Raw genomic sequence first — 106,296 nt, forward strand, 5'->3', positions numbered from 1 at the left:
AAAATGAGGGATAAACCCTCGTTTAACACTAATATTTTCGATGAAAAACTAAAAACAACGACGAAAAATCGAAGAGAAAATCAAAAAAAATGAAAAACAAATAATGTCTCACTTTTGCAACGGTCTTAATTTAGCGCATCACCTAAAATCATGCGTAACAAGTTTCTTAGCTCTCTCCTTTTAAAGAAGTCAAGTTTTCAAAACTTGACTTCTTTTGAAAAAAACCTGACAACAACATTCAAGAAGCTAAACAATTTGTTTAGCCCACAATTTGGCGCGTAGCCTACAATCAAACATAGCAGAGGTTTTTAGCTCTTCGCTATTAAAGAAGTCAAGTTTTTAAAACTTGACTTCTTTTGGAAAAAACCTGACAACAACATTCAAGAAGCTCAACAATTTGTTTAGCGCACAATTTAGCGCGTAGCCTAAAATCAAACATAGCAGAGGTTTTTAGCTCTTCGCTATTAAAGAAGTCAAGTTTTAAAAACTTGACTTCTTTTTAAAAAACCCGACAACAACATTCAAGAAGCTAAACAATTTGTTTAGCCCACAATTTAGCCCGTAGCCTAAACTTATACATAGCAGAGTTTTTTAGCTCTTCGCTATTAAAGAAGTCAAGTTTTTAAAACTTGACTTCTTTTGGAAAAAAGGAAGCGTCATTTTCCCTTTACAAAAACATTGCTCAACAAAAAAAGGCTCTCGAATACAAGTCCGAGAGCCCTTTCTATTCATATATCTTAATCAATTAATCCTTATTCTTAGCTTCTTGAACCTCTAAACGGATTGCCTGAGCAAGGTTTTTTAAATCTTGCATTCCTTTACGCACGCGGGTACCTGCTGCATTGTTACCGCCGTTGTAAAATTTACCAGCGTCAGCTTCTAAACCTTCTAATAGTGCTTTTACTTCTTCGAATTTTTTCATATTATATTAATTAATTTACTGCGCTAATTTATAACCTTTAATCATGTTAAAAAGATTACTTCACATAAAAGTTAAATTTTTGGAAAATTTTCTTTCGACATTTGTTAAGGGATTACGGAAAACAAATTGCTAATCACAAAGCAAAAAATCCTCTAATTTGCGTTAAATGATTTTGAATTGATTATGCTATTTCGAACTTATTTTCTTTGTAATAACCAGATTCCAATTTTTTAGCAACTTCGCTAAAAGCATCTAATGTACGCTGTACATCATCAAGCGTATGTACTGCTGTTGGTATTAACCTTAATTCGATTAATCCCTTAGGAATTACTGGATACATCACAATCGAACAGAATATACCGTAGTGTGCCCTTAAATCGTAAGTAATTGCGGTGGCATCAGATAAATCTCCTTTTAAGAAAACTGGTGTAACAACACTATTTGTAATGCCTAAATCGAAACCACGTTCCCGTAATCCTTTTTGCAACGCCATTGCAATTTCCCAAAGCTTATCTTTTAGCTCAGGTTGACTTTTCAACAATTCCAAGCGTTTTAATAAACCAATTACCATTGGCATTGGCAATGATTTGGCAAATGTTTGAGAACGCATATTGTATCTAAAGAAATTGGTAATTTCTACAGTAGAAGCTACAAAAGCACCAATACCTGCCATTGATTTTGCGAATGTTCCAAAATAAACGTCAATACCATCAATACAATCTTGCTCCTCGTGCGTACCAGCACCCGTTTTACCCATTGTACCAAAACCATGCGCATCATCAACTAAAATACGAAAGTTAAAATCCTTTTTAAGATCTACAATTTCTTTAAGTTTACCCTGAGCGCCACTCATACCAAAAACGCCTTCAGTAATTAGAAGTATTCCACCGCCAGATTCGTTGGTTAATTTAGTAGCACGTTCTAATTGTTTTCTTGCACCTGCAATATCATTGTGTTGATAAACAAAACGTTTGCCCATGTGCAAGCGCAGGCCATCAATAATACAAGCATGAGATTCGCCATCATAAACAATTACATCATTTCTATCTACCAAAGCATCAATAATCGAAACCATTCCTTGATAACCGTAATTTAGCAAAAAGGCATCTTCTTTGCCTACAAAAGCGGCCAACTCTTGCTCCAACTGCTCATGATATTTTGTGTTTCCACTCATCATGCGGGCACCCATCGGGTAAGCCATACCAAACTCAGCAGCACCTTGTTCATCTGCCTTTCTAACTTCTGGGTGATTTGCCAAGCCTAAATAATTATTTAAGCTCCAAACCAAATGTTCTTTTCCTTTAAACTGCATGTGTGGGGCAATCTCTCCTTCCAATTTAGGAAAAGAAAAATAACCGTGAGACCATTTGTGGTGTTGGCCAAGTGGCCCCATGTGCTTTGCTATCTTATCAAATATATCCAATGTATTCGTGTTTTATTTCTTTTAAATTATTGCAAATTTACTTTTTATTCCGTTTAAAATCAACAGGGTTATGCGTTAAAGATTGTCAAATTTTTACATCATTAGTTTGCACCTTGCGTTACCACAAAACAGCCCAAATGTAAATAAAAAAAGCCTCAACATTTAAGTTAAGGCTTTCCAATTTTATATGATTTCTAATTAATCTACATTATCGTGTAAAAACGAATTATTTGGTCTAATTTCTGTTCCGCCATCCTGATCGTTACTTAACGTAAACCGACTTACCTGCGATTCTGAAGAGTGCTGCACTTGTTGCAAATTTAATTGCTTCCGCTTATAGGCAGGTTCATTTTCCAATTCTTGCAAACCATTTGTAGTTCGCAATTTCATGCTCAAATCTTTTAAACGCAAAATACGTTCTTTAGATTTCCTCAATTGCTCTTCCATTGATTCATCGCTCTTATCGTCGTCCAAACCAACAATAGGCTCTTCTATTTCTGGTTCAGGTTCTGGAATGAAGGTGGCGGCAGGAGTTTGAAAAACAAATTCCGTTTCTGCTACTTTCACCTCAAAATCAAATGGCGTATCTAATTTCTCTTCAACTTTAGGCTCTTCTTCTACAAGTGTATGGCGTACAACGCTATCGGTTTCTTTCGCAACAGGTACTTGTTTACTAAATAAACCACCAAACAAATCAGATTGTGCAACCTCTTCTTTCGCTTTCAAAACTGGCTCGTAAGTCGATTCAGTTTTTGGAACGATAAATGAATTTACAGGCTCCAAAGGTTTTACCATCGGTGCTTCATCTGGAGTTAAAAGAGAAATTTTCTTCTTATTTTTTTCTTCGTTTACACGTTGTTCGCTCGTTTGGAAACCTGTAGCAATTATCGTTACCGAAAGTCGGTCTTCCAAAGTAGCATCCGTACAGTTACCCCATATTAAATCGGCAGATAAACCCGCTTTTTCTTGAATAAAATCAGTTATAATGGATACTTCATCCATCGTTACTTCGCGCAAACCAGAACTAATGTTTAAAAGGATATAACGTGCCCCCTCAATTTCATTATCTTTTAATAAAGGAGAAGCCAGTGCACCTTCTACAGCTTCTAAAGCTCGATTTTCACCTTCAGCAGAGAAGCTACCCATAATGGCTACGCCACTATCCTTCATTACAGTACTTACATCTTTAAAATCAACGTTTATGTAACCAGGAAGCGTAATAATCTCTGCTATACCTTTTGCTGCAGTTGTTAAAATATCGTCGGCCTGACCAAATGCCGAACCTAAAGTCAAATTCCCAAAAATTTCCCTTAGTCTATCATTTGATATTACTAAGTAAGAATCGACATATTTTTTAAGTTCTTCCATCCCTTCATCGGCTTGCGACCTACGGCGTTTACCCTCGAAGGAAAAAGGCGTAGTAATGATCGCTACGGTTAAGATGCCTAATTCTTTTGCTGCTTTTGCAATAATAGGACTAGCACCTGTACCCGTACCACCACCCATGCCGGCAGTTATAAAAAGCATTTTGGTTGTACTGCCCAACATGGCTTTAATATCGTCGATATTTTCTATCGCCGAATTTTTACCAACTTCGGGTTGTGCGCCCGCACCCATACCTTCAGTTAAACTTGCGCCTAACTGTACTTTGTTTGGGATGGGACTAAATTCCAACGCTTGGGCATCGGTATTACAGATAATAAAATCAACACCTGTAATTCCTTGACGGTACATGTGGTTTACTGCGTTGCCGCCACCGCCACCAACACCAATTACCTTGATGATTGACGACTTATCTTTTAACATTTCGAACTGCATAATATTATGAATCAGTTATTTAAAAATTTAACGTTCCTGTTCATTACTCAATGTAATATTAACACTTTTTCCACACACGTTTTCCACAAGTGTTAAAATGTGGAAAAGTCTTTAATTGTTGAAAAATAATTAGCTTTTTAAATAATCTTCGTCGCTCACATTCATATCATCTTGCATAAATGTGGTTGCTTTCTTTAAAAGCTTATCAAATAATCCTGAACCTGTTTTTGTTGGCGTTTTAATTACTTTTCCTTTATCAACTATGGTAGAGCCAGTTTTTATTTCTTCCATTAACTCTTCCGCTTTTTGGATTCCCTTAATCAATAAACCGACACTCGTAGCATACATTGGGCTTTTCAAATCATCGTAAATCGCCTTTGGCATATCTTCATACTTTGATAAATGTTCGTTTGGATAACCAATACGACAATCTAACCCAGTTACGTACTCAACCGCCTGACTTAAATGCTTTAGTAAAGCGCCACCACCAGTTATAACAATGCCGCCAATCAATTTTTTCTCATATCCAGAGGCTTTAATCTCGTAATAAACATGCTCGATAATTTCTTCCATACGTGCTTGGATTACGTACGCAAGGTTTTTAACCGATATTTCTTTAGGCTCTCTACCACGTAAGCCTGGCACACAAATAATTTCATTTTCTTTATTCTCTTCGGCCAGGGCAGAACCGAAACGAGTTTTTAACAATTCGGCTTGATTGCGCATTACCGAGCATCCTTCTCTAATATCTTCTGTTACGCTATTTCCACCAAAAGGGATTACTGCTGTATGGCGAATAATACCTTCGTGAAAAATGGCAATATCTGTAGTACCACCACCAATATCAACCAAAGCAATACCCGCTTCTTTTTCTTCTATACTCAACACAGATTCTGAAGAAGCCAAAGGCTCAAGGATTAAGTCTTGCGTTTGTAAGCCTGCATTATTAATACATTTCATAATGTTTTTAACAGCAGTTACCTGACCAGAGATAATGTGGAAGTTTGCCTCCAAACGTACGCCAGCCATCCCGATAGGATCTTTTATACCTGGTTCATTATCAATGGTAAATTCTTGTGGCAAAACATGGATAATTTCCTCACCGGGAGGCATAACCAGTTTAAACATATCGTCTATCAATTTATCGATATCTTTTTTACCAATCTCGTTATTTAATTCTCGGCGCGTTAAAATACCACGGTGTTGCAGGCTCTTAATATGTTGCCCAGCAATGCCCACGTTTACCACTTGTATTTCTACGTTGGATTGGCCACTAGCTATTTCTACAGCCTGAGCAATGCCTTGAACAGTTTTTTGGATATTGGTAACTACACCACGGGTTACACCAGCAGATTCGGCCTTGCCAATACCTAAAACTTCTATTTTGCCGTGCTGCGTTCTACGACCAACGATTACGCAGATTTTGGTGGTACCGATATCTAGACCGACTACAATTTGAGATTGACTGGTAGATTTTGCCTTGTCCATAATTGTTAATTTTGTTGAGTTATATTTTTATTTCCCGAAGGATATTTTTTAATTATTTATTTTTCTCGGTAACCGGCTTTTTCTGAATCACTTCAGTTTTAGGTTTAGTTACCTTTGGTTTTTCTTTAACCACGACTGCTTTCGGCTGCGCATCTTTATTTTTTTCGGCAGAAATGGCTTTACCAATTACGTCTTTAACTAAAGAATCGGCAACTTTTGTATGCACAGCCAAACTATCTGCAGCGGTTAAAATTTTCACTTTTTTCTTCACCGTAACAGAATCCACCTTATTTCTTTCGCAAACAATTTGGTTTACATATTTAATGTTAATGGTTTTATATGTTTTGGCGATTACTTGAGGCATTACTTTTTTATAAAAAACTCGAAGATTTCTCATTTTTACATCCAAAGAATCTACAGTGCCCAATAAAATCTTTTCGTCACCAACTCTAGGAATCAGCTCCATTTCGTTTTTGTTATCTACTGCAATCTGCACAATTTGGTTATCCCATAATGTATCTCTCGAAATGTATTGGGCAGTTTTGTATAAATCTTTAGCCATTTGCGTATGCAAGGTATCTATTACCTTACCAAACACTTCGGTAATATTACCCGTTGCAACCAATACATTTGCCGTAAAGTTTGGCGAAATCGGCATTTTCAAACCATCACTATCAATATAAAAATCCTGACCAGATGAATTAATAATTCTCAAAATTGGTTGTCGCTGTTTAATTTCGATTTTCATCACGCCATCCATATCCACGTAAACTTTTGCAAAACCGATATATGGGTTTGATTGTAGCTTTTTTTCAATTTGATGGATATTAATTTTCTCCAAGTTTCGGCCAATTAAAACGCCTTGATCCTGCTTCAAAATCGCATCAACCTCTTCACGCTCAATAAAATTATTTGCCCCCGGAATTATAATTTTCACGTTGGTACATTTAACCGTTTGCTTTTTAACGTTGATGAAACTTAAAAGCACAACCACGCCTGCAAGACTAGTTAGCCAAGCAAAACTCGTAAAAATTGCGCCCCAGTTTATTCGTTTAAGCATTTGTTAATGTATTTTTTATAGGTTCGATTAATGTATCTATATCGCCAGCACCAACCGTTAAAATAAGTTCGGGTTTGTTGCTTTTAATGTGTTCAATTACTTGGTGCTTTGTATAAACATTTTTATTTATTGATGTCATTTTACTTAACAAGTAAGGCGAATCTATACCTTCAATTGGTAACTCTCTCGCCGGGTAAATATCCAACAACATCAAGTCATCAACCGTTGATAATACTTTCGCAAATTCAGTTGCAAAATCTCTTGTTCTTGTAAATAAATGAGGTTGAAATACAACTGTTAATTTTTTAGTTGGATACAGTTGCTTTACCGCATCAAAACATGCACGTAATTCTTCAGGATGATGTGCATAATCATCTATATAAATTTGCTTATCGTTATTAACGATGTACTCAAATCTCCGTTTTACGCCCTTAAAATTTGCAACTGCTTGCTTCACTTTTTCTGCATCAATACCTAATTGCAAGGCGATGGCAATGGCAACTGTGGTATTCTCAACATTATGCTTACCGGGCAACATCAAGCTGATATTCTTAATATTAGAGGTTGCATCCTTATAATCAAATACAAACTTCGAACCTTCTACTCTTATATTCTCTGCTTTTGCATCGGCCGTAGTGCTTGCAGCATAGGTGGTTCCTTTTATTGGTAAACCTTCGTGATTATAAATTTTGCCTCCGCTTTTTAACTGACTGGCGAAGAGATGAAAAGAATCTTCTAAGTGGCTTTTATCTCCGTAAATATCCAAATGATCTGCATCCATAGATGTAATCACAGCAATATCTGGGTGGAGCGTTAAGAAAGAACGATCGTATTCATCGGCCTCCACTACAACCACGTTATTGTTACCGAAAAGAACATTACTGTTGTAGTTTGTGGTAATTCCACCTAAAAAAGCAGTGCAATCATAACCTGTATCTTTTAAAATATGTGCAACAATTGATGAAGTGGTAGTTTTGCCATGTGTACCCGCAACAGCGATACAGAACATACCTTTACTGATAATACCTAAAACTTCAGACCGCTTTTTAAGACTAAAACCATTATCAATAAAGTAATTTAAAATAACCGAACTTTTAGGAATTGCGGGTGTATAAACAACCAACGCATCGTCACTTTTGGTAGCAAATTTTGTTGGCAAGGTTTCCAAATCATCTGTATAAGAAATTGATATTCCTTCCCTTTCGAGGTTCTCTGTAAGCTTGGTTTTAGTTTTATCGTAACCAGAAACCGCACATCCCCTTTTAGCAAAATAACGAGCAAGCGCACTCATCCCGATACCACCGATACCCACGAAATACACATTGTTAATTTTACTTAGTTCCATTTTTTTAGGTTTGAGATGTGAGATGTGAGATGTTAGGCAAACTGCCCCAAACTCAAATCTCATATCTAGTTTCTCACATCTTATTTAATCAATTTTAACACTTCCTTAGCAATAATTTCATCGGCATTTGGCAAAGCCATTTCACCAATGTTTGCAGCTAATTTATCTATTGCATTCTTATCCTTTAAAAGCTTTAACGCTTCCGCAACCAATGTATCTTCGGCAGCGCGATCATTTATTAAAATAGCCGCATTGTTTTTTACCAAAGCCATTGCATTTTTTGTTTGATGATCTTCGGCAACGTTGGGCGAAGGAACCAAAATAACTGGTTTTTTAATTAAGCAAAGTTCGGCTATTGTACCTGCTCCCGCCCTACTTATAATTACATCGGCAGCAGCATAGGCCAACTCCATTTTATTTAAAAACTCTAAAATCCTAACATTCGGATGGTAGTTAACACCCAACCGTTCTATAATTCCGTTATAATAAAACTTGCCTGTTTGCCAAATCAATTGTACATCTTCGGCAATTATTTCTGACAAATGCTTTTCTATACTTTTATTTAAGGTTCCGGCACCCAAACTTCCTCCAGTTACTAAAATTGTTTTCTTTTGAGGATCTAACTTTAAAAGTTCAGCTCCAAAAAAATTCTTCCCTTTAACATCAACAACATCTTTTCTAACGGGATTACCAGTTTTCAAAATTTTATCAGCAGGAAAAAATTGATCCATATCATCAAAAGCAACACATATTTTCGATGCTTTTTTGCCTAACCATTTGTTCGTTATGCCTGCGTAGGAGTTTTGCTCCTGTATTAAATAAGGAATTCCTTTTAGCGATGCTGCGTACAAAAGTGGTCCTGATGCATAACCACCAACACCAACAACAGCATCTGGCTTAAAATCTTTTATAATCTGCATTGCTTTACGCACACTGCCAATTAACTTAAATGGCAAAGTCAGGTTTTTTAAAATTGACCCTCGTTGTATGCCGCTTATATTTAAACCAACAATTTTATAACCCGCTGCTGGCACCTTTTCCATTTCCATGCGACCAATAGCCCCAACAAATAAAATTTGACAGCCAGGCACAATGCGTTTTAATGCATTGGCTATGGCCACAGCTGGAAAAATATGCCCACCTGTGCCACCGCCTGATATGATAATTTTTGGGTTACTGTTCATTTTTGTTAATTATTGATTATTTTGCTTTCGTCATTGCGAGGTACGAAGCAATCTATTGTTACTACATCCTTTTGAAGTAGATTGCCTCGTCATACTTCCTCGCAATGACGATTTACCTGTTACTTTCATCTAAGCCATCGCTGGTATTTCGCCAACAATTATTTTATTTTTTATTTTATCGTTTGTTTCCTTTACCGCTACGTTTTCTTCTACATCGCGACTTACACTTAAAATTATCCCGAAGGCAACACTAGTAAAAATCATTGATGTACCGCCCATACTAACTAAAGGAAGCGGAACACCAGTTACCGGCCCTAAACCAACTGCTACCGCCATATTTGCAAAAGCTTGTATGGTTAAACTGAAACTCAAGCCTGCAGCCAATAAAGCACCGAAGGCCTTGGGCGCTCGGGTTACTATTTTTATACATCGATAAAGCAGTACGAGGTACAGAATCATAACGATTAAACCGCCAAATGTCCCCCATTCTTCGATGATGATGGCAAAAATAAAATCTGAATATGGATGTGGTAGAAAATTACGTTGAGTACTATTTCCAGGTCCTTTGCCAAAAAAACCACCTGTGGCTAAAGCAATTTTAGATTGATCGGCCTGAAAAGTTTTATCAGAATGTTGTTGTTCTGGATGTATAAAGGATTTTATCCGCGATGCGTAGGTTGCCCTTCTAGGACCCAAAAACACAACCAACGTAAGCAATATCGCACCACCAATACAAACTAAAGAAATTTGCTTAATGCTAATCCTACCAATAATTAAAAGTAAAATACTAACCCCGAACAACATTAACGCTGTTGATAAATTTGCCAAAGCGATTAAAACAAAAACCACACAAACCGAACCCATAATTGGTAAAAATGATTCTTTTACATTCTTGATATTTTCTTGCTTTTTGGTTAACATTCTAGCCAAAAACGTAATTAAAGCAAGCTTTGCCAAATCGGATGTTTGAAAAGTTAACCCAATTACCGGAATTTTTACCCAACGGGATGCATCGTTTAAATTTGTTCCAAAAATGAGTGTATAAATCAATAAGGGGATCGTAATAATCATTAACACCTTTGAAATTCCTGCGTAATATCGATAATCTAAAAGATGGGCAATATAAATCATGCCAATACCCATCAAAACAAAAATCACATGCTTGGTTAACAACAACTTTTCAACTGCTTCGCCTTTTTTATAGGCTAAAGTTCCGGTTGCACTGTAAACTGCCATTATTGATATAAGCGAAAGCAAGATGATGATCAACCAGATCCATCTATCGCCTTTTGTTTTATTGAGTAGTGCCTGTAACATATTACAATCGCTTTTATAACTCTCTTACCGCTGCTTTGAATTGATCACCGCGATCTTCATAGCTGTTAAATAAATCAAAACTTGCACATGCAGGAGAAAGCAATACTGTATTTCCTCGTTTTGCTAAATGAAAAGCAATTTGTGTGGCTTCTTCAGCAGAAAAAGTATTTACAATAATTTCTACATCATCCTCAAAAGCATCGTGTATTCGTTTGTTGTCCTTACCTAAGCAAACAATTGCTTTCACTTTGCTTTTTACCAAATCTTTAAGCATACTGTAATCATTCCCCTTATCAACGCCACCCATAATCAAGACTACATCGGTCGTCATGCTTTCTAAAGCATACCAAGTAGAGTTTACATTTGTTGCTTTACTATCATTAATAAAATCTATACCAGATATTTTAGCAACATGCTCCAATCTATGCTCAACGTTTTTGAAATCGCTCATACTCTCTCGAATAGTTGGATTTCTCAACTCTAAAACTTTAGCAACAATACCCGAAGCCATAGAATTATAAATGTTGTGTTTGCCCTGTAAGGCTAAATCGGTGATTGTCATGGTCAGTTCGTTGTTTGATTCAATAAGGATGTGAATGGTATCGTGTTCGAGATAAGCGCCTTGATCAATTTTCTTTTCGATTGAAAAAGGAAATGATTTAGCTAATGGTTTAATATTTTTTAATGCCTTTAAAGTCTCATCATCATCGGCGCAATAAATAAAAACATCGTCCGCATTCTGGTTTTGAATAATGCGCATTTTCGAGGCGGCGTATTTTTCTAATTTGTATTCGTAACGATCTAAATGATCGGGGGTAATGTTTAATAGAACCGCAATATCTGCCTTAAACTGAAACATCTCATCCAGCATAAAACTCGAAATTTCTAAAACATACCATTCAAAACTTTCGGTTGCTACTTGTGCAGCGAAGCTTTTGCCGATGTTGCCAGCCAAGCCAACATTTACACCTGCATTTTTTAAAATATGGTAGGTAAGTAAACTCGTGGTTGTTTTGCCGTTAGAACCCGTAATACAAATGGTTTTTGCATTGGTGTAACGCTTTGCAAACTCAATTTCGGATATTACCGAAATACCTTTTTCGACAATTTTTTTAATAATTGGAGCATTTGCAGGTATGCCCGGACTTTTAATTACTTCAGTCGCATTTAAAATTAAATCGTCAGTATGTTTTTCTGATTCGAATGGAATGGAAAGACTTTCTAACGCTTTCTTGTATTTATCAGTTATAACGCCAAAATCAGACACAAAAACATCGAATCCCTTTAATTGGGCCAACTTAGCCGCGCCAACACCACTTTCGCCAGCGCCCAAAATTACAACACGGCTTTTCCCTACCATTTCTGATTGAGTTGAGTTTGCTGTATTTTGATTTGTATTCATTTTTGTTGTTCGTTTATCGTTGTTGATTATTATTTCGACTTTATACTTTTTACTTTCAACTTTTTACTTTTTACTTATCTTAATTTCAAGGTTACAATGGTTAAAATGGCAAGCATAATTCCAATAATCCAGAAACGAGTTACAATTTTTGCTTCGTGGAAACCCTTCTTTTGATAATGGTGGTGCAATGGCGACATTAAAAATACCCGCCTACCTTCACCGTATTTTCGCTTGGAATATTTAAAGTAGGATACCTGCAGGATTACAGACACCAATTCGATTAAAAACACGCCACATAGTATCGGAATAAGCAATTCCTTACGGATCATAATTGCGAAGGCCGCGATGATGCCACCAATTGCCAAACTTCCGGTATCGCCCATAAAAACTTGCGCTGGATAAGAATTATACCACAAAAACCCTACGCATGCACCCACAAAAGCGCCAGCAAAAATCATGAGCTCCCCAGAATTGGGTATGTACATAATGTTTAGGTAATCGGCTATGACCGTATTACCAGATACATAAGCCAAAATACCTAGCGTGGTACCAATAATGGCCGATGTTCCTGTTGCCAGTCCATCAATTCCATCGGTTAAGTTTGCGCCATTTGATACCGCAGTTACGATGAACACCGTAAATGCCATAAAAACTAAGAATGCATACTTCTCATAATCTTCGCCTAAAAACTTGAGTACTTTAGCGTAATCGAATTCGTTATTTTTGTAAAAAGGCATGTTGGTTTTAGTCGATTTTACATCTTGAGTATAGTAAAACGTTTCTCCCTTTTGGCGCAATACCATTGGTGCCGTAGAAGTTGATTTAGCTGTTTCTTCTACAGTTTCTCTAACCACAATATTTGGATTAAACAACATCGTGTATCCAATTATTAAGCCTAACCCAACCTGACCAACCACTTTGAATTTCCCGGCTAAGCCTTCCTTGTTTTTTCTAAATACTTTTATGTAATCATCTAAAAAGCCAATTGCACCCATCCAAATGGTAGTTACAATCATTAAAATAACGTATATATTGGTAATGTTTGCAAATAGTATAGTTGGAATTAAAATACCCAGCAAAATCATAATACCGCCCATTGTTGGCGTACCCTGCTTTTGCATCTGCCCTTCTAAACCTAAATTCCTAACCGTTTCTCCAACTTGTTTTGAATGCAGGTAATCGATAATTCTTCGTCCGTAAACGGTTGTAATAACCAAAGAAAGAATAATGGATATAGAAGCCCGAAAGGTTATGTATTGAAACAACCTTAATCCAGGAATATCGTAATGCTTATGTAGGTATTCGAATAATAAATATAACATTAGCGTTGAAGATTAAATTGTTCAAATAATATTTCTTTATCATCAAAATGGGTTCTAATGCCATTAATTTCTTGATATTTTTCGTGCCCTTTTCCGGCAATTAAAATAATGTCGCCACTTTGCGCTAAATGGCAGGCTGTTTTTATCGCTTCCCGTCTATTCAAAATGGATAATGTTTTGCGTTGATTAGTAGGTGAAACGCCAACTTCCATTTCGGTTAAAATAGTTTGAGGATTTTCCGTACGCGGATTATCGGAAGTTAAAATCACTTTATCGCTCCAATCGCAAGCCACTTGTGCCATAATTGGGCGTTTGGTTTTATCTCTATCGCCACCACAACCGATAATGGTTATTACTTGCTCGGTTCCTTTTCTAATATTTTGAATGGTGCTCAATACATTTTGTACAGCATCAGGCGTGTGTGCATAATCTACAATACCGATAATATTATTTGGCGATATCACATAATCAAACCGACCTTCGGCACCCGTAAGCATACTTAATTCTGTTAAAACGCGCAATTTATCTTGCGCTAATAACATTGCTGTTCCGTAAACTGCCAACAAATTATAGGCATTAAATGAACCTACCAACTTAAAAAAAACATCTTCATTATCGATATCTAAGTGCAAGCCACTAAATTGATTTTCGATTATTTTAGCTTTGAAATCTGCCAATTGCTTAAGCGCATAGGTTTTTTTATAGGCCTTGGTGTTTTGTAACATCACCATTCCGGTTTTATCATCGATATTGGTTAATGCGAAAGCAGATTTTGGCAATCCATCGAAAAACGCTTTTTTGGCTTTCAAATATTCATCAAAAGTTTTGTGAAAGTCTAAATGATCATGACTAAGGTTTGAGAACACAGCTCCTGCAAAAGTCAGCCCTTCTATACGATGTTGTACAACGGCATGAGAACTTACTTCGATGAAACAATAATCGCAACCAGCAAGTACCATATCATGCAAGAGTGAGTTTAATGCGATTGGATTTGGCGTAGTATGCGTTGCAGAAACCACAACATCATTTATAAAGTTTTCTACAGTGGAGAGCAAGCCCGTTTTATAACCTAAAGCCTTAAATAATTTGAACAGAATAGTGGCAATCGTCGTTTTCCCGTTCGTACCAGTAATACCAACTAATTTTAACTTTGCTGATGGATTATCGAAGAAATTGCTGGCCATAACACCAAGTGCGACACCAGTATTTTGTACTTTAATATAGGTAACGTTTTCTACTTTATTTTCAGGAACGGTTTCGCAAATGATTACGGTTGCACCCTGATTTATAGTTTGCGTAATATATTCATGTCCATCTGCTTGTGTACCCACTACAGCAAAGAAAACATCATTTTTATCTACTTTACGAGAATCGAAATTCAGCGCATTGACATTCACATCGGTTTTACCAACCAATTCTAATATCGTTACACCGTAAAGTAAATCTTGTAATTTCATATTTTATTTTAGTATCAAGTATTGAGTATCAAGTATCAAGTATCAAGACTTGCTCGCTTTTACTACCTCAGCCTTAGCCTCAATCTCGGTCTCTTTTTTTTAATTTAACTCTATTTGTACGCCTAAACCTCTGCCAACCTTACTTCCTGCAGGGATAGATTGGGCGGTTACCTTACCCATACCTACAACTTTTGTTTTTAAACCTGCATTCCCTAATAAATACAGCGCATCTTTTAAGCCCATACCTTCTACATTTGGCATTATGCCTTTATGTTCGTTATTTTCTTGAAAAACCGTGCCCGCGCTCGTATCTATTATATTATAATATTCAGATTTTGAAGCAAATAATGGCTTAAAACCAAATGCTTTATAAACCTTTTGGGTAGCTTTACTTTGTCCTGCTTTTGTTGGAGGCGTGCCGGTGTTACCCACTAACCTAGTTGGCACATCATCATACATTTGCATATCGCTAGCATAAATACGATCAGAAATTTCTCTAAAAACGGGTCCTGAGACCAAAGCACCATAATAAGATCCCTTTGGATCATTTATAACTACAATTAGGGAATATTTTGGCTTATCGGCAGGAAAATAACCTACAAATGAAGCTTGATATTGCTTATTTGCTTTGTACCCTTTATTCTCATCGGCAACTTGCGCAGTACCTGTTTTACCCGCTATTTTGTATAATGGATTATACACTATATTTTTTCCGCTACCTTCTAAAACCACACCTTCGAGCATTTTCTTAATTTTACTCAACGTTACATCCGAGCAAATTTTTTCATTTACAACTCTAGCCTTAAACTGCTCTATCGGGTTGCCCAATCTTCTAATTTCTTTTACAAAAATTGGCGCAACATATTTACCATTATTTGCCACAGCATTATAAAACGACAACATTTTTAATGGCGTAAGTTGCATTTCATATCCGTAAGCCATTTGTGGCAAAGTCATATTTTTGTTCCAGCTTTTGTTTTTTGGATTTTTAACAACAGGCTGCGCTTCACCCGGAATTTGCAAACCTACCTTCTCGTTTAAGTGCCAATCGTATAGGTGATCTGTAAATTTTGAAGGATTATCTTTATATTTTGAGTTAATTAAATAAGAAATGGCTGCATTTGATGATTCTTCGAAAGCTCTTTTAACCGTAACGACTCCGATGCTACCATGAGAATCTTTAATTAAATGACCAGGAATTTGATAAGTTCCCGTAGCCACCAAAGTATTGGTATCTACCAATTTATCTTCTAATAAAGCCATGTAAGAAGCCAACTTAAAGGTTGATCCAGGATCCTGATTACCGGCAATGGCATAATTAAACTTCTCTTTATAAACCCCTTCTTCCACTTTCGAGAAATTTGCAACTGCTCTAATTTCGCCAGTTGCCACTTCCATAAGAATTACAGTACCGTGATCAGCTTTGCTTTTTATAAGTTGTTTTTCTAAAGCACTTTGAGCCAAATCTTGCATGTTAATGTCGATAGTAGAAATAATATCAGCTCCATCTTTCGGTGCAACTTCTTCTTCATCGTTAACAGGCACATAAACACCTCCAGCAATGCGTTGCATTAACCTACGGCCCGTTTCGCCATTAATATATTGATTGTAAGCGCCTTCTAAACCAACGCCATTTGATACATTTTCGTTTTTATACCCAATTGTTCTCGCTGCCAATGCTTTAAATGGAAGAATGCGCTTGTTTTGTTGCACAGCAATTAAACCACCTGTAAATTTACCAATGTTATAAAGCGGAAAAGTTCTGATCACTTTTAAATCAGAATAGGTTACTTTTCTATGAATTAAAACGTAACGCGCACTATCTTGACGCGCAACCCGCAAATAACGCGAATATTCTTTAGCGGTTTTATCTTTAAAAAATTCTGCCAGCTTCATTCCTAAAGAATCTACTTTTTCGTTAAATACATCTTTATTCTGAATACCACCAGCATACATATCCATCCTCAATTCATATTCTGGTACAGATGTAGCCAATAAGCTACCATCGTTAGAATAAATATTTCCACGTGTAGCTTCTACCTTCATGTATTTAGTAGAAAGACTATCGGCCATAGCTTTCCACTTATGACCTTGTACATACTGTACTTGGCCAAGCCTTAAAAATACCGCTAAAGCAAATAGCACAATTAAGCCAAATGCCAGGTATACTCGAAGCAGGATGTTAGCTCTAATATTCATTGCTTTTAACAACTATTTTTTTTGGTGGTTCAATTAATTCTTTTATACCCAGTGTATCTACCTTTTTAGCAACCTCAGTTAATTTACTTTTAAACATAAGGTCGGCTTTTAAGGATTTATACTCCCAACGTAATTCTTTTACTTCTTTATTAAGTTTGTCAATTCTGCGGATATTATTTACTGCAAAATGGCTGTTACCGATATAAATCATACCTAAAAAAGCCAAGAAGCACAAAAAAGGCAACGCATCTGTAGCAGCTTCCTTTGTAATAATGCCATCGTGAAAAAACTTACTTAAAAATGAAGGAGTTTGTAATTTTTCTTCTTTAGGTATCGCTTTTTTTTGCGCAGGCTTTAAAACTGGCTCAGGTCCAACTTCCTCTTCGTCCGTATCTTCTCTAAACCTGTTCATATTTTCTCAGCAATTCTTAATTTCGCACTGCGAGCTCTGTTATTTTGTGCAATTTCTTCATCAGTAGCCACAATTGCTTTGCGGGTAATTGCATTAAAAGGCTTTTGCTGGTTGCCATAAAAATCTTTTTCTACCTCACCTTGAAATTTCCCTTTCGCCATGAAGTTTTTAACCGGCCTATCTTCTAACGAATGATAAGACATTACAACCAAACGACCACCCGGTTTTAAAACCTCGGCAGCTTGTATCAGCATATTATTAAGCGATTGGATTTCTGCGTTTACTTCGATACGTAATGCTTGAAAAACTTGGGCTAAATATTTGTTTTCTTTTCCTTTCGGGATATAGGATGCGATTGCAGATTTTAAACTATCAATATCCGTAAATGGCGTATCCAAGCGTGCGGTTACGATGGCACGCGCCAAAGATTTTGCGTTTTTAACCTCACCATAAATGCCAAAAATTTTATGTAGTTGATTTCCAGAATAGGTATTTAAAACTTGTGCAGCTGTTACCTCACCATGCTGATCCATGCGCATATCTAAATCGCCGTTGTAACGAATAGAAAAGCCACGCTCAGGTACATCAAATTGATGAGACGACACGCCAAGATCGGCAAGAATTCCATCAACCTCTCTAACGCCATTTAAGCGAAGATTATTTTTTAAAAATCCAAAGTTTTGATCAATAAAAACAACACGGTCATCAGCAGGGATATTTTTCTGCGCATCAGGATCCTGATCGAAAGCAATTAACTTTCCTTTTGGACCAAGATGTTTTAATATTTCTTTAGAATGGCCACCGCCACCGAAAGTAACATCTACATAAACGCCATCTGCTTTAATATTTAAACCCTCAATACAAGGCTGAAGCATTACGGGTACGTGATAATTATTCTCCATCAGTTCCTCCCTTCTTACCGCCCATTACTTTTTGAGCAAGGTTTGCAAAGTTTTCGGGCACATTATCAAAACTATCTTCATAGGCCTTTTTATCCCACAACTCAATCCTATCCAACTGACAAGCCAAAACCAAATCGCTACCGATGCCTGCATAATCTACTAAAGACTTTGGCAAAAGCACACGGCCGGCAGCATCCAAAGAAAGAATTGTAGCACCGCGCGTAAAAGCTCTAATGAATTCTCTATTTTCTTTTTCGTACACGTTAAGTTTACTTAAATCGAGAAGAATAGCATCCCAAACAGATTTTGGGTAAATGATTAAGTTTTTTTCGAAACCGCGATTAACGATTAACCCTTCTTCCTCGGCATTAGGCAATTGTTTCTTAAGTGCAGAAGGAACCATTAAACGGCCTTTTGCATCAAGTTTACAATCGAATTCTCCTAAAAGTTGGGTCATAGTGGTATTTACACTTTTTAGCTAGTGTAAAAGTAAAGAGTTCTACCACTTTTTACCACTTTTTACCACAAAAAAGTTTTCCACATCTATTTTCTCCCACTTTGGTTGTAAAAGAAAAAAATATTAAATCAATAACTTGCTAATAAAGTGCCCTAACACCTGATAAAAAGCAAGTTATCAATTGTAATGTCGCAATTAAAAAAAGACAAGATTTACGCTAAATATTATTTTTAAAAGCAAAGTTAAGGACATTATTTACTCATTTCATCAAAATTTTACTCACAAAAGTTTTAAAAAAGCGCATTTATAACTTTTATCCATTCGGTTTGTTAATGAATAGATATTGCATTAATTCGTAAGTAATGAAAAAGGAAAATATAGAAAAAGGAGCCAAATTTTTACTGGCTGCAGGTTTAGTTTTGGCTGGGATAGGTCACTTAACTTTTCTGCGAAAAGAGTTTCAGGCGCAGGTTCCAAATTGGGTTCCTTTAACTAAAGATGACACGGTTTTATTATCGGGATTAGTAGAAATTGCAATGGGTACTGCTTTACTTTTAGCACCCAAGAAGTATGAAAAGCCAGTCGGACTTATTGCAGCGGGTTTATTTATTGCAGTTTTCCCGGGTAATATTGCACAGTATCAAAATAAAATTAGTGCTTTTGGGTTAAATACAGATTCTAGAAGATTTGCAAGATTGCTGTTTCAACCTGTGTTAGTGTTTTGGGCACTAAAAAGTTCAGGGAATTTGAACCGAAGGATCGTGAAATAGTCATCGGTTTAATACTGTAAAATGTGCTAGGATTCATCCGATGACTTAATAGAAATGAAACATACTAAGTTGCTTCGTTCAAAGTCATCGGATATATACTATCAAGCCTGTTAGGGCTCATACGATGACCATTAGTCGTGAATTAATCATCGGAAGAAACAAGCAAAAAGTCTATATTCATCCGATGACTTATCTGCCAAAAGTTATAGGTGCCATCTCCATCAAAGTCTGCAACGGTTGCTGCCTCAGCTAAAAAACTAGTATTAGTTGCCGAAATTATCTGGATCTTGTAATTTGCGTTGCCAACCTTTCCGTCGGTTGTCAAGGTTTCTTGAATAAAACCAACCTCGTTAAAGTTATTGCTGTATTTAGAATGTTCGAAAAAGTACGACTGCTCCAACTTAGCCAGATGCTCCAATTGTAGTTTGGTCTCTGTAGTTTTTGCCTTGGTAATTAAGGGCATTAAATTGGGCAATGCCAAAAGCACCAATATCCCTATAATTACCAGCACCACCAATATCTCGGTAAGGGTGTAGGCATTTATTTTTTTATATAACTTTAACTTCATAACATTGATTGCGCAAGAACTGGCAACCTTTGCCTAACATTAGCTTCAAATATAAGAAGCTTACAGGCAAATACAACACAAATAATTATAATATATTTTTCGATTATAAATTTGATGAGTTGTTTTGCCCTTCATCAAAATTGAACTGAATAAAATAAAAAATTTTCAATACCTTCTTTATTTTGCCTAACATTTAAAGGCCCTGCCAAAGACCCCAAATCAGTTCCGTTTCAATTATAGATACTTTTGATAAATATGCCAAGATCATTAATACCTAAACTCATTAAATATATAAAAGCCCAACATCTCTGCAGGGCTCTTATTATAATTTTCTTTTGAGCACAAGCGGGACGCTGTGCGCTAGAATAACGAATTACATGCTTGCGCTAGTTGGGGTCCAACACCAATTATATTACTTGTGACTTTCCCCTGCTTATTTAAGCCTTGGCTAAAAGACGCCGAAAAAGACCCTGCCCCTGCTCCATATGAGTCACATGATTAATGAAGTGCCTCTATATTCCTTTAAAATAAAGTTATTTGAATAGGTATTTACAACTTTTCTTAAAAGATCTTTATCTGTACTTAAGAAGTCAATATTCAAATGCGCCGATATTTTTATTACAAATTGCACTTCACCATGTGAAATGTCTAAATTATTATACAATAGTTCTTTTTTATCAAATACAGCGTAGGGGTATGAAATTAAATCCCTGGCAACTTCTAACATTTCATCTTTAGTAAGAATTATACCGCCTTTGAATGTATTTGGAATGCTTTTATTTTTAAATAGCGTTCGTAAAGTTGTTAAATTATTCTCATTATTAGGAAACCAATCTTCATCTATAAAATCGTGATTTATAATCCAAGGTAAACCATTATCAAGACCAGAGATAATACTCCTAAACCACTCTTCATAATTTTGTAAATACACGCCTAAACCAATATCTTTTCCTTCAAAAACGCCAGGTAATTGAAATGAAACCCCATACCATTTTTTACGTGATATATATTGTTTTCTATCGTAAGGAAGTAGTTCTTCTATTTTCTTTATAAATTTTATCATTCGATTATTTAATTGATTATGGTAACAATCCGTCTCCCCCCCTGATTGTCATTTGTTCCATAATTATCGCCAATACTTTTCTTATAAGCTTCATTTTGTCTTGATGAATTATATTCCGCTATTTTTGCTTGCCTTTGCGCTAATTTTTGATAATTGCTTTCGCCACTACCAGTTCCTCCGAAAATGAATTGAAGGCATTCCAAAAATTATTTTCCCGTTGTTCTCTTCTCGCTGCTACACCATTTATAAAAGAGCTAATTGATAAAAGCTATAATACAACAATTAATTATGTTTCAATTTGCGCACATTACATTCATCAAAACCCGCTTAAAGCAAAATTAGTAAGCAACTTAGAAAGTTGGAAATTTTCTTCTTATTTAGATTATGCTGGGCTGAGAAATGGTTCGTTGTGTAATCAAAAATTATTTTTTGACCTTACACGAATGAACAAGGACGAATTTGTGCAAGAAAGCAAAGCGATTATTCAAAAAAATGTTTTTTAAAGTATGCTAGGATTTATTCGATTGCTGGTAGCCGAGAACTAATCAATAGATTAATCATTGAAGTCATCGGATGAATCTTGCAAAGCCTGCTAGGATTCATCCGATGACGGCTCTCAAGGATTCATTTAATCGTTAATTGCCTTAACACCTGGCAATTCTTTACCTTCCATATACTCCAATAAAGCACCGCCGCCTGTTGATACGTAACTTACTTCGTCTTCGTAACCGAATTTAGCAATTGCCGCAGCTGAATCGCCACCGCCAATTAACGAAAATGCACCATTATCTAAAGTTGCAACCACAACTGCTTTTGCAATTGCTTTTGTGCCAATTTCAAAACTTTCCATTTCGAAAACTCCCATTGGACCATTCCACAATAACGTTTTAGAATTTTTAATAACTTCTTGAAAAAGTGCGATTGATTTTGGTCCAATATCCAACCCCATCCAATCGGCAGGAATATGCCCAGAATCTACATCTTTTTTATTCGCATCATTGGCAAATTTATCAGCGATTACTGTATCGACAGGAAGAATTAATTTCACGCCTTTCGCTTTAGCTTTCGCAATCAATTCTAATGAAAGTGCTTGTTTATCAGCCTCTAACAATGAAGTGCCAATTTCTCCGCCTTGCGCCTTAGCAAAAGTGTAAGCCATACCACCACCAATAATGATGTTATCTACTTTATCCAACAATTTTTCTATCAATAAAATTTTATCAGATACTTTAGCGCCACCCATAATCGCAGTAAAAGGTCTTTCTGCATGGTTTAGAATTTTTTCGGCATTTGCAATTTCTCCAGCCATTAAATAGCCAAAGTATTTATTATTGGGAAAAAATTGTGCAATAACTGATGTAGATGCATGAGCACGATGTGCCGTACCAAACGCATCATTTACGTAAACATCGCCAAGTTTTGATAACTTTTCGGCAAAAGCCACATCACCCTTTTCTTCTTCTTTATAAAAACGAAGATTTTCTAATAACAAAACTTCGCCTGGTGCTAAATTAGATGCTTGATTTACCGCGCTATCACCAATACAATCATCAGCGAATTTAACATCGAGGTTAAGCATTTTTGATAAATCTCCAAGTATGTGCTTTAAAGAATATTTATCAGTAGGGCCATCTTTTGGGCGACCTAAATGCGACATTAAAATTACCGAACCACCATCTTTTAATATTTTTTTTATGGTTGGTAATGCAGCACGCATTCTCTTATCATCCGTAATTTTAAAATCAGCATCTAAAGGCACGTTAAAATCTACTCTTATTAATGCCTTTTTATCCTTAAAGTTTAACTGGTCAATCGTTTTCATGTTATATTGTTATTTTAAGTTTAATTTCATTTTAAAATGTGAACCGATATCTGGAATTTGAAATTCTTCAGAATCAATTAAAAATCCCAATTTTTGGTAAAATGGAACAGCCGAAGCCCTAGCATTGCACCACAAATAATCGATATTTTTTTGCTTTGCGTGATCTATGGAGAAATTGACGAGCGCTTTTCCATATCCTTTGCCACTAAAATCAGGGTGGGTAGCCATTCCTCTCAACTGCCAAACTTTATCTTCTGTGGGAAGATTTGAAGTGGGCATAAAACTAGCAATGCATTTAATTTGTCCGTTTACGATATAGCCTAAATGAAAGGTATTAAAGTCTGTATCGCCATTAAAAACACATTGATTGAACGCTTTCCCGTTGCGTAAAACCAAACTTCTAAGAGGCAAAACTTCTGTTGGGTGGATGAATTTGATCATGAATTATAATTGAGATATAAATTTAGTTTACAACGAAAATCTAATCCACTTATCACCCTCACCACCAAAAATAAAATATCCCGGATGGATCATTTCCGCTATGTCTTCAACCATATTAATTACACGCTGTGCATTTCGCTCTAGCCCGTCACTATCGCTCAGTAAAATTATTCTGTTGTTTTTAACTGCCTGCCAATCGGGATTTAACAACGTCGGAACTTCCCTCATCAAATCAATTAAAGTTTTACCTTCTTGATGGTAAACAATATAAACGGCGTTTAAAATATCTGGTTCGTTCATTCCGCCAGCAAGCAAAATCTCTTCGGATAAATGGTAATTCGTAGTATTATCGAGGTTTAAACACGCTACTGGAATTTTATCCATGAATTTAATTTTATGCTCAACAATATCCAAACGCTCTTGAAGTAGTTCTCTATCGTCGTTATTAAGTTCGGCAAATAGTTCATTTAAAAAAGACATGTGCAATAAATTATTTTGCACAAAATTAACATTCCTTTGCGCATACGTGGTTAATTTGAGTAGATAATTACAAATAATTAATTTACCGTGTTTAATTGCGCCATACCCACGCTATAAATGAAATTAAAAATTCCTTTAACTGTTTTAAATCGCGCTTTGGTCAAATTATACAATTTTAAATGTTCAGAAAACAAAAAAGCTTGTTCATCCATAAGACAAACAAGCTTTTAAAAAGAAAATAGTATTACCTAGTTGCCCATTCCGCCCATATTATTGCCGGGTTGTTGATCGCCTTGTTTACTGTCGTCATTTTTAATTTTACTTTTGTCGGTAAATTTAAGCTTACCAAAACTGTAGCTAAAATTAATACCGAATGAACGCAATGGGTAATAAATATTGGTACTTTGGAAAATAGTACTCACTGCACTTGTGGAATTATTTACTGTTTTTATATGTAAATCTTTAGTAAAAGGGTTTAAGGTATTTATGCCAATACTGCCTTTTTTCTTAAAAAGATCCTTTTTAAATGATGCACCATAGAAATAGAAAGGATCGGTTTTACCTTGAAATGTTCTTCTTGCAGAAGTTGCTACCCCAAATAATTCGAAGTTGTAACCTTTACCAAACCCATAGGCCGACCGGCCGAAAATACTATAATTTAGAAAAGTTCCTGTACTTAAGTTGCTTATGGTATTGGTAACCTCGTAAGTATTTGCAGAAAAATTACCCATTAAAGTCCATTTAGGTTTTGGGTTGTAAGATGCAAACAAGTTTAAACCATAAGTTTGCGCGCGCCCAACATTTATATATGACGATAAAACCTTCGTTGTATCATTCTCCACAAGTGTACTTATGGCACTTTCTATAACGCCACCGGTAGAACGATAAAACAGCGATGCATTAATCACTGATCCTTTTATAAACGTACTGTATCCTAATTCTAAATTGTGAGAAAGTTCTGGATTTAATTGAGGGTTACCCTGCATCACATTAAATTGATTACTTTCATTTCTAAAGGGATTTAAAAAGTTTTCGCTAGGCCTTTGCACCCTTCTATTGTAACTAAATTTAATCGTACCACCTTTTGCAAGGGATTCTGAAACAATTAAACTAGGAAATAAGTTGAAGTAGTTATTTTTTTCTATACCACTTGTTTGTGTATTAAAATCTATTGAAGTGTATTCTGCCCTAACCCCGCCTTTAAATTTTATCTTCTTTGTTAAATCGAAAGCAATAACACCGTAACCGGCTGCAACATCTTGGTTGTAATCAAAATCGCCTTGCAAATTACCATACTGGCTTTTCACATTTCTAAAAATCCCTTTGGCACCAACTTCTAAAATTGTGGTTTTAGAGAAAGGATAGGTATAATCGGTTTGCCCAGTATATTCATTATTTTTAGCGGTATTTTCACTGCCTAAAAATTTTCCGTTTGGAAATTGAGGCGAAGTTGAAATATTGCTAAAAACAGTTGGCGTTCTGCCCGTAGATAACTGGCCGGATATTGTAAATTCTTCACCCTCTTTTTTGGTTGTTTTTTTATAATCCACATTCCAATCCAAATTGTTACGGGTCATATCCATAAACGTAATGGTTGTTGCTGGTATGTTATTTCTAACATAATCAGATGCGCCTGGCCCACCATTTGAAAATCGACTAGCCTTTACATTAGAGCTAATATTGTTGTAAGCATTAAAATCGTAATCTACACCAAAACTACCGTTGTACCCACTTCTGCCCCACTTAGAATAGCCACTTTGGGTAATATTATCTGTAGTTCCGTTTAAGTAGGTTGTATTGGTTACAAATTCGGTTTTAGAATTTTGAGCGTAAGCAACATTTGCACCTAAACTTGTATTTACACTTAACCGACCAGTTTTGGCAGTTAAATTAAAAGCACCATTATTTTGTCTGGTACCCGCGCTCGCATTTACACTACCGCTAACACCTTGGGCATTAGATTTTTTTGTAATGATGTTGATGATACCGCCAGAACCTTCCGCATCGTATTTTGCCGATGGACTGGTAATCACTTCAACAGATTTAATTTGCTCTGCCGGAATCATTTTTAGTGCATCTGAAACACTCGCAGCCATTGTTCCCGATGGTTTACCATTAATTAAAACACGAACCGCAGCACCACGAAGCTGTACATCGCCACTAGCATCTACTGAAAGCATTGGTACTTTTCTCATTACATCTGTTGCGTCTCCGCCAGCATTTGTACCATCCGCTTCGGCATTGTAAACCATTCTATCTACCTTATTTTCAATCAAAGCTTTTGTCCCGGTAACCTGTACATCTTCCAGTTTTTTTGCAGTTGAGAAAATGTAAACGTTTCCCAAAGAAATATCAGGCTTCTCTGGCGTTGTAGTTATCATAACTGTTTTCGTTTGATAACCTAAAAAACCAATCAGCATTTTATAGGTATCCGGCGCAACGTTTTGTATCGAAAGCTTTCCCTTGCTATCTGTTACCGCGCCATTAACCGATTTGTTGGTTTTTGTAGATATTAGAGAGATAGTTGCATAATCGATCGGGCCTTTGGTAATCGAATCCAAAACAGTCGCTGTAATTCTACCCAAAACTGAGGCTTTTTTTGCACCCATACCCGTAGAAAACTGGGCTTTAGCACTCATAAATACGAAAAGTATAGATAATGAGAGTAAGATTTTTTTCATGTATTTTTTATTTATTGTTAGTTAGCAAAACACACCTATTGTTACAGCATTTATAATAATTTTTGCTTAAATAATATTGGTGCGCAAATGTCTAATATTTTATTCGTAAATTTTATATTATCAATATAATTATTACCAAAATAATATAAGTAACACCATAAAATAGTGGGTGTTATACACACTTAGCGCCAAATAACAAAATTAAAAAGTATTTGTTCACGCCGGCGGAAAAGAAATTGAGAAAATTTGGAGTTAGATAAAAGCCAAATACGTGCTAATTTTGAAATAATTAACACGTATGCTTAAGATATAGCCAGCAAAAAACCAGTTTAACACCTAATCCGAACAAACTCGAATGAGTACTAAACTTTAATAATATTGTGGGCGATTAAACTTTCCTTATTTTAATGATGCGTACCCAATGCAATATTTTCATCACAGGATAAGTTGGATCAAACTCCCACCATTTCGATGCAAAATTTGGACTATTTGGTTTTTTATGATGATTATTTTGAAACAACTCACCCATTAATAAAAAATCCCACGGCAATGAGTTTTTGCTATGGTCGGCATTATCATGATTTGAATAACCGTATTTATGACCACACCAATTTACAATTGCGCCATGTAACGGACCCATTAAAAAATGTATTGGCAGCAATAAAAATAACCACCAATGGTTGGCGAAAATTACGTAAAAACCAATATAAAATAAACCACAACTAATCCTCCATAACCACGAATTACCAATTTTATCAACTAAAGGCCATTCTGGATAATTACCTTGAAAAGCAGCCTCTGGCTGTATTTTAAAGTGCAAATAATCCATATACATATTTTTGGTGGCGATCATCATTCCAAACACATCCTTAAAAAAATGTGGCGAATGCGGATCTTTCTCCGTATCGCTATAAGCATGGTGCATACGGTGCAAAATTGCATACGCACGAGGGTTTAAAAATGATGAACCCTGAGAGAACAGCAAGATTAGATAAAAGAATTTTTCCCAAAAAGGCTCCATTTTAAACATCTTATGAGATGAATAACGGTGCAGAAAAAAAGTTTGGCTAAATAACGATAAAAACCAATGGCAAAGGAAGAAGATAAGTATGATCATGAATGATTGTAAGCTGTAAGAAACGAAAATTAGTATCGTTCAGTTTTTTTGAGCGCTAATTATTGTAATGAAATATTTGCTTTAAAGGGCATCATAAATCCTGCATAGTTTTAATACGCAGGATTTAAAATATTCTTATCTACCAAAATCGTCTTGTACCCTAACAATATCGCTTTCGTCAGAAGGGTTTGAAGCATCGGTATGTTGCCAAATTTCGGCCACAACGCCCCAATCATCTAAACCAACTAAACGATGACGTTCGCCTTGGTGCAATTTGACTTGTTGCTTTGGTGTGTATTTCTTTAATTCACCTTCCACATCTGTTTCACTTGTTATAATGCCAACAGTTCCTGTTACCACTTGCCAAATTTCGGCGCGACGGTGATGGTATTGCCACGATAAACGCTTATTTGGTGCAACAACTAAAATTTTCGGACTAAGTTTACCACCAATTTTTAGGCTTTCTACATCTAATCCATCAAAATAAGTATTGGCAAACTGTTGTGCTTGTTCCTCATCAATTACGAAGAAACCGCCCCAAGGTCTGGCTTCATCTGTATTTACGACATTAAAACCCTCACTTTTTAAGCGTTGCGCAACACTTTCAAATATTTTACTTTTATCATTTTGCATGACACAAAAATAAAAATAAAAGATTAAAAAACCTTCATACTAATATAATTTTATGAGGTAGAAAGTTTTGTGTGAGATAGAAATATATTTTTAAAGTGGAGTTTGTATCCCGCTTAGGGTTTGCTTTATCATCCATCTTTAAAGTCATCTAATTTAAATTGTGCAGTGACAACAAAGACCACAGGCAGAATCAAAAACCAAAATTTATCGGTTTCTTTTTTATCGGACACCGTTAATAAATTAATTTAAAACTCCTGATTTCAAGTCACAATGACGTCTACATTTGGCATACAGTCTATTTAGCAATGAGATTACCCAATTAGTCCAATACTAATTAAGTAGACAAAATAAGTGAATTATATCATTTAACTAAATGCTAATAGCTCAAGATTATCAGTTAAAGTTTATAAAGTTTAAAATCCTTCTCTATTTATGAAGAGACATATCTTAATCACCAATATCGCATACATTTTTAGCTAATGAGTTTTCTAATTACGTTTTATATTCTCACTTTCAATATTGCTTAAAAAAGCTAATCTATTTTTATTTTTTCAGCGCAAAAGAAATTTTTTTCGCACAACTTAAAAGAGACTAAATTTAAATTATTACCTTGTAAAGGTTCGTATTTTTCAACGTGTTAGCGATGACGAAATTAGTGATGAATGAGGTACAGAATTCACATTAAAATTGATAAAATAATATCAATAGTTGGAAAAAATTCGCAGAAAAATTTCCATTTATTAACGATGTTGATAATTTTTAACTGAACTAGATATTGTAAGTAAAACCAAATGCTAAGGAATTCTAACCATATTTTACTCTTCTAAATTTTAAATCCCCTAACATTCCCAACTAAAAATGTTTAACAGAAGAAAATTTATAAAAGCTACCGCATTATCTACAGCATTAATTGCAATTGATAAAACAAGTATCGCTCGCGAAGCATCATTCATAACTAATACCACCGTTAATAAACCAATCGTAATTTCTACTTGGGATTTTGGCGTGGCAGCTAACGCGGATGCTTGGAAAGTGCTCATTAAAAACGGCAACGCTTTAGATGCTGTTGAACAGGGTGTTCGGGTACCAGAAGCTGATGAAAAAAATCAATCCATTGGTTATGGCGGTTTACCAGATCGTGATGGCAAAGTTACTCTCGACGCCTGCATAATGGACGAAAACGGAAATATTGGTGCTGTGTTGGCATTAGAACATATTATGCATCCAATTTCTGTCGCGCGCAAAGTGATGGAACTCACACCTCACGTCATGTTAGCGGGCGATGGTGCTTTGCAATTTGCTTTAGAACAAGGATTTAAGAAAGAAAATCTTTTAACTCCCGCCAGTGAAAAAGCATGGAAAGAATGGCTAAAGACTGCCAAATATGAGCCTGTAATGAATATTGAAAATCAGCTTTATGATAAAGTTGCACCCCAAAAACTGCCCGGCAATCAATATAACCACGATACAATTGGCATGATTGCCATGGATGCAAAAGGAAACCTTTCTGGCGCATGTACAACTAGTGGCATGGCTTACAAACTCCATGGTCGTGTTGGCGATAGTCCGATTATTGGTGCTGGTTTATTTATAGATAACGAGGTTGGTGGCGCAACTTCAACTGGTGTTGGCGAAGAAGTGGTAAGAACAGTGGGATCATTTTTAGTTGTAGAATTAATGCGACAGGGTTTTTCACCAGAAAATGCGTGTAAGGAAGCAGTGATGCGCATCATCAAAAAGAAGCCAGAAACAGCTAAAAATATTCAAGTTGGTTTTTTGGCGATGAATAAAAAAGGAGAATATGGCGCTTATGCCATTCAACAAGGTTTCAGCTATGCAGTCTGCGATAGTAAGCAGCAAGATTTGGTAATTAAAGGAAAAAGTTACTATTAGCCGCCTAAATCCCCTAAAGGGGAACAGCAAAACGCAAATATCAACCTTCAAAACATACTATATGAACGAAAGAAAGGTAAAGCCAACTTTAGAAATTATGGGGTTAGAAATTTGTGCAAACTCCTACTCATCCGCAATTGCGGCGCAAAACGGTGGTGCAATTAGGGTAGAACTTTGCGAGAACATGGCCGATGGTGGAACTACACCAAGTTATGCTCAAATTAAACGCGCTGTTGAAAATTTGAAGATTGAAGTTTGGCCAATCATTCGTCCGCGAGGCGGAGATTTTTTATACAACAATGATGAATTCGAAATTATGAAGGAAGACATCAAAATATGTAAAATTTTAAAGTGCGGGGGTATAGTTTTTGGGATTTTGACATCGGATGGAGAAATTGACAAAGAACGATGTGCGGAATTAATCGAATTGGCTAAACCTATGCCCGTGGCATTTCATCGGGCGTTTGATATGAGCAATGATTTACCAAAAGCTTTAGAAACTCTAATTGAATTGGGATTTGTGAGAGTGCTCAGTTCTGGCGGAGCCGAAAATGCACACAAAGGAATTAAAGTTTTGAACAGGTTAGTAAATCAAGCTGACGGTAGAATACAAATTATGCCCGGAGCAGGAATTAATCCTCAAAATATTTTAGAAATCGCAACAAAAACTGGCGCCTTTGTTTTTCACTCTTCCGCACGAGTAAAAGTGTTGAGCAAAATGAAATTCAAAAATTCAACAACAAAAATGGCTACCAGCAATAACGAGATAGAAAATGCCAACGATGAGTATCAATACGAACAAACGTCAGAGGATTTAGTAAAAAAAATGGCACAACAAATTTCATTAAAAAACTAGCTTTCAACTTCTTTTAACCTATTAAAATTAATTTGATGAGGATTAATAAAATTATTATCACCTTACTCCTTTTTGTAAACGTTTCGTCTGCACAATCTAAAAAAGACTACACCGCATACGTAAATCCTTTTATAGGTACAGGCGGTCATGGGCACACTTACCCTGGCCCAGCTTTGCCTTTTGGAATGATCCAACCCGGGCCAGATACACGTTTAGATGGATGGGACGGCTGTTCGGGTTATCATTATACCGACAGTATCATTTACGGATTTTCTCAAACACACCTAAGCGGAACCGGTATTGAAGATTACTGCGATTTTCTATTCATGCCTACAACAGGTAAACCCCAATTTATAAACAAAGAATACGCCTCGCCTTTCCAAAAGAAAAACGAAAAAGCTAGTCCGGGTTATTACCGTACTTTTTTAGATAAATATAAAGTTAATGCAGAAATTACCACAACTAAACGTGCTGGTTTATACAGGTTTACTTTTCCAAAAACGAACCAAGCAAATATCATTATCGATTTAAAACACCGTGATAAAGTTTTAGAAAGTTGGGTAGAAATTGTAAACGACAGAGAAATTAAAGGTTATCGTAAATCTAGCGCTTGGGCAAAAGGACAAGAATTGTATTTCCATGTTCGTTACAATAAGCCCTTTAAAAGTTATGGTATTGCGGTGGATGATGTTTTGCAAACTGGAATAAAAAAAGCCAAAGGAAAAAACATCAAATTATACATTCAATTCGAAACGACCGAGCAAGAAAGCATTTTAGCACAAGTTGCCATTTCTGCGGTAGATGATTTAGGGGCCTTAAAAAACTTGAACAGTGAAAGAGATGGCTTTAACTTCGCTAAAACTTTATCGAAAGCAAAATTAGCGTGGAATAACGAACTGGCAAAAATTGATGCAGAAAGTACCAATAAAAAACAGCTAACTACTTTTTACACTGCGCTTTACCACAGCTTACTCAATCCAAATTTATATATGGATGTTGATGGTAAATATCGCGGGTTAGACAATAAAATTCACACTGCAAAAGACTTTGAATACTACACGGTTTTCTCGCTTTGGGATACCTACAGAACAGAAAACCCACTGCTAGCGCTAATTGATAAAAAAAGAACACTCGACTTTATTAAGACCTTTTTAGCCATGCACCAGCAAGGTGGATTATTACCAATTTGGCCTTTAGCAAATGAAGAAACTTTTTGTATGATTGGCAATCATGCGATACCAGTAATTACCGATGCATACGCCAAAGGAATTAGAGGTTTTGATACAAAACTGGCTTTAGAAGCAATGAAACATGCCGTGAATAGAAAGCAATTTGGAATTTCTGATTATGCTAAAAATGGTGCGGTAATGGCAGATATGGATCATGACAGCGCATCTAAAACGGTAGAATATGCTTACGACGATTGGTGCATTGCGCAGTTCGCAAAAATGATTGGCGCAACAGAAGATTATCAAACTTACATTACAAGGGCTCAAAACTGGAAAAATGTTTATGACCCAACAACACAACACATTCGCGCCAGAAATAATGGCGGATGGTGGAAACCTTTCGATGCAACAGAAGTAAATAATAATTATACGGAAGGAAATTCTTGGCATTATTCTTTTAGCACCCAACAGGATGTAAATGCACATATTGATTTAATGGGTGGCGATAAAATATATCAATCCAAACTAGATGAATTGTTTACTACAAAACTTGGTTTAACAGGTCGCGATCAAAGTGATATTACAGGTTTAATTGGCCAATATGCACACGGAAATGAACCCAGTCATCATATCGCCTATCTATTTAATTTTACCTCGCATCCAGAGAAAACGCAGTTTTACATCAATAAAATAATGAATGAGCAATATCATGATCAACCTGATGGATTATCTGGAAATGAAGATTGCGGACAAATGAGTGCGTGGTTGGTAATGAGTGCAATGGGAATTTATCCCGTTTCGCCAGGTAATAACATGTACAATATCGGTACGCCTTGGTTTAAGAAAATGACTGTTAATTTAGAAAACGGTAAAAAAATAGTGATTAATGCGCCTGCTAAAAATCAATCAAATTACTACATACAAGGCATTAAATTGAATGGAAAGCAGTATCAAAAGCTTTTTATCAATTATGAAGATTTGGCAAATGGTGGTAATTTAAACTTTACTTTATCGGCTACGCCGGATTTAAAATACTTAAATAGTTTACAAAAACCGGTAATGAAAATTACGGAAAGCCTGATTGTTCCCAATCCGATTATAGATGGACCGCAAGAAACATTTAAGGATAAAGCCATGGTAAATATCACATCTGCCCTACCAGAAACCGAGATCTATTACACTTTAGATGGGACTGAACCAAATGAAAAATCTAAAAAATATGCTGGAGAATTTGAAATTAATAATGGTTTGACAATTAAAGCAATTGCTTACAAAAGCGGTTTTAAAACAAGTTATGTTAGCACTGCGATTTATCAGAAAATTACTAATAATTACACCATAACAATCAATAGCGACATTAATAAAAGTTTTACTGGAGGAGGAAATGATGCTTTAATTGATGGTGTGAGAGGTGCGATGAACTGGAGAGTGGGTAACCGTTGGCAAGGCGTTTGGGGTAAAGATTTTGAAGCTGTACTAGATTTAGGGAAATTACAAAAAGTAAATGCTGTGAGTATCGGCGCTTTACAAGATACGCAGGCTTGGATCATTTTTCCGCCAGAAACTGAGTTTTATACCGCTGGTGATGACATGAATTTTAAATTAGTTGCCACAGTGAAGTCGCCAACAGAGGCAAATGATTACACCATTCAAATTAAGGAGTTAGGCACTAAAATAAATGGTGATTGCAGGTATATTAAGATTATCGCTAAAAACTATGGCGTACTACCTGCTTGGCATGAAGGTGCTGGAGGTTTAGCGCACACTTTCTTTGATGAAATTACGGTGAAATAGATCGCTCTTCATTGCGTGCGTGGCGAAGCAATGTTGCTCGTTAAATAGATTGCTGTGTCAAAAGTACATCAAGATTAGCGACTGTCTCAAAAAGACAATCTCTTTTTTTAAAAGAAATTTTGGCTTAAATCAGAATCAGCTCGTTTATATTCGAGAGGCAAATTTTACAGAATAATTAAATCTGGCCTTTAGTTATTATTTTTAGCTAATGGTTGGTGTTATTAATTTTCGGCGGGGCACGACACCAGCCGAGAGATAAATTCTTCCGACAAGGCAACAATTGTTAAGCCAACACTTCTAAATTTGTTTGAATTTTTGAGGAAATTCCAAACTGTGATGATCGACATGTATTTGATAGATTACTAGGGCAGACCAATTCATAAACTTACAAACATATTTCCGTCGAATTGACCTTTTCAAATAATTGTTTGGTAAAAATACCCATTTTACGGTATTTCACCATTAGCTATTTTGCGATAGATTTGAAGAAAAAAATTATGAAACTTAAACATGCGCTCGTATTTATAATAGTAACGTTTCTATTTTCGTGCAAAAAAGAAAAAATAACGACTGCGGAGAAGGTTAAATTAGCAGAGGTACCTAATTTTAATCCCAATAAAGGCTTTAAATATTTAACTAGTTATGCAGAAAATAACGGTGGTGGCATATCATTTATGTCGAGCATCGATATCTCGTACACCACAGATAATCAATTACATTGGCTATTCTCTCGGAACAATCCGTACGGTAAAGGCGCAATACTGTATCGTAAAAATTTGGATGCAGCTACAGGTGAACCAATTGGAGATGGGGATTTGACCTCTGTTGGTGGAAGTATAAAATACAATGGCTACGACCGAGGGCTTGAAGATAAGTTTGGTTTTGTACCCTACACAAATAAAATTTACCGTGCATATAGAAGTGGTGATGCCAAGTTTGGCGTTGAGGGTGATGTTAAGGCTGCCGAATATGGTGGCTACGATGGGACGGCGATTAAAGCAACGTTTTATGCAAACGAAATTCCGACACTACATTACGCCGGAAACATAAAAACGAATATGCAAGACATCACAACGGCAATAGGTGCTTATGAGGTTCGCGAAAATAAAGCTGTTGCAATTGCAGGGGTAAGCATGACTTTTTGGAGCTATGGGAAAGCTCATAACTTCCACAGGCTATTCCATGGCGGTATGAGTTTTCCAACGGACAAAAGTGGAGGCTCCAGCGCTTTTGGATTTACAGAGTCGAAGGCCTATTTATTTAAAAAGGTAGGCAGGGAAACCGTGCCTGTAGATTCAGTAGCCATATCGGGCGTGCCACCTTTTTATGTAGGTAGCGTAGTGCCAGAGATTCCATACTTAGCAAAGACGTCAGAAGATTTGAAAACAACTGTACTATTTTGTTATGAAGTTGATAATCATACCGCATTTAGCGGCAAATTTCTGTACTCTACTTTCATTATTAATAATACTACAAATAAGATTACGCTTGGTGTTAAACAGTTTGCTATGTTACCTAATTTGATGGATTTTGACCTAAAAGGTAATATTTTTTATACCGCTACAGGAAGCAGTGGCACTGCAAAAATTATGAAAGTGTCTGGGGTGAGTGAAGAGATTTATGCTGAAGGTTTTTTTAATGCCCAAATGGATGTTAGAAGTATTCAGGTGGTAAGCGAAAAAATTTACATCACTTCAATTAATTTTACGGATAAAATGGTGTCTAAAATCGCTTTGTTCGTATCAAATTAGCGATTGCAAGCGCGAACCAAATTACTTAAATCCATAATTTGAAAAGCTATTAGCAGTTTATAACTTACTTTTTTTTATTGGCGAAATTGAGTAGTATGACTTATCGACTGTATCCTTAAACACTCGACAATTTAAACATTAAATGGAAATGTTATTGACACGTTTCCATTTAATGTTTAATAATTATTGGTGGAGAATATCGGATTCGAACCGATCACCTCTTCACTGCCAGCGAAGCGCTCTAGCCAAATGAGCTAATCCCCCAATTTTACAATAATCAATATTTAAAAATTCAATTATCAATCTGTAATAGTTCTTTTCAACAATACTAAAAGCAGAACTTATTAACGAAGCGATTGTCTTCCGCAAAAGTAACTAAATTTAAACAATGTCGAAATTAAAATCAACATAAATTTGATCGAAAATCTTTATTCGATTTTATACCAGAATAAAGTTCATTTTTTTAATTTTGAGTAATATAAAACGATTCCCAAAAATTTACAACGAATGAATGTATCAGATGTATTTAAAAATAACGAGAAATGGATTGAAAATAAGCTTTCTATTGATAAAGATTATTTTACCGATTTAGCCAAAGGTCAAAATCCTGAGTTTTTATACATTGGTTGTTCTGATAGTAGGGTTACCGCAGAAGATTTAATGGGAATACAGCCGGGACAAGCATTTATTCACCGCAATATTGCGAATTTGGTTAACAATGTAGATTTGAGTGTGATGACCGTTTTGAACTATGCCGTACGCCACTTAAGTGTAAATCACATCGTAGTTTGTGGCCACTACAATTGCGGGGGTGTTAAGGCCGCAATGCAACCTGCAGATCTTGGCATACTAAACCCGTGGTTGAGAAATATTCGCGATGTATATAGAATACACAAAGACGAATTGAACGCAATTGACAATGAAGGCAAACGTTATGACAGATTAGTTGAACTAAATGTACAAGAACAATGTATTAACTTACTCAAAACCGCAGCGGTTCAACAGGCTATTTCCGAACGCGGTTTAACCGTTCATGGTTGGGTTTTTGATATGCACACGGGTAAGTTAATTGATTTAAAAATTGACTTCGATAAAATTTTGAAAGATATTAAGGAGATTTATAACCTTTACTAATACAGAGTTCAGAAGCCCAAGAATAAAACGTATAGTGAGTTCTAACTGTCCTAATTTCGAGATTTAAGGTTCAAATAGTTTAATCCAAACTTCGGACTTCCGACAGCTGACTTCAGACTTAAAACTATCTTCCCATCCAACCGCCATCAACGGTTAAAATTGTTCCATGCACATAATCGCTTGCTGCCGATGCTAAGAACAATGTTGGACCTTTAAAATCATCGGGGGTTCCCCATCTTCCAGCAGGAATACGAGCTAAAATTGAGGAACTTCTTTCCTGATCTTCTCTTAACGCCGAAGTATTATCAGTAGCAATATAGCCGGGAGCAATTGCATTTACGTTTACACCTTTACTCGCCCACTCATTTGCAAATGCCTTGGTTAACGATGCAATGGCACCTTTACTTGCCGCATAACCTGGCACGGTAATTCCACCTTGAAAAGACAATAAAGAGGCCGTAAAAATTACTTTACCCGATCCTCTGGCAATCATATCTCTCCCAATTTCTCTAGTTAAAATAAAAGGTGCAGTTTGGTTTACTGCGATTACTTCATCCCAATATTCATCAGAATGCGTTGCAATTGGCTGGCGCAAAATTGTGCCCGCATTATTTACCAAAATATCGATTACAGGGTGATTAGTTTTTACTTGTGCTACAAAAGCCAATGTAGATTCTCGATTACTAAAATCACATTGGTAAGCATAAAATTTTCTACCTAAGGCTAAAACTTCCTTTTCAATAGCGCTATTTTGAAGCTCTAAACTGGCTGAAACGCCAATAATATCTGCACCAGCCTCGGCAAGGGCAATTGCCATTCCCATCCCGATTCCTCGTTTACAGCCTGTAACTAAAGCAGTTTTACCTGCCAAATTAAACATATTTAACATTTTACTTGATTTAAATAACCGTGATTTTAATCCCATTAAACATTTTCTCTAATATTATTTTCGAGAAAAAAACTCAATAAAAAATGAAAATTTTACCTCAATTCCGTTATTGCGCAATGATCCATGTCGCCATAATCGAGGTTTTCGCCGGCCATGCCCCAAATAAAGGTATAATTACTTGTTCCTGCGCCAGCATGGATAGACCAATTTGGAGAAATTACCGCTTCGTTATTCTGCATCCAAACATGCCTAGTTTCTTGTGGCTCGCCCATAAAATGGCAAATGCTTTGCCCTTTTGGTACTTCAAAATAAAAGTAAGCTTCCATCCTTCTATCATGGGTGTGTGCTGGCATGGTATTCCATACACTGCCCGATTTTAGTTCGGTCATACCCATTTGCAACTGGCAAGTTTGTAGCACGCTGTTTACCAATAGCTTATTAATTATTCTATGATTAGCAGTTTCTGGCGAACCCATCTCTACAATTTCTGCCTCAGCTTTACTCACCTTTTTAGCAGGATAAGCTTTGTGCGCTGGTGCAGAATTAATATACAATTTTGCAGGCTGGTTCTTATCTACCGATTCGAATGAAACCGCTTTCGTTCCTCTACCAATATACAAGGCTTCTTTATAGTCTAGCTCAAATTTTTGACCATCTGCAGTAACAATTGCCTTACCCCCAACACATATAATACCCAACTCTCTGCGTTCTAAAAAGTAATTCGCTTTTAAATCGCTGGGATTAGGTAAGTCTAATTTTCCATCAACAGGCATTGCACCGCCAACAATATATCTATCAAAATGAGATAAGGTTAAATTTACTTCGTTCGCTTCAAAAATATTTTCAATTAAAAAATTTTCCCGCAACGTGGCGGTATCCATTTGTTTAACTTCTTTCGGACTTTGCGCGTAACGGCTTTCGAATTTATTCATTAGTTTAAAATTGAGATTTAGGAGAGATTTAACGATTAGAAAATTCTAAACCAAATATATTTATAAAATTGAGACATTTATTTTTATACTCAAATTTCCTTTTTCTTTGAGATTTTTTTTTTAAACTTTCTAATTGTAAAGATTTGGCTATTCTGAGATTAGCGTTAAACTTTTAAAACAGATTAATGGAAAATTAAAGGGTGTTTTAACAATGTTAAAACACCCTTTAAGGTTTATTTAGGTACCAATTTCAGAAACGAATCTAACCAAATCAGCTTACTTTACCATCACAGGAACAGAAATTTTATCCCATTCTAAAGCAAAATCATTTTTGTTTATTTTGTAAACTAATCTTTCTTGAGTTTGTGCCAAAGCTTTTGTTTTAACATCAACTCTTAATTGATCTTTTGCTTCTTCATATTTGTAAGCACCCCATTGTTTAGGCTCTTTGTTAAATATTGCAGTCCATGTTCCACTCTCTCTAGGAATTAAAAAGAAACTATATTTACCTGCAGGCAACGTTTTCCCTTGCACTTTGATGTCTTTACTGGTTTCGAAAGTTGTCGCATCATTTGCACCAGCGCGCCAAACTACATCGTATTTTTCAAGTCCGCCCCAAATTACTCGTCCTTTTACTGCCGGACTGCTATAATTGATGGTGATTGTTGCTTTGTTTATTACACCTGTTGCAACTTCTGCCGGACTTGGTTTTGGTTTTGCAGCATCTTGTGCCATTGCGCTAACTGTAATACAAATTGCTGTAGAAAGTAAAGCGATAGATTTGATCATTGTTTTCATATTGTATATTTTATCTGTTTTTAATTATATAATTTGTTTATTTATCTTTTATCTGAAATTTAAAAATATCTCCTTCCCTTTCAACAATCTCCAACCCTTCTAGTATGTTAAAAAAATCGTCTTTAGAATAGCTAAGAACTCGAAGATTATTTTTTAAGATAAACTCCGGTACAGGTTGAATGTGATTCTGAAACACTATTGGTCTATTACAATCACACCTTGAATAAATTGAATGACCTCCTTTCTTCCGAACGAACACACACTGTGCTAATTCTAAAAAAGACTCAAACTGCGCAACAGAGATATTCTTCAATTGGCGAATCGTCATGTTAGATCAGCGCAAAGCCGAAATTTGTTTCACTGTGTACAATATCCGGTCGCTCCAATAATTGTTTGTAGGTATCATTGTCTAACAACATATCTTCCTCACTAGGAGGATTAATGCGTTTTTTCGTTTTATTTGTTGTCCAGCCCAATCTTTCTAACTCAGCAAAAACAGTTTTGTTATTATCTGTATAATCAACAAATGCATTCAGTGTAGTTTGAAAAGAACTACGAGCTTCATCTTCACTCTCCCCGTAACCGGTTAAATCTAACGCCGCTGAATAATAGAAATGAATATCATCATCTATCCAGTACAGGAGATCTAACGTTATTTCTATTTTTTTATTTCCGCGATCATATACGGCATTAACTCTATTAGGTGCATCCATATAATTAGAATTTTTAAACAACAAAGAATTGCTTATACGTTATCAAATTTACTAACAAAACCAAAAACCAAGTTTAGCTATTTTCAATTATACGAATTTAAAGCTTTAGAACGATAAAACAGAATACCTATGAGTGAAAAGAGTATCACTGCAAACGCTCCAATCACATTTAACCAAAGAAATGACACTATATTGAATTTATAAACGGCGATAACCAAAATTTCTGATAAAATTGCTGCAAAAAACACCACAGGCCCTTTTATTTTTTTAAGATAAAATGCAACTAAAAATATACCCAATATTGGCCCATAAAACAAAGATCCCAATACATTTACGGCCTCAATAAGCGAACCCATTTGTGTGGCGAACATGGCTACCCCAATAGAAAAAATTCCCCAAGCAAGTGTATGGAGCCGACTGTATTTTAACTCGGTTGCATCATCAGGTTTATTTTTGCTAAATATTAAATGAACATCTTTTAAAGAGCATGCAGCTAAAGAATTTAGCGCAGCAGAAATAGAACCCCAACTTGCAAGAAAAATTACGGCAAACAACAATCCAATCATCCCAGCGGGAAGCGTACTTTTTACAAAATATAAAAAAATGTAATTGGTATCAGTTTTTTCGGCATTAAAATCCGATTTGTTTATGGCTTCTTCCACTTTTGTGTGTAAAGTGGCAACTTGTTTTTGTGTACTTTTAAAATCGGCAATGGTATTATCTAAATCAGCAGCATGTTCATCTTTTTCTAACAAAATTTGTTTTGATTGCTGGTTAAATTTCAACTGTAAAGTTTCATGTTCTTTCTCAAAGCCCGCAGCAATATTTGGTTGTGTCGCCTTTAAGTGTTGATAAGATCTTTCGTTGAAATAAATTGGTGCTGGTTTTAAAGAAAAGAACGCAAAAAGTAAAGCGCCGATGAGCAAAATTGCAAACTGCATTGGTATTTTAACTAACCCATTTAAAAGTAAGCCAGTTTTTGCATTTGTATTGTCTTTAGCGGTAATGTATCTACCCACCTGACTTTGATCGGTACCGAAATAAGATAACGCCAGAAAAAACCCGCCAATTAAACCACTCCAAATATTGTATTTATCTTTCCAATTAAACTCCGTTGTAATTACATTTAGCTTGCCAGATTTGCCCGCCAAATAAAGCGCATCTTTAAAACCGATTCCATTGGGCATATTTTGAATTAATAGATAACCAGCAAACGCCATTGTGCCTAAAATTATAATAAACTGAAGCTTTTGCGTATGTGCAATAGCCTTTGCCCCACCAACATAGGTGTAAATTAAAAGAATTCCTCCTGTTAAAATATTGGTTAAATAAATGTTCCAGTTTAAAACACTTGATAAAATAATACTCGGTGCGTAAATGCTAATTCCGGTTGATAATCCTCTGGAAAACAGAAAAAGTAAGGAAGTTAAAACACGGGTTTTTTTATCAAACCGTTGTTCTAAATATTCATAAGCGGTGTAAACATTTAACCTTTGAAAAATCGGGATAAAGGTGATACAGATTACAATCATCGCCAATGGCAACCCAAAATAATACTGCACAAAACGCATTCCATCGGTGTAGGCTTGTCCGGGTGCCGATAAAAATGTAATTGCACTGGCTTGGGTTGCCATAATGCCCAAAAGCACAATGTACCATGGCATTTTATTATCTGCTTTTAAATACGACTCGTTACTTTTTTGGCCTCGGCCGATGTAAACACCGTAAGAAACAACTGCAAAAAGCGTAAAAATAAGTACACACCAATCAAAATTACTCATGCCCAGTATTTAGTGAATAAGTAATAAAAAACAATTTGTGCAACTAAGATTAATCCTAGCAAAATGTACCAACCCGTCCAACTTTTAAAAATATTCTTCATTTATTTCCCTGCGGATAAAAAATTAAAAAATAACCTTGCAGCACCTACATTGGCCACGGGTAATTGTCTGAAAAAAGCTAATGGCGTATAAATAAAATTTCCTTTTCCATATTTTGCATATAAAGTTGAACCCAAAAGTGGTGCTTCTCCAGTATCGTGCATTTCGAAAAGCGTTTCGTAGCGTTTATCCCACGTATCAGGGAAATAAGCGCCACGTTCCTGTATCCAACCTTCAAAATCAGCAGCAGTAATTTTATTTGGATAATCTAAAAGGCGGTTATTTGGATTAACTATTTTTACTTCCGAATTTTCTTCAGTTACCCGTTTATTGGCAATATTAAATGGATAAATACCGAAATTTTGCAAGGCCATATCTTGCGTAGTATTGTACTGCATTACAATTGTACCGCCATTTTCTACGTAAGAACAGAGTGCTGTTTGCCAATTTTTAATTCTTTTTTCGGTATTGATAACCCTCACGCCAGTTACAACGGCATCATAAGAAGCCAATTTATTTGGGCTCAATATATCAGCTTCGCTCAGAACATCAACCTGCAAACCTGCCTGGGTCAAAAATTCAGGGATAAGATCGCCAGCACCAGCAATATAGCCGATTTTTTTTGCTGTAATTTTAATATCATCCTTTAAAATAAATGTTGTTGCAGCTGTAAAATACTGTAAAACTGGTAAATGTGGATATTGAATTAAATGTTGTGTTTTGCTAAATGTTTGATTATTCACTTCAAAATAAGCCGCAGCAATTATTCTTTTTAATTTAAGATTTGCAAGCATCGATTTAGTTATTGGCACATTAACATTGGTAACCTCGTTGGCTTTTAAACTAATGTGATCCAACGAAGCTGATGTTGATACCCCATCTCCAAATTTCAATAAAATTTTTCCATTACTTACATCGCTATTTGATTTTAAACGAAGGCTGACTAGTAAATCTTTATCATCAGTTGCAAAATAAACAGACTCTGCAAATCCAATTTCTACCGCCGGTACTATGCGCAGTTGTTCTACAATATCACCTTTAACAGGATCTAATTTTTTGTAGGATAAAGGAAGATTAACCTCCAATTGTTGTGAACCCACTTTTAGCGACAGTTTAACCATTAACGGCGATTCCATTTCGGGCAAGCCAATTAAAGTATCGTTGGGCACACTAAAAGTTGCGGCATTTTTAGCTCCCTTTGATAACCAATAAGGCTCAGTTAAAGTTGCGTTGGTAGGAATTGTGATATTGTGCGTTAAAGTAAACAAAGAATCATCGGCCAGTTTAAAGTTTGATATTTCCTTTTCGTTTAACCAATTTATACTTTCCAAAACAATCGGATTTTTAGTTCTGGAAATTAGATTTAACTTGAAATTATACTCACCTCCGGCAACCGCCTCAGGTTGATTGGTAACCACTTCGCCCATAAAACCCGCACAGCTTAAAATAATATTATTTAGGCACTTAAGTTTATCATTACGAAGATTTGCATCTTCAATTTGATTAACTTTTTCTCTTACCTCAAATAGTGAGGGTAAACTTAAATCAGGTCGATTAAAATTAAAATTCGATACAATTTTATTAAGCATTACATCCAGCTGGGGTAATCCTTTTTTCGTCCAAATTGTATCTACTCCATCAAATAGCGAATTTTTTATGGGTTGGCCTGCAACGAGTGTAAAATATTCAGTTTTAATTCCAGGGGTGGAAGGTGTACCCGCACCTTGACTTTTATGCAAACTCCTGCTCAATCCGGCTAACTCGCCATAACCCATCCCCAATTGCGGATCGTATTGGCCAACAGTAATTTTAAACTGATTTTCTGCCGTTGTATTTACCGAGCCGAACCTAAAAGTATTCCATAACAAACGCTTAGGTTGCCAAACACTTACATATTTTAATTGACTGGGAAATGAGTTTTTATCGGCAGCTAACTTAAACGCTTTTTCTGCCACAACTGCCGAAGCTGCATGTTGACCATGACCGGCAGCAGCTGTTGGTGGAAAGCGACATATAATAACATCGGGGCGAAATTTGCGGATTACCCAAACTACATCGGCGGTTAAGCTATCAACATCCCATTGCTTAAAAGTATCATCTGTATTTTTTGAGAAACCAAAATCAATTGCCCTCGTAAAAAACTGCTTTGCACCATCCAACTTTCTGGCTTCCAAAAGCTCGTGTGTTCTAATTAAACCAAGCGCTGCACCTTGTTCTGTACCTAAAAGATTTTGCCCACCATCGCCACGGGTAAGCGATAAGTAAGCTGTTTCTACATTTTTATCATTCACCAACCAAGATAGCAAACCAGTATTTTCATCATCAGGATGTGCGGCAATGTACAATACTTTCGGTATGTGCTGGAGTGTTTTAATATCCCTGAAAATTTCGGATGATTTAGCAGGCCGCACTTGCTGTGCCATACAAAAAACACTTAAAAAAGAGAGGTAAACTATTCCACTAAACGATTTGAACATAAAATTTGCTTTATAAGTTCAAATATGATGAATTTGGTTTTAGTTTAGGTACCAGAAAACAAAAAAGGTACCATATTAAAATAATTTGAATATCACATTAGCCACAAACCAGCTTGAAGCTCTAAAATTTTTTAGCATAACTTTTTAACTCACACAGTTAGCGGGACACTACCCATCAACTTTTTTTTTTGTGCAATGGTTGCGTTAATTAATTTTTAAAGCCTTTGATGTTCTCGTCCTTGTAGATTTACAAAGCGCTGCATCTGTTGCAAGATCTATCCCATAAGTAGGAATAATTTCTTTTATTTTTTGTTGCCATTCGGCGGTTTCCATTTCCTTTTTAAAACATCTGCTCAGCAAATCCAACATAATCGAAACTGCTGTTGACGCACCAGGAGAAGCGCCAAGTAATGCTGCAATAGAACCATCGGCTGCATTTACAACTTCAGTTCCAAATTCCAACATACCGCCACCACTGGCTTTCTTTTTAATTACTTGTACCCGTTGTCCGGCATTTTCTAATTCCCAATCTTTCAGCTCAGCTTTTGGTAAATATTCTTTTAAGGCTTCCAATCTATCCTCGGGCGATTGCCTAACCTGATCTATTAAATATTTTGTTAAATCGATGTTATGCAAACCAGCAGAAATCATTGGCCTGATATTGTTAAATTTAATTGATTTTGCTAGATCCATAAAAGATCCATTTTTTAAAAACTTAGTCGAAAAACCTGCATACGGACCAAAAAGCAGTGCTTGCTTTCCATTTATAGTTCTGGTATCTAAATGTGGTACTGACATTGGTGGCGCACCAACTGCAGCTTTACCATAAACTTTTGCATGGTGCGCGGCAATTATCTTTTCATTTGTACATTTTAACCATTGGCCGCTTACCGGAAAACCACCAAAACCTTTGCCTTCTTCAATGTCTGCTTTTTCTAATAAAAGTAACGATCCACCACCGGCGCCAATAAAAACAAATTTTGCGGTACGTTTCCTTTTCTTGCCAGTTTCTAAATTTTTAACTTTAACCTCCCAGTGGCTGGATTCATTTTTCTCTAAATCCCGTATCTCATGATCAAAAAATAAAGAAACATTTTTTTGAGTTTTTAAATAAGAAAACATGTCGCGGGTTAAAGAGCCAAAATTTACATCAGTACCCAAATCCATACGGGTTGCCGCAACTTTTTCGGTTTTTTTACGTCCATCCATAATTAGTGGCACCCAATCTTTTATTTTTTCTGCATCGTCTGTAAATTGCATATCGCTAAACAAGTCACACTTTTGCATGGCTTCGAAACGTTTCTTTAAAAACTCTACATTTTTTTTGCCCCAAACAAAGCTCATGTGTGGTATGCTTCGAATAAAATTCTCGGGGTTTGATATTAATCCCTTATCAATTAAATAAGTCCAGAATTGCTTAGAAACTTCAAAATTTTCGGCAATGTGCACTGCCTTCGATATTTCTACTGTTCCGTCTTTTTTCTCTGGTGTATAGTTTAATTCGCAAAATGCCGAGTGGCCTGTTCCGGCATTATTCCACGCATCCGAACTTTCGGCAGCAGCAACATCTAAGCGTTCGTATATTTCTATGCTCAAATCGGGCTGTAATTCTTTAAGTAAAACACCCAATGTGGCGCTCATTATACCAGCCCCTATTAAAATTATATCTGCGTCAGTTTCGCCAACTGTCTTATTCTTTTTTGTCATTTTATATTAAAGGAAAATGCGAATTTAAATCTTTTCGAGCAATTACCAATTTCACCGTTAAAATTTAAAAATAATTGCGGAAAGATGATAAATTTTGGGTTTACCTACCAAATCAACTATTTAATAAGATGAGTTTGATAATTTTACCGAAGAAATGTAGTCTTTCTTATCGTTATTCTAAGGCTCATTGTCATGCTAGCCCGATGCATCTGGAGAGGGTAACGGACCGTCGAGCCAAAACATTCTTTAAGGCCTTAAAATCAATATTTAATTATTTAACTCAGCTTAATAGTTAAAGGTTATATTTTGCTTAATATCTGGGTGCAAACTATTTGCTACAGGGCAGGTTCTTGCAGATCTTTCGATAATTGCTTTTGTTTTATCAGTATAATCGTGATTTGGAAATTGCAAATTAACCACAATTTCGACTACCCTACGTGGCTCAGTTGCCATTATTTTTGTTATTTCTGCAGTTGTACCGTCAATATTGAAACCATGTTCGTTTGCTGCAATGCCAACAATCGTTAACATGCAATTTCCTAACGATGTAGCCAATAAATCCGACGGAGAAAATGCCTCACCTTTACCTTTATTGTCGATTGGCGCATCTGTTATGATTTCGCTACCCGATGCTAAATGAATGGAATTGGTTCTCAATCCCCCATTATAAGTAATTTTTGATGTCGCCATAATTTTCTTTTTTTGCAAACTTAACTTTTGCTTGTAAAAAAATAAACTTTTCGATGCCCAATTCTCATTTTTTTTATAAAATGACGGAAAAATTAATTTTTTAAATATTCCAGACCGAAAATCTATTTTAATTCGTATTATTAGGGTTAAAATTTTTCCACTTTTATGAAATACTGTATATTATTGATTTTTGCTTTTTCGTTGGCAGGCTGTTCAAAAGAGAAAACAGACGATGTTTTACTGGAATTAGACCGCGTAAAACTTAAAGAAAACTTAAACTACGATAGAATTCTATTTTACAAATTCGCTAAAATTGCCTTGCGCGCTAATGCCGTGCAAGACACAACGCTTAAAGAATATCAGCTTTTTTCTGCAAGTTCAAAAAATCTACTCAGCAACTTAAATAACGTAAAAGTAGACAGTGGGCAGGATATTTCTGCCATCGACGCTTTACGCATGTACCAAGATTACCGAAATGTAAAAAAGTTTGTTAAAGTAACTGATGAAGATATTTTCCCGACTTTAATAGAAAGCTTTAATACCTTATATGGAGAAAAGGGAACACAAAACACGCTGTTAAGTGGAGAGAGCAAGGTTTATAACCAAAATGTAGAGCACGCCATTTTAAGTGTGGCAACTTTAGCAGCCAAAAGCTTTGGGCCAGAATTGGCACTTTACGAATGTTCTAAAACGCAACCCGAAAACTTAAAAGATAGCGAAGAGAAAACTTTGCTAGAGTTTATCAGAGGTTTCCTTTTTTTTAGCAATAACTTACTTTACCTATCGGAGGATGGGTTTTCAAGGAATATTACCTGGTTGGAAAAAAATAAGCAAATTCCTCTACCTTTTACCAAAGCCTTTTTCGGTTGGAGAAACCTGAGCGATAAGCAAGCTAATATCGGATTTCACGGGATGAACTGTTTGTTTAGAGGTATGGACCGATTAAGAATGGAGCGAAAAATTGACGAAGAAAGGGCACTAAATGATTTCGAACTCTTTATAAACGACGCCCATAAGTTAGGTTTAGAGAGCGAATTGGTTTGGATGGTAGAAAGCTATTTATACCTAAAAAGAGAAAAACCAGAATTGGCTGTGGTTCCTCTCGGCAAATTAAAAAATAGTCCACTATTAAGCAATAGCGAAAAAGAGGCAATAGAAAAAACCATAATTTACTCGAAAAACAGAGAAACTGGCGACAAACTGAATGGCGTTTACGATAAAGCCATCATTTCAAAAATTGCTACAAAATATATGTTTTCGATACTTGCAAAAATAGACTGGGAAACACTTTTACGAGAAAAAGGCGTACCAAATACCAAAGAGATATTTGCAACATTGAGAAAATACGATACTATAGCAAAAAAAGTGGAAAGCTATTCAGAAAGTAAAATTTTAGATGATGGTAAAAAAACACTGGAAGATAAAGGTAGAGGGTTGTTAGAAGATGCTAAAAATTTGTTAAATCGTTAGATGTTTGATTGGTTAAATTATCTTGGTCCGATTTTTTTTGTTCTGGTTTTGGACTGACCCCTTAAAGTTGGACACAATTTTAAGGGTAATTATGAAAAAAAACAGGAAGCACAGCGTTGAGTTCAAGCTTGAGGCAGTCAATAAAAAAGCGCAAGGAGAGTCAGTGAGTTCTTTATCGAAAAGTTTGGGCATCTCCCCCTCACTGGTATGGAAATGGGTTGACGAGTATACAACCTTTGGTAAAAGCGGGTTCCTAACCAAGCAGCAGGAGCGATATACAGTGCAGTTTAGGATGGATGTGGTGAGTTATCACAAACAAAAAGGGATATCTTTGCGTGAGAGCTGCATGCGCTTCGGCATCCGTTCCCAGAGTACTCTTTACTGCTGGCTTACGACATTTGATCAATATGGATGTGAAGGGCTGAAGGTGCGGTATGAAAGCATCCCGAATATGGAAAGAAGAAAGACTGAAAGAAAGATTATTGAAGACCTTTCAAGGTTAGAGGAACTGGAAAAGGAGAATCTTTACTTAAGAGCGGAGAACGATTTTTTAAAAAAGCTCGATGCCTTGACCCAAAAAAGACAAACACCGCCAAGGAAAAAGCGCTAGTGATTTGTGGGCTGAGGCGGATATATCCCTTAGATGTGCTCTTGTCGGTATCGGAGATGCCAAGGAGTAGTTATTATTACCATGCCGGCAGATTCATGGCCACCAGCAAGTACGGTATGGTGGAAAGTGAGATAAAGGAAATCTACCATAGCAATAAGGGAAGGTACGGGTATAGGAGGATAACCTTGGAAATGAGGAACAGGGGGCATGTGATCAATCACAAAACTGTTTCCAGGCTGATGCGCCTGCTGGGCATCAAGTCCCTGGTCAGGGGAAAAAAATATGTTTCCTACAAAGGGACTACCGGGGTGGCGTCGCCCAATATCCTGAAACAGAACTTTAAGGCGGAACGACCGCTGATGAAATGGGCGACGGATGTCACAGAGTTCAGGGTCATGAACAAAAAGGTCTATCTGTCCCCTGTAATGGAACTGTACAACGGAGAAATCATAAACTACACGATTTCTAGCTCTCCCAACTTCGGGCTGGTCAAGGGCATGCTGGAGGGGGCGGTAAGGAAGATCAGGGGCAAGGATAGACCGATACTACACTCAGATCAAGGCTGGCATTACAGGATGAAAGAGTTTAGGCAGATACTCGTTGAGAACGGAATCACACAGAGCATGTCCAGAAAGGGCAATTGCTACGACAACGCCGTGATGGAAAACTTCTTCGGAACGATCAAATCGGAAATGTTCTATATGAAAAAATACACTTCTGTGGAGGAACTTGAAAAAGAGATAAAAGAATATATTGATTATTATAACAACGACAGGATCAGGTTAAATCTAAATGGAATGAGTCCCGTGAAATACAGAATAAAAGAAAAATATTAATCATTAGCTTTGTCCAACTTTAAGGGGTCAGTCCATAAAAATGCAAAGGAAAAAATGAAAGAAAATCCTGATATTTTTGAACAGATTAAAACAAAGTACAAAGCAGATATGGCATTGCGAAAAGCATTGCCCGTTAATTATTTACCTATATTTATTTTAATTGGGGTAGCCATATTTCAATTTTACCTTTGCGCAACAGAATGGCAGGTAAACGAAAAAATTGAATACACCTATTTCGCTATTTTATTTTTCACTTGTACGCTTACTTTAATTCCAGAAGCAGTAAGTGATAAGAAAATGGGTAAGTCGGCCGCTATTTTAATAACCGTTATATTCTCGTTAATCATTTCTGGGTTATATACAATCAACCCCATCCCCAAAATTTTCTACATCGTAATTTTTGCGTATTTAAATGTAATTTATCACCTCATTTTCGCTAATCAAAAGCAAATAGAAAAAAATACCACCAGCGGTGGCTGTATGTTATTGCTGTTTATTTTAGTTATTGCAATTGCATCTATTTTAGCGTTCAACTCATCCATGTTTAGGGTTTTCGCCAACAAATACAATATGTATTATTTCTTCAATGGGCTTTATTTTATTGCCATGAGCTGGATAAATTATAACACGCAAAAACACGTTTAATAAATTCGATCATCAACAACTACAGTATTGCACCTAGCGTTTTTGTTCCTCCTAAAAAAAAATCGGCAAATTGCTTTAGGCTTTGCGACCAAAAATAGCAGTACAAATTCTGATTTTTTAAACCGTATTGCAGCGGCATCCTTTTTTGTTTTTTTAGTCATCCGATGAATATTGGCACGTTGCATATATTCATCGGATGACTAAACAAAAAAGATACAGCGTAAAGACGGAGCGGACCGAATTTCCTTAAACAGGCCGTGCTTTCCTAATCCTTAAAAAAATGAATAGGCAGGTAAAACATTACACCTTTCAAACACTTCAACATTTCAACATTTCAATCCTATTCGTTAACTTTGCCTTATGATTGATTTACCTGTAATACCTGCTGTAGCTGAAGTTAAGCGAAAACCAGATTGGCTTCGTGTAAAATTGCCAATTGGGAAAGAATATGCACAGGTACGCAGTTTGGTTGATACCCATAAATTACATACCATTTGCGAAAGCGGAAACTGCCCTAACATGGGCGAATGTTGGGGTGCAGGTACCGCAACATTTATGATTTTAGGAAATATTTGTACGCGTAGTTGTTCGTTTTGTGCGGTGGCTACCGGAAGGCCTTTGGCAGTTGATGTTGATGAACCAAACCGCGTAGCAAACTCAGTAAAATTAATGGGTGTAAAACATTGCGTAATTACATCGGTAGATCGTGATGATTTGAAAGATGGAGGCTCAATCATTTGGGCAGAAACGCTTCAAGCGATCCGTAAAGAGAGTCCGATTACCACGTTAGAAACACTCATACCTGATTTTAGAGGGCAATGGGATAATTTATATCGTGTTTTAGATGAAAGACCAGAAGTTGTTTCTCACAACATGGAAACCGTTAAACGTTTAACAAAACAAGTTCGCATACAAGCAAAATACGATAGAAGTTTAGAAGCATTAAAAAGAATTTCTGAATTTAAATTAAGAACTAAAACAGGTATTATGCTTGGATTAGGTGAAACTGAAGAAGATATTTTTGAAGCAATGGATGATTTGGTTGCAAACGGCGTACACATTTTAACGTTAGGCCAATATTTACAGCCTACCAAAAACCACCACCCTGTTGTAGATTGGATCCATCCTGATACTTTTGCCATGTATAAAGAAGTTGGTATGGAGAAAGGATTTAAGTACGTGGAAAGTGGCCCTTTAGTAAGGTCATCATACCATGCAGAAAAACATCTCTTCCCAATTGAAGGAATTTTATAACTTGCAATTAATTATAAATAATTTTAATAAATCAAACTCCTTACAGGAATTGAAACGCAAAACTTTTTTTCAGTTTTGATGTTCAGTATTGTATCTTACAAACCGTAGTGAACGCAACAAAAAAATTAACTCTAACCGAGCCTGAATTGGTTTCAGCACTTCAATCGAAAGATCCAAAAGTGCTAAAAGTGCTGTACAGTATGTATTCAGCATCGCTTTACGGCGTTATTTCGCGAATTATCACACATACTGAACTCGCCGAAGATGTATTACAAGAAACCTTCGTAAAAATATGGCAATCTGCCTCAAATTACGATAACAATAAAGGACGCTTGTTTACATGGATGATGAACATTGCCCGTAACCTATCTATAGATAAGTTGCGATCAAAAGATTTTAAGAATTCTCAAAAAAACCAAGATATAGAAAATAACGTAAGTTTTGTTGATGAGCAAAACAAGGTTACTTTTAATCCAGATATACTTGGAGTGAAGCAACTTGTAGAAGGACTTAAACCTGATTTACAGGCAGTACTTAACTTAGTTTATTACAAGGGCTTTACACATGTTGAAGCTGCAGAAGAGCTAAATCTGCCATTGGGGACGGTAAAAACCCGTATTCGTTTGGCTATTATTGAATTGAGAAAGTATTTTAATTAACCGTGGAAAACATAAAAGCATATATCGAATCTGGAGTACTTGAGCTGTACGTTTTAGGAGATTTATCGCCTGAAGAAAGTGCACAAGTAGAACAAATGGCCTCGCAACATCCTGAAGTGAAACAGGAAATAGTTGCCATTGAAAAAGCGATGGAACAGTACGCTGTTCAAAATCCAGTAGAACCTTCTGCAGAAGTAGAAACAAAATTATTTGAAAAATTAGGTTTGAAAGTTGATGATGTTGATACACAAGCGACCGACGTTAAATCAACTGCCCAAGAACCGAAAATCGTGAAGTTAGATCCTAACCATGGCAAATTACGATCATTAAAGTTTGCACTTGTTGCTTGCGTTGCATTACTGGTGATGAGTACCGTAGCTTTATTTTCGGTTTACAATCAGCTAAATGATGCGCATGACCAAATTGCTAGCCTAAATACTGATAAGCAAAAGTTTGCAGGCGTGGTTAGTCATTTAGAATTTGAGAACAAAGGACTCGAAAATGTTGCCGCAATGGCCGATAGTAAAGAATGGGCAACTATAAGAATGCAAGGACAAGCTTACAGCCCAAAATCTAGCATGAAACTTTATTGGAACAAAACTGATAAAAGCGTGCTGATTAATTATGTGGCGATGGATTTACCAAAAGCCGATGCGCAACATGAATATCAACTTTGGGCTTTAGTAAACGGAAAACCAGTTAGTTTAGGTATGTTTGGTAAGCAAGATTCTACCTCAAACGAGGCAATATTGAAAATGCAAACTATTGATCGGGCGCAAGCATTTGCAGTAACGTTAGAGCCAATGGGCGGAAGCACAAACCCTACAATGGATAAACTTACCGTGATGGGCGGCGTTTAAAAACCTTAGATTTATATATTAATTCTTGGTCATTTTTTAAAGCAAATGAGATTTTTCAATTCATGAGAAATCTCATTTGCTACGTTTGAAGCGGTTACCACTATGTTATTTTTCGCAAGGGTATCTCCAGCTTTCCCATGAATATAACAAGCTAAAATACTAGCATCAACTGAGGAGTAACTTTGCGCAATAAATGATGCGATAATACCTGTTAATACGTCGCCCATTCCACCTTGTGCCATGGCTGGGTTACCAGTCTCATTAATATAAACCTTCCCATTTGGTGCGCATACAAACGAATATTGATTTTTAAGCAAAATAACAACCTCCAACTTTTCGGCCTGCTTTCTCGCCGTTTGCACCCGATCCCACCAATTATCATGTTTACCAAATAAACGATCGAACTCTTTTATATGTGGCGTAAGGATAGAATTTTTAGGGATTCTCGAGCACAAATCTGGATTTTCGCCCAATATATTAATCGCATCTGCATCAATTACCAACGGTTTTTCAAAATCGAACAACCTTTCTAGCAATTTCTCATTAACTTCAGAAATACCTAAACCCGGACCAACAGCAATTGCTTGATATTTTGAAGGATTTTCGATTCGCGAATATTCATCCCGTGGAAGAAACATCACTTCTGGCAAAAGCGTATTCAGAGCCACCAACCCTGTTTCGGGGATGTAAGCAGTAGTTAATCCTGCGCCAGCATGTAAGCACGCCATCGAACATAACAATGCAGCGCCCATCGTATTGGTATTTCCAGCAATAATTAAAGCATGGCCGTAGCTACCTTTGTGACTAAATCGCTTGCGTGGCTGTAAAATCTTTACTGCATCACTTCGTTCAATTACATAAAAATCACTATGCTGTTGCTGAATAAAATTTTCATTTAAGCCGATATTAACCACTTCAAAATTCTCCGTTGCAGTTATCGACTCGGGGAAGAAAAAATTAATTTTGGGTCGTTGGAAACAAATTGTTTTGTATGCTAATATGCCATTGTATTCTTTCGGAAGTATGCCATCCGCAAAAAATCCTGTTGGCACATCTACAGCATAAATTTTAGCTTTTAATGCATTTATAAATTGCACCAGTTTCGCAAAATCTCCAGTTAAAGGCTTGTTCAATCCCGAACCTAAAATGGCATCAATAACAATATCGGCTGTGATGTTTTTAACGTCAATTAAGCTATTTATCGTGTACTTTTTACATTTTGTTCCTGCTAATCGTTGCAGGTTTATTGCAAAATCATCACTTTGCTTTTTACCAAAATCTACAACATATACCTTAATATTTTGGTAACCCGAACTGGATAATATCCGAGCTATTGCGAGTCCATCGCCCCCATTATTTCCCTTTCCACAAAAAACAGCGATGTTTTTGTTCTCGTCACCTTCATCTTTGGAAAAACTCTTTACAAATGCCTCCGCTGCGTTTTCCATTAAATGGATAGATGTAATTGGCGTATTGGCAATGGTAAATTCATCCGCTTTGCGCATTTGCGATGAAGTAAGTAGTGTTTGCATAGTACGAAGATAACATGTTCAAGTTCTAATAGTTTCATAATTTAAAGCCTTAAGAAATGAGTTGCTAACATTAACAAGTATGAATTTTGAAGCATTGGGCTTAAATCGTAATTTAGCCACTGAATGGGAAAGATAATTATCGGCGTAACTGATTGTAGCAAATTTGAAACTTACCGAAACTGGATTTTAACTGCCAATAAAAATATAGAGATCATTAAAATAGGCCATCAACATGATAATTTTAATGAAATTGAGAAATGCCACGGCATATTGTTAACGGGCGGAGAGGATGTTCATCCAAAATTTTATAATATGGAAGAATATTATCCTTACTGCTACGAAGATGATATTGATGAAAAGCGGGATGAATTTGAATTTAAAATTTTAGCCTACACCGAAAAAAATGCAATCCCAATTTTAGGAATCTGCAGAGGAATGCAGGTTGCAAACGTGTTTTTCGGAGGCACATTAATTCCAGATTTAACAACTTGGGGCAAATTTAACCACGGTAAAATGCTCGACAATGCAGATCGATATCACGAAATACAAATTGATCCCTCATCGTGGTTAAATACTATTTTAGGTGTTGATATTGGTTTTACAAATAGCAACCACCATCAAAGTTTAGCTAAAATAGGCAAAGGTTTTGTAGTAAGCGCACTATCTAAAGATGGTGTAGCAGAAGCACTTGAGCGTTTTAATCCTGATCAAAAATCATTTGCGCTTTATGTACAGTGGCATCCTGAACGAATGAAAGATCAAAACAGCCCACTTAGTATGAAAGTATTAAATGCTTTTATTGGCGCAATGATGGTGAATATGACATCATAAACTAAATATTTGTTTTATTTTGAGCATTTTTGATGAATTATCAACCTTCACTACAAAAGTTTTATTTTAATGAATAAATTATTTTTAATCGTCGTTTCTTGTTTTTTTGTTACACAGTTATCCGCTCAGGGTTATGTAAGCGAAACAGAAGATAGCGGAGCAGATTTATTAGCCACAAAAGCTGTTTCTATTATACCCGAACCGGTTTCGCTTTTAATGAAGCCCGGGGCTTTTAAACTTCCCGAAAATGTAATTATTCAAGCACCAAAAAGTGTGGATTTAAAAGAATCTATCGATTTCTTAACTAACCGGATCACTACCGCCACTGGGAAATTTGTGAGCATTTTGAATAATGCGCCCCACCCTACCGTTAAATTTATTTTAAATACTGGTAACGATCCGCAATTGGGAAACGAAGGATATAGATTAAATGTAAATCCAACGCAAATTGTAATCATAGCGAATAAACCTGCTGGCATTTTTTACGGTGTGCAATCATTATTACAATTATTTCCGGCACAGATAGAAAGTAAAGAAATAGTGCAAAATTTTGAATGGAAATTACCATGTGTTGATGTGGTTGATTATCCCAAACTCGGCTGGCGCGGATTGATGTTTGATGTTGCCCGTCATTTCTTTACCAAAAAAGAAGTAAAGCAATATATTGATGCGATGGTAAAGTATAAATTTAATCTTTTACATCTCCATTTATCTGATGATGAAGGTTGGCGGATCGAAATTAAAGGCTTACCAAAACTTACTGAAATAGGCGCATGGAATGTTAAAAAGACTGGTACTTTTGGCGATTTTATTCCGCCTACGGCTGATGAACCACGTACTTATGGTGGCTTTTACACACAGGATGATATAAAAGAGTTGGTTCAATACGCAAAGGATAGATTTGTAAATATTTTGCCAGAGATTGATGTTCCTGGGCACAGTTTAGCAATTATTGCATCATACCCCGAACTTTCTTGCACGCCAGAGGCCGTAAATTACAAGGTAAGATCTGGAGAAAAAATAATGGATTGGAGCAGAGGCGCACCACCATTGGCGATGGTAGATAATACGCTTTGTCCCGCTAATGAAAAAGTTTATGGATTTTTAGATACCGTGATTACTCAAATTGCACAGCTATTTCCTTTTGAATATATCCACATGGGTGGCGATGAAGCACCGAGAAATTATTGGGAAAAGAGTGATGTAATTAAACAATTAATGGTGAGAGAAGGACTTAAAACAATCCCGCAAGTGCAGGCTTATTTTGAGAAACGCGTAGAACAAATTGTACTTTCTAAAGGTAAAAAGTTTATCGGTTGGGATGAAATTTTAGAGGGAGGTATTTCACCTACCGCAGCCGTAATGAGTTGGCGAGGAATGAAATATGGTATTGAGGCTGCAAGAGAAAAGCACAACGTTGTAATGAGCCCGACTGATTTTGCCTACCTAGATTATATGCAGGCAGACGTAGCAACTGAGCCAAAAGTATATGCTTCGTTGCGTTTAAATAAAGTTTATCAGTTTAATCCACTCCCGCCAGAAATTGATACAAAATATGTTATGGGCGCACAAGCAAACCTTTGGACCGAACAGGTTTATAACATTCGCCAAGCCGAATATATGACTTGGCCACGAGGTTTCGCAATTGCAGAATCAGTTTGGTCGCCAAATGAAAAAAAGAATTGGACAACTTTTGCAGAAAAAACTGAAGCGCATTTTAAGCGTTTAAATTTTAGCGAAACAAAATACGCACCCGCAATTTACGACCCGATTTTTACCGTTAAAAGAAGTGCAGATAAACAACTTTCTATCGAATTAACAACTGAAATTGAAGGATTAGATATTTATTATAGTTTCGATAATTCGAGCCCAGATCGTTTTTACCCTAAGTATGTTGCAGCTTTAACACCACCAAAAGATGCAAATTTAATCCGAGTGATTACTTATCGAGGTAAAGAGCCGATTGGAAGAATGATAAGTATTACGATTGCTGATTTGCAAAAAAGAACGAGATAATGCCTAAGGAAATTGAAAGAAAATTCTTAATCGAAAGTTACTAACGCTGTTGTGCAACGTGTTATTTAGAGTTATTAACTTTGATACTCATTACTACCGCTACCCATTCACAATGTGAATAAAAAAATCATTTACTTTCCTTTCTTGTTAAACACTTTCTTATATTCGTTTGTTGGTAAGTCATCCCTAGACTATTGGAATAGCAACAACAACGCAATTCCAAATTGAAATGCTTTTAATTAATAAATAAACATAAAGGATGAAAACAACAAATTTTTTAACAACCGTAATGATTGCATCTACATTATTTTTTGTAGGCTGTGGTCCAAAAGATGCAGCTATTCAATCTGCAATTCAAGCAAAAGAGGCCGCAGATGTTACTGTTGCTGTAGCCAAGGGCGATGTAACACTTACTGGTGAAGTTGCAGATGATGCAGCGAAAGCTAAAGCAGAAGAAATTGCCAAAGCAGAAAAAGGTGTAAAAGCTGTTATGAACAATTTAACAGTAAAACCAATGATGCCAGTAGTTATTGCTGGCGATGCTGATTTAATGAAAAATGTAGCCGACGCAACGAAAGATTTCCCAAGTGTAAAAGCAGATGTTAAGGATGGCGTTGTTACCCTTACAGGCGAACTGAATAAAGCATCGTTGATTACTTTAATGCAACATTTGAGTGCGTTAAAACCTAAAAAAATTGAAAATAAATTAACGATTAAATAAGCTAAATCATGGCATTACAAGAAAAATATAAAGCATTAACGGATGCAGCAACTAGTGCAGGCATTAGTGATTTAGCTGTTCGCGAACAAGATGGTATTTTATACGTTGATGGTACCGCTGCTGATGGCGCTACTAAAGATAATCTTTGGGATATTTACAACCAGATTGATCCAAATTTTGCCTCAGGGGATTTAGTTTTAAATGTGAATGTTGCTGTAGACGTAGCGGTAACACATGCAAAAGTAATTACCCAAAGCAGTAACTTAAACATTCGTAAAGGCCCGGGAACAGACCAGCCAATTGTTGGTAAAGCAGCACATGGTGAAATTATTACTTTGGTAAACAGAAGTAATGATTTATGGTGGTTAGTTCGCACCACTGACGGAGAAGAAGGCTATTGCTACGCTCAATATTTAGAGGCACAAGCATAATCATACAATTTCAAAAAAAAACCTGCAAATTTAAAACTTGCAGGTTTTTTTTATGGGGTGTTTTTTTTAAACTGCCATTTCCTTTTTCAAAAACTTTCCAGTTAAACTTATTGGGTTTTCAATTAAACCTTCTGGCGTGCCTTCAAATAAAATTCGGCCACCGCCTGCTCCACCTTCTTCACCCAAATCGATTACCCAATCAGCTACTTTTACCACATCCAAATTATGCTCAATTACTAAAATGGTATTTCCTTTATTTACCAATTCTTGCAATACACCCAAAAGCACATTTATATCTTCAAAGTGCAAACCAGTTGTGGGTTCATCCAAAATGTAGAACGTTTTTCCAGTATCTTTTTTAGAAAGTTCGGTTGCCAGTTTTACCCGCTGAGCCTCACCACCTGATAAAGTAACCGACGACTGACCTAAAGTTACGTAACCTAAACCAACATCTTTTAGTGTTTTTATTTTACGATAAATGTTCGGAATATGTTCAAAATAAACACAAGCATCTTCTACGCTCATATCAAGCACATCACTTATAGATTTTCCGCGATAGCGAACTTCTAACGTTTCACGATTGTATCTTCTACCACCACATTCCTCACAAGGTACTTGTACATCGGGTAAAAAATTCATTTCTATAACCTTCATTCCGCCACCTTGGCAAGTTTCGCAACGGCCACCTTTTACGTTAAATGAAAAACGGCCTGGTTTATAACCTCTAATTTTCGCCTCAGGAAGTTGTACAAAAAGATTTCTAATATCAGAAAAAACACCCGTGTAAGTAGATGGATTTGAACGCGGCGTTCTACCAATTGGTGCCTGATCGATTTCGATAACCTTGTCAATCTCTTTCAATCCCGCAATTTTCTCATAAGGAAGTGGCGTTTTCTTCGCCCTAAAAAAATGGTGGTTTAAAATTGGATATAAAGTTTCGGTTATTAAACTCGATTTACCACTTCCAGAAACTCCGGTAACGGCAATAAATTTACCCAATGGAAAATCTACTGAAACATTTTTTAAATTATTTCCACTCGCTTTGATAATGGATAACTTGTGTCCATTGCCTTGGCGCCGTTCTTTAGGTGTTTCGATAGATTTTTTACCGTTTAGATATTGCGCAGTTAAAGTATTCGACTTTAAAATTTGTTTCGCTGTACCTTCAGCAACAACCTGTCCGCCATGTATGCCTGCTCCTGGTCCAACATCGATTACCCAGTCGGCCTCCAAAATCATGTCCTTATCGTGTTCTACCACCAAAACAGTATTACCCAAATCGCGAAGGTTTTTTAGCGCATTAATTAGGCGTTCGTTATCCCGTTGGTGCAAACCAATACTAGGCTCATCCAAAATGTACATTACATTCATCAATTGCGAACCAATTTGTGTAGCCAAACGGATACGCTGCGCTTCCCCACCAGATAATGTTCGTGCGGTTCTGTCTAGCGTTAAATACGTTAAACCAACATCCGTTAGAAATCCGATTCTGGCTTTTATTTCTTTTAAAATTTCTTTGGCAATAATATTCTGGCGCTCGCTAAGTCGTTCATCAACATTTTCGAACCATTTAAAAAGGCTGGTAATATCCATCGATGCCAACTCGAAAATGTTCATTCCATCAACTTTGAAATGTAAACTTTCTTTCTTTAGGCGTGCTCCGTGGCATTCCGGACAAGTTTTAAGTTTCCGAAAAGTATCCATGTCATCAGTTGCAGATTCGCTCTTTTTCTCATTCTGCTCTTCCAACATCTTAATTATCCCATCAAAAGTGATGTTATAATTCTGAACGTTCCACTTATTATATTCTACTTCAACCTTTATCAAATCCGGACTTCCGTTTAAGATAATTTGAATGACTTCATCGCTTAATTTTTCTATCGGCGTGGATAGCGAAAAGTTATATTTCTTAGATAAAGATTTGAGCACTTGAAACATCCAAGTATCCCGATATTCGCCAAGTGGTGCTAAACCGCCATTTAAAATACTTAGTTTAGTATTTGGCATAACTGATTCTTTATCAACAACAAAAATGTAGCCCAAACCATTACAGGTTTCACAAGCCCCATAAGGCGAGTTGAATGAAAAACTATTCGGTTGTGGTTCATCGTAAGAAATACCCGTTGTTGGACACATTAAAAACTTACTAAAATGCGCAACGTTGTTATTGATATCGCTTATTTTAATTACACCCTTACCCATTTTCATGGCAATTTGTAAAGAATCTAACAGGCGTTTTTTATCTTTCTCATCGATAATTAAACGATCAATAACCACTTCAATATCGTGAATTTTATAGCGATCAACCTGCATTTTGGCGATAATGTCTTTTATCTCGCCATCTACACGCACCTTGGTAAAACCTTGCTTTCTAATTTGCTCAAAAAGTTCGCGATAATGCCCTTTTCTACCTTTAACAACTGGCGCCAATATATTTACAGCCACGTTATTAAATTTATTAAAAATATTTTGGAGAATTTGATCTTCACTCATCCGCTCCATTTTCTCGCCGGTATTGTAAGAATAGGCATCGGCAACACGAGCAAATAGTAAACGCAAAAAATCGTAAATTTCGGTAATGGTACCCACCGTTGAGCGTGGATTTTTACTCGTTGTTTTTTGCTCAATGGCAATAACCGGACTTAAGCCAGAAACTTTATCTACATCAGGGCGCTCCATACCGCCCATAAACTGGCGACTGTATGCGCTAAAAGTTTCCATGTAACGACGTTGTCCTTCAGCATAAATGGTATCAAAAGCCAAAGAAGATTTTCCGCTACCACTTAATCCTGTAATAACAACAAGTTGGTTTCTTGGAAAACTTACATCTATATTTTTTAAATTATGTACCCTCGCACCATACACTTCTACATCTTTTTGCTCGCCGAGGTCGATAGATTTATTGCTCATATTTTATTGAAAAATTAAGAGAAATTCGGCCTCAAAAAAGACTAAATATCAATCTGCAAAAATGCTAAAAATTTTATCAAATTAAAAGTGTAATCACTTCTCTAATAGGTGTTATTTTGTCATTTTTCGGGTGCTATTTCTGAGAAATTCCGACGATGGTCCCAAACGCAAATTACAGCAGAAAGCGATTGCTTTTCACTTCATGCATAAACGTTGAAAAAGAGACAATGGTTTTATGTTTTTGAAAAGAATATTTCTAAACATTTAAGTGTGGATTTTATAATGATATAGGATTATTACGAATATTTTGATTAAAAATAGAACTTTAAAAGTTTCAAAACGTTTCTATATAGCTTAACAAAACGATCGAATTGCCATTAGAAATATTTTGTACTTTTGATTTACTAAAATCTGCATTATGAATACTGAATTAAATATACTCAACAAAAAACTCGAACTCATTCAATGGCTATCAACCGTTGAAGATTCGACGATTTTAGAAAAAATAATGGATTTAAGAAAAACGGAAAATAAAGATTGGTGGGATTCAATTTCTGAAACTGAAAAAGATTCTGTTGAGCTAGGGTTAAAAGATGCAGAATCAGGAAAATTAAAACCACATTCAAACGCAAGAAAGCTTTATGAAAAATGGTTATAGCGTTTTTTGGACTGACTTTGCTCTAAAAGAGTTAGAAAATACTATTGAATATCTTAAAAAAAATTGGACTGATAAAGAATTGCGTAATCTTGCATTGAAACTTGAAGAGACGCTAATTTTCATTTCTCACAATCCTTACTTATTTCAAGTTTCTGATATTAAAAAGGATATCCGCAGAGTGGTGATCTTAAAACATAATACATTGTACTATCGTTTCGTCAAAAATCAGGTAGAAATAATTTCGTTTTTCTCGAACCGACAAAGTCCGCAAAAAAGAAAACTACAGTAAATAAACACTCGCACCATACAATTCTACATTTTTTTGTTCGCCGAGGTCGACAGATTTATTGCTAATATTTATTGAAAAACTAAAAGCATAATCACTTCTCTAATAGATGTTATTTTGTCATTTTTCGGGTTCTGTTTCTGAGAAATCCAGATGATAATCCCAAACGCAAATAACCATAATGATCTTGAAAGTAAATGTTGTAATTATCTTCTCCATAATACCCAACCGCAGCCATTAAAAATACATTGTTCATAAACGGAAAACTGTAATTAAAATTAACTTCGGCATTAAGTCTTTTGGAAATATTTACTAAGTTTTTTGATGGAATTTTATTAATCGCATAAGAAACTTCGGTATTGATGCGCCAAATTTCCTTCTCTGATGTAAAGCTGTCTTTGCCTTTCATCTTTTTCTCAATTTCTCCATATTTACGTAGCGAAAAATTGTAAAGTAAACGTGTAAAACCATAGCCACGATCGAGGGCAGGCTCATATCTAAAAAACTTATACCATTGGAAACCAACTCTTTGATTTATGGAATAATAATCTTGCCCTAAACTATTTGATGTAAAATGCCCGAAACGGTAAGATAGGGTCAAACTATTAGCGTTAAAATTTCCTGTTTTTGTATTTATAGTTCCGTCAGGATTAATTGCATCTCCATCTTGCCCGTTAGAATGATGCGTAAAAGCCAGTTCGCCATATTTGTAATTTGTAGGATCAGGATTTAACCTAGCGTAAAAAATACCACCAAACCTGTAACTCGGTGTTCTAACACCGGCAGAAAATTCCTCTCTAACACGTACCGTATAATCAGATAATAATGAAAAAGCAACTGGGGATTTATAACTTCCATATAACATGAAAGTACCCGTTAACCGCCCGTTAATAACATATTTTGATGGCGCCCCGAGTTCGCCCTTCGGAGAAGTGTAAGAAAAATCTGCATTTTCTTTATACACGTTGATGTATTCTTTATTGGCAGATTGCCTGATAATTTGAAGTGAATCTTGATCTACATTTTGAGCAACCACAAACTGAGAACATAGACTAAGAAATAAAAGCAAACGTAATTGTATTTTCATAAAACAATAAACGTTTATTTTTGGTTGGCGGTTTCGCAATTTAGAGAAACGTGGAATAAATGATATTAAATTTTATATTTGATACGATCAAATGATACTATCACAAACAGTATTCGTGCATTTAAGGCTCCCTAAATTATAAAAAAACATGATAGAACTAAAAACCATGTTTCTCACAATTATAACAGAAAACCTAAAAAACAAGGCAGAAGCTGAAATATTAAGTGGGGTTATAAAAAATGAGTTGGGTGAACTTTGGGAAATCGAAAAGATTGAACCCTATCATAAGTTCAAAAACTCGTATAAAATAGAGCTAAAAATTACCTTCATTGAAAAAGAACAACATGAATTAAACAATTTGGCCATAATTTTCACAGATCAACTCCTATCTCCTTGGTTGGTTTATTTTGACCATTTTGAAACAAGCATAGAATTGATTTACAATAAAGCCGATAACACCCAAAAGAGAAAAATAGAATTTGAGGCGATTAAATGGGGTCATTTACAAATTGTAACAACGGTTTCTTAAATAAAATGATCACTGCATACCAATATTAAAGTATATTGTTTTTTTAAATAATAATACAACCCATTATTAAGCAACTTAAAAACATTTAAAAATTAAATGATGTTTAACTTTTATACCCTCATCCACTTTACGTTTGCGGGGTTTATTGCACTTTTTCCTGTAATTAACCCTATTGGCACCGCTTTTATTGTAAGTCCGTATTTTTCTGGTTTAAATAAGCAAGATAGAATAAGTGCCGTAAAGCGAATTGCATTATATGCATTTAGTATTTGTTTGTTCACGTTGTTAACCGGACATTGGATTTTAGAATTATTTGGCGTAACCATTCCAATTATTCAATTGGCAGGTGGCACCATGATATGCAAAACAGGCTGGGATTTCCTAAGTCCATCGAAACAAAACAACATCGACAAAACAATTAATGAAAACGAAGATTTAAGTCATCAATTAGAAAGTAAATTGTTTTATCCAATCACCTTCCCACTTACTACGGGCGCCGGAACGATATCAGTTCTTTTCACATTAAGTGCACATGGTGCAAGTAAAAATATCAGCCAATATATCATAAACACCAGTGCCATATTAATTGCAGTAATTGCAATGTGCTTCTTGGTTTTTATTTGTTATATCAATGCAAACCGATTAATTAAATATTTAGGCTCAGAACGAGAGAAAATAATTAACAACATAATGGCCTTCTTAATATTTTGTGTGGGTTTACAAATAGCGGTCGAGGGAATTACACAATTAGTTTTGCAAATATCGCGCACGTTACATCCTATTGGCTAATTTACGAGCATAAAACTTTATTGCGCTTAATATTAAGCTGAGGTGGGTTATTAAATGTGATTTAAACTATAAGAATGGTATTTTTTATATACTAGTTAGCGTTAACGATGGAAGCGCCATCCTTTTTTGGCTTTTTATGCCAAAAATATAGGCCCCAAACTTTGGAATTAAAGCGCCCAAATCAAATTCTTTAGCTTTTTTAATTACCGAACTCAAGTTATTAACCTTACCACTCTATCGTTGTTCCATTTTCTGTTGGGTGACCAGTGCACACTAAAACACGCCCACTCGCCAGCTCATCATCGGTTAATACTTCGTTATAATCCATACGCACACCGCCCTTTGTGCAATATGCAGCGCAGGTGCTACAAACGCCAGATTGGCAACTATATGGGATCTTAATTTTATGTTCAAGCGCTACATCTAAAATTCGCTTCGGCCACGGAATATCCAAGTTGTAAGTTTCCCCCTGAAAGTTCAAAATAATTGAATAGGTATTTTTATCTGTTTCTTTAGCTTCAGACGCGTCATCTTCATCCACCTCATCTTCGGGCAACACAAAAGTTTCTCGCTTAATTTGGCTAATATCGAAACCCATTCCCAATAGGGTAATTCTGCATAAATCCATATAAATTATGGGTCCACAGGTATAAAATATGGCGTTGTTATTTCCTAACAGTAAGTTTTCCTTTAAAAGTTTAATAATGTAAAATTTATTTAACCTAGCGGTGAGCAAGTTTTTACTGTTGCTAAATACCCAAACAATTTTTAACCTATCGGGATATTTTTCTTGCCAATCCACCAACTCATCATAAAACAAGGTATTTTCTTTTGATCGATTGCTGTAAACCAATGTAATTTTTGATGTCTTTTCAAGTACCAATGCAGTTTTTAAAATCGAAAACAACGGCGTAATGCCAACACCCGCAGCAAATAAAAAAACATCACGCTCTAAATGTTCATCAATTTGATAGCTAAACATCCCTTGCGGTGCTAATGCATTAAGCACATCGCCTACTGCAGTTTTATGATGCAGCAGACGAGAGATTTCGCCATTTTCTACACGTTTTACCGTAATAGATAGTGGCTCATCTACATCAGGAGAACTATTGAAAGAATAAGATCTTCTAATCTCTTTATGCTTGCCTTCAAAAACCAACGATAAAAACTGACCAGCAAGGTATTTGGGGTAATTACCATCAACTGGCATTAATTGGAGCGTAATATTATCTCCTGGCTGATTAATAATTTTATCGATTTGCAGTTTAAACATTTTGAAAAATAAACAACAAAGATAAAAGAACAAAGACAAAAAGTTAAAAGTCGAAAGTTAAAAGACAAAAATCAGTATTATCATTAAATTAGGTTAATATAATCCACCCAAAAATCTACATGCTCAATAGCCTCTAAAAATAATTACCTAATAAAAGGAACAATTTCCCCAAAAGGTTTGCTCATTATGCTACCATATAAAGATAGTATGAACAAGAGACAAATTATTATCAAAAAAATTGGCTTATATCTAAATTCTGTGCCCTTTTTAAGGCAATGCCTATAGTTAAGGTAAGTACCCCCTAAAAAAATGGCTGTAAAAGCCAACATCATGTAAGTTACGGTCATTTCGATTGTTGTTTAATAAAAAAAGTTTAATTGGAAAGCATCAGCTTTTGTTCAAACCTATTAAATTTTGGACAAATAATTTTGCCCAATGTATAAGCGTATAGCTTTCGGTAATATGCGATGCAATTGAGTTTATATTTGCTTTTAAGCTTTTTTTATACATCTTTATTTCAGTTACAAGTATAATGGTTCCTTAAAAAGATTGAAATTATCCCCGTATTTGCAATTACATTGATTTTGCCTCTCGAGAATAAAATGTATGAATTTATTTTTTTTTGAATATAACAAAACCCGCTAATCCCAATACCACCACGCAAATTGCAAGCAGAGAATAGTTTGTGCTTGTAATTACCTTTGCTTCAATGGCAAACTTTACATTCTTAATTTTGTGGAGCGCTTTCATGCCAGCGTAGTCGTTTGCTTCATAATCAGTCCCATTTGCCGTTTCAATCACCTGCCAGTTATGGTCGCGACTATTGAAATAATAGACATTATCTGCATCCTTAAAAAAGTGATGATACACTACTTCTACTTGTGGGGTATTTGGCATATCGCCGGCACAACCATTAATCACTTCAACAAATGAGCCTAAATAGGTTAAGGATTCATAATCTGCCGTTATAGGGTAATTTTTGGTTCCATCATGTAGCGCATTATTGAACAAATAAAATGACCCTAATTGTTTTACGATCTTACTTGTTAAAGCTTTTTTATTTTCTGATTTCAAATCAAAACGCTCACCAATAAAATAAATAAATTTACCATCTACCAATGCTTTGGGCAAATAGCCACTATAACTAGGTATGGCTGGATAAAATTTCGCATTTGCAGAGATATTGATACTTGCAATTTTGTAGTTATCGGTGTTACCCATATAATAAAAATCTGGTCCTTTAAACAGTTTCCCTTCTACAGCAACCAATTGGTTGGCGCTTATTTTTATTTGTGATGGAAGACTAAAATTATCATCCCAAATTGGGTAGATATGATTTTTAAAAAAGGTATAACTCGTTTCGCCCGCCTGTGGCTCTAATAACTTTGCCGAAGAATACGCATATTCTACATCAATAACTTCGCCAGTTAGCGGGTTTTTACGAGTTGAAGAAGCACCATCTCTTTTTTTTAAAATAAAATTTCCTGTCTGCCAAAGTGGAATTTTTGCATCTAATAATCTCATGGCATTAAATCCACTGCTAAAGCCTAGTGCGTATAACTGCTGTGTAATATCTACGAAGTCGCCATCTGTTCTTATGCTAAACATCGTGTTTTTATCTGCTAGATAATCTTCATTTAAACCAGGCGAACACCCATAGTACACGGTCTCGGCAGGAGATACACCCGGAAGCATTTTTATCTGATATTTTTTAGTGTCGGAAATATCTAGCTTAACGGCATAAACATTTTTATCATCTTTAACGTAGAAACCATTACTCCACGATTTGACGTTTACAATATTCAACGGCAATTTTGGTAAATCAAATTTTGTGGTTTTGTTATATGCGTTGCTTATAAAACTCCATTTACCATTAAGTAAAAACAATCTTCCATTTATATTTTTTACCCCTTCGCCTGCATTTAAAATTTTGTAAAATTTAGCATCGATTCCATCGTACTGCTCATTTTTATTTAAGTTGAATACTCCAGATTTATCTGCAAAAACAAATCCACTTTCATCTTCGCCATACAATTTATAGCTCGCTACATCAATACCTTTTAATAACTTATTTTCTTGTTGTACGTAGGTAAAACCATTTTGGTCTTTTTCGGTAAATTGAAAATACATACTACCACCTATTGTTACCAATTTAGTTGTTCTAATTGTATGGTAATCATAGCATTCACTCGCTTTTACCAAATTACTGGCAAAAACAGTTAAAAGTATTAAGATGATAATTCTCATCATAATTTTTATGTTTAATAGAAAAGGCTAAATCACTGTTATGCCCAACAGCGTTAGATAAGACTTTGGTAAATAAATAACGCCAGTTTTAGGATTGAAACTAAATTCGCTGTTTTCTTTACCTTCAATTTTGAGCCTTATGGTATGCTCTTCTTTGTCTAAGAAAATTTCTACACCTTCTTTAGCTTCAAAAATATGATTACTAATTTCCTCTGTTTCCTGTAATGCAAAAAGTGTATTTCCGCTTGTTAATTTTTCCGTATAAAAAAATGGTTTAAAAGGCTTTTTTACAACTACCTCTTTTTTATCTTCTCTGTATCTGCCCGAACTTGGTGGTGCAGCCATTACCGTAGGCGAAAATCCATAATTATCATTAGGAGTTGTGCTTATATTTTGCTTTAAAATTTTCTTGCATGCTGCTAAAAGCATCTCTTTATTAGCCTTTGCCAAAACAAAAGTTTTAACCAAAACCATTTTACTATTACATAAGCTGTGGGTGTTCACCTTATTAAATAAAATATAGTCGAAATTAGGATTCTTATTTATATCATTTAAATTTACCAAAACCACCTCCACTTCTTTAGGACCTTCTAGTTTTGTCTCCTCAGGTGCTTTATAAAGCGGAAGGAAATTTTTAAATTCTCCCTTTAGCAATAACTTCAAGGTTTGATCATTGGTTAAAACTGCGAGGTTTTCTGCAGGATATGGTTCGATTTTAGGTGGCATCGGAACGCCATTCTTGTAAACAGTTGCACTTTTCGACGTATTAAATTTTGGATAAAATTTGGCAATAATGTACTTACCAACATTTTTAAAGTCTGAATAATCTTCCTTTAGATTAATAATTTTAGCACTTTCTTCACTCAATAAATATCGTTTACCTTTATTTACTATCATTGTATAAGGTATATCGTCGATTTTAACTTCATTATTATAAACACTTTCGTAGAATTGTTTCGTATTCGTTTTAGCATCAAAAATAGCATCAGGTGTTTCACTAAAATTTTTCAGGTAAATTTGGTTTTTTGCGGCGATAACTTTCGAAGTGTAATAAGTAGGCTTAATAATTTCTGCACCTAAAGTATCAGTTATACCGTGCTTGCCATTAATTACAAAAGGAAAATATTTTTGCTGGGCCAAAACTACATTGGCGCAGATCGTAATAATCATAAAAGTGATTAGTTTTTTCATTTGATATTTTTTTTACTTCAATTGCTTTTTTAAAAATTTATGCAATGAAGATACATCTATACCGACTTTAAATTTACATTAATTATTATTCGTAAGTATTTAAGGTTAAACTGTTATCGATGCACTTTTATTCGTTTAACAATTCTGCTACACCAAAAGCCAAGTATTCGTTTGAATAATGTTAAATTTTTTTGGTTTGAAAATTTACAGCACAAAAAAACCGTTCTGATTGCTCAGAACGGTTTTACCAAATGCCTTGTCTTTATCTTAAATTATTATTCGCCGTTATAGGCCAATAATACACGCTCTTTTTCGTATCCGTAGCGTACCGGATGTTCTAAAATCTGTTTCATCGAAATTACTTTGTAAACGTAACCACCTGTTTCTCGGTTAAGTTTCATTTTGTAGTAATTATCCTGATTCTGATTTCTAATTTGCTTGCGCAGTCGGCCATCACCAACATTGTAAGCGGCTGCAACTAATGTCCAGCTTTTTAAGCCACGGTACATTTCTTTAATATACTTACATGCTGCGATAGTTGATTTACGTAGATTGTAACGCTCATCTAAATTACCGTTTACTTTTAAACCGTAACTGCGGGCTGTACCTGGCATAAACTGCCAAATACCTGCTGCACCTTTTGGCGAAACACCAGATTTCATTCCAGATTCGACCAGAGCCAAATACTTAAAATCGTTCGGAATTCCATGAGCTGCCAAAATGGGCTCGATTACAGGAAACCATTCTGCTGCTTTTTTATGTAAGCGATTTGTGTGGGTGCTCTCGAATGTGTGAGCAGCAAGAATTTTCTTCATTTTACTTTCCACCCTTTTGTTGCCCAAAGGCAAGGTTTCATCAGCAAAATTTAATTGAGACATTAAAGATTGAGGCTTTACCTCTTCTACCTTTATAGTATCAGTTTTTGTTATTGTAGTGTTAAATTTCTCTTCTTTTAAAAGACTTTTTTGTGCTAAGGGCATTTGGTAAGCGAACACTTTTGCCACAATTAGTAATGTTGCCACTACCGATAATGGTACGATGTGTTTCTTTAACATCTTCCTCCTTTTTTTGGTGAACTTATATAAAAACGTTGGCAAAGGTAAAAAATAATAATCAGATTATCAAACAGTTACAAGAAATAGCGCCGAAATCGCCGTTTAAACTGCCTTAAACAACGATTAAAATTTTGATTTTTAAACGATTTTTCCTATTTTAGAAGCTGTTTTGCGACTTAATTTTTACGGCATTAGCGATTGTATTAGTCATCAATTTTACCTAAATTTGCAACCCGCATTTTAAATGCGGTTAAAAGCGTATCATGATAAATAAAAACAATAGGAACAGTCGGGATGACAAGTCCAAATCGGGCAACCGAAATTCAGATGAAAGAAGTAATTCTTCAGGATCTGATAGAAGAAGATCAGACGACAAAGACAGTAAATTCAAAAAATCATCCGATTCTAAAGATGGCTTCAGACCTAGAAGTTCAGACGGAAAAGACTTCAAATCAAAATCCTTCGGAGATAAAAAAGATTTCAGACCAAGATCAGGCGATAGAGATTTCAAATCAAAAGACGGCGAATCCAAAGGTTTCAAATTTGGAGACCGCGAATTCAAATCAAAAGATTCTAATACAAGATCGGAAGATCGCAACTTTAAACCAAGGGAAGGTGGATCGAGAGATTACAAACCGAGAACAGGGGATAAAGATTTTAAATCAAGAGAAGGTGGAGCAAGAGATTATAAGCCAAGAACCGGCGAAAGAACATTTAAGCCTAAGGATGGGGATTCGAGAGATTTTAAACCGAGAACGGGAGATAGAGACTTCAAAACAAGAGAAGGTGGAGCAAGAGATTTTAAACCAAGAGAAGGTGGCGATAGAGATTTCAAATCTAGAGATGGCGGATCAAGGGACTTTAAACCAAGAGAAGGTGGTGTTAGAGATTACAAACCAAGAGAAGAAGGATCAAGAGATTTTAAATCTAGAGATGGCGGATCGAGGGACTTTAAACCAAGAGAAGGTGGCTATAAAGATTTCAAATCAAGAGGTGCAAAATCAGACGACTTTAAGCCAAGCGCTGGAAGTTCTAGAGATGTAAAACCGAGAGAGCCAAGAGAAGGCGATACGCGTCCTTTTAGAAAACGTGAAGATGCGCAACCAAGAGATACAGAATTTAACCGACCGGAGAGAACGGTTGTTGCTCCAGGCCGTAAAACGAATGAAGATAAAGGCTTAATTCGCCTAAATAGATATATTTCTAACGCAGGGATTTGCTCTCGCCGTAAAGCAGACGAATTAATTGCAGCTGGGGTTGTTACCGTAAATGGCGAAGCGGTTACAGAATTAGGGCACAAAGTTGATCCAGCTAAGGATTTAGTTCGTTACAATGGCGAATTGCTTAAGCGCGAGAAAAAAGTTTACGTATTGTTGAACAAACCAAAAGATTATATTACGACTACAGACGATCCACAGGAGCGCCGTACGGTAATGCAATTGGTTGATAAAGCAAGTAGAGAGCGTATTTACCCAGTTGGTCGTTTAGATCGCAACACAACTGGCTTATTATTGATGACCAATGATGGAGATTTAGCCGATAAGTTATCTCATCCAAAAAATGGCATTACTAAACTTTATAATGTAGAATTGGACAAGTCTTTATCGCAGGGCGATTTGAATAAAATCTCTTTTGGTTTAGAGTTAGAAGATGGCTTAATTAAGCCTGATAACATTTCTTATGTTGCAGGTGGAACTAAAAAAGAAATTGGAATTCAGATTCACAGTGGAAAAAATAGAATTGTTCGCCGTATTTTCGAACACTTAGGTTATACGGTAGAAAAGTTAGATCGCGTTGTTTATGGTAACTTAACCAAAAAAGATTTACCTCGAGGTAGATGGAGATATTTGGAAGAACATGAATTAATTCAGATTAAACATTTAATAAAATAACAAAAAAGGCAATCGAAAGGTTGCCTTTTTTGTTTGCTGGAGTTTGAGACTTTTTTAAAAATCATCTAAATTTTATTCGCCATATTTGTTTTTAATCAACACCCACTACAATGAAGAAATTTAGCTTACTTTTTGGATTTATTTTTATCATTGTAACCTCGCTTTTTGCGCAAACGAAGGATTATAATCTCTTAATTGGCACCTATACAAATACTGGTAAAAGCGAAGGCATTTACACCTACAACTTTAATTCATTAACAGGCAAAACTAATTTAAAAAGCGTTACAAAAAACGTTGATAACCCAAGTTATTTGGCACTTTCTCCAAATAAAAAATTTGTTTACGCCGTAAACGAAAAAGGCGCAACAAGTTCTGTCAGCTCATTTAAATACAGCGCAACAACAGGCAAACTTAAGCTAATAAATAAAGTAACGAGTGGCGGTGCAGATCCATGTTACATTACTGTAGATGAAAATAACGTTATCGTAGCAAATTATTCGGGTGGAAATTTAGCAGTTTTTCAGCGCAGAGAAGATGGATCTTTGACTAAAGCCGTACAAATAATTAAAAATACTGGGAAAAGCATTGATCCAAAAGGAAGACAGACGAGCGCGCACGTACACATGGTTAAGTTTACCCCAGATCATAAATATTTAGTGGTTAACGATTTAGGCGAAGATCAAACTTATGTTTACCATTATAACCCAAAGGGAAACGATAAAACTTTAGCTTTAAAAAATGTTTATAAAACAAATGCTGGCACCGGTCCAAGACACATGACTTTTAGTCCGGACGGGAAATTTGCTTATTTAGTACATGAATTTAATGGAAGTATTACTGCTTTTAGATATGCTAACGGGAATCTAACCAAATTACAAGAAATAGAAACTGTTGCTAAAGACTTTAAAGGTAAAATAGATGGCGCAGCTATTCATATTTCGGCCGATGGCAAATTTCTATATGAAACCAACAGAGGCGATGCAAATAGCATTTCAACCTTTTCAATTTTAACAGGTGGCAAGTTGAAGTTTATTGAAAGTGTAAGTACGTTAGGCAAAGGGCCAAGAAACTTCACCATCGACCCAACGGGAAATTATTTGCTTGTTGGCCATCAGAATAGCAATGACGTAGTGATTTTTAAGCGGAATAAATTAACAGGAAAATTGACAGATAGTGGCGAAAGAATTGACGTAGGGGCGCCAGTTTGTTTGGTATTTGATTAGATGACAGATTAGGCGTTTCGTCTTTGCGAGGAAGAATGACGAAGCAATCCATCCTCCAAGATAGATTGCTTCGTCGGCTGAAAAAGCCTTCTCGCAAGGACGATTTTTCGGTCAGAATCATTGGTTTTTAACGCTCAATCATCGCGAGGAAGAATGACGAAGCAATCCATCCTCCAAGATAGATTGCTTCGTCGGCTGAAAAAGCCTTCTCGCAAGGACGATTTTTCGGTCAGAATCATTGGTTTTTAACGCTCAATCATCGCGAGGACGAACGACGAAGCAATCGTTCTTGCTAAATAGATTGCTTCGTCGGCTGAAAAAGCCTCCTCGCAAGGACGATTTTTGGACTGAAGTAGAAAATGCGAAAAACCTTACCAGCTCGTCAGTGTTAAAACAACCAACCCAAAAAAAAAGACCTGCAATTTGCAAGTCTTTAATATTTTAAGCTGTTTCTAAAACTCTGGCTACATTTCTGTAGGGGAATTCATGAAAGATATGTCTACGGGCAAAACGGCCTGGAGAATCTGCATTTACTAATTTAATATAAATTGCTCTTGGTACATCAAAATACTCGTAAGCACTTCCATCAAAAAACTGAATATTTAAAACCTGTTGTTTAAATTCAAAATCCTGAATATTAGATAAAGTGGTTGTTTGTGTATAAACTTCCATATTTTGCTCACGTGTTTCTGGCGCAATGCTCACCAAAAAATGGTACGCTTCTATAATTTCTTTGCTTTTTGCTTCTGCTTCTAAACGCTCCTCTTCTTGCTGAAATTTATCTGGGTGACAATCTTTCATCAAATTACGATAAATCGTTTTAAGCTCTTTTAACTCAGCGTTTTTATCTACACTTAAAAGCTTTCTGTAATCAACTATTTTTTTCATTTTGTGCTATCTTCACTTATTTTTTTCGAGAAACTACTTCAAAATCTTCGAATTTCAAAAACAATTTCAAGGCGGCAAAGATACGGATTATAATGAATTGATTTATAGAAAGTTTAATTTATTTAATTGCCCATCAAATTTCTGCCCGTCAACTTCCACGCGTTAAGATCGAGATTTGAAATACACTTTTTTTCGCACGCTAATGAACAAATTTTTTAATATTTTTAGTACATGGCAAAACTTAGGCTTGTACATTCCAATTACAAAAGACAGAAAAAAAAGAGTGCAAAACGATTAGAAAACCCTATATCTCCATTCAAGCAATTTTTTAAACAGAAAAAATTTGTGTTTTTTGTATCTTTTGTGGTCTATTTCTTTGTATGATTTACTAAGACCATTTATCTAAAACTTCACTTTCACCGAATTTTCAATTACTTCTTTATAATAGTCGATATATACCGGAAGAATTTTCTTCAAATCAAAATCCTGCGCCCTTTTGTATGCATTTTCTTTAAACTGAGCTAGCGTTGCATCATCTTTTAAAATCTCAATTGCGTGCTTGGCCATACTTTCAACATCGCCAACATCATCCAAAAACCCACAAAAACCATTTACATTCAACTCTGGCAAACCGCCAGCATTTGAAGATAAAACAGGCACTTTACATGCCATTGCTTCAAGTGCAGCTAAACCAAAACTTTCAGATTCTGACGGAATTAAAAACAAGTCCGAAACGGATAAAATCTCTTCAATTGCATCTTGCTTACCCAAAAACCTTACATTGTCGCAAATATTAAGTGTTCTGCACAACTGCTCATTGTATGACCGTTCTGGTCCATCTCCTACCATCAATAGCTTTGAGGGGATTACGGCAAGTACTTTTTCGAAAACCCTAATCACATCAGCAGTACGTTTTACGCGCCTAAAGTTACTGGTATGAATCAAAATCCGCTCGTTATTTGGTGCTATCGCTTTTTTAAAATGATCTTTTGCCTGTAAACTAAAGCGATTAAAATCTATAAAATTTGGTATTACCTTAATTTCCTTCGTAATATCGAAATGTTTTAAAGTATCATCTTTTAAATCTTGAGAAACGGTTGTTACGCCATCACTTTGGTTAATTGAGAAAGTTACAACCGGCTTATAAGTTGGGTCTTTGCCTACTAAAGTAATATCGGTACCGTGCAATGTGGTAACCACGGGGATATGGATGCCATAACTTGCCAATATTTGCTTCGCCATAAAGGCTGCAGAAGCATGGGGAATTGCATAATGTACATGCAAAACATCCAATTGCTCAAAACGAACCACATCTACAACTTTACTTGCCAATGCCGATTCATAAGGCGCGTAATCAAATAATGGATAATCTCTTACCGAAACCTCGTGATAAAATAAATTAGCAGAAAAAAAATCGAGCCTAGCTGGCCGACTATATGTTATAAAATGTACTTGATGACCTTCATTGGCTAATGCTTTACCCAATTCTGTAGCCACCACGCCACTACCCCCAAATGTTGGGTAGCAAACTATTCCTATTTTCATTATCAAGCTATTATTGTAGGCACAAATGTAACCGATTTATAAGCACATTATATGTATGAATATTGCAATAAAATCACACGAAAGCGCAAACGCAAATCAACTTATAATGATAAGATTATGAAGTGGTTTAGCATTTATATTACTTATAAATAAACATAATTAGCGGTTTCTTATACCCTATTTTACGCTCTTCTGATTGAATTTCGTTTCGGATATCATCAACTTTTTTAATTTGCTTATTAAATCTATCCAAAGCCTTATCAGCGTCATCGGCATCATTTTTAGCTCTTTTGGCTAGTTTTGCCATTTCTTTCAAATCAATGGAACTACCACCATCTGTTCTATTGCTCGATCTGCTCGATTTTTCTGAAGATGTTCTCGCATTTCCATTAGCTTCTAAAAGTTTCAATCTAAGTTTTTCAACATCAGCTTCTTCTTCAGATTCTTTAATTTTTAATTCCTGCAACTTAATGCTCGCTTTAAGCACATCAATCCGTGTGTTCAAAATCCCAACAGAATCTTTAGAAACATATGGCGTGTACGTTTGTGCCATTAACGGGGCAGTTGCACCCATTACCAAAATCGAAAGTATTACTTTCTTAATCATATATTTTTTATTTGAATTTATCAATAAAAGTGCCTAAACCAAAAAAAGCTTTTACAAGCCTTCTAAAGGGCATCAAAATTTAAAATTATTAACTGTGAGAAAATTCTTCCCCAAAAACTATTTTAAATTCCGCATTTCTTCTTTTATAACGATTAACAATTCGTTCGGGCGTTGCGTGCCAATATAATATTCCAATCCGTCTCTGTCTTTCAAAACGACAGCATCATTACCCGAAGAGTAAAAGCGAATAGTGCCTTTTTTATGGAGGTTGTAAACTGGATTGTTGAAGAAAAAGTTGCTATATATCGTTTTACGCACTTCTACTATACTATTTAAATCAATCTTAACGCGTTTTGCCGTCCACAAACCATCTAAAATTAAACTTTTATTCTCTACAATAATCTTGTACTGAATTAAAAAAAGCAACAACATAGATACCCCGATAATACCGAAGCCCACCACCAAAAATAAATCTTGTGTATTGTCTCGGTCGCGTTCGTAAACATAAGCTGCAAAACAAAAAGCAGCCATAATTAACCTAATGAATATGCGCACATAATCGCGACCGATATATTGTTTTTCTAAATAAGCGTATTTATTTTCCACCTAGTCAATTTTAAGTTCGAATATAGCAACTTTTTTCGTAGCCTTTGTTAATTTGTAACGGTTATCCTGTCGCATACCTACTATCCAAATAATTTCTCCGTTGCCATTTACTAAAATCGGAATGCTATTTTTTAAGTGCAAAGGTAGTTTTTCATCTATAAAATAATCGCTAAGTTTTTTAAAACCACGCATTCCCAATGGGATAAATTTATCGCCCTGTTGCCAATTTCTAAGAATAAGCGGAAAGATTAAATGATCGCGATCCAAATATGATTTATGTTTTACAGCTTCAAAATTCAACTGATCGGGATAGGATAATTTGAATTCAAAATCATTAAACGTAATTTCATCGTCTGTAGAATGAACAAATTGATTGCGAGCAGCCGAACTCACAACCTCAGATATGATGAGGTCTCCCCTATTAATCACCGCTTGATGCGTATTGCTTAAGAAAATCTTACCGGTTTGGCCTTTTAAAGCAGCAAAAATTTCATCAATTACCGTTTCAGTAAAATGGAAAGGTTTTAATAGCTCGAACATTAAAAGCTTTTGAGGATTTAGCTTCAAAATTTCATCAATTAAAATATAATACGCATTATTCTTTTTGATGAGGATTTTCTCGCTTAGGTTTTGAATCTGAATATTTAAAAAAGCTTCGAGCTGCGCAAAGCGATTGATATTTTGTGCAAACGTATGTTCGAGATTTGGGTTAATCTCTTTTAACTGCGGTATCACCCGCAACCTCAGCTTGTTTCTAGTGTAATTTACACTCAAATTAGAACTGTCTTCAACAAAATCTAAATCATTTTCATCAACCAAAAAATCAATTTCTCCACGGTTAAGAAATAATAATGGCCTAATCAATCGATCGCGTTTTGGCAAAATACCATGCAAACCAGCTATTCCAGTACCGCGCACTAAATTAATTAAAACCGTTTCTACAGCATCATTTTGGTGTTGCGCTAATGCAATATAATCGAAATTTCCGGCCAACCGAACTTCTTCAAACCATTGATAACGCAAATTCCGCGCTGCCATTTGGGTCGAAATTTTATTTTCATTGGCATATTTTTTGGTATCGAAATGCGTTACATAAAAAGGTATATTTAACGATGCGCAAAGTAGTTTTACAAAGTTTTCATCGCGCTGTGCTTCATCCGCCCTTAAATTAAAATTACAGTGGGCAACAGCAAACTTTACGCCTATTGCCTTAAACAAATGAAACATGAGTACAGAATCTTTGCCACCACTTACAGCCAAAAGAATACGGTCATCTTTTTCAAAAAGTTGATGCTCGGAAATAAAGTCTTCAAATTGTTTTAAAGGTAACATTGATCAAAAATATTTAATTTTAACTGGTATTCCGAACCTTCGGAACAAAAAACTAACTTTGTAAGGTGCAGAAATTATTCGTTTTATTTTTTTTAGTATTAAGTCCGGTTTTTTTATTTGGCCAGAAAACCATTAAAGTGGTTTCTTTTGCAACCATTACTGGTAAGCCGAACGAAAAGGTAACCTATTTTCGCAGTCCGGTTTTTCAGCAAGATAATGCTACGCTAACTTGCGATAGCGCAGTTTATTATACCGAACGCAATTATTTCGAAGCCTACAATAACGTTCATATTACGCAACCAGGTATGGATATTTATTCGGATCAATTGCAATATGATGGAAATAGAAAACATGCGCATTTGACCAATAATGTACGGATGGTTGACCCAACATCAATTTTAACCACCAATATTTTAGACTATGATATGGTGGCTAAAATTGGAACTTACACCAGTGGTGGTAAAATTGTAAACAAAGAAGTAACGCTTACGAGTAAAAATGGCTATTACTTTAGTGAGAGTAGCGACGCGTACTTTCGTTATAATGTTGTGGTGGTTACGCCTCAAACGCTAATTAAATCGGATACGATGCGTTACAATACGCAAAGCAAATGGACTTACTTTTACGGCCCAACCAATATTAAAGGTAAAGATGATAACCTATATACCGAAAATGGCGCTTACAATACCCAAACAGAAAATGCTTATTTCGGCAAAAAGAATTTATATACACAAGATACGAAATCGTTAAAAGGCGACAGTTTATATTACGATGGAATAGCTGGGATTGGAAAAGCGGTAAGAAATATTGTTTTTGAAGATAAAAAAGATAAAACGAAATTATTTGGAGATTTAGGTTTCTACTATAAAAGCGATCAACGTACAATGGTGATGGGGCACGCCTATTTAGGCATTGGCACCCAAGATTCTGTAACGATAAAGAATAAAAAGCGCGCAGATAGCTTATGGCTTGGTGCCGATACTTTAGAAACCAAAATGGTATTGCAAAAAACGTTAAAACTTATTCCAAAAATATCTATAAAAGCCGATAACCAAATTGGCGACGATGACGATGCAGGCCCAGAGAAAAAGAAAAAAACTACTGAAGCTAAGTACAAGCCGGAGCCCACTACCACAAGTAAAAAACCGAAAATAGACGAAAAACGTAAAAAGAAAAAGAACAGAAAAACCGATGACAGCTTGGTTACTTTGCCAGATAGCTTAATAAATAAAGCAGATTCGTTACTTAAAAACCCTTCCAACATAAATACTGATAGTTTACAGAAAACTTTAAAGCCTGCGGTAGATAGCTTGGTGAAAACTAGAAAAGGCAACAAAGTTGATTTAAAAAACTATGCCGAAAAAGTACTAAGTAAAGATTCAGCTTTGATCGATCCCAAATTGAAAAATAGCAAAGAATTGCAGACTAAGGTTGAAAAAGCAATTAAGACTGGAGTAACTAAAGATTCTGCACTGGTTAAATCTGTAGTTAAAAACGGTAAAATCAGCCCGAATGATCTTAAAAAAACAATACTAACTACAGCAGGTAAAGATTCGACAAGTAAAATAGTTGATGTGTTGAAAAAAGGTATTATAAAAGTAGATTCAGTTGTGAAATTTAATCCCGCAGATACTGTTCAAGCACGAACGATTAAAGCCTACCACAATGTAAAGATTTATAAAAGTAATATTCAGGCTAAAACGGATAGTTTATTTTACACCAGTGCCGATTCGACCATGCGATGCTATATCAATCCAATTATTTGGTCTGAAGGTTCTCAACAAATTGGAGATACCATTTATGTTCAATTTAAAAAGAATAAGCTAAATAATTTACAATCTATAAAGAATGCTTTTTTAGTGAATACGCCGAAAGATTCGTTGCGATTTAACCAAATCAAAGGTAGATTAATGACAGGCTTTTTTACTGATGGCAAATTGAAAACGCTTTATGTAGATGGTAACGCAGAGAGTATTTATTTTACGCAGGATGATAGTACAAAGGTTTATAAAGAAGTTAACCAAACCCTTAGTAGCAGAATAAAGTTTGTTTTTAAAGATAACGACATACAAGACATTTTATACATTAAAGGCGTTGAGGGCGCATTAAATCCCGATAATACGGTAAAAAAAGACAAAACTTTAACTGGCTTTTCGTGGAAGCCGAAAGAACGGCCAATTTCCAAAAAAGATGTAATCGGCTCTGCATTAAAAAAGAAAAGCACAAACAAAACAGTTGTAAAGGCAACTGAAAAAGCAAAACCAGGTGCGAAAGAGCATAAAAAAGCTTCACCAATTATCGAGAAGCCGAAGGTTACTCTTAAGCAAGATTCTGTAATTAAAGAACCTGTATTAAAAGAGAAACTAAAAATTGATACGGCTAATAACTTCGGTATTAAACCTATTTTTCCTAAAAAAGATTCGGTGAGTAAGGAGAAGGTTAAGGTTGTGGGAAAGCTTTAAAATAGCAGTATCATGATAATGAATTAATGAAGTGGTAATAACGGATGAAGTTGAAAATGGTTGGCCATTACACCAACTTTAAGCGATGGCAAATTATCCGTTAATAATAGAACACCACTGGACAAAATAGAATAGCCGAATAACAGACAGCAAAGAGTGGCTGTTAGCGGTGGCTTAATTATTTTAAAACAACAAAAACCATAGAACATCTACGGTTTTTGTTTTAAAAAATATTAGGTTTAATTAAAATACTTCTCTATAAACGCAATAAGATGTTCATCGCTCATTTTATTTGAAGTACTTTCACTTGAGACAGCATTTTTATATTGTGCCGTTTCAGCTAAAAATTTCATGAATTGTTCTTGTATCTGTCCAGTTCCAGTAATATGAATTTCGTCAACATTTGGCATATTACTACATATCTCCCTAAAAAATTTATGAGTTAAAGTGATTTCTTGGTTGTTGGCTGCATTTTCACTAGAGTTATTATCAGCTCCTGGGTTTTTAGCGTGTCCAATGACAATAAATTCGCCATTGTCAACATCCTTTTTTCCTACTATCGTTGCGTTGTGCGAATCCATCCAAACACCAAACTGCTTTTTATTATTTTGCGACATATTTTATTTTTCTTTAAAGATATGTATTTAGACCATACTCTATCAGTTTTTATGTTAACAATATGATCATCGGAGGTTTTATCGAAGCTTGTAGCTAAATTTTTTTGCGATTGTGCAAAAAAAAGCATTGCTTACAATGCTGGTGCACGTCCAATGTCATTAAGTTAAGAAAAATCGCTGTGATCCGATAGCTATCGGGTCTGGGCGAAGTCAAAGACCTTTTTTATAGTCAAAAACACAAAATAATTGCCCTTCGACTCCGCTCAGGGTGACATTATTTTGTGGTTTTCTCCTTAACTTCATGACATTGAGCGCACGCGTGTTGAGTATCAATTAACAGATAAACTTATCATCACAAATATTCAATTTCTACCCATCCTCTCCTTCCACTGTAATCAAAGTGCCACTATACTTCCAATGCCAAACTTTATTTAAAAACCTGATATCATGGAATTTACGTTTACGGCTCATTGTACTTTATCTTTTCGTGCACGTAGTCGATCGCTATTGCACACACCACACCCATCAGCAAGCTTAGGACCGCAGACATTTTCAAGGAAAAAATTTAATTGTAAAAAATCAATAACTATAGCTGACGTACAAGCTGTAAATAATGTTGAAAGTAATCAGTATTTATACTTTGGTCAAGTTCCCTAAAGAATACACCTGCATAGAGTTTGCCATTGAAGTAGCGAATAGAAAGGATTGCAGCTTGATCTTTCATTTCCTCAGTCTTTAGCACAACTTCTGAACCACCAGTTACAAGAAATTTGCGAATGCTGTATTTTTGATTGTTTCTTTCATTAACGTAAATATTTCCAGTTTCATCAACAGCGATCTGATTATTATTATCTAACACAGTTTGATCATAAAACATTTGTTGTGTTCCGGATTCAAGTCTGGCAGAGAGCGTAATATCTTGTACCAAAACAAAATCGAGCGTTTCCAAATCCAACTTAAATAGCCTAATTGAGTTGCCATCTTCCATTGCCATGTAAAAAGACTTACCATACGTTACAGAGTAAACGAGATCCCCGCTTTTAGATTGAGGAGTGGGCATACTTTTAAGCAATTTCATCGGAAACACAGTTTTGTAATTATCCGTTCTCGATACATCGCCTTCTGTGTAAATACCTGTCTGAGTGTTCGACACCATCACAGCAATTGTTTTTCCACGATAACGAACTTGTGCACAATGGCCTGCCCCTGATATCCAGTTTGTTTTCCAAGTTTGAGTCTGAAAAGTATAAGTAGCCGTCTGCCATCCACCCCCATATCCTGAAACCAAAAAGCCGTCGGAAGCAATCTCCAAAAAACCCTGATACTTAGGGAAATTCGCTAGATCAGTACTAAGATACTGCGCATCGATAATTTTCGAGTCCTTATAAGTAAACAATTTATGTTGGCCGTTTGGATCTGCATTCATTTGCCATTCATGGCCATCGTTCATCACTTTTAAATGGAACTTATAGGTATCTGTGGGGAAAGACGTAACAATGCTTACTTGGTCCGTATTGGTTACCCGCATTTCATGATGTTCGTTTGTATAGTTTTGCGTGGTTATTGCATACATCCAACGAAGCACATCTGGCGATAATTTATTTAAAGCTAACGAAATGATCCCGATTCCGCCAGCATTGCCAGCGCCAATTACATCTTTCCCTAAAGTTTTCCATTTACTGCTTTTCACCAGCTCATAATTTGGAATTTTGGGATTGTCAGTTTTGGATTCCTTTTTGCAAGAGGCCGTGCCCAAAATAACCATTAGATAGATTGAGAGGAAAAAATGTTTTTTGCACATCATGAGGTATGTTAAAATTATATTGTAAAGGTGAATCAAAAAACACCTGTGTACAATACCGTTTTCAGGGTATTTTTGGCAAAATAAAGTTCCTAGGAAAATACCGTTCTATCAACTCTTAACCAATCGAATCTGTACCCAAGTGATTAAAAAAACTAATCGAATAAAAAAGACATCCTTAACTTAATCAGCTATTTCTCACCTTTCAAAAAATCAATCATCTTTTTCAGTGCAATTGCCCTATGACTAATTTTATTTTTTACTTCCATGGTCATTTCGGCAAAAGTTATATCGTAGCCATCAGGCTGGAAAATTGGGTCATAACCAAAACCTCCAGCGCCTGATAACTCCGTTCTGATGGTCCCATCAATTACACCTTCAAATAAATGATGTTCGCTGTTATGTAGAAGCGAAATAACAGTCTTAAATCTTGCTTTTCTGTTAGAATTGCCTTCAAGCTTTTTTAAAACCAATTGCATATTTTCCAAACTATCTCTACTGCCACTATAACGAGCAGAATAAACGCCTGGCTCGTTGTTTAATGCTTCAATTTCTAATCCGCTATCATCGGCGAAGCAATCTAACTTAAAATTTTCGTTTACGTAAGTGCTTTTTAAAGTCGCATTTTCTGCGAAAGTATTTCCAGTTTCTGGAATATCCACATCACAACCAATAGCCTCTAAATTTAGAACTTCGTACTTTCCAATTAATGAGGCTCTTATTTCTTCTGTTTTGTGTTGATTATTGGTTGCAAATACTAATTTGTTCATTAGGGTTAGGGGTTGAAGTTTAGGGTTTAGGGAATTTTCACCTAAGAAAATTATTTAATGAAAGTGTGCTAAGTTTTAAAATTATGGGTAAAAAGTTATTTCAGGAGCATCTCATAAGATTGAAGAAAAAATACTAAATTTTATAAGGGATCGGATTTAACCTAAACCCTAACCCCTAAATATCAACCTTCTATACCTTCTTCAAGTTTCCCCACAATAATTTCTTAGCTTCAATATCAGCATCGAGCTGATGAAGATTTGGCGCAAAAATCATCCTAGTTTTTTGATAAACCAACATTTCGTTTGCCCAACTTACAGCCAATTTTAAATCGGTAACACTAACGCCAAAGGCGAGCATTAATGTAGGCTTATAAAATGCATGAAATTCGGTAAAATCAGCATCTTTATATTGTGCATAATTTACAAGTGCAAAATCTGGCGTTGTTAAATTAATAGCCTTCACAATATTTCTGAGCAAGGTTTTACCTTCCTCGGTACTTACATCATTATCGGCATCGTTAACTAAAATTAATACTGATTTTTTATTGCCACCTAAATGTTTAAAGTTTCTTGTTTCAATAGTTTTTTCAACAACTTTTACTAAATCAGGTGTTTTCTCTTCGGGTTTTACATCGGGTACTTCCTTAGCTTTTACAACATCGCTATTAGAAATAATGGGTTCAATTGCTTCTAATTTAGGAACATCAAAACCAACTGCTGTTTTCGCCCGATCAACAACGCTGTCATCCTGAACTAAAAAAATATCTTCATTAAAAAAAAGACGCATTGCATTTTCGTTGCTTGTAATCTGGTTTTCCATTCGTATTTTTGTACAACAATAATTTCTGTTAAAATTAGTTAAATATCTTATAATAGTGCCTTTAATTATTACTTTTATCCTTTAAACTGTACCGCCATCTTTGTGAGAAAAGCTTTTACCGTCCTTATTTTAAGTTCATGTTTTAGCGTGTGTTATGCTCAAAACGTATCTACAATTAACGGAGAACCCATTGATAACAAAGAGTTTATGTGGGCTTATAAAAAAAACCATAATGGCAACACAAATGCCAGCTTTACAGATTTGCTCTCTTTTTTAACACAGTACACAAACTTTAAACTTAAGGTTTTAGATGCAAAGGAAATGGGTTTCGATAAAAAACCCTTCTATAAAGAAGAGTTAAAAAACTACGAAAATGCATTGCGCGCTCGAAACAAGGTAAACTATGGCAAAAAAGATTTTGAATACTTATTAAACGAATACCGCGACGGGGTTTTAATGTTTAATATATCGGAAGAAAAAATTTGGAGCAAAGCGCAGGATGATGAGCAGGCTTTAAATAATTATTACAAATTAAACGCCAACAATTACAGTAAACCACTAGATGAAATTAGAGGACAGGTAATTGCAGATTTCCAAGAAAACTTAGAGGCCGAGTGGATCAAAAAACTTAGACAGAAGTATAACATCAAAATAAACGAGCGCGAAATAAACAAATTGGCTAAGCCTTAATTTGTTTAAACAAAAATATTAAATTTGCACAATTATAAAATTAGAATGAAAAAAGTTTTTTTAGTAACCTTTGCTTTAACCTGTCTGTTTTTTAACAGCTTTGCGCAAAAGAATAACATTGATAAAGTTGCTGCAGTAGTAGGAAACAATATTATATTATTGTCAGATTTAAATCAACAATACACCCAATACCTTTACCAAGGCAATAAGCCTGATCCAAATGTAAAGTGCTACGTACTGCAACAGTTATTAACGCAGAAATTACTTAAACAACAGGCTGATATTGATTCGATTATGGTTGATGACAGCCAAGTTGACGATGAGGTAAATAAACGTATGCGTTACAGTATGCAGCGTGCCGGCGGACAAGAGCGTTTAGAGCAGTTTTTAAACAAATCGTTGCTTCAGTATAAAGATGAAATTCGTCCTTCGGTAAAAGATGAATTGATTTCGAACAAAATGCAGGGTAAGATTACCGAAAACATTAATGTTACGCCTTTAGATGTAGAAAAATATTTTAAATCTTTAAAAGATAGCGTACCCGAATTTAACACTGAGGTAGAAGTTGGCGAAATTGTTTTGAAACCAAACTTATCTAAGGCTGAGAAAGAGCGTTTTCACGATAAGATTGAAGCATTACGTTTAAGAATTAAAGGCGGTGAAGATTTCGCTGTTTTGGCAAAAACCTATTCTGAAGATCCAGGTTCGGCAGCAGATGGTGGCGATTTGGGCTTTTTTGATAGAAGCACAATGGCAAAAGAATTTACCGCTTGGGCATTTAAATTAAAAGCTGGAGAAATGTCGCCAGTATTCGAGACAGAATTTGGATATCATATTTTACAAGTTATCGAACGCCGTGGTGAGCAGGTACACGCCAGACATATTTTAATTTCGCCAAAAACAACACCAGAAAGTATCGCTAGATTGAAACTTCATGCAGATAGTATTTACAACAATATCATATCTAAAAAATTATCTTTCGCTACTGCTGCAAACTTATATTCTGATAATAAAGAGAGTAAATATAATGGTGGAATGATGCTTAATGCAGAAAATGTACAAGCTAGAACAACTTTTATTCCGATTGACAAAATCGAACCTGCTGTGTTTTTAGTTATTGATACCATGAAAGTTGGTGCCATATCGAAGCCAAGTTTAATGACCGCTGCGGATGGAAAAGAGGAATACAAGATTTTATATCTGAAATCGAAAATTCCGCCTCACAAAGCAAATTTAGCACAAGATTTTCCGAAAATTAGAGATGCTGCGCAAAGCGATAAGGTAAACCGTACGCTGAGCGAATGGTTTGAAAAACGCCGTGAGAGTACCTATATCAAAATTGATGATGAGTTTAATACTTGCGATCAGTTAAAAATTTGGTTCAAAAAACCAGTTTCTAAATAAGGCTAATGCAGTATAAAAACGAAGTAGAAGCAGTTGATGCGCTCCACCAATCCTTCAACAAGATAAAAGCCGAGATAAGTAAGGTTGTTATCGGTCAAGACGATATTATTAAATCTGTTTTGATTGCCATTTTCAGTAATGGCCATTGTTTATTGGTTGGTGTGCCGGGCTTAGCAAAAACCCTACTCGTTCAAACGGTTGCGTCGGTATTAGATTTAGATTTTAATCGCATTCAATTTACGCCAGATTTAATGCCAAGTGATATTATTGGCGCAGAAATATTGGGCGAAGACAGAAACTTTAAATTCATTAAAGGTCCTGTTTTTTCAAACATCATTTTAGCCGATGAAATTAACCGTACCCCTCCAAAAACGCAAGCAGCACTTTTAGAGGCGATGCAGGAGAAATCGGTTACCGCAGCCGGGCAAACCCATATTTTACCAAAACCATTTTTTGTTTTGGCTACCCAAAACCCTATTGAGCAGGAAGGTACTTATCCCCTACCCGAAGCGCAATTAGATCGTTTCATGTTTAATATTCAGTTAAATTATCCTGCATTCGCAGATGAGTTGAAGATTGTAAAAAATACCACCAGCAACAAAACTGTGGCGTTGAACAAGATCATCAATGCAGATGATATACAATATTTTCAAAAATTAATTCGCGATATTCCTGTTACGGACAATGTGTTGGAATATGCTGTTAAATTGGTTGCGAAAACCCGACCGAATAGCGAATTTTCTACCGAAGCTGTTAACAAATATATTAGTTGGGGCGCTGGTCCTCGTGCTTCTCAGTTTTTAGTGTTAGGGGCAAAATGCCATGCAGCCGTAACCGGAAAATATGCACCCGATATTGAAGATGTTCAAGCAGTAGCTGAACCCATTTTACGCCACCGTTTAGTGCGAAATTACCGCGCAGAAGCCGAAGGTTTATCGATTGAAAAGATTATTAAGGATTTGCTGTAAATAGTGACTCTCGGGATGTTTGAACGAAAGTTTGGAGTAATTCTAAGGGGAAAAAAATTTTATTTATTTTCTCCCCTAGCACTCTCGATGAGAGGGATAGCATGATGCAGAACGCCTCACAACATATTTAACTATCATTACCCCCCTTAAATTAGATTTATTAAATTTCCCTACTTGTCAATTTAAATTAAGATATTCATGCAATGAAAATTACCGCTCCGTGTAAAGGTCTATTCTTAATCGCGTTATTATGTATGAGCAATCTAATTGCAACTGCACAAAAAAAGTCTGTTGTAGATAGTTTAAATAAAATTTTAAGTTTAAATAATCCCAAAGACGTAAAGTATATCAACGCTTTAAATAGTCTGGCCTATTTATTCGCGAAAACTGACTCTGCAAAAGCCATGAATTTTGCAATGAAGGCTAAAAATACTTCGCAAATAAAAAAATACACTTTAGGTTTAGCAGATGCTTACAAAGCTATCGGAGTGGTAAATTCGTATAAAAACCGAACAGATGTGGCCATTCAAAATTTCAATATTTCTAATGAGTATTATACGCAACTGAAAAACAACAGAGAAATTGCTGGCAACTATAACAATATGGGCATTGCCTACAAATTAGTTGGCAATTTAGAAAAAGGATTATTTTATCTATTGAAAGCTGAAAAACTACACAGCGCGATTAATGATTCAGATGCATTGGGCGTAGATTTGAGTAATATTGGGGCAGTGTACTCGGAAATGGGCATGTACAACAAAGCGATTGAATATTATTTTAGCTCGATTAAACTTGCCGAGAAATCTAAAAAAACAAAGGCTATTGCGCAAACCTACATCAACATTGGCAATATTATGCGTTTGCAAAAAAACTTCCGCGCAGCTACCCCATATTTTGAAAAAGCGGTTAAAGTTTTTACCGATTACAATGATCAGCTAAATCTTGGCATCGCACATTTAAATAATGCAAATGTATATATCGAGCAATCTGCTTATGGCAAAGGCATTGAGCAAATAAATAAAAGCTTAGACGCATTTAAGAAAGTTGGATTTAAGCGAGGAATTCAGATTTGCTACAATAACCTAGGTGCTTTGTATATGAGGCAAGAAAAATATAAAGAGGCCATTCCGTACTTAGAAAAATCAATATCATTGGCTACAGAAGCAAAAAACTTTACCGGCTTGGCTCTAGTGCAACAAAACATAGGCTTCTCTTATACAAAATTAGGAGATTTGAAACTAGCCGAAGAATGGTTCGACAAAGCCGAGGTATCAGCAAAGCTCTATAGTAGAAATGAAGTTAATACGCTGTCAGAGATTTTAAATCATCGGTCATCATTGGATTCTGCAAAAAATGATTTTCAAAGTGCGTTTATGAGACGAGATAAATATCGCACCATAAAAGATAGTTTATTAAACGAACGGTTGGGAAAACAGATTAATGAATTAAATACGAAGTACGAAACTGAGAAGAAACAACAGCAAATTGTTCTTTTAAATAATCGAAATGAAATTCAATTTTTGGCATTAGGCAAAAGTGAACTAGAAATAAAAAATAAGACTTTAGAAAACCAAAGGAATGTTTCGGAGATTGGCTCTCAAAAGTTAGTTTTACAGAAAAATAAAATCCTAATCACACAGAAATTAACCGAAACCAGGGCAAAAGCTCAAAAAATTAAACTGTTGGCCTCGCAAAACGCCGTACAGAAATTAGAAATCTTTAAAAAAAATATTATCGTTTTAACGACATTGGGTTCGCTTATCATTACCATTTTAATCAGTTATTTAATTTACAACCGTTATAAAGTTAAACAAGAAAAGAAGTTGCATGCAGAAATTATTCAGCAACAAGATTTAGCAACAAAAGCTGTATTAAATGCCGAAGAAAATGAACGAAAGAGAATTTCTGGCGAGCTACATGATGGCTTGGGACAAATGTTTTCGGCAGTAAAGTTAAATTTATCGGCCATTACGGAAGGTTTACAATTTAAAGACGACGCAAGTAAAGCTGTATTTGAGAAAACCTTAAACTTGGTTGATGACAGTTGCCGAGAAGTTAGGGTAATATCGCATCAAATGGCGCCAAACGTGCTCTTAAAATCGGGTTTAACAGCTGCTGTGAGAGATTTTATCAGTAAAATCGATGCTCGAAAACTTAAAATAAATTTAGAAACTTTCGGCTTGCAGGAGCGGATTGACCAAAACATAGAAACGGTATTGTACCGCGTGATACAAGAATCGGTCAATAATGTAATTAAACACTCTGGCGCCAATGTTTTAGATATCCAATTGAGCAAAGATGAGGATGGTATAAATGTGATGATTGAGGATAATGGAAAGGGTTTCGATACCTCCCAATTAGAAAAATTTCAAGGCATAGGACTGAAAAATATCCGAACAAGAATAGAATTTTTAAAAGGTAACGTAGATTTCTCTTCAAAAATGGGCGCAGGTACTCTTATTGCAATATTTATACCGTGTGGGAACAGCTAAAGGTTAAAAAAATCATCAAAATCTAATTCAAGAAAAATTTGTTGTTAATCTGATAAAAGTTAATTTCGTAAAAACTTAGTTTAAAATATTTCAAAATAAGAAAATGCAAAGTAATAAGTTTAAAGAAATGAGCAATGAGGATTTGGTTAAAGCGAAGAAATCATTAAGAAGTATTACTTATGCACTCGGAATTATGTTAGTGGTCTTAATTATTTTAAATATTTTTTTGTTATTTAAAAAAGGCTTCTCTCCGATGATTTTCGTTCCAGTTGCATTGCTTCCAATTGTGATTATCAATATCAGTAGCATCAAAAAAATGAAGGCCGAATTGAAATTAAGAGGCATATAAATTATAAACCATTTAATAAGCCAAATCTTTACCTAAGCAATATCCATTAATTTTAATTTTGTTGCTATCTTTACCTACGTAAAAAGTATAAATTTTTAAATCAAAATATTCGATATGTCAGCTCACGACTCACACGCACCAGTTCAAAATACAAAAGGCATTTGGGCATTACCACTAATTGCATGTATTATTTGTTTAATATTACTTGTAATTTTTACAAGACCAATTTTTAATCATGAAGATGGATCTGCTGCTCATGAAAAAACAGAAATGATGCACAAAGACGGTGCTGAAAAACACTAAACATTTTACGTAGAAAAAGCGCTGAATACAATTTCGGTGCTTTTTCTATGTATTACCTCTATTTTTTCAGCTGATCCATCAAATTGGGATAATCGGTTACAATACCATCCACGCCTAAACTGATAAAATACCGAATATCCTTTACGGTATTTACCGTCCATGGAATAATCTTAATGCCCATTTTATGGCAACGATCTACCAAGCCTTTTCCGACCAGAATTGAAGGAGGACCATAAATTGTCGGCGTGAAACCCAGTTTCTCAACATAATCTTCCATTGATTCTTTTTCATCAATTAACAAAGCTGTTTTAACTTTAGGATATTTAATATGCAAGTATTGTAAGCTGCGCATATCAAAAGATTCGATTATAACCCTTTTGGTAACTTTCTTTCCATCAACAACCTCCATAATAAGATCCACAAATTCGGCAGGTTCTGGATGAAACTCATTATCTCCATTAGGTATGGTTCGTGTTTTAATGCTGTAAAGCGGTTTTGGTAACTTATTTTCTTTCACATACTTTTCTACCTCATCAATCACTTCAGACAGTAATGGCTTGTAAGCCTTAAACTTCATTTGTCCTGGGTAACGTGGATGAATTTTGCTACCGACATCGAACTGCTTAACTTCGGCATAATTCATTTTGTAAATATTGTAGTTTTTTTGGTCTTTAAAAGAAATGGGTTTACCCTTTGGTGTTAACGAAATTTCATTGTTAAAATAGGGTTCTTGCGATAAAATTACCTGTTTATCTTTGGTAATTACCACATCCATTTCTAAAGTAGTAACACCAAGTTCTAAAGCTTTAATCATTCCTTCGACAGTATTTTCTGGCATTATGCCTCTACATCCAGCTTTCCCCTGAACATCAAATTTTTGCTTTTGCGCAAATAGAATCTGTGTAATAAAACTAAATGCTACAATTACTAGTATCTTTTTAAACATATTATTTTTAATACCTAAACGTAAATAAAATGGTAAACTTATAAAAAAAGGGTTCTGAAAAAATTCAGAACCCTTTTTTTATCTCAATAATTTCTAAAAATTATCTTTCGGCAGGTGTAAAAGCCTGAACCAATAAGTTCCAAGTTGAATCGGCACTTTTTTCGTAAACGAAAACATAGTTAAAACTTTCTCTAAAATCGGTTTTATAATCTATTGTTGCAACACCGTAGGTATAAGCGAAATCACTTCCTAAGGCTTTATCAACACCTGTGGTTTTTAAGTTTATTTTGCTAACCATTCCATTATAAAAAGCAAGAATTTCATTTGTGCCATTTAACGCTTCGTTCCCAGGGAAAATTAAGCGCGCATCGGGCCGTAAAAAACCTGCAAAAGCTGCAATACCATGAGCTTTTAACATTGTGTTTAATGTTTTTTCAGTTGTTAAAATGATGTCTTTACCTGCTTTAATTTCATTCTTATTGATAAAAGCTGGCATGTGGTGGTCTTTTGGCTCAATAAACTGGTTTGCAGTGTTATTTAATGGCTTGTTACTATTGGTTGTGAGCTCCATAGCCAGTTTCCAAGTATTATTGTCAGTTTTCCAAATAGTTAAATACTGACCGTATTTTTTCTCTGCTCCATTAATTGCATAAGGGCCTGTTGTAAAACCAAATTCACCACTTCTAGATACTTTGGCTAAGTTAGGTGCCCAAGTAATTTTATTATCAGCATCGGTTTGGGCACTGTAAAAAGTTTTCACACTTACCGGGTTTGGTTTAAAAATTAGGGCATCATCAGCAGAAAATTTTAAAAACGCTTCCTTTTCTCCATTTTTTACCAAACTTTTTTCAAAATCCTTTTCGGCGTTTACTAATGATTTTGTACTGCCATCACTTTTTTGAGCAAACACAGCAACCGAAAATGTTAATGCAAGTGCTGTAGAAAATATTTTTTTCATATATGTATTTGTACTATTAGACTGCGAATTAATCGAGCGAATATAAAATTTTGTTTTGTATTATGTATCAAAAGTAATAAACAATTAAACATTAGTTGCGCATTTCAACGTGGCGCATTGACAATCAGTACATCCTTTTTTTTGAAACTTGCTCTCCCCCTTCGAAGGGGGAATTAGACAGTGCTACATTAAAAATTAAGTTGGTAGTACTCACTCGTACGTTTCCTAAGCGCCAATTGCAAACTCATAACTCAAAACTCAAAATTACAAACTACGCTTTACTCCAAGTTGTGCCTTCTTTACTATCTTTTAATTGAATGCCAAGTTCTTGCAAACCAATTCTAATCTTATCAGAAGTGGCATAATCTTTATTTTCTTTGGCTTCTTTTCTTAAATCTACAACCAAATCTAAAACACTTTTCAAATCTGAATTGCCACTTTCTTCATTTTTTAAACCTAAAATATCAATCACAAATTCGTGCACCAAAGTTTTAAGTTCTTCTAAATCTTTACCTGAAATTTTAGCCTTACCATCGTAAACAGTATTGATTATTCTAACAGCTTCAAAAAGCTCGGCAATTAGCACCGGACTGTTAAAATCATCATTCATTGCGTTGATACACCTTGTTTTCAGGTCGGCTGCATCAAAATCGCTTTCAGCGGATGGTGCTAACTTGTCTAAAAGATTTACAGCGGTCATTAACCTTCTAAAACCCTTTTCCGATGCATCTAAAGCATCGTTAGAAAAATCTAAAGTACTGCGGTAATGTGCCTGCAGCATAAAGAATTTAACCGTCATTGGGCTATATCCTTTCCTTAACAATGGATGGTTGCCTGTAAAAAGTTCCTCAGGTAAAAAACCATTGCCTGCAGATTTTGACATACGCGTACCATTAACGGTAAGCATGTTGGTGTGCATCCAATATTTTGCTGGCTGATTATGGTTGCAAGCTTCAGATTGTGCAATTTCGTTGGTGTGGTGCGTTGCCGCTAAATCCATTCCGCCACCATGAATATCAAATTCGGCACCTAAATATTTGGCACTCATTGCTGAACATTCTATATGCCAGCCGGGAAAACCCATGCCCCACGGCGATTGCCATTGCATTAAAGTTTCTGGCTTTGCTTTTATCCAAAGGGCAAAATCTAACCGACCGCGTTTTTCATCTTGTCCACCCAATTCGCGGGTATTGTTTAACATATCTTCTAAATTGCGATTGGTTAGTATAGTGTAATTGTAAGTTTTGCTGTATTTTTCTACATCAAAATAAACATTGCCCCCAATTTCATACGCATAGCCATTTTCGATAATAACTTTTATCATTTCAATCTGCTCAATAATATGGCCAGTTGCAGTTGGTTCTATACTCGGTGGCAAAGTATTAAACATGCGTAAAACATCGTGGAAACCTAAAGTATATTTCTGAACAATTTCCATTGGCTCCAACTGTTCTAACTTGGCACGTTTTGCAAATTTATCATCACCTTCATCTCTATCGCCTTCCAAGTGCCCTGCATCGGTAATGTTGCGCACATAACGTACTTTGTAGCCACTGTATTTTAGGTACCTAAAAATTAAATCGAACGAAATAAATGTACGGCAATTGCCCAAATGCACATCGCTGTAAACCGTTGGACCACAAACGTACATGCCAACATTTGGCGCATGTAGCGGTTGAAAAACTTCCTTTTTACGGGTTAAAGTATTGTAAAGGTTTAAGCCAGTTATCATAGTGCAAAGGTAATATTATTTGTAAAGTTAGATGAGGAATAATTAGATCGGTTAATTAAGGCTTCCATTTTAAATCTACCCTAACCGGAAAATGATCTGATAATTTAGCCTCGGTGATGTGGTAATTAACAACATCTAAATCTTTTGTGGTTGCGATGTAATCGATTTGAAAATTTGGAAATTTACCGTTATACGTTTTGCCCCAACCCGCGCCTTTTTTGATAAACGAATTGTTTAAGCCTTTTGTAATTTGAGTTACGGCATACGAAGCAGGTGTATCATTAAAATCGCCGGCAATTAAATAAGGTGTTTTACAGGTTGCCATTTCTGCTTTCATGAGATCAACCTGCTCACTGCGCTTTAAAAATGCACTTTTTAACATTCTTAAAATTCGCTTAGTTGGCTGTACATCGGTTTTCATCGCTTTTACCTTGTCTAAATAATCATAATCCTGCTTCTCGAAAGAAATTGACTGAAAATGGACGTTATAAATTCGCAATATTTTACCATTTACGGCTACATCTGCATAAATACTAGAGTTTTCGCTAAGCGATGAATCAAAATTTATTACGCCTGTATTTTTAATAGGGTACTTTGAAAAAATGGCTAAACCATAAGATTCGTAATCGTTTTTTAAGACTGGGAGAAAGTAATAATGATCTAAGTTAAGCAGACTTTTTAAGCTATCAATTGTATTATAAGCACCTTTGGGGCGAGTAAAAAATTCTTGGAAACAAATAATATCAGGATTTTGGTCTTTTACCACCTGAAACATTTTCGTTCGAACAGGTTGTGTATTGTTCTCTCCAAAAGCTTTAAAACTATGCACATTATAGGTCATAATCCTTATGCTATTTTCGGCCTTTGTACCATTTCCTTCGCTACCACCAAAATTAAATGTTGCTTTTCCCGATGAATAACCATACCCAATAATTAAAATAGTTAAAAAACTTAAAATCCATTTTTTACGCAAAAGCCAGTAAAGTAGAAATATAAAGTTCGCCACTAAAGAATATGGGTAAGCCAACCCGAAAAAAGCGATATAAATGTGCTTTCTAGGGTCGGATACACCTGCTATAATCCCTAAAAAGAGCGCCACTGCAAACATTAAAGCAATAAGCACTATGATTTTATCAAAAAAGCTATATTTTGATTTATTCATTAATTGTTACTTGCTTTAAAAAGTTTTTCTTTTTCTAATGCTGATAATTGATCATATCCCGACGAAGATATTTTATCTAAAATGGCATCAATTTCTACTTGTGGCACACTACCCATCGGGCTTTTCTTAATCGGATTTGAAGTATTTTTAACAGGATTTGTATTTTTCACCACCTTTAATGTAGGTTTTTTGTCGAACAATTTGCTCCAATCGTTTCCGCTTTGCAGCTGCTTAATAAAAATAAAGCCAAATAATGCTGCAGCTAAATGCGCAACCACACTGGCTAAATCTATCTTAATTAAAGCAATAACATCCAATGCAACAAAAACCAAGGCGATATACATAATTTTAATTTCGCCGAATATGATCATCTTAATTGCATAATTTGGCACAAGTGTAGCCGAAGCCACTACAATTGCTAAAACAACTGATGCCGAACCGATTAAATAACCACCGCTAGTAGCCAAACCCAAAGTTGGTAAAATTGCATTTGTTACGATGTAAAAAAGTGCAGCAATTAATCCTCCACCTAAATAAACGAAATGAAACTGTTTGGTTTTTAAAAAGTTCATAAATATACTGCCGAACCAAAATAACCACAGCATGTTAAATAAAAAGTTTAAAAATTCTACATTAAAAAACATATAGGTTACAATACTGTAAAAACGGTTGGGCAGCAAAGTTATTGATGAAGGGATACCAACGTAGGCCAAGAGATCGACATTTTTAAATGCCAAACTGCCGATCGCCGTTAATACAAACAAAATTACATTAATACCAATGTATAAAAACATAGGGTTGCCAGAATAGAAAACCTTGTTAAAAAGATCTTTTAAAGTATTGTTATTCATAATATGTATAAAAATTATCTTTTTTATCTTTCCAAATTTTAACTAAAATAAAACCAATTAATGCACCGCCCAAATGCGCATAATGTGCGATAGAATCTCCCTTGATAGATGCAATCCCTAGCGATAATTCTATTAAAATATAAATTGGAATAATGTATTTCGCTTTAACAGGGACAGGAATAAATAAAATCATTAATTCTGCATTCGGATAAAGCATCCCGAAGGCTACTAAAAGACCAAATATTGCACCCGATGCACCAAGCATTGGCCCAAAATATATACCTGAAAGTAACTCATTCTGTGCCGAAGATGTTGGCACGTAACTAGAAACATTGGCAATTAAATGCCCCACTGAATGGTAAATTTCATAAGTTTGAACTGCCCATTGTAAACCTAAAGCACCCAACGCAGTAATTAAATAGAATAAAAGGAACTTTTTTCCACCCCAACGCGATTCTAAAATAGTACCAAAAGAATATAGCGCAAACATGTTAAAAAATATGTGCGCAATACTGCCATGCATAAACATGTAGGTTAACGGTTGCCATGGTTTAAAAAAGGGCGAACCGAAATAAAAAACCGATAAATATTGATCTAAATTTATGATACCCTGTGATTGAAATAACCATGTAGCACCAAAAAATATGATGTTAATAATCAGTAAGTTTTTAGTTATTGGTGGCAAATTTATGTTATTCATTTTTTTTGTTCGTTGTTCTTAATTCGTTGTTCGTTACTCGTTTTTCGTTCTCAGTTTAAATCTTATACTCGCTGTTTTATCCCCAAACCCCAAATGGGATTTTATATATCGAATTATATAGCCAATCTTTCAAGTTTGAACGCATTCTCCTTGTTCTTTGTTCCCTGCCTGTCCAGCAGGCAGGCTTGCTCTTTCATCGTTCGGACTTTTCGATCTTCCCGACTTTCGGACTACTTACTACTTCTCAAACTTCTTATCCAACTCCATTAAAGTTATGGTTTGAATAACTGGTTTTCCTGACACACTAAAATTAGGCGTTTTACAAGCAAACAATTCGTCAATCAGGTTACTAATTTCTTCCTGTGCTAGCTTAGTGCCACTTTTTATTGCACCATTTTTGGCTAAGCTTCTCGCCAATGCATCTCGTTTATTCAATTTTAATTCCTGTTGCGAGTTTTTAAAACCCTCTATCAACTGTTCAAAAAGTTGTGCCTCGTTAATGTTGCTGCTACCTAAATCTACCGGAATACCTTCTACAACCAAAGTATTTTTTCCAAATTCACGCACATCAAACCCCAAAGCCCTAATATCATCGAGCAAGCTTTTTGCCAGTTCAAAATCGTTTGCATTTAGGGTAATGGTTTGCGGAAACAAGCTTTGTTGAGATGCGCCCTTCCTATCCTCTAAATGTACGAGAAAACGTTCATAAAGGATACGCTCGTGTGCCATTTGTTGATCGATAACCATTAAACCCGATTTAATTTGCGAAACGATATAACGATTGTGCAATTGCATATATTGCTTCTGCTTGGTTTCTAAAGCAGATTCATCCCCATAAAAAGTAGTTTGTTCAATTATTGGCTGTTGGGTAACTTCGTATAACGAACCCCAGTTTTTAGCACTCGGTTTGGCTTCGTAACTCCTTAAAAAAGGCAATTCTCTTTCGTTTGCTTTTTCGCTGGCAAAAGGGTTAAAATCTGGATTAAAATTTATACTCGGTGGTACAATATCTTCAATCGCTAATGGCGAAATCATATTATTAAAACCAGTTTCCTGATTAAAATCCAACGTAGGCGAAATATTATAACGGCCGATAGAACGCTTAACGGCCGATTTTAAAATGGCGTAAATGGATTTTTCATCCAAATATTTAATTTCCGTTTTAGTTGGATGCACATTTACATCAATCTTCGCAGGATCAATTTCTATAAACAAAACATACAACGGGTAACTATCATCAGGCAAAAGATCTTCAAATGCAGAACTTACCGCATGGTTTAAATATGGATCTTTAATAAAGCGATTGTTCACAAAAAAGAACTGCTCTCCCCTTGTTTTTTTAGCAAAAGAAGGCTTACCAATAAAGCCCTTTACATTAATAATTGTGGTTTCTTCTTCCACAGGCACCAAGCGCTCGTTGTAATTATTACCAAAAATATGCACAATCCGCTGTTTCAAATTCCCTTTTGGCAAAATGAAAATCTCCGTACCATCGTGGTGCAAGCTAAACGAAACCTGCGGATGCGCCAATGCCACACGCTGAAATTCATCAATAATATGACGCATTTCAACAGGGTTACTTTTTAAGAAATTTCTGCGTGCCGGCGTATTAAAAAATAAGTTTTTAATAGAAATTTGGGTACCCGGAGCAGTCGCAATTGGCTCCTGACCAATTACTTGGGCACCTTCAATAGTTAAGCAAGTACCTATTTCATCTTCATGCCTTCGGGTTTTCATTTCTACCTGAGAAATCGCTGCAATAGAAGCCATCGCCTCACCCCTAAAACCCATGGTTCTAATGGCAAATAAATCTTCTGCTTTCTTCACTTTCGATGTCGCATGGCGTTCAAAGCACATCCGCGCATCGGTCACACTCATTCCGCAACCATTATCAATAATTTGAATAAGCGCTTTTCCTGCATCTTTAATTAACAGCTGAATTTTATCCGCACCTGCATCAATCGAGTTTTCGAGCAGTTCCTTAACTGCCGAAGCCGGTCTTTGTACAACTTCTCCTGCAGCAATTTGGTTCGCAACAGCATCAGGCAATAAGTGGATAATATCAGTCATGTAAAAAAGGCAATATTTTCCGCTAAATTATAGAAAATTAGCTTACCGACGGTGGTTTGTGCAAAAGTCAACACCTAAATGACTGTAGTTTAATGCGATTAAAGTTCGGGTTTAAAATTGATTTTAAGAAAACGAGGTTTCAGTAGTTTTCGGGTAGTTCAGTCCTGCCATTTGCTACAATCTTTTAATGGTAATTTAACAATGCTAGTGCGGTATAAAAATTGGTTTTAACAAATTACCATTAAAAGTATTTCCGCTTCTGTCAGGTTTAGCTAACGGCTGCAACTGCTATTAAATACGGTTGCAATTGCGCCAATCAAACGTATCGCCCCGAAGAAATCAACAATCACCGAAATTCTTTCTTACTTTGATTATTTCTTTGTAAAAAAACAATCATTATCAACAAAACCTTCAATATTAAAACCTACAATTTTATAACTTTAACGCATCAATTGTACCAAACCATCTTTTGCTGGTTTCATCATTAAAAAAACATTAATCCATTTTTAACGTTTTATGCAACAATAACGCTTTTAGTACAGCTTGACTAATAAAAAAGGTAAAAATTTGAATTGCTAAATACATTTTTTAACAAAAAGTTAGCCCATAAAATTTAGCTATTTTACCAGCTTTTTTTAAAAACCATCACCAAAAAAAACATTGAAAACCAAAATTTTAAAAAACTTATATAAACCGAGAACGCGTATATGAAGCGAAATAATTTTCTTGTTCTGGCAACAGCTAGTATTTTAACCGCAATGTGTTTAGTTGCTTGTGCTCAAGAACACGGTCAGAACGAAAAGAAATTATCAATAAGTAATTCTATTGCTAAAAACACAGTTTTATTAAACAATGAAAGTGAATTTATACCCATTAAAGGTTTAGACAAAAAAAATATCGCTTCGGTAAGTTTGGGCTTTAACTACAGTTCAGTTTTTGATAGTATTGCAAATAAATATGCAAAAATCGCTTCCTTTTCGGCGAACAGTTATAAAGACAGCACGAATTTAAATAGCCTACAAGACGATTTAAAATATTTTAATACCATTATAATTTCTATTGATGATGAAGGTAATAATGACGCAAAATACCTCAATTTTATCAAAAGCATAAGTAAAAACAAAAACGTTATTGTTGCGTATTTTGGTAAAGGAGCAGGTTTAAACGCCTTTGATGATTTAAAATCGCCCATTTTATTTACGCCACAAAACAATAATGATGCTGCGATGATGATGCCTCAATACATATTTGGCGGTGTAGCTTCAATAAACAAATTAAGTGCAGGCTATTCAGAAAAATACACCGAAGGTTTGGGGTTTAAGACCGAGGTTACACGACTGAAATTCACTGTACCTGAGGATGCAGGTGTAAATTCGAATAGCTTGGAAGACATTGATAAAATTGCACGCGAAGCAATTAATCAAAAAGCAACACCAGGGCTAGTAGTTTTAGTTGCCAAAGATGGAAAAGTGATTTTTAATAAAGGCTACGGCACACACACGTACGATACAAGTGCGCCAGATCGAGTGAACGATATTTTTGATTTGGCATCCATTACAAAAATTACGGCAACTACGCCAGCGGTAATGCGACTTTATGAAGAAAATAAACTAAAACTCGACACTAATATTGGCGCCTACATTGCAAAAGCTCGAACTACACCTATGAATAATATTCAAATTAGAGAGGTTATGTTGCACCAAGCTGGTTTTATTCCATACATTCCTTTTCATGATTATGTTAAAACAGGCGATTACAGTAGAGATTCTTCTGCCAATTTCCCTACAAAAGTTGCCGATAATTACTACATTAAAAAAGGCTTTTTTAGCGACTTTATGTGGCCAAAAATGCTCAATTCGCCTATAAAAACTCGGGGCAAATATGTTTACAGCGACATTAGTATGTACGTAATGAAAGATATTGTTGAACACATTAGCGGAGAACCATTGAATAAATATGTGCTTGGTAATTTTTACAGTCCGCTAGGTATGCAAACAGCCGGTTATTTACCTAGAAATAGGTTTCCAGCAGATAAAATTATCCCAACCGAAGATGATAAGGTTTTCAGAAAAACCCTTTTAGTAGGTTATGTACACGACCAAGGTGCTGCTTTATCGGGCGGAGTTGCTGGCCACGCAGGTTTATTTGCCAGCAGTACCGACCTCGCTATTTACTGCCAAATGCTACTTAATAAAGGTAGTTACGGTGGCGAACAATATTTTAAACCGCAAACGGTAGAAATGTTTACAGCAAAGCAATCTGATGTTAGTCGTAGAGGTTTAGGTTTTGACCGTTGGGACCCAGATGCTGCAAAACATTACCCTTCTGAGTTGGCTTCACCACAAACTTATGGGCATACCGGTTATACGGGAACCGCTGTTTGGGTAGATCCATCTCGTGGTTTAGTTTATATATTTTTATCCAATAGGGTTAACCCAAATGTGAGCAATAAATTATCAACCTTAAAAATTAGAGGACGAATACAGGATGTAATTAATAGAGCGATTGATGAAGGGAAGAAGTAGTTCTTGGTTTAAATTTTAGAGGTTAGCGTTTAGGGTTAAAAGCATTATCGAAAATCCTAATTGGGAGTAGCTTTATGAGAAATATTGATTGCACAAACCAAGTATCGCTAAAGATTATTTAGTGCTTAAAAATGACGAAATTTTAAAAAACACAAAATTGAAAACCGTAAAGAAAAGCGATTTACCTACCAAAAGCTGTTTAACGTGTAACCTTCCGTTTACGTGGCGTAAAAAGTGGGAGAAAAATTGGGATGACGTAAAGTATTGCAGTTTAAAATGTAGAACAAATAAAACAAAAGATTAGTGGTAAAACGTTCCATTGTTTGGTTTAAAACAGACTTAAGGTTACATGATAATAAAACCTTGGTAAAAGCTATTGCGCAAAGCGATGGGATTATTCCTGTTTATTGTTTTGATGATACTCACTATAAAACCACCAATTTTGGATTTAAAAAAACTGGGTGTTACAGAGCGCAATTTATATTGGAGGCTGTCTGCAATTTAAAGGATAACTTACAAAAGCTAAATTCCGATTTATTGGTTTTACATGGCAATCCCGAAGTTGAGCTCTCGAAAATTGTTAAAGAATTTAACGTTAAAACAGTTTTCGCTCAGGAAGAAATTACCAATGAAGAAAAATTAACACAAAATAAAGTTGAAAAAGAGTTGTTCAATTTGGATTGCTCACTTCAAACCTACCAAACCAATACATTATACCAATTTGATAATTTACCTTTTAATCCAGAAAATGCACCTGATGTATTTACAAACTTTAGAAAGGCGGTAGAAAAAGATTGCATAATTGGTGATATGTTCGAAGCTCCAAAGCAAATTAAATCGCCAAAGTTGCCGTTAACTATCCTTCCCGATTTAAATGCCCTTCAGCTTGAATCGACCAACACAGATGTACGATCGGCTTTTCCGTTTAAAGGTGGAGAAACCGAAGCTTTGGATCGGTTGAGCAATTACTTTTACAACACAAAATCTATATTAACTTATAAAGAAACCAGAAATGGAATGGTTGGCGATTCATACTCAACTAAATTTTCTGCATGGCTGGCTCTGGGGTGTATTTCTGCTAAAAAAATAATCGCCGAATTGAAAGTATTTGAGGAAAAACATGAAGCAAATACTTCTACCTACTGGCTATTTTTTGAACTTTTATGGCGAGATTATTTTAAACTAATGATGGTAAAACATGGTAATAGGTTTTTTTTAAGGGATGGGATTAGTGGATTAATCAAAGCAGCAAAACCATTAAATAAATTTGCCCTAAAAAAATGGATTGATGGAAAAACCGGCAACGATTTTATTGATGCCAACATGATTGAACTTAAAAAAACTGGTTTTATGAGTAACAGAGGCCGACAAAATGTAGCCAGTTATTTTTGCAACGATTTGAATTTAGATTGGCGCTATGGTGCTGCCTATTTTGAAGAACAATTAATAGATTACGATGTTTGTAGCAATTGGGGCAACTGGGCATATTTGGCTGGCGTTGGCAACGACCCTCGAAGTAATAGATATTTTAATATAGAAAAACAAGCAAGCGTTTATGATCCGAACGCAACATTTAGAAAATTATGGCTAACGAAGAAATAGTTAACGAAATACAACCAAGTTTAAACCAGCAACTGTTGTTTAAAGAAGAAATTAAAACACTGCGCAAAAGCTTTTCTGAACGAGATCATGATCGGATTATCGAAATGGCTTGGGAAGATAGAACGCCTTTCGAGGCTATAGAATTTCAGTTTAATTTAACCGAAAAACAGGTTATAGAATTTATGCGTACGCATTTGAAGCTCAATAGTTTTAAACGTTGGCGTAAACGAGTAACCGATCGCAAAACCAAACATACAAAGCTGAGGTTAACCGATGTGATTCGATTTAAATGTAGCCGACAAAAGCATACCGGAAATAAGGTTTAGATATTTTTTGGCTAGGCTTGAATTTGGTGAGAGATTAGAAATTAAACACCTTTAACATTCGATTATAAACACATCGGCGAATATACCGATACAAATAAAACAACTAAATTAACCACCCTCGCCACTTCACAGCCATACTCACCCCCTCCTTGAAAATAAGGAGGGGAGTTCACGGGCAAAATTAAGACCTGAATTTCTAATTGCTTAAAATTCGCATTTATGAGCATTTTGTCGAGGAGGTGAAATTTAAAGCTAGCATAGAAAGGTACTAACTCAAATATTAAGTTCGCTATTAGCGTTAGTAACTTTACCACAGCTATAAAAGCTACTCATCATCTAACAAAGTCACGCAATTTTTTTCCAGCAGTTTTAACCTTTTAGGTAAATTGCTTAGCGCATCTGTATCTCCTATTCCGTTGTATAAATCTACAATCATACTTAAGGTTTCGTCGTCAGGATCGCAGGCTTGAGATTTCTCTAAATACGCTGTAGTTTTTAAAGCTAGTTTTTTATAATCGGCACTTAATTCAGCATATAAAGCTGGTTCTTTTACTTTATCTATTCTGCTTAATTTAATACCCAAATCTACCGCATCTTTAAAATACCAAAAACCCAAAGCTCGGTACGGCACGTAATAATCTGGACTAAGTTTAATACTCTTTTCGTAATACGGTATAGCACTCGCCATATCTTCGTTAGCTTCGTACAAACGCCCTAAATGATAAGTAACACTCGCAATTTGCTTCATGCTTAGCTCTTTTGATCGTTGCAAAAGTTCCAATCCTTTTTTGATAGATTCTTCAGCCTTATAAGGCTCGGTTCTTATTTGCAGAAAATCAAAATACGCATCTTTAATATTTTGCGATTGCGAAAAAGAAGTTTGGGCGGTAAGTAATACAAGAAGGACAGAAAATAAAAAACGGCTCATATATTCTTAAAGGTAAATAAATTTAACTTTAGGATGATGGTTTGGTCGGTTATCCATAAGAAAACAAAGAATATTCAAAAAATCATATTTCGAGTGGAGCGGAATGCCTGAATGCGGTATGCTGCGAAAAATCTTTGCAAATGAACTAAATCCATAGGTTTCTCAACCATGGTCGAAATGACTATTACGACTAACACAAGTGTTAAGCCACTAGTTTATAATTTTCTTTAATAATACATAAAAAAGCTTTAAAACAAAAAAGCCATACCGGACATGGTATGGCTTGCTCCCTCTCTTGGGCTTCCCGAATACTCGGGATATTACTCCCCAACTACCCTCTGATTAATCCCGCACCTGCGGGACTCGAACCAGCGGAGCTAAGATCCCAGAAAATTCATCACCCTTAACTAAATGCTCAATTAATTTCCTGCTTTTTTGCTTCTTGATAAATCTTTCAATTTTAACAGCCTCTGATTCTAAATGACCACAAGAGTAAACTGCGACTATAATCCATGGACGATGTTTTGATGTGTAAGTTGTTCGTTCGCTAAAATTATGTTCATTTATACGCCTTTCAACATTGTTGGAATAGCCTACATAATATTTATCAGCAGAGCGTGAATAGAGAATATATAGATAATACATAAAAAAGCTTTAAAACAAAAAAGCCATACCGGACATGGTATGGCTTGCTCCCTCTCTTGGGCTTCCCGAATACTCGGGATATTACTCCCCAACTACCCCCTGATTAATCCCGCACCTGCGGGACTCGAACCAGCGGAGCTAAGATCCCAGAAAATTCATCACCCTTAACTAAATGCTCAATTAATTTCCTGCTTTTTTGCTTCTTGATAAATCTTTCAATTTTAAC

At 35.6% G+C, this 106,296-nt stretch carries 90 protein-coding genes, 1 tRNA gene and 1 pseudogene; 34 read left to right on the forward strand and 58 right to left on the reverse strand.

What is annotated here, in order from left to right:
- Positions 1-745: 745 nt before the first annotated feature.
- The 15 genes from EZJ43_RS14600 to mraZ all read right to left on the reverse strand — a co-directional run bounded on the left by EZJ43_RS14600 (position 746) and on the right by mraZ (position 18,708).
- Positions 746-922, reverse strand: a complete 177-nt coding sequence (locus tag EZJ43_RS14600) for a histone H1 (RefSeq protein ID WP_133263457.1) — start codon at positions 920-922, stop codon at positions 746-748.
- 181 nt (positions 923-1,103) lie between these two features.
- Positions 1,104-2,345, reverse strand: coding sequence for an aminotransferase class I/II-fold pyridoxal phosphate-dependent enzyme (locus EZJ43_RS14605; RefSeq protein ID WP_133263459.1), 1,242 nt, complete (start codon positions 2,343-2,345; stop codon positions 1,104-1,106).
- Positions 2,346-2,543: 198 nt separating this feature from the next.
- Positions 2,544-4,163, reverse strand: coding sequence for a cell division protein FtsZ (gene ftsZ / locus EZJ43_RS14610; RefSeq protein ID WP_133263460.1), 1,620 nt, complete (start codon positions 4,161-4,163; stop codon positions 2,544-2,546).
- A gap of 129 nt (positions 4,164-4,292) precedes the next feature.
- A complete protein-coding gene (ftsA, locus tag EZJ43_RS14615) occupies positions 4,293-5,651 on the reverse strand; it encodes a cell division protein FtsA (protein ID WP_133263461.1) in 1,359 nt (452 codons plus the stop codon).
- 52 nt (positions 5,652-5,703) lie between these two features.
- Entirely contained in the window at positions 5,704-6,711 is a 1,008-nt protein-coding gene (locus tag EZJ43_RS14620) for a cell division protein FtsQ/DivIB (RefSeq protein ID WP_207924636.1), read from the reverse strand.
- Entirely contained in the window at positions 6,704-8,056 is a 1,353-nt protein-coding gene (murC, locus tag EZJ43_RS14625; protein WP_133263462.1) for a UDP-N-acetylmuramate--L-alanine ligase, read from the reverse strand. Before murC ends, EZJ43_RS14620 begins: the two co-directional genes overlap by 8 nt.
- 80 nt (positions 8,057-8,136) lie before the next feature.
- A complete protein-coding gene (gene murG / locus EZJ43_RS14630; protein ID WP_133263463.1) occupies positions 8,137-9,240 on the reverse strand; it encodes an undecaprenyldiphospho-muramoylpentapeptide beta-N-acetylglucosaminyltransferase in 1,104 nt (367 codons plus the stop codon).
- A gap of 129 nt (positions 9,241-9,369) precedes the next feature.
- Positions 9,370-10,557 carry an FtsW/RodA/SpoVE family cell cycle protein gene (locus EZJ43_RS14635; protein ID WP_133263464.1) on the reverse strand — a complete coding sequence of 396 codons (1,188 nt, stop codon included), beginning with the start codon at positions 10,555-10,557 and terminating at the stop codon, positions 9,370-9,372.
- 13 nt (positions 10,558-10,570) lie between these two features.
- On the reverse strand, positions 10,571-11,959 hold the full coding sequence (gene murD, locus EZJ43_RS14640) for a UDP-N-acetylmuramoyl-L-alanine--D-glutamate ligase (RefSeq protein WP_133263465.1): 1,389 nt from the start codon (positions 11,957-11,959) through the stop codon (positions 10,571-10,573).
- A 74-nt stretch (positions 11,960-12,033) separates the two neighbouring features.
- Positions 12,034-13,281, reverse strand: a complete 1,248-nt coding sequence (gene mraY / locus EZJ43_RS14645) for a phospho-N-acetylmuramoyl-pentapeptide-transferase (protein ID WP_133263466.1) — start codon at positions 13,279-13,281, stop codon at positions 12,034-12,036.
- Positions 13,281-14,738, reverse strand: coding sequence for a UDP-N-acetylmuramoyl-L-alanyl-D-glutamate--2,6-diaminopimelate ligase (locus tag EZJ43_RS14650; protein WP_133263467.1), 1,458 nt, complete (start codon positions 14,736-14,738; stop codon positions 13,281-13,283). Before EZJ43_RS14650 ends, mraY begins: the two co-directional genes overlap by 1 nt.
- A gap of 99 nt (positions 14,739-14,837) precedes the next feature.
- Positions 14,838-16,937: a penicillin-binding protein gene (locus tag EZJ43_RS14655; RefSeq protein ID WP_133263468.1), complete on the reverse strand. Its 2,100-nt coding sequence runs from the start codon at positions 16,935-16,937 to the stop codon at positions 14,838-14,840.
- Positions 16,927-17,349, reverse strand: a complete 423-nt coding sequence (locus EZJ43_RS14660) for an FtsL-like putative cell division protein (RefSeq protein WP_133263469.1) — start codon at positions 17,347-17,349, stop codon at positions 16,927-16,929. The genes EZJ43_RS14655 and EZJ43_RS14660 overlap by 11 nt, the downstream gene beginning before the upstream one ends.
- Positions 17,346-18,251: a 16S rRNA (cytosine(1402)-N(4))-methyltransferase RsmH gene (gene rsmH, locus EZJ43_RS14665; RefSeq protein ID WP_133263470.1), complete on the reverse strand. Its 906-nt coding sequence runs from the start codon at positions 18,249-18,251 to the stop codon at positions 17,346-17,348. Before rsmH ends, EZJ43_RS14660 begins: the two co-directional genes overlap by 4 nt.
- Positions 18,241-18,708: a division/cell wall cluster transcriptional repressor MraZ gene (gene mraZ / locus EZJ43_RS14670; RefSeq protein WP_133263471.1), complete on the reverse strand. Its 468-nt coding sequence runs from the start codon at positions 18,706-18,708 to the stop codon at positions 18,241-18,243. Before mraZ ends, rsmH begins: the two co-directional genes overlap by 11 nt.
- Before the next feature lie 362 nt (positions 18,709-19,070).
- Between mraZ and EZJ43_RS14675 the strand changes: the two genes are divergently transcribed.
- Positions 19,071-19,478, forward strand: a complete 408-nt coding sequence (locus tag EZJ43_RS14675; RefSeq protein WP_133263472.1) for a DoxX family protein — start codon at positions 19,071-19,073, stop codon at positions 19,476-19,478.
- Positions 19,479-19,620: 142 nt separating this feature from the next.
- Here the strand turns inward: EZJ43_RS14675 and EZJ43_RS14680 are convergent, their stop codons facing one another.
- The 9 genes from EZJ43_RS14680 to EZJ43_RS14715 all read right to left on the reverse strand — a co-directional run bounded on the left by EZJ43_RS14680 (position 19,621) and on the right by EZJ43_RS14715 (position 28,283).
- On the reverse strand, positions 19,621-20,046 hold the full coding sequence (locus EZJ43_RS14680) for a type IV pilin protein (RefSeq protein ID WP_133263473.1): 426 nt from the start codon (positions 20,044-20,046) through the stop codon (positions 19,621-19,623).
- A 490-nt stretch (positions 20,047-20,536) separates the two neighbouring features.
- The gene (locus tag EZJ43_RS14685; RefSeq protein ID WP_133263474.1) at positions 20,537-21,109 is read right to left on the reverse strand and encodes a hypothetical protein; all 573 of its coding nucleotides are present in this window, start codon (positions 21,107-21,109) and stop codon (positions 20,537-20,539) included.
- Positions 21,110-21,117: 8 nt separating this feature from the next.
- Entirely contained in the window at positions 21,118-21,312 is a 195-nt protein-coding gene (locus EZJ43_RS17235) for a hypothetical protein (protein ID WP_165953183.1), read from the reverse strand.
- A gap of 425 nt (positions 21,313-21,737) precedes the next feature.
- The gene (locus tag EZJ43_RS14690) at positions 21,738-22,931 is read right to left on the reverse strand and encodes a phosphoglycerate kinase (protein ID WP_133263475.1); all 1,194 of its coding nucleotides are present in this window, start codon (positions 22,929-22,931) and stop codon (positions 21,738-21,740) included.
- 9 nt (positions 22,932-22,940) lie between these two features.
- Positions 22,941-23,372 carry a GNAT family N-acetyltransferase gene (locus EZJ43_RS14695; protein ID WP_133263476.1) on the reverse strand — a complete coding sequence of 144 codons (432 nt, stop codon included), beginning with the start codon at positions 23,370-23,372 and terminating at the stop codon, positions 22,941-22,943.
- Positions 23,373-23,399: 27 nt separating this feature from the next.
- On the reverse strand, positions 23,400-23,852 hold the full coding sequence (locus EZJ43_RS14700) for a substrate-binding domain-containing protein (protein ID WP_133263477.1): 453 nt from the start codon (positions 23,850-23,852) through the stop codon (positions 23,400-23,402).
- Positions 23,853-24,100: 248 nt separating this feature from the next.
- The gene (locus EZJ43_RS14705) at positions 24,101-26,533 is read right to left on the reverse strand and encodes a TonB-dependent receptor domain-containing protein (protein WP_133263478.1); all 2,433 of its coding nucleotides are present in this window, start codon (positions 26,531-26,533) and stop codon (positions 24,101-24,103) included.
- Positions 26,534-26,921: 388 nt separating this feature from the next.
- A complete protein-coding gene (locus EZJ43_RS14710) occupies positions 26,922-27,650 on the reverse strand; it encodes an acyl-CoA desaturase (protein ID WP_133263479.1) in 729 nt (242 codons plus the stop codon).
- A 135-nt stretch (positions 27,651-27,785) separates the two neighbouring features.
- Positions 27,786-28,283, reverse strand: a complete 498-nt coding sequence (locus EZJ43_RS14715; RefSeq protein ID WP_133263480.1) for a cupin domain-containing protein — start codon at positions 28,281-28,283, stop codon at positions 27,786-27,788.
- A gap of 858 nt (positions 28,284-29,141) precedes the next feature.
- Here EZJ43_RS14715 and EZJ43_RS14720 point away from each other — a divergent pair.
- The 4 genes from EZJ43_RS14720 to EZJ43_RS14735 all read left to right on the forward strand — a co-directional run bounded on the left by EZJ43_RS14720 (position 29,142) and on the right by EZJ43_RS14735 (position 35,746).
- Positions 29,142-30,176, forward strand: coding sequence for a N(4)-(beta-N-acetylglucosaminyl)-L-asparaginase (locus EZJ43_RS14720; RefSeq protein ID WP_133263481.1), 1,035 nt, complete (start codon positions 29,142-29,144; stop codon positions 30,174-30,176).
- A 61-nt stretch (positions 30,177-30,237) separates the two neighbouring features.
- Positions 30,238-31,032: a copper homeostasis protein CutC gene (locus tag EZJ43_RS14725; RefSeq protein ID WP_243718107.1), complete on the forward strand. Its 795-nt coding sequence runs from the start codon at positions 30,238-30,240 to the stop codon at positions 31,030-31,032.
- Between the two features lie 35 nt (positions 31,033-31,067).
- A complete protein-coding gene (locus tag EZJ43_RS14730) occupies positions 31,068-33,995 on the forward strand; it encodes a GH92 family glycosyl hydrolase (protein WP_133263482.1) in 2,928 nt (975 codons plus the stop codon).
- 497 nt (positions 33,996-34,492) lie between these two features.
- Positions 34,493-35,746, forward strand: coding sequence for a hypothetical protein (locus EZJ43_RS14735; protein WP_133263483.1), 1,254 nt, complete (start codon positions 34,493-34,495; stop codon positions 35,744-35,746).
- 187 nt (positions 35,747-35,933) lie between these two features.
- On the opposite strand, the gene EZJ43_RS14740 is transcribed toward EZJ43_RS14735, so the two are convergent.
- Positions 35,934-36,010 (reverse strand) — tRNA-Ala (locus EZJ43_RS14740).
- A gap of 243 nt (positions 36,011-36,253) precedes the next feature.
- On the opposite strand from EZJ43_RS14740, the gene EZJ43_RS14745 reads away from it, so the two are divergent.
- Positions 36,254-36,880, forward strand: a complete 627-nt coding sequence (locus EZJ43_RS14745; RefSeq protein WP_133263484.1) for a carbonic anhydrase — start codon at positions 36,254-36,256, stop codon at positions 36,878-36,880.
- A 124-nt stretch (positions 36,881-37,004) separates the two neighbouring features.
- On the opposite strand, the gene EZJ43_RS14750 is transcribed toward EZJ43_RS14745, so the two are convergent.
- From EZJ43_RS14750 to EZJ43_RS14790, 8 genes are all read right to left on the reverse strand, one after another.
- Positions 37,005-37,769, reverse strand: coding sequence for an SDR family NAD(P)-dependent oxidoreductase (locus EZJ43_RS14750; RefSeq protein WP_133263485.1), 765 nt, complete (start codon positions 37,767-37,769; stop codon positions 37,005-37,007).
- 92 nt (positions 37,770-37,861) lie between these two features.
- Positions 37,862-38,701 (reverse strand): 5-dehydro-4-deoxy-D-glucuronate isomerase, encoded by an 840-nt coding sequence (gene kduI / locus EZJ43_RS14755; RefSeq protein ID WP_133263486.1) that lies wholly within the window; start codon positions 38,699-38,701, stop codon positions 37,862-37,864.
- Positions 38,702-38,977: 276 nt separating this feature from the next.
- Positions 38,978-39,499 (reverse strand): DUF2911 domain-containing protein, encoded by a 522-nt coding sequence (locus EZJ43_RS14760; RefSeq protein ID WP_133263487.1) that lies wholly within the window; start codon positions 39,497-39,499, stop codon positions 38,978-38,980.
- A gap of 329 nt (positions 39,500-39,828) precedes the next feature.
- Complete coding sequence (locus EZJ43_RS14770) at positions 39,829-40,212, reverse strand: hypothetical protein (RefSeq protein WP_133263488.1); 384 nt, start codon at positions 40,210-40,212, stop codon at positions 39,829-39,831.
- Positions 40,213-40,295: 83 nt separating this feature from the next.
- Positions 40,296-41,993, reverse strand: a complete 1,698-nt coding sequence (locus EZJ43_RS14775; RefSeq protein WP_133263489.1) for a sodium:solute symporter — start codon at positions 41,991-41,993, stop codon at positions 40,296-40,298.
- A 101-nt stretch (positions 41,994-42,094) separates the two neighbouring features.
- Complete coding sequence (locus tag EZJ43_RS14780) at positions 42,095-44,569, reverse strand: PIG-L family deacetylase (protein ID WP_133263490.1); 2,475 nt, start codon at positions 44,567-44,569, stop codon at positions 42,095-42,097.
- Positions 44,570-44,773: 204 nt separating this feature from the next.
- Entirely contained in the window at positions 44,774-46,276 is a 1,503-nt protein-coding gene (locus EZJ43_RS14785; RefSeq protein WP_133263491.1) for a malate:quinone oxidoreductase, read from the reverse strand.
- Positions 46,277-46,561: 285 nt separating this feature from the next.
- On the reverse strand, positions 46,562-46,966 hold the full coding sequence (locus EZJ43_RS14790; RefSeq protein ID WP_133263492.1) for an OsmC family protein: 405 nt from the start codon (positions 46,964-46,966) through the stop codon (positions 46,562-46,564).
- A gap of 165 nt (positions 46,967-47,131) precedes the next feature.
- Between EZJ43_RS14790 and EZJ43_RS14795 the strand changes: the two genes are divergently transcribed.
- The 7 genes and pseudogenes from EZJ43_RS14795 to EZJ43_RS14825 all read left to right on the forward strand — a co-directional run bounded on the left by EZJ43_RS14795 (position 47,132) and on the right by EZJ43_RS14825 (position 53,300).
- The gene (locus EZJ43_RS14795; protein WP_133263493.1) at positions 47,132-48,436 is read left to right on the forward strand and encodes a short-chain dehydrogenase; all 1,305 of its coding nucleotides are present in this window, start codon (positions 47,132-47,134) and stop codon (positions 48,434-48,436) included.
- Positions 48,437-48,527: 91 nt separating this feature from the next.
- A complete protein-coding gene (locus EZJ43_RS14800) occupies positions 48,528-49,046 on the forward strand; it encodes a transposase (protein WP_133263494.1) in 519 nt (172 codons plus the stop codon).
- Positions 49,037-49,882: pseudogene (locus EZJ43_RS14805) on the forward strand (IS3 family transposase); the annotation flags it as partial. The gene EZJ43_RS14800 and the pseudogene EZJ43_RS14805, both read left to right, overlap by 10 nt.
- Positions 49,883-49,936: 54 nt before the next feature.
- On the forward strand, positions 49,937-50,527 hold the full coding sequence (locus tag EZJ43_RS14810) for a hypothetical protein (RefSeq protein WP_133263496.1): 591 nt from the start codon (positions 49,937-49,939) through the stop codon (positions 50,525-50,527).
- Positions 50,528-50,887: 360 nt separating this feature from the next.
- Positions 50,888-51,781 carry a lipoyl synthase gene (lipA, locus tag EZJ43_RS14815; RefSeq protein ID WP_133263497.1) on the forward strand — a complete coding sequence of 298 codons (894 nt, stop codon included), beginning with the start codon at positions 50,888-50,890 and terminating at the stop codon, positions 51,779-51,781.
- A gap of 107 nt (positions 51,782-51,888) precedes the next feature.
- Complete coding sequence (locus EZJ43_RS14820) at positions 51,889-52,440, forward strand: RNA polymerase sigma factor (RefSeq protein WP_133263498.1); 552 nt, start codon at positions 51,889-51,891, stop codon at positions 52,438-52,440.
- A gap of 2 nt (positions 52,441-52,442) precedes the next feature.
- The gene (locus tag EZJ43_RS14825; protein WP_133263499.1) at positions 52,443-53,300 is read left to right on the forward strand and encodes an anti-sigma factor; all 858 of its coding nucleotides are present in this window, start codon (positions 52,443-52,445) and stop codon (positions 53,298-53,300) included.
- 29 nt (positions 53,301-53,329) lie between these two features.
- Here the strand turns inward: EZJ43_RS14825 and EZJ43_RS14830 are convergent, their stop codons facing one another.
- Positions 53,330-54,832, reverse strand: a complete 1,503-nt coding sequence (locus tag EZJ43_RS14830; protein ID WP_243718108.1) for an NAD(P)H-hydrate dehydratase — start codon at positions 54,830-54,832, stop codon at positions 53,330-53,332.
- 123 nt (positions 54,833-54,955) lie between these two features.
- Here EZJ43_RS14830 and EZJ43_RS14835 point away from each other — a divergent pair, with 123 nt between their 5' ends.
- The 4 genes from EZJ43_RS14835 to EZJ43_RS14850 all read left to right on the forward strand — a co-directional run bounded on the left by EZJ43_RS14835 (position 54,956) and on the right by EZJ43_RS14850 (position 58,831).
- On the forward strand, positions 54,956-55,663 hold the full coding sequence (locus tag EZJ43_RS14835; protein ID WP_133263500.1) for a gamma-glutamyl-gamma-aminobutyrate hydrolase family protein: 708 nt from the start codon (positions 54,956-54,958) through the stop codon (positions 55,661-55,663).
- Positions 55,664-55,732: 69 nt separating this feature from the next.
- Positions 55,733-57,679, forward strand: coding sequence for a beta-N-acetylhexosaminidase (locus EZJ43_RS14840; RefSeq protein ID WP_133263501.1), 1,947 nt, complete (start codon positions 55,733-55,735; stop codon positions 57,677-57,679).
- 259 nt (positions 57,680-57,938) lie between these two features.
- Positions 57,939-58,400: a BON domain-containing protein gene (locus EZJ43_RS14845; protein WP_133263502.1), complete on the forward strand. Its 462-nt coding sequence runs from the start codon at positions 57,939-57,941 to the stop codon at positions 58,398-58,400.
- Between the two features lie 8 nt (positions 58,401-58,408).
- A complete protein-coding gene (locus tag EZJ43_RS14850; protein WP_133263503.1) occupies positions 58,409-58,831 on the forward strand; it encodes an SH3 domain-containing protein in 423 nt (140 codons plus the stop codon).
- 66 nt (positions 58,832-58,897) lie between these two features.
- On the opposite strand, the gene uvrA is transcribed toward EZJ43_RS14850, so the two are convergent.
- A complete protein-coding gene (uvrA, locus tag EZJ43_RS14855) occupies positions 58,898-61,741 on the reverse strand; it encodes an excinuclease ABC subunit UvrA (protein ID WP_133263504.1) in 2,844 nt (947 codons plus the stop codon).
- Between the two features lie 418 nt (positions 61,742-62,159).
- Between uvrA and EZJ43_RS14860 the strand changes: the two genes are divergently transcribed.
- Both EZJ43_RS14860 and EZJ43_RS14865 read left to right on the forward strand, forming a co-directional pair.
- Positions 62,160-62,399, forward strand: a complete 240-nt coding sequence (locus tag EZJ43_RS14860; RefSeq protein WP_133263505.1) for a hypothetical protein — start codon at positions 62,160-62,162, stop codon at positions 62,397-62,399.
- Positions 62,383-62,688: a type II toxin-antitoxin system RelE/ParE family toxin gene (locus EZJ43_RS14865; RefSeq protein WP_133263506.1), complete on the forward strand. Its 306-nt coding sequence runs from the start codon at positions 62,383-62,385 to the stop codon at positions 62,686-62,688. The genes EZJ43_RS14860 and EZJ43_RS14865 overlap by 17 nt, the downstream gene beginning before the upstream one ends.
- Positions 62,689-62,797: 109 nt before the next feature.
- Here EZJ43_RS14865 and EZJ43_RS14870 read toward each other — a convergent pair whose 3' ends face one another.
- Positions 62,798-63,772: a hypothetical protein gene (locus tag EZJ43_RS14870; protein ID WP_165953184.1), complete on the reverse strand. Its 975-nt coding sequence runs from the start codon at positions 63,770-63,772 to the stop codon at positions 62,798-62,800.
- A 148-nt stretch (positions 63,773-63,920) separates the two neighbouring features.
- Between EZJ43_RS14870 and EZJ43_RS14875 the strand changes: the two genes are divergently transcribed.
- Positions 63,921-64,301 carry a hypothetical protein gene (locus EZJ43_RS14875; RefSeq protein WP_133263507.1) on the forward strand — a complete coding sequence of 127 codons (381 nt, stop codon included), beginning with the start codon at positions 63,921-63,923 and terminating at the stop codon, positions 64,299-64,301.
- Between the two features lie 99 nt (positions 64,302-64,400).
- Positions 64,401-65,090 (forward strand): MarC family protein, encoded by a 690-nt coding sequence (locus EZJ43_RS14880; protein ID WP_133263545.1) that lies wholly within the window; start codon positions 64,401-64,403, stop codon positions 65,088-65,090.
- A 226-nt stretch (positions 65,091-65,316) separates the two neighbouring features.
- Here EZJ43_RS14880 and EZJ43_RS14885 read toward each other — a convergent pair whose 3' ends face one another.
- From EZJ43_RS14885 to EZJ43_RS14905, 4 genes are all read right to left on the reverse strand, one after another.
- Complete coding sequence (locus tag EZJ43_RS14885) at positions 65,317-66,363, reverse strand: ferredoxin--NADP reductase (protein ID WP_133263508.1); 1,047 nt, start codon at positions 66,361-66,363, stop codon at positions 65,317-65,319.
- 612 nt (positions 66,364-66,975) lie between these two features.
- Positions 66,976-68,613, reverse strand: coding sequence for a hypothetical protein (locus tag EZJ43_RS14895; protein ID WP_133263510.1), 1,638 nt, complete (start codon positions 68,611-68,613; stop codon positions 66,976-66,978).
- Between the two features lie 24 nt (positions 68,614-68,637).
- Positions 68,638-69,801 carry a hypothetical protein gene (locus EZJ43_RS14900; RefSeq protein ID WP_133263511.1) on the reverse strand — a complete coding sequence of 388 codons (1,164 nt, stop codon included), beginning with the start codon at positions 69,799-69,801 and terminating at the stop codon, positions 68,638-68,640.
- 275 nt (positions 69,802-70,076) lie between these two features.
- The gene (locus EZJ43_RS14905) at positions 70,077-70,856 is read right to left on the reverse strand and encodes a lytic transglycosylase domain-containing protein (RefSeq protein WP_133263512.1); all 780 of its coding nucleotides are present in this window, start codon (positions 70,854-70,856) and stop codon (positions 70,077-70,079) included.
- A gap of 263 nt (positions 70,857-71,119) precedes the next feature.
- On the opposite strand from EZJ43_RS14905, the gene EZJ43_RS14910 reads away from it, so the two are divergent.
- Positions 71,120-72,748 (forward strand): pseudouridine synthase, encoded by a 1,629-nt coding sequence (locus EZJ43_RS14910; protein ID WP_133263513.1) that lies wholly within the window; start codon positions 71,120-71,122, stop codon positions 72,746-72,748.
- Between the two features lie 110 nt (positions 72,749-72,858).
- Positions 72,859-73,971: a lactonase family protein gene (locus tag EZJ43_RS14915; protein WP_133263514.1), complete on the forward strand. Its 1,113-nt coding sequence runs from the start codon at positions 72,859-72,861 to the stop codon at positions 73,969-73,971.
- A gap of 441 nt (positions 73,972-74,412) precedes the next feature.
- On the opposite strand, the gene EZJ43_RS14920 is transcribed toward EZJ43_RS14915, so the two are convergent.
- The 5 genes from EZJ43_RS14920 to tilS all read right to left on the reverse strand — a co-directional run bounded on the left by EZJ43_RS14920 (position 74,413) and on the right by tilS (position 78,949).
- Positions 74,413-74,859, reverse strand: coding sequence for a KTSC domain-containing protein (locus EZJ43_RS14920; protein WP_133263515.1), 447 nt, complete (start codon positions 74,857-74,859; stop codon positions 74,413-74,415).
- A 402-nt stretch (positions 74,860-75,261) separates the two neighbouring features.
- Positions 75,262-76,404: an N-acetyl-alpha-D-glucosaminyl L-malate synthase BshA gene (gene bshA / locus EZJ43_RS14925; RefSeq protein WP_133263516.1), complete on the reverse strand. Its 1,143-nt coding sequence runs from the start codon at positions 76,402-76,404 to the stop codon at positions 75,262-75,264.
- A gap of 139 nt (positions 76,405-76,543) precedes the next feature.
- The gene (locus EZJ43_RS14930) at positions 76,544-77,011 is read right to left on the reverse strand and encodes a hypothetical protein (protein ID WP_133263517.1); all 468 of its coding nucleotides are present in this window, start codon (positions 77,009-77,011) and stop codon (positions 76,544-76,546) included.
- Between the two features lie 117 nt (positions 77,012-77,128).
- Entirely contained in the window at positions 77,129-77,617 is a 489-nt protein-coding gene (locus EZJ43_RS14935; RefSeq protein WP_133263518.1) for a hypothetical protein, read from the reverse strand.
- Positions 77,618-78,949: a tRNA lysidine(34) synthetase TilS gene (gene tilS, locus EZJ43_RS14940; RefSeq protein ID WP_133263519.1), complete on the reverse strand. Its 1,332-nt coding sequence runs from the start codon at positions 78,947-78,949 to the stop codon at positions 77,618-77,620.
- 65 nt (positions 78,950-79,014) lie between these two features.
- On the opposite strand from tilS, the gene EZJ43_RS14945 reads away from it, so the two are divergent.
- Positions 79,015-81,411 (forward strand): OstA-like protein, encoded by a 2,397-nt coding sequence (locus EZJ43_RS14945; protein WP_133263520.1) that lies wholly within the window; start codon positions 79,015-79,017, stop codon positions 81,409-81,411.
- 239 nt (positions 81,412-81,650) lie between these two features.
- Here the strand turns inward: EZJ43_RS14945 and EZJ43_RS14950 are convergent, their stop codons facing one another.
- From EZJ43_RS14950 to EZJ43_RS14965, 4 genes are all read right to left on the reverse strand, one after another.
- A complete protein-coding gene (locus tag EZJ43_RS14950) occupies positions 81,651-82,028 on the reverse strand; it encodes a hypothetical protein (RefSeq protein WP_133263521.1) in 378 nt (125 codons plus the stop codon).
- Between the two features lie 586 nt (positions 82,029-82,614).
- Positions 82,615-83,718, reverse strand: a complete 1,104-nt coding sequence (locus EZJ43_RS14955; protein ID WP_133263522.1) for a hypothetical protein — start codon at positions 83,716-83,718, stop codon at positions 82,615-82,617.
- Between the two features lie 302 nt (positions 83,719-84,020).
- Positions 84,021-84,599, reverse strand: coding sequence for an RdgB/HAM1 family non-canonical purine NTP pyrophosphatase (gene rdgB / locus EZJ43_RS14960; protein WP_133263523.1), 579 nt, complete (start codon positions 84,597-84,599; stop codon positions 84,021-84,023).
- 190 nt (positions 84,600-84,789) lie between these two features.
- Positions 84,790-85,419 (reverse strand): hypothetical protein, encoded by a 630-nt coding sequence (locus tag EZJ43_RS14965; RefSeq protein ID WP_133263524.1) that lies wholly within the window; start codon positions 85,417-85,419, stop codon positions 84,790-84,792.
- 102 nt (positions 85,420-85,521) lie between these two features.
- Here EZJ43_RS14965 and EZJ43_RS14970 point away from each other — a divergent pair, with 102 nt between their 5' ends.
- The 6 genes from EZJ43_RS14970 (at position 85,522) to EZJ43_RS14995 (ending at position 91,625) form a co-directional block, all read left to right on the forward strand.
- Positions 85,522-86,109, forward strand: a complete 588-nt coding sequence (locus tag EZJ43_RS14970; RefSeq protein WP_243718109.1) for a hypothetical protein — start codon at positions 85,522-85,524, stop codon at positions 86,107-86,109.
- A gap of 45 nt (positions 86,110-86,154) precedes the next feature.
- Positions 86,155-87,513: a peptidylprolyl isomerase gene (locus EZJ43_RS14975; protein WP_133263526.1), complete on the forward strand. Its 1,359-nt coding sequence runs from the start codon at positions 86,155-86,157 to the stop codon at positions 87,511-87,513.
- Between the two features lie 5 nt (positions 87,514-87,518).
- A complete protein-coding gene (locus tag EZJ43_RS14980) occupies positions 87,519-88,481 on the forward strand; it encodes an AAA family ATPase (RefSeq protein WP_133263527.1) in 963 nt (320 codons plus the stop codon).
- 254 nt (positions 88,482-88,735) lie between these two features.
- Complete coding sequence (locus EZJ43_RS14985; RefSeq protein ID WP_165953185.1) at positions 88,736-90,973, forward strand: ATP-binding protein; 2,238 nt, start codon at positions 88,736-88,738, stop codon at positions 90,971-90,973.
- Positions 90,974-91,076: 103 nt separating this feature from the next.
- Complete coding sequence (locus EZJ43_RS14990) at positions 91,077-91,322, forward strand: redox-active disulfide protein 2 (protein WP_133263529.1); 246 nt, start codon at positions 91,077-91,079, stop codon at positions 91,320-91,322.
- 114 nt (positions 91,323-91,436) lie between these two features.
- Positions 91,437-91,625, forward strand: coding sequence for a hypothetical protein (locus tag EZJ43_RS14995; protein ID WP_133263530.1), 189 nt, complete (start codon positions 91,437-91,439; stop codon positions 91,623-91,625).
- A gap of 58 nt (positions 91,626-91,683) precedes the next feature.
- Here the strand turns inward: EZJ43_RS14995 and EZJ43_RS15000 are convergent, their stop codons facing one another.
- The 7 genes from EZJ43_RS15000 to mutL form a co-directional block, all read right to left on the reverse strand.
- A complete protein-coding gene (locus EZJ43_RS15000) occupies positions 91,684-92,571 on the reverse strand; it encodes a glycerophosphodiester phosphodiesterase family protein (RefSeq protein WP_133263531.1) in 888 nt (295 codons plus the stop codon).
- Between the two features lie 100 nt (positions 92,572-92,671).
- Positions 92,672-93,529 (reverse strand): DUF4440 domain-containing protein, encoded by an 858-nt coding sequence (locus tag EZJ43_RS15005; RefSeq protein WP_133263532.1) that lies wholly within the window; start codon positions 93,527-93,529, stop codon positions 92,672-92,674.
- 271 nt (positions 93,530-93,800) lie between these two features.
- Positions 93,801-95,261: a cysteine--tRNA ligase gene (gene cysS, locus EZJ43_RS15010; RefSeq protein WP_133263533.1), complete on the reverse strand. Its 1,461-nt coding sequence runs from the start codon at positions 95,259-95,261 to the stop codon at positions 93,801-93,803.
- 55 nt (positions 95,262-95,316) lie between these two features.
- A complete protein-coding gene (locus EZJ43_RS15015; RefSeq protein ID WP_133263534.1) occupies positions 95,317-96,423 on the reverse strand; it encodes an endonuclease/exonuclease/phosphatase family protein in 1,107 nt (368 codons plus the stop codon).
- Positions 96,423-97,274: a rhomboid family intramembrane serine protease gene (locus EZJ43_RS15020; protein WP_133263535.1), complete on the reverse strand. Its 852-nt coding sequence runs from the start codon at positions 97,272-97,274 to the stop codon at positions 96,423-96,425. Before EZJ43_RS15020 ends, EZJ43_RS15015 begins: the two co-directional genes overlap by 1 nt.
- The gene (locus tag EZJ43_RS15025) at positions 97,267-97,974 is read right to left on the reverse strand and encodes a rhomboid family intramembrane serine protease (protein ID WP_133263536.1); all 708 of its coding nucleotides are present in this window, start codon (positions 97,972-97,974) and stop codon (positions 97,267-97,269) included. The genes EZJ43_RS15020 and EZJ43_RS15025 overlap by 8 nt, the downstream gene beginning before the upstream one ends.
- A 237-nt stretch (positions 97,975-98,211) precedes the next feature.
- Positions 98,212-100,044 carry a DNA mismatch repair endonuclease MutL gene (gene mutL, locus EZJ43_RS15030; protein ID WP_133263537.1) on the reverse strand — a complete coding sequence of 611 codons (1,833 nt, stop codon included), beginning with the start codon at positions 100,042-100,044 and terminating at the stop codon, positions 98,212-98,214.
- Between the two features lie 707 nt (positions 100,045-100,751).
- Here mutL and EZJ43_RS15035 point away from each other — a divergent pair.
- The 4 genes from EZJ43_RS15035 to EZJ43_RS15050 all read left to right on the forward strand — a co-directional run bounded on the left by EZJ43_RS15035 (position 100,752) and on the right by EZJ43_RS15050 (position 104,497).
- A complete protein-coding gene (locus tag EZJ43_RS15035) occupies positions 100,752-102,569 on the forward strand; it encodes a serine hydrolase domain-containing protein (protein ID WP_133263538.1) in 1,818 nt (605 codons plus the stop codon).
- 121 nt (positions 102,570-102,690) lie between these two features.
- Positions 102,691-102,873 (forward strand): DUF2256 domain-containing protein, encoded by a 183-nt coding sequence (locus EZJ43_RS15040; RefSeq protein WP_243718111.1) that lies wholly within the window; start codon positions 102,691-102,693, stop codon positions 102,871-102,873.
- Positions 102,873-104,171: a DASH family cryptochrome gene (locus tag EZJ43_RS15045; protein ID WP_133263539.1), complete on the forward strand. Its 1,299-nt coding sequence runs from the start codon at positions 102,873-102,875 to the stop codon at positions 104,169-104,171. Before EZJ43_RS15040 ends, EZJ43_RS15045 begins: the two co-directional genes overlap by 1 nt.
- Positions 104,153-104,497, forward strand: coding sequence for a TIGR03643 family protein (locus tag EZJ43_RS15050; RefSeq protein WP_133263540.1), 345 nt, complete (start codon positions 104,153-104,155; stop codon positions 104,495-104,497). Before EZJ43_RS15045 ends, EZJ43_RS15050 begins: the two co-directional genes overlap by 19 nt.
- A 325-nt stretch (positions 104,498-104,822) precedes the next feature.
- Here the strand turns inward: EZJ43_RS15050 and EZJ43_RS15055 are convergent, their stop codons facing one another.
- Both EZJ43_RS15055 and EZJ43_RS15060 read right to left on the reverse strand, forming a co-directional pair.
- On the reverse strand, positions 104,823-105,425 hold the full coding sequence (locus tag EZJ43_RS15055; RefSeq protein ID WP_133263541.1) for a tetratricopeptide repeat protein: 603 nt from the start codon (positions 105,423-105,425) through the stop codon (positions 104,823-104,825).
- A 342-nt stretch (positions 105,426-105,767) separates the two neighbouring features.
- The gene (locus tag EZJ43_RS15060; protein WP_243718110.1) at positions 105,768-106,070 is read right to left on the reverse strand and encodes a GIY-YIG nuclease family protein; all 303 of its coding nucleotides are present in this window, start codon (positions 106,068-106,070) and stop codon (positions 105,768-105,770) included.
- Positions 106,071-106,296 lie beyond the last annotated feature (226 nt).

The sequence above is a fragment of the Pedobacter changchengzhani genome (assembly GCF_004354365.1).
GTDB lineage: Bacteria > Bacteroidota > Bacteroidia > Sphingobacteriales > Sphingobacteriaceae > Pedobacter > Pedobacter changchengzhani.

Excerpts from the sequence above, each read along its gene's own strand:
- EZJ43_RS14600 (WP_133263457.1), bottom strand. The coding sequence starts at position 922 with ATGAAAAAATTCGAAGAAGTAAAAGCACTATTAGAAGGTTTAGAAGCT.
- ftsZ (WP_133263460.1), bottom strand. The coding sequence starts at position 4,163 with ATGCAGTTCGAAATGTTAAAAGATAAGTCGTCAATCATCAAGGTAATT.
- ftsA (WP_133263461.1), bottom strand. The coding sequence starts at position 5,651 with ATGGACAAGGCAAAATCTACCAGTCAATCTCAAATTGTAGTCGGTCTA.
- EZJ43_RS14620 (WP_207924636.1), bottom strand. The coding sequence starts at position 6,711 with ATGCTTAAACGAATAAACTGGGGCGCAATTTTTACGAGTTTTGCTTGG.
- murC (WP_133263462.1), bottom strand. The coding sequence starts at position 8,056 with ATGGAACTAAGTAAAATTAACAATGTGTATTTCGTGGGTATCGGTGGT.
- murG (WP_133263463.1), bottom strand. The coding sequence starts at position 9,240 with ATGAACAGTAACCCAAAAATTATCATATCAGGCGGTGGCACAGGTGGG.
- EZJ43_RS14635 (WP_133263464.1), bottom strand. The coding sequence starts at position 10,557 with ATGTTACAGGCACTACTCAATAAAACAAAAGGCGATAGATGGATCTGG.
- murD (WP_133263465.1), bottom strand. The coding sequence starts at position 11,959 with ATGAATACAAATCAAAATACAGCAAACTCAACTCAATCAGAAATGGTA.
- mraY (WP_133263466.1), bottom strand. The coding sequence starts at position 13,281 with ATGTTATATTTATTATTCGAATACCTACATAAGCATTACGATATTCCT.
- EZJ43_RS14650 (WP_133263467.1), bottom strand. The coding sequence starts at position 14,738 with ATGAAATTACAAGATTTACTTTACGGTGTAACGATATTAGAATTGGTT.
- EZJ43_RS14655 (WP_133263468.1), bottom strand. The coding sequence starts at position 16,937 with ATGAATATTAGAGCTAACATCCTGCTTCGAGTATACCTGGCATTTGGC.
- EZJ43_RS14660 (WP_133263469.1), bottom strand. The coding sequence starts at position 17,349 with ATGAACAGGTTTAGAGAAGATACGGACGAAGAGGAAGTTGGACCTGAG.
- rsmH (WP_133263470.1), bottom strand. The coding sequence starts at position 18,251 with ATGGAGAATAATTATCACGTACCCGTAATGCTTCAGCCTTGTATTGAG.
- mraZ (WP_133263471.1), bottom strand. The coding sequence starts at position 18,708 with ATGACCCAACTTTTAGGAGAATTCGATTGTAAACTTGATGCAAAAGGC.
- EZJ43_RS14675 (WP_133263472.1), top strand. The coding sequence starts at position 19,071 with ATGAAAAAGGAAAATATAGAAAAAGGAGCCAAATTTTTACTGGCTGCA.
- EZJ43_RS14680 (WP_133263473.1), bottom strand. The coding sequence starts at position 20,046 with ATGAAGTTAAAGTTATATAAAAAAATAAATGCCTACACCCTTACCGAG.
- EZJ43_RS14685 (WP_133263474.1), bottom strand. The coding sequence starts at position 21,109 with ATGATAAAATTTATAAAGAAAATAGAAGAACTACTTCCTTACGATAGA.
- EZJ43_RS14690 (WP_133263475.1), bottom strand. The coding sequence starts at position 22,931 with ATGAAAACGATTGACCAGTTAAACTTTAAGGATAAAAAGGCATTAATA.
- EZJ43_RS14695 (WP_133263476.1), bottom strand. The coding sequence starts at position 23,372 with ATGATCAAATTCATCCACCCAACAGAAGTTTTGCCTCTTAGAAGTTTG.
- EZJ43_RS14700 (WP_133263477.1), bottom strand. The coding sequence starts at position 23,852 with ATGTCTTTTTTAAATGAACTATTTGCCGAACTTAATAACGACGATAGA.
- EZJ43_RS14705 (WP_133263478.1), bottom strand. The coding sequence starts at position 26,533 with ATGAAAAAAATCTTACTCTCATTATCTATACTTTTCGTATTTATGAGT.
- EZJ43_RS14710 (WP_133263479.1), bottom strand. The coding sequence starts at position 27,650 with ATGATCATACTTATCTTCTTCCTTTGCCATTGGTTTTTATCGTTATTT.
- EZJ43_RS14715 (WP_133263480.1), bottom strand. The coding sequence starts at position 28,283 with ATGCAAAATGATAAAAGTAAAATATTTGAAAGTGTTGCGCAACGCTTA.
- EZJ43_RS14720 (WP_133263481.1), top strand. The coding sequence starts at position 29,142 with ATGTTTAACAGAAGAAAATTTATAAAAGCTACCGCATTATCTACAGCA.
- EZJ43_RS14725 (WP_243718107.1), top strand. The coding sequence starts at position 30,238 with ATGAACGAAAGAAAGGTAAAGCCAACTTTAGAAATTATGGGGTTAGAA.
- EZJ43_RS14730 (WP_133263482.1), top strand. The coding sequence starts at position 31,068 with ATGAGGATTAATAAAATTATTATCACCTTACTCCTTTTTGTAAACGTT.
- EZJ43_RS14735 (WP_133263483.1), top strand. The coding sequence starts at position 34,493 with ATGAAACTTAAACATGCGCTCGTATTTATAATAGTAACGTTTCTATTT.
- EZJ43_RS14745 (WP_133263484.1), top strand. The coding sequence starts at position 36,254 with ATGAATGTATCAGATGTATTTAAAAATAACGAGAAATGGATTGAAAAT.
- EZJ43_RS14750 (WP_133263485.1), bottom strand. The coding sequence starts at position 37,769 with ATGTTAAATATGTTTAATTTGGCAGGTAAAACTGCTTTAGTTACAGGC.
- kduI (WP_133263486.1), bottom strand. The coding sequence starts at position 38,701 with ATGAATAAATTCGAAAGCCGTTACGCGCAAAGTCCGAAAGAAGTTAAA.
- EZJ43_RS14760 (WP_133263487.1), bottom strand. The coding sequence starts at position 39,499 with ATGAAAACAATGATCAAATCTATCGCTTTACTTTCTACAGCAATTTGT.
- EZJ43_RS14770 (WP_133263488.1), bottom strand. The coding sequence starts at position 40,212 with ATGGATGCACCTAATAGAGTTAATGCCGTATATGATCGCGGAAATAAA.
- EZJ43_RS14775 (WP_133263489.1), bottom strand. The coding sequence starts at position 41,993 with ATGAGTAATTTTGATTGGTGTGTACTTATTTTTACGCTTTTTGCAGTT.
- EZJ43_RS14780 (WP_133263490.1), bottom strand. The coding sequence starts at position 44,569 with ATGTTCAAATCGTTTAGTGGAATAGTTTACCTCTCTTTTTTAAGTGTT.
- EZJ43_RS14785 (WP_133263491.1), bottom strand. The coding sequence starts at position 46,276 with ATGACAAAAAAGAATAAGACAGTTGGCGAAACTGACGCAGATATAATT.
- EZJ43_RS14790 (WP_133263492.1), bottom strand. The coding sequence starts at position 46,966 with ATGGCGACATCAAAAATTACTTATAATGGGGGATTGAGAACCAATTCC.
- EZJ43_RS14795 (WP_133263493.1), top strand. The coding sequence starts at position 47,132 with ATGAAATACTGTATATTATTGATTTTTGCTTTTTCGTTGGCAGGCTGT.
- EZJ43_RS14800 (WP_133263494.1), top strand. The coding sequence starts at position 48,528 with ATGAAAAAAAACAGGAAGCACAGCGTTGAGTTCAAGCTTGAGGCAGTC.
- EZJ43_RS14810 (WP_133263496.1), top strand. The coding sequence starts at position 49,937 with ATGAAAGAAAATCCTGATATTTTTGAACAGATTAAAACAAAGTACAAA.
- lipA (WP_133263497.1), top strand. The coding sequence starts at position 50,888 with ATGATTGATTTACCTGTAATACCTGCTGTAGCTGAAGTTAAGCGAAAA.
- EZJ43_RS14830 (WP_243718108.1), bottom strand. The coding sequence starts at position 54,832 with ATGCAAACACTACTTACTTCATCGCAAATGCGCAAAGCGGATGAATTT.
- EZJ43_RS14835 (WP_133263500.1), top strand. The coding sequence starts at position 54,956 with ATGGGAAAGATAATTATCGGCGTAACTGATTGTAGCAAATTTGAAACT.
- EZJ43_RS14840 (WP_133263501.1), top strand. The coding sequence starts at position 55,733 with ATGAATAAATTATTTTTAATCGTCGTTTCTTGTTTTTTTGTTACACAG.
- EZJ43_RS14845 (WP_133263502.1), top strand. The coding sequence starts at position 57,939 with ATGAAAACAACAAATTTTTTAACAACCGTAATGATTGCATCTACATTA.
- EZJ43_RS14850 (WP_133263503.1), top strand. The coding sequence starts at position 58,409 with ATGGCATTACAAGAAAAATATAAAGCATTAACGGATGCAGCAACTAGT.
- uvrA (WP_133263504.1), bottom strand. The coding sequence starts at position 61,741 with ATGAGCAATAAATCTATCGACCTCGGCGAGCAAAAAGATGTAGAAGTG.
- EZJ43_RS14860 (WP_133263505.1), top strand. The coding sequence starts at position 62,160 with ATGAATACTGAATTAAATATACTCAACAAAAAACTCGAACTCATTCAA.
- EZJ43_RS14865 (WP_133263506.1), top strand. The coding sequence starts at position 62,383 with ATGAAAAATGGTTATAGCGTTTTTTGGACTGACTTTGCTCTAAAAGAG.
- EZJ43_RS14870 (WP_165953184.1), bottom strand. The coding sequence starts at position 63,772 with ATGAAAATACAATTACGTTTGCTTTTATTTCTTAGTCTATGTTCTCAG.
- EZJ43_RS14875 (WP_133263507.1), top strand. The coding sequence starts at position 63,921 with ATGATAGAACTAAAAACCATGTTTCTCACAATTATAACAGAAAACCTA.
- EZJ43_RS14880 (WP_133263545.1), top strand. The coding sequence starts at position 64,401 with ATGTTTAACTTTTATACCCTCATCCACTTTACGTTTGCGGGGTTTATT.
- EZJ43_RS14885 (WP_133263508.1), bottom strand. The coding sequence starts at position 66,363 with ATGTTTAAACTGCAAATCGATAAAATTATTAATCAGCCAGGAGATAAT.
- EZJ43_RS14895 (WP_133263510.1), bottom strand. The coding sequence starts at position 68,613 with ATGATGAGAATTATCATCTTAATACTTTTAACTGTTTTTGCCAGTAAT.
- EZJ43_RS14900 (WP_133263511.1), bottom strand. The coding sequence starts at position 69,801 with ATGAAAAAACTAATCACTTTTATGATTATTACGATCTGCGCCAATGTA.
- EZJ43_RS14905 (WP_133263512.1), bottom strand. The coding sequence starts at position 70,856 with ATGTTAAAGAAACACATCGTACCATTATCGGTAGTGGCAACATTACTA.
- EZJ43_RS14910 (WP_133263513.1), top strand. The coding sequence starts at position 71,120 with ATGATAAATAAAAACAATAGGAACAGTCGGGATGACAAGTCCAAATCG.
- EZJ43_RS14915 (WP_133263514.1), top strand. The coding sequence starts at position 72,859 with ATGAAGAAATTTAGCTTACTTTTTGGATTTATTTTTATCATTGTAACC.
- EZJ43_RS14920 (WP_133263515.1), bottom strand. The coding sequence starts at position 74,859 with ATGAAAAAAATAGTTGATTACAGAAAGCTTTTAAGTGTAGATAAAAAC.
- bshA (WP_133263516.1), bottom strand. The coding sequence starts at position 76,404 with ATGAAAATAGGAATAGTTTGCTACCCAACATTTGGGGGTAGTGGCGTG.
- EZJ43_RS14930 (WP_133263517.1), bottom strand. The coding sequence starts at position 77,011 with ATGATTAAGAAAGTAATACTTTCGATTTTGGTAATGGGTGCAACTGCC.
- tilS (WP_133263519.1), bottom strand. The coding sequence starts at position 78,949 with ATGTTACCTTTAAAACAATTTGAAGACTTTATTTCCGAGCATCAACTT.
- EZJ43_RS14950 (WP_133263521.1), bottom strand. The coding sequence starts at position 82,028 with ATGTCGCAAAATAATAAAAAGCAGTTTGGTGTTTGGATGGATTCGCAC.
- rdgB (WP_133263523.1), bottom strand. The coding sequence starts at position 84,599 with ATGAACAAATTAGTATTTGCAACCAATAATCAACACAAAACAGAAGAA.
- EZJ43_RS14965 (WP_133263524.1), bottom strand. The coding sequence starts at position 85,419 with ATGGAAAACCAGATTACAAGCAACGAAAATGCAATGCGTCTTTTTTTT.
- EZJ43_RS14975 (WP_133263526.1), top strand. The coding sequence starts at position 86,155 with ATGAAAAAAGTTTTTTTAGTAACCTTTGCTTTAACCTGTCTGTTTTTT.
- EZJ43_RS14980 (WP_133263527.1), top strand. The coding sequence starts at position 87,519 with ATGCAGTATAAAAACGAAGTAGAAGCAGTTGATGCGCTCCACCAATCC.
- EZJ43_RS14985 (WP_165953185.1), top strand. The coding sequence starts at position 88,736 with ATGAGCAATCTAATTGCAACTGCACAAAAAAAGTCTGTTGTAGATAGT.
- EZJ43_RS14990 (WP_133263529.1), top strand. The coding sequence starts at position 91,077 with ATGCAAAGTAATAAGTTTAAAGAAATGAGCAATGAGGATTTGGTTAAA.
- EZJ43_RS14995 (WP_133263530.1), top strand. The coding sequence starts at position 91,437 with ATGTCAGCTCACGACTCACACGCACCAGTTCAAAATACAAAAGGCATT.
- EZJ43_RS15000 (WP_133263531.1), bottom strand. The coding sequence starts at position 92,571 with ATGTTTAAAAAGATACTAGTAATTGTAGCATTTAGTTTTATTACACAG.
- EZJ43_RS15005 (WP_133263532.1), bottom strand. The coding sequence starts at position 93,529 with ATGAAAAAAATATTTTCTACAGCACTTGCATTAACATTTTCGGTTGCT.
- cysS (WP_133263533.1), bottom strand. The coding sequence starts at position 95,261 with ATGATAACTGGCTTAAACCTTTACAATACTTTAACCCGTAAAAAGGAA.
- EZJ43_RS15015 (WP_133263534.1), bottom strand. The coding sequence starts at position 96,423 with ATGAATAAATCAAAATATAGCTTTTTTGATAAAATCATAGTGCTTATT.
- EZJ43_RS15020 (WP_133263535.1), bottom strand. The coding sequence starts at position 97,274 with ATGAATAACAATACTTTAAAAGATCTTTTTAACAAGGTTTTCTATTCT.
- EZJ43_RS15025 (WP_133263536.1), bottom strand. The coding sequence starts at position 97,974 with ATGAATAACATAAATTTGCCACCAATAACTAAAAACTTACTGATTATT.
- mutL (WP_133263537.1), bottom strand. The coding sequence starts at position 100,044 with ATGACTGATATTATCCACTTATTGCCTGATGCTGTTGCGAACCAAATT.
- EZJ43_RS15035 (WP_133263538.1), top strand. The coding sequence starts at position 100,752 with ATGAAGCGAAATAATTTTCTTGTTCTGGCAACAGCTAGTATTTTAACC.
- EZJ43_RS15050 (WP_133263540.1), top strand. The coding sequence starts at position 104,153 with ATGGCTAACGAAGAAATAGTTAACGAAATACAACCAAGTTTAAACCAG.
- EZJ43_RS15055 (WP_133263541.1), bottom strand. The coding sequence starts at position 105,425 with ATGAGCCGTTTTTTATTTTCTGTCCTTCTTGTATTACTTACCGCCCAA.
- EZJ43_RS15060 (WP_243718110.1), bottom strand. The coding sequence starts at position 106,070 with ATGTATTATCTATATATTCTCTATTCACGCTCTGCTGATAAATATTAT.